Below are 115,343 nucleotides of genomic sequence, written 5' to 3' on the forward strand. Positions count from 1 at the left end.
TTCAGGACAAAAATAAAAGGCTGGCAGATGCCAGCCTTACTATTGTTATATTTGAATTATAGTTTTACAACGTTTGCAGCTTGAGGTCCACGGTTTCCTTCAACGATTTCAAAAGAAACTTCCTGGCCTTCTTCTAAAGATTTGAAACCATCACCTTGGATAGCTGTGAAGTGTACGAATACATCGTCTCCGCCTTCAACTTCGATGAAACCGAAACCTTTTTCATTGTTGAACCATTTTACTTTACCGTTTTGCATGTTTACTTTTCCTCCTAAGCCTTTCAAGACACATCATGTGCCTTAGATGAATATTACCACCTAACAAAACATAAAGCAGATATTTTTATCTAATAACGGAAATATATTCTGTTAAATGATGATTATAATATACACGAATGGGCACTTTCCGTCAAGGAATTGAATACCTTTTTTACAAAAAACATTAAAATATTTTAAATATTTTTACTTTTTATGTGCTGGGGAGAAAAATACAAAGTTTATGCTGTGATCTGATAACATAAATTATCGTTTTTCTCATATGAATTATTAATTATCTTGTTGGTAAAGGGTGAGGAAAATGTACCGGTTTTCGATTGAAGATCAGGATTGGATCTTGAGGTTTTCACCCAACATCCAAATTGAAGCGGAAGTGAAGCAGGCCGTCATCAGTTCCATCCTTCAGCTTGGTAAAGATCTCCCGCAATTCTCGCATGGAGAATCTTTTATCATTATGAATGACCGATTAGGCATTATTGTTTTTAATGTCGAGAAAATACCATCTATGATATTGACCGTTTCAAATATTGTTACAGAAGATAAATGGTACATCCAAAAAAACCTTACAATAAAGCGCTATTTTAAAGAATGATCGGCAAAAGCCGATTTTTTGTATACAGGTTTGTAGGTTTAAGGACGAGAAGAATCCTAATGGGGGTTCTTCTTTTAATTTATTTAGCGGAACCCGATTGTTTTAAAAATTTCATAACTATAAAGGTATTTTAACTCCCTTTGCTAAATTTTTAGGTTAATATTAAAATAGATGTCTATATTTTGTTCTACAACATAAAGGGAGCTAAAGTATGAAACTGATAATCGCGGAAAAGCCCGATCAGGGTATGACGCTGGCTTCTATTTTTAAAATGAAAAAACACCAGGGATATATTGAGATTTTTCCAAATGATATATTCCCCCAGGGGGCTCATGTTACCTGGGCTATAGGCCACCTATGCCAGCTGTCTGCCCCTGAAAAATATAAAAAGGACTGGAAAAAATGGTCATTGGACACATTGCCGATCATTCCGGAGCAATTTCAATATGAAGTGACAAAGGAAAAAGCAAAGCAATTTAATATAATCAAACAGCTTGCTTCTAATCCTGATTTAACAGAAATTATCCATGCTGGCGATGCAGGGAGAGAAGGAGAGCTTATCATCCGGAACATTCTTAGGCTTACCGGATCAAGAGTGCCTATGAAAAGGCTCTGGATCTCTTCTTTGACTCCTAAAGCCATAAAGGAAGGCTTCCTTGCCCTTCTGGATGAAAGTGACACAAGGAACTTATATTATGAAGCCTATACGAGAGCATGTGCCGACTGGGTCGTTGGGATGAATGCTTCGCGTTTATACAGTCTTCTCCTGCAGCAGAAAGGTTTCTCCGATGTTTTTTCTGTAGGAAGGGTTCAGACCCCAACTCTTGCATTAATCGTGAAAAGAGAGCAGGAAATTCAGAATTTTGTTTCCGAACCTTTCTGGGAGGTAAATGCACAGTTTAAAGTGAACGGGAAAAAATATACCGGCAAGTGGGAAAAAGATGGTGAGACCAGAATTAAAACCAAAGAGCTTGCCGAAAAGATTGCGGCATTTTGCAGAGATAAAGAGGCACGGGTAGAAGATGTGCAGGCTGAAAAAAAAGAATTCCTGCCGCCGATGCTTTATAATCTTTCGGCATTACAGGCTGAAGCCAACCGCAGGTTCAAGTTTCCGCCTAAAAAAACACTGGATGTACTGCAGAAGCTTTATCAAAAAGGAATCGTATCATATCCCCGCTCAGACTCCAGGCATGTAACAGAAGGAGAAGCGGAAATGTTTCCGGAAATCCTCAGAAAAATGGAATCAAAAGAAGAGTATAAGGAATTCTTCCCTCTGCCTATAAGCTCCATATTGCAGAATAAACGGTATGTGAATGACAAAAAGGTAACGGATCACTATGCCATCATTCCGACGGAACAAGTCCCGGATCTGGGAAGATTATCACAGGATGAAAAAATTCTCTATGATCTGATTGTGAGGAGCTTAATAGCTGCACATTATGGAAAAGCTGTATCAGAATATACAACTATAAAAACCCTTGTTGATGGAAGAGCTTTGTTCCTATCAAAGGGAAAAGTACAGCTTGAAGAGGGCTGGAGAAAAGTGATTCCCCAGCAGGAGAAGGAAAAGGAACCGATTCTGCCTTTATTGCAGGCAGGCGACCAGGGAACAGTGTTAAAGGCAGATGTAAAAGAAAGCAAAACCCAGCCGCCCAAAAGGTATACCGAAGGCCAACTAATTACACTCATGAAATCGGCCGGGAAGCAGATCGAGGATAAGGAACTCGAGAAGGTTCTGATGAAAACAGAAGGCCTTGGAACGGAAGCCACAAGAGCTGGAATCATTACCATGCTGAAGGAGCGCAAATACATTGATATAAAGAAGAATCTTGTATATGCAAACTCAAAAGCAAAAATCCTTATAGAAGCGATAGGAACAGAAATACTTGCTTCCCCTGAAATGACTGCCAAATGGGAACAGCGGCTGAAGAACATTTCAGATGGGCAGGCATCCCCAAAACAATTCATGGAGCAGACCAACAAAATGGTTAGCCATTTGATCTCTGCTTCCATTGAACATGCAGGAAAGTGGACATTTTCTGAAGAAGATAAAGAGGGATTCGCTCCTGGGAAATTCAAGCAAAAAAGGGCAGCCAATCTGGGCAAATGCATGCTGTGTGATGGAAAAGTTGTGGATAAAGGAAGCTTTTATGGCTGCTCCAATTATAATAAAACCAAATGCACTTTCACTATTTCCAAAAGTATTATGGGCAAGACAATAACTCAAAAACTCCTCAAACAGCTTTTAAAGGATGGGGAAACAGAATTAGTCGAAGGATTTACAAGCAAAGGAAAAGATAAAACATTTTCTGCTAAATTATCGTGGGACCAGCAGGAGAACAGAGTTAAATTTCTCTTCCCGCAAAAGGCCTGAATATGCCTGATGCAGTATATTTCCTTGTCTCCATTTTCCAACTGTAGTAAAATCGTTAAAGTCTAATATTTATTTAAGAAAGATATAAAGCGCTCTGCGCTTGTGCTTTTCTAATTGGCAGGAGGTTGCGTAATGCCAACACCAAGTATGGAAGATTACATTGAACAAATATATATCTTAATTGAAGATAAAGGATATGCGAGGGTGTCTGATATTGCCGAGGCTCTTTCTGTGCATCCATCTTCTGTGACAAAAATGGTTCAGAAGTTAGATAAAGATGAGTATCTTGTTTATGAAAAATACCGCGGGCTTATATTAACGCCAAAAGGGAAAAAAATAGGCAAGAGGCTTGTGTATCGGCATGAACTTTTAGAACAGCTCCTGCGTATCATTGGAGTCAAAGAAGAAAATATTTATGAAGATGTTGAAGGCATCGAACATCACCTGAGCTGGGATGCCATCGACCGGGTTGGCGACCTGGTTCAATTTTTTGAAGAGGATAACAGCCGCATCGGAGTGCTGAGGGAAATTCAGCGTAAAAATGAAGAAGCACAGTAAAAACCTGACTGCTATAAGTCAGGTTTTTTCATGTTTCGCAATATTAATAGAGGCTTGGAAAATCATCAAAAGATGACGCATCGGAAGGATTCAGTTCCATAGAACCTTCTTCGTTTTCATAAATTTGGATACCCTCGATTACACCGTTCTCTGCCTCCATTAGTGCTTTGCGATAAGAAATAATTCGTCCTCCGGAAGTCTGGAAGGAAATTATTCCACCATTATTGTTGCGGTAGACTGCTGTCAGCTGCTCGCCGTTCATATAAAACTCTCCTTATTTTTTTTCTATCAATATTGTTGACGTTTTTAACATTTTATAATCAGAGGTATTTTTGAGAATCTTAGCGAATTTAAAATATTGGGAACTTTTTTATTGAAGAATCGTATTCATAAACGGAGGGATAAAATGAGCACTTTTAATTGGTCTGCAGAAGCAGAGAAGCTTTGGGATAATAACTCTGAATCATGGAATGCAAAGAGCGGGGCAATGTGGGAGGAAGGAAGCCGAAAGGATATCATCTCCTTCTTCGAAAAGCATGTCAAAAAAGGATCTGCTGTTTGTGATCTCGGGTGCGGGGATGGTTACGGTTCCTACAAGCTTGCTTTGGCCAGCTATAGAGTTACTGGGATTGATGTCTCAGAAGAGATGATACATAAAGCTGAAAAATTAAACGCTGAAACTGATGCGGTTTTTAAGAAAGAAGACATTTCAAACCTTTCCCTTAAGGATAATGCGTTTGACGCGATTCTTGCCATTAATTCATTGGAATGGACTGAAAGCCCGCTGGATGTTTTACAGGAAATTCGGCGAATTGTTAAGCCGGGAGGAAGAGCATGTATAGGGATTCTTGGCCCCACTGCAGCACCGCGGGCCAACAGCTACCGCAGGCTTTATAAGGAAAAAGTTATCTGCAATACCATGATGCCATGGGAATTTGAACAGCTTGTAAATGAAAATGGATGGTTGAAGATTGATGAATTGGGTGTTTACAAAAAAGCATCAGAGCAGCTTTCAAAAGGCTCGCTGACTGATGAGCTAAAGCAATCATTATCTTTTATGTGGGTCTTTATGCTTGAAAACAGAGAAATGAAAGGATGAAAAGAGAATGAGCAGATATTCAATTGAAGAGTTTGTAAACCAGACAAAACAGCAGGATAAAGGTGAAGGGCTGTTTGAATTGGAAACACCAAGGATGCTCGAAATTAATTTAACCAGCCAGGTTTGGGCTAAAGCAGGCGGGATGGTTTCCTACCGCGGCCAGATAAAGTTTGAGCGCGAAGGCATTCTCGAGCACGGATTAGGAAAGATGTTCAAAAAGGCACTTACTGGAGAAGGCACAGCCTTAATGAAAGCAACAGGCAATGGAAAGCTGTACCTTGCAGATCAGGGGAAAAAGATTTCAATCCTGAATCTTGATGGGGATTCCATCTTTGTAAATGGGAATGATCTCCTTGCATTCGAGCCTTCCATCAGATGGGATATTAAATTAATGAAAAGGATGGCAGGCATGCTTGCAGGAGGCTTGTTCAATGTCCGATTGGAAGGGACTGGAATGGTAGCTATTACTTCTCACTATGAGCCGCTGACACTTTTGGTTACTCCTGATAATCCCGTATATACCGACCCAAATGCGACAGTTGCATGGTCAGGGTCACTGCAGCCGGAATTCGTCACAGATATCTCTTTTAAAACGTTTCTTGGAAGAGGGAGCGGAGAGTCGATCCAAATGAAGTTCTCAGGCAGCGGCTTTGTAGTGGTTCAGCCATTTGAAGAAGTGTATTATGCTCAGCAATCATAAGGAATAGCGGAAGCGCTTCGCTTTAACTGGCTCTTGAAAATATTAAAATTTTATAAAATGAAAAAGCCGGTTTTGAAAGAGGGAAAACCGGCTTTTCATGTTTTTGGCTGCATATTAAGTTATTCGCTCACTGCATTATCAATCCCAATCGTAAGGAGTCTCCTGGTATACATAGTAGTTCAGCCAGTTGGAAAACATCAAATGGGCATGTGACCGCCATATATTATGAGGTCTCCTGCCGGGATCATCATTCGGAAAATAGTGTTTTGGCACGGGAACCTGAAGACCTCTGCTTTTGTCTCTTGTGTATTCTTCTGCAAGTGTGCCTGCTTCATATTCCAGATGGCCAGTTACCATGATTTGTCTGCCGCCGTTCGCGCTCATGATGAAAGGACCCGCCTCCTCAGAAGAGGACAGAAGCTTCACTTCCGGGTGTTTCAGCAGGTGCTCTTTATAAACATCGGTATTTCTTGAATGCGGTGCATAATAGATATCGTCAAAGCCCCTCAGCAATTTTTCGGTTCTGTCATGAACTTCATGAAGATAAACACCGGAGCATTTCTCAGGCAGCTCATATTTTCCGATTCCAAAGTGATAGAATAACGCTGCCTGTGCTCCCCAGCATATATGCAGGGTGGAGGTAACATTTGTTTTTGTCCACTCCATGATTACGGTTAGCTCCTCCCAATAGTCAACCTCTTTAAAATCCAGAAGCTCTACAGGAGCGCCAGTTATAATCATCCCGTCAAATTTTCTTTTTTGAATCTGCTCAAACGTAGTATAGAATTGTTCGAGATGCAGGGGACTGGTATTTTTTGATTGATGAGTGGCAGTTTTTAAAAATGAAATGTTTACCTGTAAGGGTGTATTTCCAAGAAGTCTTAAAAGATGGGCTTCCGTTTTTTCTTTCTCGGGCATCAAATTCAGGATGAGGATATTTAAAGGGCGAATATCCTGCTGTTTGGCACGGTCCTCATCCATGATAAATATATTTTCTTCCTCTAAGATCTCCCTGGCAGGAAGCAACTTAGGAATTTTTATCGGCAAGTGATCATCTCCCTGTACAAAAATTCAATTAAACTTATTATAAAGACGATTCAAAATTGTATCAATGCTTTACTGTGTGAAAATGCGAAAATATCAAAAGTAATTGGCAATATTTCTTTTCAGTGATGGTACAATATAGCTGTAAGGAACCTATACATATTGGATTCTGGGGGGATAAAAATGAATGTGAAACCGATCGTGAAATCAGACATTGAAATTGCTCAGGCATCAGAAATGAAACCCATAATGAAAATAGCTGAAAAACTAGGGCTCATTGAGGATGATCTGGAGCTCTTCGGCAAGTATAAAGCGAAAATATCCGCAGCAGCCTTAAAGAAATTAAGCACGAATGACAGCGGTAAAATAATTCTTGTCACATCCATTAATCCAACACCTGCAGGAGAAGGGAAATCCACAGTAACAGTCGGACTTGCCGATGCTTTTAACAGACTGGGCAAAAAGGCTATGGTCGCTATGCGGGAACCTTCCCTGGGGCCGACAATGGGAATTAAAGGCGGTGCAACAGGCGGGGGATATTCACAGGTCCTGCCTATGGAAGATATCAATCTGCATTTTACCGGCGATCTTCACGCAATTACAACAGCCAATAATGCCTTGGCTGCACTGATTGATAATCACCTCCAGCAGGGAAATCTGCTAAATATCGACCAGAGAAGAATTGTCTGGAAGCGTGCCCTCGATTTGAACGACCGTGCATTAAGAAAAATCGTAATCGGTCTGGGAGGACCTTTACAAGGTGTTCCAAGGGAGGATGGATTTGATATTACTGTGGCTTCAGAAATTATGGCCGTTTTATGCCTTTCATCCGACCTTCAGAACCTGAAGGAAAGACTGGGGAAAATGGTTATAGCCTACAATTATGATAAACAGCCTGTAACAGTTGCGGATCTTAGAGTGGAAGGCGCTCTTACCCTGCTTCTTAAAGAAGCAGTCAAACCTAATCTGGTCCAGACTATAGAACATACACCGGCATTGGTACATGGCGGCCCGTTTGCCAATATTGCTCATGGCTGCAACAGTGTGATTGCCACTTCTGCAGCATCCAAGCTCGCTGATTATGTTGTGACAGAAGCAGGTTTTGGTGCAGATCTTGGTGCTGAAAAGTTTCTGAATATTAAAGCCAGACACGAAGGCATTGACCCTGAAGCAGTGGTTATTGTAGCTACAATCCGTGCTTTAAAAATGCATGGAGGCTTGTCAAGGGCTGAATTGGGCACGGAAGATACTGAAGCACTCACTAGAGGCTTTGCCAATTTAAAAAAGCATGTTGAAACAGTTGAAAGCTTCGGGCTTCCGTATGTAGTGGCCATTAACCGGTTTATTTCCGATAGCGAGAATGAAATTGCGGCCCTTACAGATCTATGCAGTGAGGCAGGCATGCCAGTAGCCCTGACAGAGGTTTGGGAAAAAGGCGGGCAGGGTGGAATTGAGCTGGCAGAGAAACTGCTGAACATCTTGGATCAAAACGCAGCGAAGTTCAATCATCTGTATGATTTATCGCTGCCTCTTGAAGAAAAAATTCTAACAGTGGCACAGAAGGTTTATGGCGCAGATAATGTTGAATACTCAACCAAAGCCAAAAAGCAGATTAAAGACTTTGAAAGCTTTGGCTGGGGGGTCCTGCCGGTTTGTATGGCTAAAACACAATATTCTTTATCTGATGATCCTTCAAAACTGGGAAGGCCATCAGATTTTACCATTACAATCCGTGAGCTGAAGCCATCCATTGGTGCAGGATTCATTGTAGCACTCACAGGTGATGTGATGACTATGCCGGGCTTGCCTAAAGCCCCTTCAGCCATGAACATGGATGTAGATGAAGAAGGAAATGCAGTCGGCCTATTTTAAGGAGGATAACCATGTTTGATCCAACTGCCTTTGAAAATATGAAGGTTGTAATGGAGGGCGGATTCTATGACAGGGATCTGAGCGGAGAAATAAGAATAGTTGACCGGAATGATATGATAAACTCAGCGAAAATGTGCCGCAAATATGATATAACTTTCGCAGATCATGCTGAAGGCATGCCGGAGATTCTCTGTACCTTTATAATGGAAGCGGGACTTGATAATCTTGCAGCTGAGCTATTGCCTCAAGGGAAATCTAAAATGCTGGCCGGATGCCGGATTTCCGTGAATTTTACAATTAAACATCAGCATGATCACAAAAAAATTCAAGAAATCCGGGAAGTCCTGGAGCAAATATGGGGAATCGGACGGAAAATCGAACAGACTGTGAAATACAGCCCTGAAAATAGGCAGAGTCTGGCTGAAACCGAAACCATCATTTCCTTTAACCGCCTTGTCCAGGAAGAGCAGATAGATGACCTGCATGAAATGATCACTTATATGACTGCTTCTATGGATGCTTTGAGAAATATTCAATTTTGACACAAAAACGCCTTGCCAGTAAAAGCAAGGCGTTTTTTATATAGAATTTTTACGGAAAATTCAAAATTATATTTACAATCCAATGCTCTGATAATACGATTAAAAAGGAATGGAAAAACATTCCGAATACACTCAAAAGGGGGAGAGGCAAATGATTAAGGTAATCATTGCGCAAAAAGAATTGGAGAAGGGTAGACAAGACGTAACCTAGTCAGGAGGACAAAGGAATGATACAAGGTACAGACAAATTAATCATTGCAGAGTATCATGAGGGCTTTGCTGCAGGAATCGCAAAAATGTGGAACTTGAGCAGGGACAGCTGGGGCGGAGATACCAGTGTAATGACTGAAGAGCAAGTGAAAACGAAGGAAGAGAATAACGGCAATATTACTTTATACTTAGCCCTTGATGGTGAAGAGGTTGTAGGCTATTGCGGGCTATCGGAATATAAAGAGGATACGGGATCACTGTATATCCCTCTATTAAATGTAAGGCCGGATTACCATGGGCAAAAAATCGGAAAGATGCTGGTGCTTAAAGCGCTGCAAAAGACTATAGAAATGGGCTGGCCGCGCCTTGATTTATATACATGGCCAGGAAACGTGAAAGCTGTCCCGCTATACAAAAAATGCGGTTTCTTCTGGGAAGACAGAGATGATACAACCCATTTGATGAATTTCATTCCCGCTGTGCACCAGACACAGCTTTTAAAGCCTGTCCTGGAGAATCTTGATTGGTATGGCAGCAGCCTTAGAGATATCGATGTGAAGCCGGATGGAATCAAAGAAAATGGATTTACATTTTACGAGTATAAATGGCAAAGCGGAGAAGTGTCTGCTAGAGTCAGATTTGAAAGAACCGGCAGAGGAATAAGTTTAATAGAAACAAATGATTATCTTATAGAACTTTGCATGGGACATCATGAAGTAATTGAGAATGAAGTTCAAAACTTTCAGCTCAAACTTGTAAATAAAACCGGAAATCCCGTTTCATTTAAGGCTGAAGGGAATAATCAGGGAAGAGTCAAATCAATGTTCGAGCACGATTTGACTTCTGAGAGTGACTCTGTAATTACCGGACAATTCATTGTGCATGAAGGGGAAGAGCCCAGTGTCTGGAAAACTCATCCTACACTGAATGTAAAGGTTTGGGTAAATGGTGAGGAATGTGAACTGCGCCTTGGACTTCTTCCAAAGCAGCCAGCCAAAATAACAGGCGCTTCCAAAGGAAATCTCAGGCTTTTGAATCAGGAAGCAGAATTGGAAATGGAAGTAGAAAACAACCTGGAAGAAGACACAGTATTTCACCTTTCTTTTCCTGAAAGTGATCTGGTTGAATTAGAAAAGCGGGAGTATCAAATACAGCTCCACAAAAAAGAACGTAAGCTGATGAAAATGCCTTTTATCGTGAAAAAACATGGCTTTTATCAGCCCGAAATATCGATAACGGCATTAAAGAAGATCGGGGAAGAACTCTCTTTTACGTGCAGATCGGTGGGCATGCCCCTTAAAAGCTTCGGTCAGAAATTCGGAGGAGAGTCCAAGGATTACTGGCATATATGCAATGGGATCTCCCAGGTTAATATCCGGAAAATGGATTTTAAAATAACAGCAGGCAGGAATGAAAGTGTTAACCAGCCTTTTGCGTTTTTTGTTCCTAAGCTTGGCAAGCCTTATTCTACTGAATTTTCAAAGGCAAAGCCTTTGGCAGCAGAATGGTTCACAGATGATACGGCCATCACCTTCAAGCTGGTTTTCAGGTCTGAAGCTTTTCCGGGAATTCTTGTAACCCTGTATACCTCCCTTTATGGTGAAGGCCTTGTGAAAATTTGGTCTGAACTGAAAAATGAAGGGAATAAAAAATATGAAAACCTGTTTTTAAGCCAGCCGTTATATCATGAAATGCAGCATCCATATTTTCCGCTGGAGAATGAAGTGATAGAGTTTTCTGATGTAAGAGAATTAGGGTTCATGGAAATACCAGGTGAGAGCATAACTGAAAATTGGTTTTTCGCCAATCATAACGGAGAGCCGATTGGATTCTGCTGGCCTAAAAGTGCTAAATCCAATCCGGATGGGTGGCAATTTTTTTATCAGCAGGAGACTGGCTTTCTTGCACCCGGAGATCAGAAGGTACTGGCCCCTGGCTATTTATCCATTGGAGCTTTCAGGACATGGGAAGAAATGCAGCGATTTGCAGGCGTGACGGCTGAAGCTGGAAAAATAGTGAAAAATGAAAAAGCGCTAGTAATAAATATCGGAAATCCAGTTGCAAAGGAGCAGGGAACAGCGGAGTTTACTCTTAAAACCTATCGTTCGAGTTATCTTAACGGCACTATAGATATTTTTTTAAATGAAGATAAAAAACTATCCGCAAATTTCAGCCAGGAACAGGAACTTAAGGAATTTAAATCGAATTTCCCTATTGAAGGAATGAAACCCATTTCTCTTGTAAAAGCCGAGATTACACTTGACAGTGGTAAGACAAATGTAAAAGATCTTCTGCTGATGCCCCGTGGGAAAATTCGTATAATAACTGAAGAGCAGAACGGCAAGACTGTATATACAATGGATAACGGCATTATTAGCTTCAAAGCCGCACCGGATTTTTATCCAGGATTATTCTCTTTATCATATAAAGATAGGGAATGGCTGGATTCTTCTTTTCCTGAACCGGTTGCCAGGGGATGGTGGAATCCATGGGCTGGCGGGATGAAAACTGTTCCATCACAAATGAGTGTGTTTTCGCTATTGAAGGAGAAATCTACTGCTGAATTTCTCAATGTTAAAGATTCGTATGAAAACGAATGGTCTGCATTGGCCATTCATACGAAAGCAGTCCAACACTCCACCTGGAAAGGTCTTGAATATACACAGTATTTCGCGTTATTGCCGGGAGTGCCAATCCTTGCCCATTGGGTAAAAGTGATCAATGCAGGCGGGAAATATCTGTTAAACGAAAAATGGATTACAGATATATTTTTATCAGGAGGCTCATTAAAGGATCTTAAGCTTACACTTAGTGACAAAGGTGCTGAATCAGCCTATCAGGCTGGAGTTGAGGAGCAATCCTTTGTTAATATTAATGGATCCCGTATCAGCAGCTCACGCTCTTCTGAAAAAATGTATGTAATGAAAAGTAAAGATACTGAATTCCTGGGAGCATATATGAGTAAAGAAGCCTTCGAAGTTATTTCCGAAAGGAAGGCGGGCCCATTGGCCAAACCGGGCTTTATCGTATTTGATGAAAGAAGTTTCGAGGGCAAAATGCTTAATAAACTGCATTATTTGGAATTCCGCTAAAGGAGAGAGTATGAAAGTCATAGATGCACATATTCATTTTTCTGATATTAAATCATTTCATCATACAGCCGATGAACTATCATTTGTAGATTATTCATATAATGGGCACCAGAAAGAGTTTCAAAATGCCAATGTAGTTCTGAGCATCGCAATGGGACTTACAGAAACAGATAATATGGGCTTTCCTGATTATGAAGCAAGAACACCGATGGGGATTGACCTGGAAGACAAGGTCCCGGCTAATATTGTTTACTGTGCCGGCATCAATCCATATGATCTCAATGAAGAGGCTTTAGAAAGGCTCGAAGAAGATCTGCAAAAGCCTGCTGTTGTGGGCATTAAGATTTACCTGGGGTATTATCCTTTCTATGCCTATGATGAAGTATATGTTCCTGTGTATGCACTCGCTGAAAAATATGGAGTTCCGGTTGTATTTCATACAGGGGATACATATTCCGAAAGGGGATTGCTAAAGTATTCTCATCCTCTGGCCATTGACGAGGTTGCTGTAAAACACCGGAATATCAATTTCATGATGGCTCATTTTGGAGATCCGTGGACACTGACCGGAGCTGAAATCATATATAAAAATCCGAATGTCTATGCCGACCTTTCAGGCCTTATTGTTGGAACAGAAGAAGAATTGAAGAAACACAGTAAAGGAAGATTTTTGGATCATCTGAGGCATGCTTTAGTGTTTGCAGATTCTTACGATAAATTGCTTTTTGGAACCGATTGGCCACTTGCGCCTGTAGGTCCCTATATTGAATTTATAAAAGAGCTCATACCTGAAGAGTATCATAAGGATGTTTTTTACAATACCGCTATAAAGGTATTTCCTAAAATCAAGCCTTTTCTGCCATAGAAACTGCGGCTGGGAGAGAAATCTTTCACTTCCAGCCCTTTAAATAGTCTTATTTACATACATACACGTATAAATATTTTAAAAGGGGGCGTCTTTAGTGGTTAAAATTGCATGGGTAACAGACAGCACGGCTTTTTTAAATAATGAGTTAAGAAACCACCCTGACCTGTACCAGATTCCGATGACAATCATTATGGATGGCAGAGAGTATACGGATGGTGTTGATTTATCACCTGAAGAACTTTATGCGAGATTAAAAACACTGGATACCCCGGCTAAAACTTCCCAGCCATCCATCGGCGCTTTCAGAGATTTATACGAAAATCTGCAGAAGGATTATGACTGTATCATCGCTGTGCTTGTATCAGCAAAGCTCAGTGGGACTGTTTCTTCAAGTGAACAGGCCGCCCAGCTGGTTGATATACCTGTATACAGCCTGGACTCCAAGATATTATCATATCCTTTAACAAGATTAATCCTTAAAGGGATGGAATTGGCAGAGGCCGGATTGGATAGTAAAGATATTATCAGCGAACTTAAGACGCTTCGCGATACGGGTGAAACATATGTCCTCATCGGCAGTCTTGAACAGCTTCATCGAAGCGGCAGGATGTCCGGAGTTCAATTTTTCCTGGGAAGCATGCTTAATGTAAAGCCGATTATATCAGTACATGATGGAGAATTAAGTGTCAGGGAGAAGGCCAGGAGCGAGAGAAAGGCAAAAGATAAAATAGTGAAGCTGCTGAGGAGCGCTCATGAGAGAAAACCGCTGAAGGAAGTATTCATCCTATACGGCTTGCATCCGGAAGAAGCCGAGCTATGGAAGAAGGAACTTCTTGCAGAATTTACTGGCATTGAATTTGGATGCTACTCCTTAGGTGCCACCATAGGCGTCCACGCAGGAGAGCATACACTCGGCATCAGCTGGCTGAATGGCCTGGAATAAATTAATATAAGCTCAAGTGCAGGAAATCAATTACTGGTTTTTTGCACTTTTTTTGTCTTCAAATATCAATATAGCTTGACCTTGCCATCGTTTCTTTTTAGGACTAATGTTAAAATGGACAGTGGAGTTTGAAAGCGGGTGAAATAATGAAAGAAAATATAATACATATAACAGAAAAATTTGTCCGGGATACACTCGGGGATGATTCAACCGGGCATGACTGGTATCATATTGAGCGGGTGCGAAAAAATGCCCTTTACATAGCGGAAAGGGAACAAAAAGGAGATCCTTTTTTCATTGAAATGGCAGCCTTGCTTCATGATATACCTGATGCGAAGCTGAACACTTCCAGAGAAGCAGGGGACAGGAAACTGTCGGACTTTCTGCAGGAACTTGAAATCACAGAGGAAGCATTCAGCTCCATTAAGGAAATCATTGATTCAGTTTCCTTTAATGGCGGCCATAACACCAGGGTCTTAAGTGAAGAAGCCAAAATAGTCCAGGATGCCGACAGATTGGATGCGATCGGCGCCGTGGGAATTGCGAGAGCATTTGCATACGGAGGCAAAAAAGGACAGCTGATTTATGATCCAGCCCTTAATATCAGAAGAGAAATGACTGAAGATGAATACCGGAATGGCAGGTCGTCATCCATCAATCATTTTTACGAAAAACTTTTGAAGCTGAAAGATCTGCTGAATACTGACACTGCTATGAAAATGGCAGAAGAGCGGCATGAGCTTATGGAACAGTTTCTGCATCAATTTTTTAAAGAATGGAATGGTCAAGCATGAAGATGATTTCTGTGGAAAATGTGACAAAAACCTATGGTGAGAAAGAACTTTTTAACAATATATCATTTACAATAGCCGAAAAAGAAAGGGCAGGACTGATCGGTGTAAACGGTACAGGAAAATCCTCCCTGCTGAAGGTGATCGCGGGGGTTGACCTGCCGGACTCCGGCGAAATAGTCAAACCGAGAGACTACAACATTTCATATTCAGCACAGCAGCCTGACCTGTATTATGATTTAACCGTTCTCGAGCAGGTATTTGCAGGAGATGCGCCAATACTTGTCCTGCAGAGAGAATATGAACAAGCGCTGCTGGAGCTTAGCCGGAACCCTGAAGATCCAGCTATCCAGGATAGCCTTTTCGAACTTCAAAAAAGAATGGATACACTTAATGCCTGGGAAGTAAATACCGATGCCAAAACGATACTCACTAAACTGGGCATTGAGGATTTCAGCAGAAAAATTGGCGAGCTTTCAGGCGGACAGAAAAAGCGGGTTGCGCTTGCACAAGCTTTGATCCAGTCACCAGACTTGCTGATTCTTGACGAGCCTACAAATCATCTTGATTTTGAATCGGTTAAATGGCTGGAAGAATATCTGGGCAGATATAGTGGCGCACTGCTTCTTGTGACACATGACCGTTATTTCCTTGACCGGGTTACAAACAAGATGTTTGAGCTTGAGAGCGGAAATCTTTACAGCTATAAAGGGAATTATGCTGCATTCCTTGAAGCCAAAGCAATAAGAGAGGAAAATGAAGCAGCCACTATAGAAAAGCAGAAAAATCTGTTCAGAAGAGAACTCGAATGGATCAGAAGAGGTGCAAAAGCCCGTACCACCAAGCAAAAAGCCAGGATCCAGCGATTCGAAACTCTTGACAGCCAGCTTGCTTCAGTAAAATCCTCCGAAAAATTGGACATGTCCCTAAGCGGCAGCCGCCTCGGAAAACAGGTATTTGAACTTGAAGCTGCATCAAAAAAATATGGCTCCCAGACAATTCTTGATCATTTTGATCTTCTCGTAAAACCAGGGGACAGAATAGGGATTATTGGAAGAAATGGGACAGGGAAATCAACTCTCCTTAACATACTGGCAGGCAGGATTCCGCTTGACTCAGGTGAGCGCATTATTGGGCAGACAGTAAAAATTGCTTACTATACTCAGGAAAGCGAAGATATGGATGAGAGTAAACGCATGATAGAATATCTCAAAGAAACAGCTGAAGTAGTTGAAACCTCAGATGGAAAAACCATTTCTGCGGCTCAAATGCTGGAGCGTTTCCTTTTTCCGCCATATACTAATGGCACTCCAATACGCAAGCTTTCCGGCGGGGAAAAACGGAGGCTTTATTTACTGAAAATCTTAATGTCAGAGCCTAATGTTCTTCTTCTGGACGAGCCGACAAATAACCTTGATACCCAAACCCTGACGGTTCTCGAGGATTACCTTGATGAATTTCCCGGCGTAGTCATTACTGTTTCACATGACCGCTACTTCCTGGATAAAGTGGCTGAGCAGCTGCTTGTTTTAAAAGGCGCGGGCGAGATCGAATCCTACTACGGAAATTACAGTGAATTTCTTGAAAGCGATAATGCCAAACCGGTTCAGGAAATTGACCATGCTCCTAAAAAAACGAGGGAAATGAAACCGAAGAAAAAGAGAATGAGCTATAAAGAGAAAAAGGAATGGGAAGAAATAGAGGGAAAGATTGAGGCTGCTGAAACCCGTCTCGAAGCGATTGCCTCAGAGATGGCAAGTATTGGCAGTGACTTTGAAAAGGGCCAGGCATTAGTAGAAGAAGAATCGAAACTGAATGAAGAGCTGGAATATCTGATAGAGAGATGGAGCTATCTTTCAGAAGCAGCAGAAAATGAATAATGACATGCCCGGGGGAATCTCCGGGTTATTTTTATATTTGGCTGTTTTCGCAAGGTTTTTTTGCTTTTTGTAAATTATTTACAGAGTTGATTGCAGCGGAAGGTGCGAGACTCCTGCGGGAGTAGCGGGACAGGTGAGACCCCACAGACGCAGAGCATCGAGGAGGCTCACCGCCCGCCCCGCGGAAAGCGGGCATCCTGGAGCGGAAATCAACGGACAACATTGGTATGCGAAGAACAACAAACTATACGAAAAAAGCCTAATAGTTAAAACAGCTAAAATGCCTCGAAATTCTCCTTATGTTAAAATAAAACCAGTTACCAGCGTGAATATATTAAAAAGGGTGATACTTTTGAAAATAAAAGCAATCGAACCAACACCAAGTCCGAATACAATGAAGGTTATTCTCGATGAAGAGCTTCCAATGGGGAAAGCCAATAATTATAAAAAAGATAAAAAAGAAGGAGCTCCCAGGATCATTCTTGATATTCTGGAGATAGCAGGCATAAAAGGAGTTTACCATGTTGCTGATTTCCTGGCAGTTGAAAGAAATGCAAAATATGACTGGAAAGAGCTGCTTCCTCAAGTTCGATCTGCCTTTGGTGAGGAAGTGGAAAATGAGGGTCCCGAAGAAAACGGCATAGATGAACATTTTGGTGAAGTACAGGTTTTAGTTCAAATGTATAAAGGAATTCCGATGCAGGTGAAGCTGACTGACGGCACGGAAGAAAAGCGCTTCGGACTTCCTGAAAATTTTATAAATGCTGTTACAAAAGCGCAGGATCCTGCTGATAATGTTGTCATGGTCCGCAAGTGGAAGGAATTCGGGGTCCGCTACGGAGACTTTGACCAAGTTGGCCATGACATTGTTGAGGAACTAATGGCTGCCTATCCGGAGGGACGGCTCCAGACCCTAGTGAAAACAGCTAAAAGCCCGGATAACACAGAGGATAAGCATGTGCGATCTCTCCTTAAACTTTCAGTCGAAGATTTGGATTCTCCCGATTGGCGGGAGCGCTATCAAAAACTCGAACAGATGGATAATCCAGAACTGGGGGATCTGCCTGTTCTTGAAAAAGCACTCAATGATGAGAAGGCTGCAATTAGGAGACTTGCGACAGTTTATCTTGGAATGATTGAAGATAAAAGCGTCCTGCCGCTTCTGTATAGAGCATTGAAGGATAAAACGGTCACTGTAAGGCGCACAGCCGGAGACTGTTTATCAGACTTAGGGTTTGCAGAAGCAATGGATGCGATGAAGGAAGCTCTGCAGGATGACAGTAAGCTTGTACGCTGGCGTGCGGCCATGTATCTTTACGAAGTGGGTGATGAAAGTGCGCTGCCTGCTCTAAAGGCTGCGGAAGACGATCCGGAATTCGAAGTCAGCCTGCAGATCAAACTGGCTATTGAGAGAATTGAGCAGGGAGAAGAAGCAAAGGGTTCAGTTTGGAAACAAATGACTGAATCCCGGAATAAAGGTGAGAAATAATTTCAAGAAAGCCGCTCAGATTTTAGGATCTGCAGCGGTTTTTTTATTGGAATTGATTAATTTTAAAACTTACACGCATTACAGTTTCATTCATTTAAAGCGAAAAAAAAATTAAATTTGTAATAATTATTGAAATTATCCGAAAAAGGGTCTATATTGGAAAGAAAATATTTGGGGGGCAGGAGGTTAGTTAATCTTTTCCATAGAATAAGAGATTATGAATCTAGGGTAAAACGGGAGGTACATACTATGACAGGCTCACAGATGAGAAGTGATATGATCAAAAAAGGCACAGACCGGGCTCCGCACCGCAGCCTGCTGCGCGCAGCAGGAGTAAAGGAAGAAGATTTCGGAAAACCATTTATTGCTGTGTGCAATTCCTATATTGATATCGTTCCTGGCCATGTGCATTTGCAGGAATTTGGTAAAATTGTTAAAGAAGCAATCCGTGAAGCAGGCGGCGTTCCATTTGAATTTAATACCATTGGTGTGGATGATGGAATTGCAATGGGCCATATCGGCATGCGCTATTCTCTGCCAAGCCGTGAGATCATTGCAGACTCACTTGAAACAGTTGTTTCTGCCCACTGGTTTGATGGAATGGTCTGTATCCCGAACTGCGATAAAATCACACCAGGAATGATGATGGGGGCATTAAGGGTTAATATTCCAACCCTTTTTGTCAGCGGCGGCCCGATGAAAGCCGGCGTAGATTCAAGCGGAAAGCCATTATCCTTAAGCTCGGTCTTTGAGGGTGTAGGTGCCTTCGAATCCGGCCAAATAGACGAACAAAAGCTCCTGGAAATCGAGCAGGTAGCATGTCCGACATGCGGTTCCTGTTCAGGGATGTTCACTGCGAATTCCATGAACTGCCTTGCAGAAGGACTGGGACTTGCACTTCCTGGCAATGGCACGATTTTGGCTGTATCTGAAGAAAGAAAAGAATTTGTTAAACGTTCAGCCAAGCAGCTGATGGAATTAATCAAGCAAGACATCAAACCGCGCGATATTGTTACAATTGATGCGATTGACAATGCATTTGCCCTGGATATGGCAATGGGCGGGTCAACTAATACAGTTCTTCACACATTGGCGCTTGCTCACGAAGCTGAAATTGAATATCCGATTGAACGAATCAATGAGATCGCCAATCGGGTTCCGCACTTAGCCAAGATCGCTCCTGCATCAGATTATCATATTGAAGATGTTCATAATGCGGGTGGGGTGAGTGCAATTATCAATGAATTGCTTAAAAAGCCGGACGCCCTAAATGGAGACTGTCTGACAGTTACCGGAAAGCCGCTAAGGGAGAATGTAGCAGGCAGTGAGATTTTGGATAAAAATGTAATCCGGACTCTGGAAAATCCGCACTCTGAACGCGGAGGGCTGGCAGTTTTATTTGGGAATCTAGCTCCTGAGGGATCAATTATAAAAGTGGGTGCAGTAGATGAGTCAGTAGGCGGATACCATAGAGGACCGGCCATCTGTTTTGATTCGCAGGAAGATGCACTATCCGGAATCATTACTGGCAAGGTGCAGGAAGGCCATGTTGTTGTTATTCGTTATGAGGGCCCTAAAGGGGGGCCTGGAATGCCTGAGATGCTTGCACCGACTTCACAGATTGTCGGGCGTGGTTTAGGTGCAAAAGTCGGCCTGATTACAGATGGCCGTTTCTCGGGTGCTTCCCGCGGCATCAGCATTGGGCACATCTCACCGGAAGCTGCTGAAGGCGGACCTATTGCATTTGTGGAAAATGGAGACATCATTGAATTGGATTTGAATAATCGTACAATTAATCTGGAAATCTCAGATGAAGAATTTGAAAAACGAAAAGCCAATTGGAAAGGCTTCGAGCCAAAGGTCAAGAAAGGATATCTTGCCCGTTATTCGAAGCTTGTGACCAATGCCAGCACAGGCGGCGTTATGAAAATTTAAATATATTAAGGATGCCGGTCTTTTAGGACCGGCTTTCTTTGAATTTAGCTGTGTTATGACGAGAACCGGAATAGAAAAATTGCATTAAGATCATACGATATAGTATGCTTACTTTACAAACTGCACGTTAAGGAGGATGCAAATCTTATGTCAATGGCATATGAAGAATATATGAAACAAATGGTGAAGCCGATGCGTGAGGAGCTTGTACAGGCAGGCTTTAAAGAGCTGACGGCTTCAGAAGATGTAGAGCATTTCATGGAAGGGCTTGAAGGAACAGCTCTTGTTGTCGTGAATTCAGTTTGCGGCTGTGCGGCTGGTCTTGCCCGCCCTGCAGCAACACAGGCTGTTCTGAGAAGTGAAAAGAAACCTGATCACCTGGTGACGGTTTTTGCCGGACAGGACAAAGAAGCAACAGCCAAAATGCGCGAGTACTTTGACGGATATGAGCCTTCATCACCTTCTATGGCTCTTTTAAGAGGAAAGGAAGTTGTGCACTTCATTCATCGCCATGATATCGAAGATCATTCCATGGAAGCAATTATGGAGAATCTGGTTGCAGCGTTTGAGGCGAACTGCTGATAATATTAGATTAAACCAAAAGGGGTGTCTGCAGACACCCTTTTTTAATAGCAATTTTAGGAATCAGGTGAAAATATATGCTAATTACAACATCCGGACGCACCAATGAAGCAATGAAAGAGAAAGCAAAAAACATTGCAGAACAATTGGGAGCAGAGTACATCGACAGGAATAAAAGGTCTGTTAAAGCGATTCAACAACAAGTTCCTGAAGACTGCATAGTAGTCGGAAAAGAACGGCTGGAACTTTATCAGACTGGCGAAAACCAGCCGTTCTTCTTTCATCCGAGTTCAGCCATGTTCAGAGTGAAGCGCCTCTTAAAAGGTGAGAGTGATCCTTTTCTTGAGGCTGCCGGTCTTAAAGAAGGCAGCAGTATTCTCGATTGTACTCTTGGTCTGGCATCTGACAGCATAACAGCCAGTTTTGCTGCGGGCAATAAAGGTAAAGTTACAGGGCTTGAAGGAAATAAATACCTTTCCTTTCTCATTGCGAACGGGCTAAGGCAGTGGGACTCCGGGCTTGAGAGTATGAATCAGGCCATGGGAAGAATAAATGTTGAAGCAACAATGGCCCTTCCATATTTAAAAAAGCTGCCTTCGGACAGTTACGATATTGTCTATTTTGATCCAATGTTTGAAGAAGAAATCTTTGAGTCAGAAGGGATTAAAGCTTTAAGGAACTTTGCTGTTTATGAGGATCTGTCAGAGGAAGTTTTATTTCATGCAAAAAGAGCTGCGAGGAAAAGGGTGGTCCTGAAAGATCACTTTAGAAGTTCCAGGTTTGCTCAATATGGTTTCAAAGTAATTGAAAGAAAGTCCTCTAAATTTCATTTTGGCATAATTGAAAAATAAGAAAAGGTGCCAGTTAACAGGCACCTGCTTATTTAATCTGCAATAGCCAGATAAACAAAGTAAGCCATAAGTAAAAGGCTTGCAATGACAAAAAATACAGACCAATCCATGATCATTTCCCCCTTATTCATTCTTCTGGACATGAAGAACATGATTTGTTTTATTATTCCCCGCTTTGCTGCTTATTAATCCGCCAAATAAGTTATTACTATATTTCTATTGTTCTTTTAGCAGATACATGAAATCAATTTTAATTTGGTTCGAAAAGAAGTATAATAGAAAAATAGAAACGAGATACAAGCGAGGAAGGATACGATGGAATTTCCTATTTCAAATAGAATGGCTTCTTTTACAGAGAGCGTTTTTAAGGAATTGGCCCAAATTAAGAATTCGAAACTTTCAGACGGACTTTCGGTGATTGATTTAAGCATTGGCAGTCCTGATTTGCCCCCTCCCGCTTTTGTTATGGAGGAATTGGCAAGAGGAGCCCGTGATCCAGAACTATACGGGTACTCGTTAACAGGTACAAATGAATTTCATACTGCGGTCAGCGGCTATTATAAACGAAATTTTGAAGTGAATCTCGATCCTGCTTCAGAGGTGCTGCTTTTAATGGGATCCCAGGATGGGCTGGTACATTTGCCGATGGTTCTATGTGATCCGGGAGATTATATCCTTGTTCCTGACCCTGGATATACTGCATATGTCGCAGGTGCAGCAATGGCTGGTGCACAAATGCACGGAATGCCTTTAAAAAAGGAGAACAGCTTCCTTCCTGATTTTAATGAGATTCCTGAAGAAATCCTTGCAAACACGAAATTAATGATATTGAACTTCCCTGGCAATCCCGTTCCGGCGATGGCAACAGAGGAGTTTTTTCATCAAGCGATCCGGCTTGCAAAGAAATACGGTTTTGCTGTATTGCATGATTTTGCTTATTCGGAACTTTATTATGAAAATAAGCCTTTAAGTTTTTTGTCTGTTGAAGGGGCCGCAGATGTGGGGATTGAAATGAATTCACTATCAAAAAGCTTTAATATGGCTGGCTGCAGGGTGGCATATGCCGCAGGTAATCAGCAGCTTATTGCGCAGCTGGCCAACTTCAAATCCAATTTGGATTATGGGGTATTTCTGCCGGTACAGGCAGCTGCGGTGAAAGCATTGAATGATCATTCCGGTTTTTTGCAGGACTTGAGAGAGACATATAGAAAAAGAAGAGATGTATTAATAAAAGATCTTGAAACTATCGGCTGGGAAATCAGCAGGCCTGAGGGGTCAATGTTCTTGTGGGCCGAGGTCCCATCCGGGTACAGCTGCTCCAAGGATTTTGCGATTGACTTAATTAACCGGGCCGGTGTAGTCGTAACTCCTGGAAGTGCATTTGGCAGGTGGGGTGAGGGATACGTTCGGATTGCTCTTGTTCAGCACGAAGATGTTTTAAGGCAAGCTGCCCTAAATATTGAAGGCAGCGGTATATTTAAAAAAACCCTTGCTTAGGGGGAAAGGAAGGGCGAATAACATGCCGAATTGGCTGAGGAAATCCTTTGTAGTACTTGTTACCATTTTAACATTTGGCCTCGTCACACCTTCTCAGGCATTTCTTTATGAAAATACGAACCAGCTAAAAGCCTCCAGAGCTTCAGATATTGAAAACTCAGAGAAGGGCGCAGAACTTGCTGAAGAGGATAAGAGTAATTTCGATAAAGAGAACTTTATCAGGCAAATGCTTGTAGAGGCTGAGACACAATCATATGAGAAATTTGGTGCAAAGATAGGCCCAGTTATTGAAGATGAGTTTAACGAGGTCATCCTTCCGAAAATTGAGAAAGCCATCCAGGAGGTGGCAGTGCAATTTCCCGAGGAAAGCCTTGCACAGTTAAAAGTTACAGAAACTCCGGGGGGCGGATTATCGGAAAAAATTTTCCATATCACCAATAGCATGACTGATGAGGATGTGATTCGGTTCCATGTGCGAAGAGACCACCCTCCTCAACAGGGGTACTGGTTTAATTTTCATTATCACACATACCATGATCACTTTCAGGCTCACCATGAACTCGGTTCAATCTATTGGAATAAAAACACTCCGCCGAAATGGATGAGTTAGGGGTTTAAGATTGAAATAAATTTTGGAATATGAAAAAATATTTATACGGATTATGAAACTTTTCATGATTTATACCGTAAATACATTTATTCTACATAATGGAGGTTTGAGTCGAAATGGCAGTAAGTTTATCAAAAGGACAAAAAGTGGACTTAACAAAAACAAACCCAGGAATGAGTAAGGTAGTAGTAGGACTTGGATGGGACACGAACAAATATGATGGCGGAAATGACTTTGATTTGGATTCTTCCGTATTTCTGCTTGGAGATACTGGAAAAGTAACTTCTGAAAGCGACTTTGTTTTCTACAACAATACATCAGGCGCTAATGGTTCAGTTGTACATACTGGAGATAACCGTACAGGTGAAGGGGATGGCGATGATGAGCAGGTGAAAATTGACCTGGCTAATGTGCCGGCAAACGTTCAGCGCATTACATTCACAATCACCATCCATGACGGGGAAGCCCGCAATCAGAACTTTGGCCAGGTATCAAATGCCTATGCAAGAATTCTGAATGAAGATACAGGCGAAGAATTGATCCGCTATGACCTGGGTGAAGACTTCTCAATTGAAACTGCACTTGTAGTTGGAGAATTGTACAGACATAACGGAGAATGGAAATTCAGTGCAATCGGAAGCGGATATCAGGGCGGACTGGCAGCACTGGCAAAAGATTTTGGTTTACAGGTTGGATAAATAAGAGGTATATTTGCTTAATAAGGCTCGGCAATGCCGGGTCTTTTATATGAAAAAGCAGTCATCACCGGGAGGAATAATTTAGAATGGAAATATTAGAATCTATTATGCATACATATTCTCAGTTCTTTAACTGGGAAATGTGGGTTGAAGCTTTATCAAAGCCGGAAAGCTGGGCACTGATAGGTACACTTGTAATTCTGGAAGGCCTATTATCTGCTGATAATGCGCTTGTTCTTGCTGTAATGGTAAAACATCTGCCGGAAAAACAGCGGAAGAAAGCTCTTTTTTACGGTCTTCTAGGTGCTTACTTCTTCAGATTTATTGCAATCGGAATCGGTGTATTTTTAATTGAATTCTGGTATATCAAGGTCTTAGGTGCTGCCTACTTGGCTTGGCTTGCCATTAAGTACTTTATTGATAAGCGGCAAGCAGAAGAGGAAGGTGATGAACACGCAATAGAAGGTATCAATCAAAGAGGATTATTAATCCGCCTTTTCGGTACTTTCTGGGGAACTGTCATTGCAGTTGAATTGATGGATATTGCGTTTTCAATCGATAGTATATTGGCTGCGCTTGGAGTCAGCCAGGAAATCTGGGTGCTGTTAATAGGCGGTATGCTTGGTATTATCATGATGCGTGGCGTAGCTGGCGTATTTTTGAAGCTAATTGACAGGGTGCCGGAGCTGGAAACCAGCTCATATATCCTGATCCTTCTTATTGCTGCTAAAATGCTTGCGAGTGCTGCTGGTATTCACATTGACCATATTTACTTCTTTATCGTATTGGTTATCGTGTTTGCTATTACTTTTATTGTACATGCAAGGAATGCAAAAAAAGAAGCTGCAGATCAGGGATCGAACTAAATATGTAATTTCATAGATTTATAAAGGGAACAGACACTTGTCCGCTCCCTTTTATTTTTATTTTTTTTGGATGAAAAAGGAAGAAAGTAGTATTTTAGTGAAGGAATGGAGCTGCGAAAATGAGACTATTTTCCGATCTTCCGGGTGAAAAAATAAATAAAATGTTTTATAAAAAGCCTGGCTTTTTTAACAAGAGATCCGATAGGGAGCTATTATCATATGCTCTTGGGGCAACTTTATATATGCCGGCGACAAGACCTAATATTCACCAGGATCTGCTGTCAAAAAAGCATGCTGGCCTTTCATCCATGGTCATATGCCTTGAAGATGCAATTGGTGATGATGAAGTGGAAATGGCAGAGAATCTGCTTTGTTCGGAATTGGAAAATTTGAGCTCTGACCTTGTGAAGGGTCTTTGTGAAGAAGAAGATCTCCCTTTGATCTTCGTGCGAATCAGGAGCTATGACCAGCTTATGAGACTCAAGAGCAGAATTCCGAATGGCATGCATCTTCTGACCGGCTTTGTCCTGCCTAAGTTTTCACCTGTTGAAGGATGCAAAATTTTAACAGAAATTAAAGAGCTTAATTCTCATGGTTATTGTTTATATGCCATGCCAATTCTGGAGACGAAAGAAATTATTCAAAAAGAAACAAGGCTTGAAGAGTTAATCGGCATTAAGAAAGTGCTGGACCAATATTTTGAGCTGATTTTAAATGTGAGAATTGGGGCTACGGATTTTAGCGGACTCTACGGAATACGAAGAAATTCTGATACGACAGTTTACGATATTGCTGTAATTAGAGATTGCATTTCAGATATTATTAATATTTTTCTGCGTGCGGACAAGCCGTATGTCATTTCAGGTCCGGTCTGGGAATATTTTTCCTCAAAAGAGCGTCTTCTAAAACCACAAATCAGGCAAACGCCATTCATGGAGCGTCTTGGACAGGATGGACTGAAAATGAGGACCGACTTAATTGATCGGCATATGGATGGTTTAATAAGAGAAATCGCAATGGATATTTCAAATGGCTTAACTGGGAAAACCATTATTCATCCAACCCATATAAGGCCGGTACAGGCATTGAATACTGTAACACTTGAAGAGTACCTGGATGCACAGAGCATCGCCGGTCAGGCCGGGGGGAAAATAGGGGTTATGAAAAGCGATTACCAGAACAAAATGAATGAAATTAAACCTCATTTATATTGGGCTAAAAAAATATTATTAAAATCAGAAGTATACGGGGTGCTGCAGGATGAGATCACATACATTGACCTACTCAAAAACGAAACATTCAATCCAGATACTCGACTCATTAACCGTTGATATTCATATAACCGAGAACCCATATAAGCTGCTCCCTGAAGATTTATTTGTCATGGCCGCAAGAATAAATAAAAAAAGATCTTTCTTATTTGTCAGCAAAGTACTCGGTAAACATATACCGATAGACCCGCAAATTGGACTTCTGACAGGAGAATTGCTCGCAAGCCGTTATATGGAAAAGGTGAAGAAGGTGGATACCGGAATGGCCGCAGAGCATTTATCCGCTTTTAAAAACGGTCCAGATTTCATGAACAGCAGTCCTTTTATTGATAAAGACCATAACCCGGTCATTATTGGATTTGCCGAAACAGCAACGGCACTTGGACATGCTTTCTTTCAATCATTTAAACGTGCCGATTACTTTCATACAACAAGGGAGCTGCTGGCAAATCAGAATTCAGTCATAACATTTGAAGAAGAACATTCTCATGCTACTTCACACAGATGCTATGCAGATGCAGATCTTTTGGATAATAAGAGAGAGATCATTCTTGTTGATGATGAAATGACTACAGGAAAAACAGCCATTAATATCATCCGCTCCATTCATGAACGCTTTCCCAGAAAGATGTATACAGTCGTCTCCATCCTGGATTGGCGTTCTCCAAAAGATCAGATGCTGTTTAATGATTTGGAAAAAGAGCTGGGCATTATTATTAACAATGTGTCTCTTCTAAAAGGGGAGATCGATGTTAAAGGGACTCCAGAAGTGCATAAAGGTCAGTCAGCGGAGGAACCGTTAGGACATGCCGTGCAGCTATCCTGCATTCATTTAAATAAAGAATTCCCTGAACTATTAAGCCGGACCAATGAACCGTCGGTTACTCTAAGCGGTGAAATCAGAAATATTCCTTATTTAAAAGATTCGGGCCGTTTCGGGCTGGATGCAAAACGCCAGGCTGAATTAAGTGTGTCATTAGCTGAGATCGGCCAATCTTTATCCAGAAAACGGGATGGAAGAAATACGTTATGTCTTGGCACCGGGGAGTTTATGTATATCCCCATGAAGCTTGCCTCCTTTATGGGGGAAGGCGTAAAGTTCCATTCAACAACACGCAGTCCCATTTTTGTAAGAAATGAAAAAGACTATGGAGCAAAATACGGCATTTCCTTTCAAAATCCCGAAGACCCTGGAATGGCACAATTTATTTATAACATTCCAGAGGGTTATTATGAAGAAGCATTCCTATTTTTTGAAAGAGAACCGGAAAAAGATTTCCTAATGCCTTTTATCAATCAATTAAAGAAATATATTAAAAATATAAAAATAGTCTACTTTAACGGGGGTGAAAAAAATGAATAAAACAGCAGATAAATTTGGGTCATATAGTAAAGATGATGTTGTTTTTTTACTGAAGGATTTAAGCGGATATTCACTTGAAGGATCCATTGAGCAAAGAGAAAAAAACATTCAGTCCGGTCAGCATTACAGTGAAACGCTCCCTATTGAATATCACCCGCCTGAAAAATACCTTTCCCTGTTTTGGGAAACACTTGATGTTTATAAACGGAAAACAGCACTGTCTACAGGTGCGGTTTCTGAGCAAATTTGGAAGCAAAAAGGCAAAGATACTGTGCTGGTTTCCCTCGCGAGGGCCGGAACACCTGTTGGGATACTGATAAAGAGGTATCTTTTTGAAGTATATGGTGTGAGTTTGCCGCATTACAGCATTTCTATTATCAGGGACCGGGGGATTGACGAAAATGCAATAAAGCATATTTTAATGTCACATCCCGGCTGCGAAATTCAATTTGTGGATGGATGGACAGGAAAAGGGGCTATTTCCATTGAGTTAACAAAGGCGTGCAGACAATTCCATGAAGCTTATGGTGTTCTTCTCGATGATACCTTGGCCGTTCTTGCTGATCCTGGTTATTGCACAAATTTATATGGAACGAGGGAAGATTTTCTGATTCCAAGTGCCTGTCTCAATTCAACTGTTTCAGGATTGGTCAGCAGAACAGTATTAAATAAATCCCTAATTGGGCCGGAAGATTTCCATGGCGCCAAATATTATAGTGAACTTGAAGAAGCAGATGTTTCAAACCAATATCTCTCAGCTGTTGCAGAGGAGTTCCCGGCTATTAAGCAGGAAGCTGCTGAGCTTGCGAAACGAATTATGGAAAACCCGGGGGAAGCAAGTTTTAAGGGCATGGAAGAGATCCAAAGAATACAAGAGGAATTTAATGTTGAATCTATTAACTTTGTAAAGCCGGGAGTCGGTGAAACAACCAGAGTTCTTCTGAGACGGCTTCCATGGAAAATCCTGATGAAAGATCCGGAAAGTCCATATGTTGGCCATATTGTCATGCTGGCACGGGAGCGGAATGTTGAGATTATTCATTATCCCGATATGAGTTATACCTGCTGCGGATTAATTAAAAAGACGGGAGAAAAATCATGAGGATGTTTGCGTCAGATTTGGACAGGACACTGATCTACTCAAGTAAAGCACTTGCTGATTTTGGGCAGTCAGGAGAAGGATTAATAGGTGTTGAACGTAAAGATGGCAGGGAAATTGCCTTTATGACAAACGAAGCTGAAAGATTCCTGAAAGAGATATCTGCTCAAATGCTCTTTGTGCCTGTCACAACGAGAACTTATGAACAATATAAGCGTATTTTCATTTTTCAGGATGTCCTTAACATTCCATATACTGTCACATCAAATGGTGCAAATATTCATTATCACGGAAAACCTCTTGAGGAGTGGTCCGGCATAGTCCGAAAGCGGCTGAAGGCAGAGTGTGCTTTGCTTGAGGAAATGATGGACAGATCACAAAGCCTGGAACTGAATGGAAAGATAAAAATAGCTGAAAATCTTTTCTTTTATTATATTCTTGAAGAAAAATTAACCGCTGAAGCCAAAAAAGCAATTGCTGACCTGGCAGAATCTCTTGGGTGGAGAATATCCCATCAGGGTAGAAAACTGTACTTTATGCCAAATCCCATCTGTAAGGGCGAGGCAGTGAAATTCATTCAGAAACGTGAAGATATAAATATGGTCTTGGGGGCAGGAGATTCCATGCTGGATCATGACTTTTTAAAGTATTGCGACTATGCATACGTCCCCAGACACGGAGAATTGGCAGCTGAAAAGTCCATCTCATCTCCTTACTCTATTTCTGCTAATATAGGGACAGCGGCAGGGCAAGAAATCTTAAAAAATATATTAAACAGTATTAGAGAAAGAGTTTAATCCGGCTGGTCCCTCAGCCATTTTTTTAGAACGATAAATAAGCAGATGCAAAAAGTATAGCTTCCTGTAAAGATTAAGCTGCTGATGGGAATAGACTGGTAATTGGCAAAAGAGAAGATGGCAAGGATCATTGACAAGAAAAAGACGTCTATAAAAACAAAGGAACTTGAACACAAAGTATTCCTGATTATATCCAGATCATGATCAATCCCCCGATATCTCACTCTACGAAAAAGCAGCCTCATACTGACTCACCTTCCTCTTACAAAGTACTCCACTTTATGCGGGGACAGGGATAAAGGTGAAAAAGTCCATTTGAGGTCAATCAGCAAAGAAAAATAATGCTGAGATGAAACTTTCTTACTGTTAATTCGTAAAGAAAGTAAACCATTTTAGAAAAAGGCTGTATTCCTATGATATGATGGTAATAAGTTTACATATTTTTTGTCCCGTGCCATTATCCGGGAACTGAAACGCAATTTTTGAATGAAATGATAAGAATGCATCTTTCGCTCATAGAGGGAAGGGATAACAATTGAACTTGTCGTACAGTCAAATTAAAACTCACATCTTAAAGGTTACATATGAGAACTGGAGTGCTCAGCTAACAAAGCCCAATCATGAACGTGAAGGTTACAGAGAGGAACAGCAAACGCTGCATGTTGGCCAAATTGTTGCCAGATTTCTTGGAGTTCCCCTCGATGATGATGAATATTATAATCGTCTTTTTGATCTTGTTCACACAAAGAACGCAGGGCTTCTCCTCCTCAGTGAAGAACATCTGGATAAAACCATTGATAACCAGCAGTTTCAGGCGATACAAAAAGTCCTGAATATTAACCGGGAACAGAATTTATCAATAAACCGATTTGCTGCTTTTCTTGATGGCGAACAGCTGCTGCTCAAATCTTCCTCACCTTCTCTGCACAGGAAAATAAGAGAAGCGATGATCAGTATGCTGAACCTTTTTTCTGAAAAGGAACCAGACGGTTTAAAAAACCAGGATATAAGAAGGGTGCTTGTAGATGTGATTAAGTGGTCCGCTAATCATTTAGGCACAGACCTTAAAGATATTGACCCGAAATTGGCTATGCCAAAAGTCCTTTGGTACGGGAATGGGAAAAAGAGTCATTATTACTTTTTAAACTACTTAATGCAAATCGGGTGCGATATTCTTTATTTTTCTCCTTCAGGAGAAGACCTTTTTGCAGAGATGGGTCAGGCAGTCCAGGATTCTTTTGTACATCATTATCCTGAGAAGAAAAAGCCTGAACCTTTCCCGCAGGAAAAGAGAAGAAGGAGTGCTACAGTCGCCTATAGGGCATCCAGGGAAATAGAAACCATACTTAACCATGAAGGTTCAGGCCTTTATAAACCCTGGCAGCTTAGGGAGTATACTCCTTCTTCTGTGACCTTGAAAACCACTTATGATGAACTTTTTATTTTAATTAAAGAGAAAGCTATGATCCGCCCAAACTTTGAGGTGAAAGATGGAAGGGTCATGATACCGTCCATTTTTTCAAAGATCCAGGGAGTCAGCAGAAATCGCAAGGAATACTGGGATCGAATTCAAACGATCAGCCAATATGACGAAAGTCTGCTGATAAGGAGATTTCCTTTTACAAACAGCGTCAACAATGATTTTCGGTTCCATTATCGCAATGCATTGGACAGGGAATTGAAGCTTGACCCTGAAAAAATCATTTCAGGACACTATTGGAGGTATCAGCAGCTTCCTGGCGGACTTCAAAATGGGATTGCAAAGGCCATTAGAAACATGTGTGAACGTCCGCGATTAAAGCCGCTTCAGGGTGAATCGGAAGAAGAATTGAAGGTTTATCTGTTTAGCCAAAGCCTGCAAGTTCCGCCGAGCATTCTAAAATTAATGCAGCAATTTGATTACTCGCAGGAAGTTCCTAAAATTATCCTCTATAACAACGAGCTGAACGGGACGATGGTAAGATCAGATGCCGCACTCCTTTTGCTGCTTAATCAGTTTGGGATAGATATTGTACTGTATAATCCGCCTGGCCATAACGACATTGAAAACTTCATTGAGGAAGATTTATATGATGTTCATTGGCTTGAGGATGTTGTTTTTGAACAGGAATTTAAGGAGCCATCCTTTCTAAAAAAGGTTCTCTTTCAAGGATTATTAAAAAATTTAAAGGGTGATTGAAAATGAATCCGACCAAATCAACAGAATTAAATTTAACAACCCAGCTGCAGGATGATAAATTAACCGAAAATAACGTTTCAGAAATTAAGCTTGCTTTAAGGCAGGAGCCTGAGGTGCAAAATCTGGCCAGGTCCATTGATGAGAAGGACCAAATTCAAATACTTGAATTTGGCAAAGAGCCTGCTGTCCAAATTTCCCGTTTCTCTGACCAGATATTGAGCAACATGAGAACAACGAAGGTTGAAGATTCAGGTGAACTTCTAAAGCAGCTCGGCAGAATTATGGACAAATTTGATAAGAAGGATTTCGAGCAGGGACCAAAAGGCATCTTTGGCAAGCTTTTCAAGCGCGGAGAAAAAATGATTGAAAAGCTTTTCGGAAAATACCAGACAATGGGTGCGGAAATTGATAAAGTGTATGTTGAAATTTCCAAATACCAAAGTGAAATGGTCGATTCCACAACCATGCTTGAACAAATGTATGAGCAAAATTATCAGTACTATCTGACGCTCGAAAAATATGCTGTTGCAGGACAAATGAAAGCAGATGATTTAAAAGCCAATCAGCTTCCACAGCTGGAAGCGCGGGCGGCTCAGGGGGATCAGATGGCTTCCATGCAGCTTGATACGTTAAGAAATGCCGTCGATTTACTCGAGCAAAGAGTTTATGATCTTGAAATGGCTAAAATGGTGGCCCTTCAGACAGCACCGCAAATCCGGCTGCTTCAGAGAGGCAATACCAAGCTTATCGGCAAGATTAATTCTGCATTTGTAACCACTATTCCAATCTTTAAAAACGGTCTGATTCAGGCAGTTGCAGCCAAAAGACAAAAGCTTGTTGCCGATTCTATGAGCGAGCTGGACAGACGGACAAATGAAATGCTGGTGCGCAATGCCCAGAATATTTCAAACCAAAGTGCTGATATTGCAAGATTGGCAGGCGGTCCAAGTATTAAGATTGAAACGATTGAGGAATCCTGGAATATCATCATGAAAGGTATGCAGGAGACAAAATCAATAGAAGAAGAAAACAAGCGTCTGCGTGAAGAAGGAACCAGGAGACTGGAACAGCTGCAGGACAATTTTAAAAAAATGAAGCAGCAGGGTTAGTCAGCTGCACATTTTTAAATAAAATATAAATTATTGACGAGGTGGAATTGATATGGCAATAAATCTTCAAAAAGGCCAGCGTGTGGACTTAACTAAAGGAAATCCGGGATTATCTAAAATTATGGTAGGATTAGGCTGGGATCCAGTGCAAAAAAGCGGAGGCGGCGGTCTCCTTGGATCTTTATTCGGAGGCGGCGGCGGAGCAAATATCGACTGTGACGCTTCTGTAATCATGCTTGGTGAAAATGGAAAGCTTAAAAGCAATAAAGATGTCATTTACTTCGGCAATTTAAAAAGCAGCGACGGAAGTGTCCAGCATACGGGGGACAATCTGACAGGAGCAGGAGATGGAGACGACGAGCAGGTGCTGATTGATTTAAGCAGAGTGCCTGCACACATTCACAAAATGGTGTTCGTTGTAAACATTTATGACAGTGTAAAGAGAAAGCAGCATTTCGGCATGATCCAAAATGCATTCATCAGAGTAGTAAACTCCGGCAACAATCAGGAACTGATTCATTACAACCTGACTGACAACTACAGCGGTAGTACCAGCTTAATAGTTGGAGAGATTTATCGCCATGGAAGCGATTGGAAGTTCGCAGCAGTAGGTACAGGAACGGCTTCTCCCGGTCTTTCAGATGTAGTGCGTTCTTATTCTTAATAAAAATAAGCTTGGCAGGGACCCGAAATTACCCGGGTCCTTTTTGAATTTTCATAAAAGTTTACCATCATTTGTTTCCTTCTAATCCTCCTTTCATATGTTATAATTTTAATAGATTATCAGAACGGTTTAAGATTTTTTCTCCATTTCAGGCAGTTCCGCAGCTTATACACTTCAAAGAGCTCTGTTGCCCGCAAATTATACATCTTAGAATAGCAGAAGGGGCTTTTAACATGCGCAAAATGGTACTTACATTTACAATTATGATTGTTTCCCTTGCGCTGCTTGGGAATTCTCAGGCTGCCATGGGCGGCATAAAACTGAAGGATTACCCGCACTCCTCCCAGCTTAAAGAGTTTCTCAGTCTGAAATCTCCACGCCAGCTTGGTGAGATTTTTATTGTGCCTCTCGAACCTTTTGATGAGAGAGAGGCTGCAGAAATGATTTCCCGGGTGGATCGTCTGCCAGCCTCCCTGCTCTCCAAAATAGAGGATGAAGATATCAGGGTGAAATTATTCGTGGGAAAACTTACTGATAATCCTACAGCCCAGCATCTCGCAGGTGTAATTCCCCGGGGCTATACAGGAGATACCACTTGGGATGACGTTCCCGGGATTGGCGGAGCAAAAACAGTCCTTGTGAAAATAGGCTTCAGTGAGAGGGGGAAAGGTCATGGATCCGTTAATCTGGAACTTCATGAACTTGCCCATTCTGTTGATCGCCATGTTTACAATGGCATTCGATTTAATCAGAAGTTTCTTTCTGTGTGGAAAGCTGAAAAAGCTAAATTGTTCCCGGGTCAAAATTATTTTCTTTCCTTCCCTGAAGAATATTTCGCTGAGGCTTTTGCTATGTATTTTTCAGGAGGAAAATCCAGGAGATTATTAAGTGAGAATGCTCCGAAAACCTATGATTTTATAAAAGAATTAAACTGATTTACCTGTTTCTTTATCGTTTTTAGCTGATGTGACGAATGGAAATTGTGTACAATAGCAATGAGTATTTTAAAAAGGTTGGGTTGAAATGAAACAATATTTGGATCTTTGCAGGCATGTTCTGGAAAATGGCACAAAAAAAGAAGACCGGACAGGTACGGGTACAATAAGTACGTTTGGATATCAGATGCGCTTTAATCTGCAGGAGGGCTTCCCGCTTGTCACTACAAAGAAATTACACCTGAAATCCATTATCCATGAGCTATTATGGTTCTTAAATGGAGATACGAATGTGAAATACCTTCAGGAAAATGGTGTGCGGATATGGAATGAGTGGGCAGACGAGGAGGGGAATCTCGGTCCCGTTTATGGACATCAGTGGAGATCCTGGACAGCTGCTGATGGAAATACAGTTGATCAGATCACCAGCCTGATTGAGCAAATCAAAACAAATCCTGATTCCCGCCGCCTGATTGTAAATGCATGGAATGTTGGAGAAATTGAAAAGATGGCTTTGCCGCCTTGCCACTGCATGTTCCAGTTTTACGCTGCAGATGGAAAGCTATCCTGCCAGCTTTATCAGAGATCGGCAGATGTCTTTCTCGGCGTGCCGTTTAATATTGCTTCCTATGCTTTACTGACTATGATGGTTGCACAGGTTTGCGATCTGGAGCCTGGTGAATTTGTTCATACTTTCGGTGATGTACATATATACCAGAATCATCTTGAACAGGTAAGCCTCCAGTTGGGCCGTGATCCCAGAAAGCTTCCAAAAATGAAGATTAATCCTGATGTGAAAGATATTTTCAGCTTTAAGTTTGAAGATTTCCAGCTTGAAGACTATGATCCGCACCCTCATATTAAAGGAGTTGTTAGTGTATGATTTCATTAATGTGGGCAATGGATGAGAATCGTGTGATCGGCAGGGATAATAAACTTCCCTGGCATTTGCCTGAGGATTTAAAGTTTTTTAAAAGAACCACAATGGGGTATCCGATTGCCATGGGACGCAAAACCTGGGATTCAATCGGGAGACCTTTGCCGGGGAGAGAAAATATTGTAATAACCCGGAATAAATCCTTCTCCTGTGATGGATGCACAGTAGTACATACAGTTGAAGAGCTGCTGAAGTACAGCGGCGATAGGGAAGATGAAATTTTTGTCATTGGCGGTGCCGAGATTTTCAAAGCCGTTCTTCCTTCAGCTGATCGTCTATATCTGACTATGATTTATGACCAATTTGAAGGGGACACATACTTTCCGGAATTGGACATGTCAGAATGGGACCTCCTTTCAAGGGAGAAGGGCACAAGGGATGAGAGAAATCCATATGACTTTGAATTCCTTATTTATAAGAGAAAGCAATTTTCGTAAGGTTGTTGCTTATTCATAACTTAGTTTAATTTGCTGAGTTGATCTTCGCTGTGGGCACTTGATCCTAGAAAATGCTGACGCATCTTCTTCGTGCGGTGTTCATTCGAGGATGCTTATTCAATGTCCTGCGGGACGAGAGGGAAGTGTGAGACCCCGCAGGCGAAGCCAAGGAGGCTCACGTTCCTCCCCGCGGGTTCGCTGCGTGCCTGCAGCGTAAATCAACGGGCTGAATTCAAAAGACTTTCTTTCTGTAAGATTCACCGAAAATAACCCTAACAGCAGCTCGCGCCGGCGGGCTGCTGTTTTAATAATTAAACTGTAAACATATAGTGAGAAAGGATCCTGTTTAATATATAATGTAAAATATCCCAATCCTTGGAGGTATGTATGCTTCGATTAATAATCTTTTTTCTTTATATGGGCGGATATTTAGTGTATAGCCTTCCTGCTCTATCCCGGATGAGAAACCTGAATTCAGCACTCCCAGTTGAGGAACGCGACCGCATCATCCATAATGTTCCCCAAAAGTGGTCCAGGACAATAATGAAAATATCAGGCTCTCAAGTGAAAATTATGGGTCAGGAATTAATTCCAGAAGGGCCTGTCGTCATTGTCTGCAACCATGAAGGGGATTTTGATATTCCAGTCCTTCTTGCATCTATTAATAAACCGTTTGGTTTTATATCGAAAGTTGAAGTGAGGAAAGCACCCATCATCTCATCATGGATGGAAGTCATGAACTGTGTCTTTATTGACCGCAGCAATCGCAGGAGTGCTATCAATTCTTTAAAGAATGCTGCTATGCTTTTAAAACAGGGACACTCTCTCCTGATTTTCCCGGAAGGAACGAGAAGCAGGGGAGGGCAGGTAGGGCCTTTTAAAGTAGGCGGATTCAGGCTTGCACAGGATGCAGGGGTTCCGATTGTGCCAATATCCATTAAAGGGACAGCAAATGTCTTTGAAAAGAATGGGAGACTCATAAAGCCGGCAAAAATAGAAATCAGGGTGTGCAAGCCTGTGAATGCCAAGCTTGTTAAAGATATGGATGCAAAATTTCTTGCACAGGAAGTAAGAGCCATAATCTGCAGCAGTCTTTCGGACAGAAAAATCGCTTCATAAGAAGAAGGCCCCTTTCTCAGGGGCCTTTTTAGTCGATACATTAAAAATTCGGATTCACTAAATAATCTGTGAGCTTCTGAATCATTCCGTGGTATTCCCTGGGATCGCAAAACTCTTCTGCGGTAAAGTTAGCTTTAACCCACTCTATTAATTCATCAGCACTGTTGAAGTACTCTCCACTCGTGTCGCTTTTCCGAATCATATACCTGCCGTTATCTTCATCCACTGTTACCTCCACAGGCAAAGCACTATCCAGACTGCATAAAGAAAACTCCATTCCTGCACCCCTTTGAGATATAAATTAACTTTTGCTTATTATATGTCAGTTTTATCAGTTTCTATCCATAAAATAATTCGAAAAATGTAAATTTTAAAAAAACCGGATTGAAATCATGATTTGTCATGGTATAATGTACAAATTAATAACTTGTAAAGAAGAGGGTGGCAAAATGGAACAGAAAGTAATGACAAAAAAATGGGTGCAGTTGGAAGATATTTTAATTGCATACCAGCAGCTAAAGGATATTGTTGCCCATACACCTTTACAGAAAAATGAACGCCTATCAGAAAAGTATGAGTGCAATGTCTATTTGAAAAGAGAGGATCTTCAGCATGTCCGCTCATTTAAATTAAGAGGCGCCTACTATAAAGTGAAATCTTTGACTGCAGAGGAGCTTGAAAATGGTGTAGTCTGTGCAAGTGCAGGGAATCATGCACAGGGAGTTGCCTATGCATGCAGACACCTCGGAGTTCAGGGGAAGATTTTCATGCCGGCGACCACGCCGAGGCAGAAGGTGAGCCAGGTAGAGCTGTTTGGGAGAGATTCAGTGGAGATCATACTAGTTGGAGACACTTTTGATGATTCCTATCACGAAGCTCTTAAATGTGCCACGGAGGAGGACAGGGCATTTATTCATCCGTTTGATGATGAAATGGTGATAGCAGGACAGGGAACAGTAGCGGTTGAGATGCTTAACGATTGTGAAGAGCAAGTCGATTTTGTTATTGCAAGTATTGGCGGAGGCGGATTAATGGCCGGACTCAGCACTTACATAAAAAGCATCTCGCCGGAAACGCAGATGATTGGAGTTGAACCTGAAGGAGCACCCTCTATGAGCGAAGCAATCAGGGTTCAAACAGTAGCACCCCTCGGGGAGATTGATAAGTTTGTAGATGGTGCGGCGGTAAAATGTGTTGGTGAAAAAACCTATGACATCTGCAATGAACTTGTTGATGATATTTTCATGGTTCCTGAAGGGAAAGTGTGTACGACAATCCTTGAATTATATAATGAGCATGCAATTGTGGCAGAGCCTGCAGGTGCATTGCCGATTGCTGCATTGGATATGTGCAGGGATCAAATTAAAGGAAAGAATGTTGTTTGTGTGATCAGCGGAGGCAATAATGATATTGGCCGCATGCAGGAAATTAAAGAGCGCTCCCTGCTTTATGAAGGCCTGCTTTACCATTTCATAGTGAATTTCCCCCAAAGGGCAGGGGCATTAAGAGAGTTCCTTGACGAAGTGCTTGGCCCAACGGACGATATTACACGTTTTGAATATACGAAAAAAAATAATAAAGAAAATGGTCCGGCCCTTGTAGGAATTGAGCTGAAGCATAGGGAGGACTATAGCGACCTAATTGTGAGAATGAATAAAAAGGGATTCTCTTACAAGGAGATAAACAAAGACAGCAACCTTTTTCATCTGCTTGTATAAGTACCCGGACGACTGGCAGGTCCATATAATTTAATAAGATATGTGACTGAAATATGAATTTTTTTGATATCTGTGACATTTCCTTTGAAAAGTACTATAATCGTATTAGATTCAAAAGGGAAGTACTTTAAAGGAGATGTGAAAATGCTTTCAAATATCGGTGTACCAGGATTAATTTTAATCCTTGTTTTGGCGTTAATCATATTCGGACCAAAGAAGCTGCCGGAAATTGGCCGTGCTTTTGGTGAAACACTAAGAGAATTTAAAAAATCTACCCGGGACCTGACAAGTGACGTCATGGATGAGCTTGAACAGGACACTAAGAAAAAAACGGTTAAATAAGGTGTAAGGATATACTTCTTGCACCTTTTTGTTTTGGTTTAAAAAATCTGGCTGGCCAAGCCCGGCTTTTTATCGCAGTCTAACGGGCAGTAAGACCCCCACTCCAAGACTCAGAGAAATCAAAGGAGGATAAGTGGGGGTCAAACTGCCCGTAAAGGCCCGAAATAAGGACAAAGACTAAGAACGCCACGTCCTCCCAAAAGCTTCCGCTTTCGGTCGTGCAATGTATCGCTGCCGTAGCTTTCCTTGTCCTGTGGCCACGTCTTTGTGACCCACTTCCTGTGGGCCTCAACTAACAATCAGTGGGGGATAAGGAAAACCCCCGCTGATTGAAGTTTCACTTTATAAAATTAGCAGGAGATTTGTATGGAAGAAAAAGAATTAAATTTAGTCGAACATCTGGATGAATTAAGAAAAAGACTCATCATAACAGCATCAGCATTTATCCTGTTTTTTATTGCAGGTTTTGTGTTTGTGGAGGATATTTATAAATGGCTGGTAAGAGACCTGGACGTTAAATTGATCGTTCTGGGCCCAAGTGATATTATCTGGGTTTACTTTATGCTTGCTACAGTTATTGCCGTTGCAGCGACAATACCTGTTCTGGCTTTGCAGATTTGGCTGTTTGTCAAACCTGCCCTGACAGAGCATGAGCGGAAGATTTCTCTTTCTTATGTGCCGGCATTGTTTATTCTGTTTATTACTGGCCTTTGCTTTGGGTATTTTGTCATTTTCCCAGCCGTATTAAGCTTTCTTGTAGAGCTGGGGGGAGAAATGTTTGAGGCCAATTTTACTGCGGATAAATATTTCCGTTTTGTCCTTAATATGACTTTGCCTTTTGGAGTTTTATTTGAACTCCCTGTCGTCATCATGTTCATGACTTCGCTTGGGATCCTTAATCCGTATGTGCTTACAAAAATCAGGAAATATGCTTATTTTGTGCTTATCGTAATTTCGGTTATTATATCACCTCCAGACTTCATGTCTGATATTCTTGTAACCATTCCCTTGCTCCTGCTTTATGAAATAAGCATCAACTTATCAAAGATTGTCTATAAAAGAAAGCTGAAAAAGCAAGAGAATTCAGGAGAGGCATCTTCATAAAAAAATTAATGGGATAGCACAATCAGACACATTTCGAGCCGTATTTGGGGTATAATATAAACAAACGGGTGAAAAAGAGGATTGATATTTTGCTATTTAAAAGCCTAGAGTTCAAAAATGCTGTTGGACAGAAGGTAAAAATTATTGAAATTCCTGTGTTGGCAAAAGATAGCCCTTATTATTTTATGATCCAAGTCCGTTTGAAAACATTCATTGCGGCCACTAACGCCAATGAAAAGACATGTAAGAACCATTCCTTTAGGGAGTATCTAAAACGAGTTCTAAAATGGCCGGTCTATGAAGAGATTTTTAAGGCTCCAGAATTGAAAAATAACGCTTAACAACTTTGATGCCGGCAGCCAGCCGGTATTTTTTTGGCCGCTTGAGGCGAAGTAAGAAAAGCTTGGTATTTATTGCTTTATTTGTATTTTGCTTAAATGTATAATATGAACTAATTGTAAATGCAGGGAAGTGAAGGAATAATGGCTAAGATTAAAATTGTTACTGATTCTACAGTGGATCTATCAAGAGAATTGATTGAAGAATTCGATATTGAAGTCGTTCCTCTATCTATTCACATTGAAGGAAATACATATTTGGATCGGGTAAATATTACTCCAGCTGAATTCATGAAAAAGATGAAAGAATCTGACGAACTGCCAAAAAGCTCACAGCCTCCAGCGGGAGTCTTCGCAGAGGTGTATGACAGGTTTGGTGACCAGGGCTATGAAATTCTTTCCATCCATATGACTGGCGGAATGAGCGGAACTGTTCAATCAGCTGAAAGTGCGGCAGCTATGTCACGTGCAAATGTTACAGTAGTAGATTCCAGGTATATCTCCAAAGCACTGGCTTTTCAGGTAATAGAGGCTGCAAAAATGGCCAGGGAAGGAAAAGCTATTCAGGAAATTGTGAGCCGACTGGAAACTGTTCGCGCTAACACTAAATTGTTTGTAGTAGTGGATACCTTGGAAAACCTCGTTAAAGGCGGAAGAATCGGCAAAGGCAAAGCCATGATTGGATCCTTGCTGAATATAAAACCAATTGCATCGCTTGAAGGCGGGGTATATACACCTGTCGCTAAAGTAAGAAGCCATACCCAGGTTGCCAAATATTTGGCCAAGCAATTCGCCGGGGATATTAAAGGTAAAACAATAAAAGGTGCAGGCCTTGTACATGCAGAAGGCATTGAGTTAGCTTCTAAACTGAAGAAAATGATTGAAGAGCTTGATGCTGATGCCAAGGTTGAAATCGAAGAAACAACCCCCATTATCAGTACACATACTGGGCCGGGTGCGATTGGATTTATGTATTATCTGGAAGATTAATAAAACGGACGCATAGCTCATCAGGCTATGCGTTTTTTTTGCGCAGTCAATCATAATAAATACTTTTTTCCTAATTGAAAATATTTGCCATTCTTAAACATCCCCGGAATAAAATGAATTATGGGGGGTGTAGGGTTGATGAGGAAAAATGTCTTATTATTTAGTGACTTTGGAATTGACGATTTTGTTGCGGTTATATTTGCTTATTTCTCAGAGGAAATCAATATCGTTGGAATTGTTGCTGATTACGGAAATGTTTCCAGGGAGGATGCCGTCCGAAACGCTGCTTACCTTCGTGAATTAACCGGACAAAATACTCCTGTAGTCAGCGGAGCCGTATTGCCTTTAACCGGGGAAGTTCCGGTGTTTTACCCGGATGTTCATGGCATAGAAGGGCTGGGTCCAATTATTCCAAACCTGGAGAATTCCAATAATTTGTTTGAAAACTTCGATGATTTTAAGGGATTGATCGAGAAGTATGAAAATGATATAACAATCGTTAATGTAGGCAGACTTTCTTCATTGGCAACGGCCTTTATCCTTTATCCGGCACTAATGAGTAAAGTCAGTGACTTTTATATTATGGGCGGTGCATTCAATGTTCCAGGCAATGTGACTCCAGTGGCTGAAGCAAATTTTTATGGGGACCCGTATGCGGCTAATGTTGTATTTGCCAATGCACCAAAGAAAATTCATGTCTTTCCTCTGGATGTAACGATGTCTGCAATCATTACTCCTGCACTTATCGACTCTCTTGATGCCTACTATCAGAAAGTGCAAAATAAAGTCGGCTTAATTCTTAAGCCTATGGTTGATTATTATTTCAATTTTTATAAGGAAACCTATCCAGGCATAAGCGGAAGTCCCATGCACGATTTATTTACATTGTGGGCAATGCTTGACAGGGCTGACATTCAATATCTGGATGTACCGGTAAAGATAATAACTGACAAAGGGGATGCGTTTGGCCAGAGCATTGGAGACTTTAGAAATGTCCCTTCTGAAGACAAGATGAAATACCGGATACATCGGATTGCTGTGCAATTTAATTATTCAAATTTTATCAGAACATTTTATGAGATTATGACGAACCATAAAACGAAACTAACTTAAAAGTTTTTACCCTCCATTAATTCGCGATAATAGAAAGAAAGGTTCGTATTCACAAGTTTGTCATAAGTACTTCTTTCTTCTTTCATGAATATTTGCTAAAATTAGCAACGTAACTAATTAAAGCAGGTGAATGTATGAGAAAAAGAGTATTTGCAATAATGTTTTCTGCTTTTATGCTTGCAGTCCTTTCAGCATGCGGACAGAGCGGCATAAAGGACGCGTTAAATTGGGAACTGGCTGATTTTACATATAAAAATCAGGATAATAAAGAATTTGGTTTAAAGGATCTTAAAGGAAAGGTTTGGGTAGCCGACTTTATTTTTACCAATTGCGAAGATGTATGTATGCCCATGACAGCTAATATGAAGAAGCTTCAGGATTTGGCTGAGAAGGAAGGCATAAAAAATATTGAATTTGTTTCATTCAGTGTAGACCCAAAAGTGGATACACCTGAAGTTTTAAAGGAATTTGCATCTACATACAATGCAGATTTCAGCAATTGGCATTTTCTGACCGGGTATGAACAGGAAGAAATTGAGAAATATGCTATGGAATACTTCAAAACCATTGTAAAAAAGCCGCAAACAGGTGATCAGGTAATCCATGGAACAGATTTTTATCTTGTTGACCAGAATGGAAAAGTAATGAAATATTATACTGGTCTAAATGAAATTCCGTTAGATGAAATTATGAATGATATTAAAGCATTGCAATAGACCTTGGACGAGGTCTTTTTTCTTTTCTGTTTAGTACATACTGCAGCAGGAACAATGCTAATTATTTTTAAATTTTAGTTGCATGTTATAATATAAATGAGAAAAATGGGCAGGTGATAATATGTTAAAAAAATTCACCCTCATCTTTTGGATCATGCTGCTGCTCGCTTCCTGCAGTTCAGTTAACCACAGCGATATAATTCATTCTGAAAAAGAATCCCGCCTGACAGTTAAAGAAGAAATTCCTTTGGATTTTTTCCCTCGAAACCTTACTGTTGCTGCAGTAGGGGACTCTTTAACCCAGGGGGTTGGAGACAGTACTGAACGTGGAGGCTACGTGCCATATCTTGAAATGTCACTGGAAAAAGACAAAAGTGTTCAAGACGCTATTTTTTATAATTTCGGTGTTAGAGGCAATCGTTCCGATCAATTATTGAAAAAGCTGGGGACAGATGAGGTAAGAGATGTTGTGAAGAATGCAGACGCGGTGATCATAACCATTGGCGGCAATGACGTTATGAAAGTAGTCCGTGAGAATTTTTCGAACCTGAAGCTGAGGGCCTTTGCCAAGGAAAAGGAAATCTATGAACAAAATCTGACCGAGGTTTTAGATTCAATTAAAGAGGTAAACCCAAATAGTAAAATTGTTTTAATAGGCTTATATAATCCCTTTTTAAAATGGTTTTCAGAAATAACGGAAATTAATGCTATTCTTGGAGATTGGAATGGCACAAGTCAGGATATTTTGAAAAATTATCCGGGGACTTATTTTGTTGAAATAGATGATATATTTGAAAATACCGATGAAAACCTTTTATATACAGACTATTTTCATCCAAATGATAAAGGATATGAATTAATAGCTGGACGGGTCCATCAAATCCTCACAGAGGAAGTGCTGAAAGATATTCCGTATAAGAGGAGAGCCGTAGGAAATGGAGAGAAGCTGATTGAAAGATAGAAAATGGAAAAAGCTGTTTTTTACACTGCTGGCTATTAATGCACTCGTTTTAGCTGTGCTGTTTATTTATATCAGTATGCCGGCAGATGACGAAGACTACACAGCTGTCACCGAGAATAGTGATAATTATGTTCCTTTTAACATAAAAGCAAATAAAGAAGATTTAAATAGAGTCATTAACCACTATCTTGAAAAAGAAGGTCTGACAGGAGCAATAGATTACAAAGTCCTTCTAAATGATGAAGTTGATTTATATGGCACAATCCCTTTCTTCAGCCAGGATCTGCAGATGAAACTGTCATTTGAACCAGAAGCCTTGCAGAATGGAGATGTTGTCCTTCAGCAAAGATCTATATCTGTTGGGCAGCTGAATCTTCCTGTTTCACATGTTCTGAAGCTGGTAAAAGACCGCTACAAGCTTCCGGAAGGTGTTACCATTCAGCCGCAGAAAGAAAGAATCTATGTATCACTGCAGGAAATGAAGCTGAAAAGTGATGTGAAAGTAAAAGTAGATGAATTTAATTTAAAGCAGGATGATATTCGTTTTACCCTTCTTGTCCCGGTTAAATGAGAAAAGGGAACCCTTCCGCAGCTTTGGAGGGTTCCCTTTTTTTATCTTTTAATTGGCGTGAAAGCATTAATCTGCAATTATAATTGTTTCAAGCTCAGGCTCTTTGGCAACGGAACCTACAGCCAGTATGGTGTAGGCCTGGTCTGCTTTAAATTGCATTCGAGGGATTGACAGCACAGCATTAAGGGTTCCTGTTACCCTGGCTTCCAGGTCGACGGTTATTGGAGTTAATGCCATGTACTTGCTTGCCTGCCTGAAAGCGATATTGTGGAAAACAACATCCCTGTTTTTTACGGCAATATCAACTGCAGGAGCATCGTGTGACAGGTGGACAAATCTGACTTTTGTCTCCCCGGCAGGCACTTCAGGCTGATCTTCTAATAGGACAAGCTTTAAGTTTGCTGAATTCCCTGCAGCCGCAATTGTATATACTTTATCTGCAGCAGCATTGATTTTTCTGCTCAAAAGTGTGGAAACCATGCTGCCAGCCGGATATATGTCTATCTGATGCGAGCCTGCAGGCAGTGCAGCATAACCGCTTTCTTCTTTATATAAGAAGTCCTTTAATATTCGCTTGCCGTTTATATATATATCAATCGGACCGGCATCAGGGGAACCATGGAAAATCCGTACTCCTGTCTGCTCACCCTGATGACCTTCTGCAGAAGGCACCGGGTTATTTGTACGCATCATTCGAAAAGCCTGATTGAGGCAATGTAAATGTTTATGGTAATAAGCAATATGCTGTGCTGCATCAATGTATTTAAAATACTGTGCCAAAAGATCATACTTTGCCGCTTTTTGCAGGTACCATTGCTGATTTCTCTCAGTAGGCATAATTCCCCCTCCTAAATCTGCTTAAATAACATATGCTTCTCCCCGGATGAATGCCACATTGGGAGAATGAAGGAATAAAAGGGCTTTACTTCTGGAGCAATATTCCATATAATATAAACAAATAAACGAAAGCGGGTGATGTGCTATGACAAGAGAATTTTATGCAAATACGTTAATTGTAAATACATCAGGCACAGCCCAAGTGGAAATCGTTTAATTGAGCGGACCAGATTGTTCTTTCCCAGCTTATTGAACTCTGCATGATCAAACCATGGGCTGATTGCCTATGGTTTTTTGTGTGTAAAAAAATATTCGATAAGCATGGAGGAACAAACATTGACAATTAATAAACTTGGATTCAATCCCTTTTTTAAAGAGGCTTTTTCAGTGTATGAAGAAAAAGAATATCAAATGGGCCGGGTGGCTTTAGAGCATAAAAGAATGTATCGTGTATGGACAGATAAGGGTGAAATGCTCTGTGAAGTATCAGGGAAGTTTTCTTTCGACGCATCATCAAGGGAGGATTATCCTGCTGTAGGTGACTGGGTTGTTATCAAAGAAAGAGCGGATGAACAGCGTGGTATCATTCATGCTGTCCTCCCAAGGAAAAGCAAATTTTCAAGGAAGGCAGCAGGGGTGAATACGGAAGAACAAATTGTAGCTGCTAATGTAGACACTATTTTCCTGGTTAATTCGCTTAATGAGGATCTAAACTTAAGAAGATTGGAACGTTATTTGCTTTTAACATGGGAAAGCGGGGCAGCTCCTGTGATTGTTCTTACCAAGGCTGACCTTTGTGAGAATCTGGAGGAAAAGCTTGCTGAGGTGGACACCGTTGCCATGGGTGTTCCTGTTATCTCAATCAGCGTGATGGAAGAGAAGGGAATAGACCTGCTTAAGCCGTTTTTGGAGCCTGGAAAAACAATCGCACTGCTCGGCTCTTCAGGTGTTGGAAAGTCCACGCTTACCAATTACCTTCTTGGCGCGGAAAAGCAAAAGGTCCAGGATATTCGATTAAGTGATGACAAAGGAAAGCATACAACTACTCACAGGGAGCTCATACTTCTTCCTGATAGAGCCATACTGATTGATACCCCAGGAATGAGAGAGCTTCAGCTGTGGGAAAGTGAAAGCGGTCTTTCAGAAAGCTTCACAGATATTGAGAAAGCCGCTGAAAGTTGCAGATTCAGGGACTGTACACATGAAAATGAGCCGGGATGCGCTGTTCATATGCTAATAGAAGAAGGAAGCATATCAGGAGCACGTCTTAACAGCTATAAAAAGCTTCTCAAGGAACTCGCATATCTGGATAGAAAGCAGGATAAACGAGCCCAATCTGAAGAACGCAAACGCTGGAAAAAAATAAGTGCTGGAGCAAAGAATAAAAGAATGTAAAGATTCAGAAACCTCTTCTGTAAAGAGGTTTCTTTTGCATATAATGAATCTTTTCATTAATCTTATGTATATAGCTTTAAATCATCTTTTTAAGGGAAAAAGTAAAAGATAGAAAAGTGCCGGAAAGAGGTGGAGCAGAATGACAGAGAAACAATACGAAAAGGCAACCTTCGCAGGAGGCTGCTTCTGGTGCATGGTAAAGCCTTTTGATGAACAGCCTGGAATAAAAGAAGTTCTATCCGGATATACCGGAGGGAATTTAAAAAACCCGACTTACCAGCAGGTCTGTTCGGAAACGACTGGCCATTATGAAGCGGTTCAGATCACGTTTGATCCTGAGGTCTACCCATATGAAAAGCTGCTTGAATTATATTGGCAGCAGATTGACCCTACAGATGCAGGCGGGCAGTTCTATGATCGAGGCCAATCCTATCAGACAGCGATTTTTTATCACAATGTAAAACAAAAGCAGTCAGCAGAAGAATCCAAACAAAAGCTTGAAGAAACTGGTCCATTTACAAAACCGATTGTCACCAGGATTCTGCCTGCTTCAGACTTTTATCCTGCAGAAGAATATCATCAGCACTATTACAAAAAAAATCCGGATAGATACAATGCGTATCAAACCGGCTCTGGAAGAAAAGCATTTATTAATAAACATTGGGGTGAAGAATAATGGCAAAAAATAGTGAAGATTTAAAGCAGAAACTTGATCCCATGCAATATGAAGTAACTCAGAATAATGGCACAGAGCCGCCGTTCCGCAATGAGTATTGGAATGAATTTAAAGATGGAATTTATGTTGATGTCGTTTCCGGCAAGCCTCTCTTCAGCTCAAAAGACAAGTATGATGCAGGATGCGGCTGGCCCAGCTTTACAAAACCCATTCAGGATGAAGAAGTTGTTGAAAAAGAAGACCGCAGTCACTTTATGGTTAGAACGGAAGTGAGAAGTAGATCAGCCGATTCCCATCTAGGTCATGTTTTTGATGATGGGCCGGGACCTGCAGGCCTCCGTTATTGTATTAATTCTGCTGCACTCAGGTTTATTCCCAAGGAAAAACTCGAGGAAGAGGGCTATAAAGAATATCTGCAGCTATTTAATAATGAAAAATAAGAAATGGACGGTGTTCCTATGTTTAAGAAATTATTTGGCAAAAAGGAAACAGTAAAATCAATTGAGGTTAAGGCTGCTTTGACGGGTACAGCAGTTAATCTGGAAGAGGTGCCTGATCCTGTGTTTGCAGAAAGAATGATGGGGGACGGTATTGCAATTGAACCTTCAGAAGGGGTAGTTGTTTCCCCGGTTAATGGAGAAGTAGTTCAAGTGTTCCCTACCAGGCATGCTATCGGCATTCGCGCTGAGAATGGTGCCGAGATTTTAATCCATATTGGCCTTGAAACGGTCTCCATGAAAGGGGAAGGATTCGAGACCCATATTTCCGAGGGTTCAAAGGTGAGTGAAGGTGATAAACTTGTCACGTTTGATTTAGAGCTGGTTAAAGAAAAGGCAAAGAGCACAATAACACCAATGATAATCACTAATGGTGACCAGGTCGCTTCTCTTGAGAAAAATGCAGCAGGAGCCGTAACGAGAGGAACATCTGCAGTAATGACAGTTACTGCAAAATAATGAGAAAAAGCCGCTGTTAATTAAGCGGCTTTTTTCGAGTCATTTTTTACAATCTTTGTTTGCAGACCAGCTTCTCTACTTCATTGTTCTGCTTTGGTGAGGATGGAGGAAATTTGAATAATTGCATCGTCAGAACTGTTATTCATTGATTTTTCATTGCTCACAATAAATTTCACTAAATGCTGTCCCTCTTCGAGACCGCTGACAATATATTGATATCTTTCTTTAGTCAGCGGCCACCAGGCGGATAAGGATGTAATATACACATCATCTATGAAAACATCCACCTTCCCGCCTTTTTCGCTTCGAATCATATCGACCCCAAGGAAAGGGCCGCTAAATTGATATTCTAGACTGTCACCCGCCTTGCGGCTCACCCAAATGCCGTCTTTGTGAATAAATGATCCGGATATATCTCTAACATGAGGGATGGATGCTATTTCGATGTCTGCATTTTCATGAATGGGGGCAGAAAGCTCTGCAATTTCTGCGTGACTTCCTGCTAATTCTCTTATTTTCTTTATTAGAGTATCTGCATATATTTTATAGCCGTCATCATTTGGATGGACCAAATCCTTTGTCAGTTCCTCTGCAGGTAATCCTGATAGTTCAAAAGGTTTTCTCATATCCACATTTTTTGCACCATAGTGTTTAGAAATAAAAGAAATCTCCTGAACAAACGCTTCATCATCCAGGGGGTTTTCTGTAATGGTTATGATCTCGGTATCAGGGTAAAGCTGTTTTGTTTTCCGTATAAGCCCTTCGTAAAAAAATGAAAATTGCTTTTCATCCATATATTTTCGGTCATTCTCCCCAAATACAATAAAAGCTAGATCAATTTCCCCTAAATGTTCGGATTGCTGAAGTTTATATAAACCCTCAAAGGCAGTGGCACCACTTTGGACGATGGAATGCCTTTTGGCCTTAATCCCAAATTCACTTTGCAGATACTTCTCAAGCTTTGTAAACCATGCCGATGATTTGGAGGTCGCACCTGACCCCCTGCCGATGCTATCCCCGATAATCAGGTAATTAATATTCTCTTTTGCTGATAGCTTTTGATACACGTTAGTTGGATTTGCCCCTTCAACTTTAGATAGGCTATCAAACAAATGATACAAACCATATATAAAAGTGATGATAAAAAAATATATGCCAATCTTCCTTCTCTTCATTGGTTTGAATCCCCCGCTTCTTATCTGAATCTCTTACTTTTATCGTACCCTAATAATGGCTAAGGGGGAAGGTTTTGAAATGGAGTTAGAGCGTTTTTTTATAAAAATGGGCATATGCACATGCGGGTCAAGTTCACTGTACATACATTAATATTGAAAATGCCCAAGAAATCTTGTTGAGGAGTGATTATTTATGTATAAAGGTGCAGTTGCTGGTGCAGGCTACGACCAATGTTATCCAGGATATGGCTATCCTGTTGCTGGTGCTCATTGTGGAGGAGGATATGGCGGTTTTGCATTGATCGTCGTATTGTTCATTCTATTGATTATTATCGGAGCATGCTGCTGCGGAAATTGGTAATATAAATGGATCTTGGGAAGGCTGCTCGTAATGAGCAGCCTTCTGTTTTTTGGTATGACATAATTCACGGAATTTTACATAAATTTTCTTAAAGGCGAACATTATATTTTTTTTTAAATTAATAGTTCGTAAAACATATTGACCTTCTCTTCTGCATTTGATATAGTTACCTTTGGTTGATGAAATTAACGAATAATGCGTCTGGGGGAATAGGACGATGAATGCGAATTATGATGTTGTTGTTGTCGGTGCTGGACCGGCTGGAATATTTACTTGTTATGAATTAACATTGAAAATGCCTGAAGCAAAAATTTTATTAATAGATAAAGGCCATGATATTTATAAAAGAAATTGTCCGATTTTACAGAAAAAGATTGCTAAATGCCCGCCGGCAGCAGGAAGAAAAGAATTTGCAGGCTGTCTGCCTGCTTGCTCTATCACGAATGGATTTGGCGGAGCAGGGGCTTATTCAGATGGGAAATTCAATATTACGAGTGAGTTTGGCGGCTGGATGACCGATTATCTCCCCGACTCCCAGGTTGTTGATTTGATAAAATATGTAGACGAAATCAATTTGAAGCATGGTGCGACTGAAAGCATTACAGATCCAATGACTGATGAAGTGAGGGATATTGAGCGACGCGGATATGCTGCAGGACTTAAACTGCTTCGTGCGCAGGTCAGACATTTGGGTACCGAGCAGAATCTTGAAATCCTAAAGAGTATTTATGAATATTTGCGTGAAAAAATTGATATGTCCTATAAGACAGAGGTTGAAGATCTCATAACAGAAAAAACCCCTGATGGTCATCGCATTATGGGAGTTAAGCTTAAGTCCGGAAATGAAGTGAAGGCTGATAAGGTGGTTGTAGCACCGGGGAGAGATGGATCAGTTTGGCTGGCAAACCTCCTGAAGTCACGCCGCTTGAAGATGATCAATAATCAGGTCGATATTGGCGTGCGGGTTGAAACTTCAGATATTGTCATGGAAGAGATCAATAAACATCTTTACGAAGGAAAGTTCACATTTAATACATCTGTCGGCACAAGAGTGCGTACATTCTGCAGCAATCCTTCCGGCCATGTTGTAGTGGAAAACCACTCAGGTATCATGCTTGCGAATGGCCATGCCTATAAAGACCCTAAGCTGGGAAGTACTAATACAAACTTTGCTTTGCTTGTATCCCATACATTCTCTGAACCGTTTGATAAGCCAAATGAATATGCGCATGAAATTTCCAGGCTAGCCAATAGCCTTTCTAACGGCGGAATCATTGTTCAAAAGTATGGAGATATATTAAAAGGAAGAAGATCTACCGAGAAGAGAATTAAAGAAGGCTTCCTTGAACCAACCTTAAAGGAAGCGGTGCCTGGCGACTTAGGCCTTGTGCTTCCATATAATACAATGAAAAGCCTGATTGAAATGACGGAGGCTTTAAACCATGTATCTCCCGGACTTGCATCAGAACATACCCTATTCTATGGTGTGGAGGCAAAATTCTACTCTGCACGTCCAAGATTGAATGACCGTTTCGAAACGGAAATCAGCGGACTTTATGTCGGCGGGGATGGTGCAGGCATCACCCGAGGACTTGCACAGGCGGGTGCCTGCGGTGTCTGGATTGCAAGGGATATTATCGAAAAGACAAGTAATGCACCAAGAAGAGAACCTGCATTAGTATAAGAACAGAAGGCCGGGCTGAAAAGCTGGCCTTTTTTTATATAAAAAACAGTTATTTCCTAACGACCCCGTATTTGATAAAATGTAAAACAATCTAAGTCTGAAAGTGGTAAAGGAGAGGACACAATGCTTGCTGAGAGATTAAAGCCCGGTGATGAGATCCGGGTCATTGCACCATCCAGAAGTATGGCCATCATAAAAGGCGAACAATTGCGAATTGCCCAGGAGCGGCTGAATCAGCTGGGATTCACAGTGACTTACGGCAAAAATGCAGAAGAACATGATGAGTTTTTCAGTACTTCTATTGAAGAAAGAATTGAAGATTTGCATGATGCTTTCACTGATCCTAATGTAAAGGGAATCCTGACAGTGATCGGTGGCTATAACGCCAACCAGCTTTTAAATTACATAGACTACGAGATAATAAAAAACAATTCAAAAATATTTTGCGGATTCAGTGATATCACAGCACTGCAGGGGGCCATTTATAAAAAAACGGGTTTGGTCACCTATTCAGGCCCGCATTTTTCAAGCTTCGGTGTGAAGCATGGGTTTGAGTACACTTTGGAATCTTTTATTAATGCAGTGACAAATGATGCCCCATATGAAATTGCAGCATCATCACATTGGAGTGATGATCCATGGTATATCGACCAGGAAGACAGGCATTTCATCGAACATAAAGGGTATATGGTCATACAGGAAGGTAAGGCAGAAGGCAGATTGATTGGCGGAAATTTATGCACACTTAATTTGCTGCAGGGTACAGATTTTATGCCATCATTAAAAGATGCGATCTTATTTATTGAAGACGATGAGGAATCACATGCTCTTTCCTTTGATCGTGATCTTCAATCACTGCTGCATCTGCCTGATGCCCATGATATCAAAGGAATCCTCATTGGAAGGTTTCAGAAAAATTCTCATGTGACGGAAGAAGCACTGAAGAAGATTATTGTATCCAAAAAAGAGCTTCGAGGCATCCCTGTAATCGCAAATGTGAACTTCGGCCATGTACACCCCTATGCCACTATCCCAATTGGAGGCAAAGCAGTTATAAAAGCACAAGGTTCTGAGAGTGAAATTTGGATTGAACAGAATTAGCAAAATAAATTTTGAGCAGCCGCTATCCAGCGGCTGTTTTTTTGCAGCGAAAAATAGATCTGCAAAATTCTTTTATGAAAGATTTCTTAAGTGACTTCATACAATTTACTATATTGCCAAAAGGTAGAGAATAGTTGGCTTGTAGAATTAAAGATTTGCTGTGAAAAGTCATGAAGCCATCGGCGGATATTGATTAGCCGCAGGCAAATTTCGCAATTCTAGATGGAGGGAGTAAGCTGATGAACCAGTCGAACTTAATTAAGCCGATGCTTGATGCACAGTACCCGATCATTGATTATGGCAGGGGAGTTTATTTATATGATATGGACGGCAAGGAATACCTGGATGCATCATCTGGAGCGATAACAGCCAATATTGGCCATGGTGTGGAGGAAATCATTGAGGCAATGCATGAACAGGCAAAAAAAGTTTCTTTTGTATATCGATCGCAATTTACGAGCGGGGCAGCTGAAAAGCTTGCCCATAAGATTGCGGAGGCTGCGATTGGCGACTTGAATTGGAGCTTTTTTGTGAACAGCGGGTCTGAGGCCACAGAAACAGCTATGAAAATAGCGATTCAGTACTGGCAGGAAAAAGGCATTGTGACAAAAACAAAGGTGCTCTCAAGGTGGATGAGCTATCATGGCATAACACTGGGAGCTTTATCAATGTCAGGACATACGGGCAGAAGGGCTCGCTTCATACCGCTGCTGGAGGATTTCCCTGTCATTCATCCTCCATATTGCTACAGGTGCCCATACAATCTGGAAGCCCCTGAATGCGGTTATTTGTGTGCACATGAACTTGAAACAGTCATTAAACGGATAGGGCCAGAGAATATTGCTGCGTTTATCGCAGAGCCAGTCATTGGGGCTGCAGGGGGGGCTATTACACCTCCAAAGGATTACTACCGGATAATCAAAGAAATTTGTGAGCGGAATGACATATTATTTATTGCTGATGAGGTGATGACTGGTTTTGGCAGAACAGGCACCATGCTTGCCTGTGAGCATTGGAATATAAAGCCTGATATTGTCGCACTGGGAAAAGGAATGGGAGCCGGATATGCCCCGATTGCGGCTGCACTTGTAAGCGATGAAGTAATGGAGCCCATACTGGCAGGTTCAAAAAGCATTATGAGCGGTCATACGTTAAGTGCTAATCCGCAGTCATGTGCAGTTTCCCTCGCAGTGCTTGAATATATTGAGAAAAACAATATTATCCCGGAAGCAGAAAGCAAGGGAGTGTATTTAAGAAATAAATTGACTAAGCTGCAATCCAAATTTTCCTTTATTGGTGATGTAAGGGGAAAAGGGCTAATGGTCGGACTTGAATTTGTAAAGAATCCTCTGACAAAAGAGCCGTTTACAAAAAGCTTCGGTCTGACTCAGAGGTTAATACAGGAAGCACAGGAACAGGGTCTGCTTATATACCCTGCAGGCGCGGGCACAAATGGCACAGACGGAGATGCCGTATTGATCGCACCGCCGCTGACTATTACCAAAAGGGAAATCGATGATCTGGTAAAGCGGTTTGAAAAGACTTTGCAGATTTTCTCAGAGAATCATTTGATCTCTGGTGGAGAAGAGGCTGAATAACAATGGAGAACACCTTTAATAAAATCATTGAACTTGATGACGCAATGAAGCATTTTCGGGACGGCATGATCATTATGTTTGGCGGCTTCGGCGGTATTGGCACTCCTCCATCCCTTATCGACGGAATTCTGGATAATGGGTTCAAAGATTTAACGCTCATTGGAAATGATTCAGGCTTTCCCCATATTGGGATCGGTAAGGTGGTAAGCCAGGGAAGGGCAAGAAAAATGATTGCTTCTCATATTGGCTCAAATCCCGTTGCCGGCCAACTAATGACAGATGGAAAGATGGAAGTGGAATTTTCACCCCAAGGGATATTGGCAGAAAGAATACGTGCAGGCGGAGTCGGCATACCTGCCATCCTTTCCGACATTGGCCTTGATAACGACATTGTGACCGGCAATAAGCAAACTTGCAGCGTGGGCGGAAAAAAGTATCTTGTCGAGACGGCACTGACTGCAGATATATCGATTGTATTTGCTAAGAAAGCTGATCCTTACGGGAACTTAATTTTTGACAAAAGTGCCAGAAACACAAACCCGCTTGTCGCCATGGCTGGTGATATGACCATTGCGGAAGTGGAGGAAATTGTCCCGCTTGGCAGCCTGGATCCTGATGAAATTATAACACCTGGCGTTTTCGTTAATTATATCGTTCCTTCGAAAGGAGTGAATTGGAAATGGGCATGGGAGTAGAAATTAGAAATCGTATTGCCAAACGTGCTGCGGAGGAAATAAAGAATGGAATGATTGTAAATCTCGGAATTGGAATCCCATCGTTTGTGCCCAATCATTTGCCTGCCGGGACAAACGTAATGTTTCATGCGGAAAATGGCATTACAGGTATGGGGCCAAGTCCGGAGAAAGGGAAGGAAGATGAGAATCTCTGTAATGCAGGAGGCTTTCCGGTTTCCATTGTAAAAGGTGCTTCATATTGCGACAGCACCATTGCATTCGGGATGATACGCAGAGGAAGAGTTGATATGACGATTCTTGGCTCCCTGGAGGTAAGCGGAAAAGGGGATCTGGCCAATTGGATTGTACCGGGAAAGAAAGTTCCTGGCATGGGCGGTGCAATGGAGCTTGCCCAAAAAGCAAAAAAAGTCATTGTCCTTATGAACCAGACTGACAAATACGGCAACCCAAAAATTGTGGACGAGTGCACCCTGCCTCTTACATCAGCACGCTGTGTAGACATGATTATTACAGATATGGCTGTCTTTCAAATATCAGCTCACGGAATCACACTGACTGACTTGTTTGTGCCGCACTCTATTAATGAAGTAAGGGCAAAGACCGGCTGTAGTTTTACAATTGCTGAAAATGTGAGAGTGATTAATTGATAGATTTATTTGCTTTGGTCTCAAAAAAGGAGTGAGAATATGAATGCTCATGCAAAAATTAAACAATGGCTGGAAGAAAATAAGCAAAGAGGAACAAGACTTCTTCAGCAGCTTGTCCAGGAAGGGAGCATCCGCGGAAATGAAAGCAGTGCACAGGCTGTCATCATTGAAAAATGCCGCAAACTTGGACTAACCCTTGATATTTGGGAAATCGGCAAGGAACAATTGATTAAGCATCCTGCATTTTGTTCGGATAGAAAGGATTTTTCCGGAAATCCCAATGTGGTGGCTGTTTTGAAAGGAACAGGCGGAGGAAGGTCGATCATCCTCAATGGCCATATTGATGTCGTTCCGGAGGGAGACCGAAATGATTGGGAACATGATCCATTTAGCGGCAGAATTGAAGATGGAAAGTTATTTGGCCGTGGTTCGACCGATATGAAAGGCGGTACCGTTTCGCTCCTGCTTGCCATGGAAGCCATTATTGCGATTGGAATCAAGCTTAAAGGCGATGTGATTTTTCAAAGTGTCATAGAAGAAGAAAGCGGCGGGGCGGGTACATTGGCAGCAGTCCTCAGGGGATATTCAGCGGATGGGGCAATCATTCCCGAACCGACAAATATGAAACTATTTCCAAAACAGCAGGGCTCGATGTGGTTTCGGATATCAGTAAAAGGGCGTTCAGCTCATGGCGGAACCCGCTATGAGGGCGTCAATGCCATCGAAAAAGCAATGTATGTGATGACAAAGCTTCAGGAGCTTGAGAAGTTAAGGAACCTTAACATTGAAGACCCTCTCTATTCAAAAATCCCTATTCCGATTCCTATTAATATCGGAAAAATATACAGCGGAGAGTGGCCATCTTCCGTACCGGATATTGCTGTTATAGAGGGAAGGATGGGGGTAGCGCCGGATGAAGAGATGAAATCGGCCGAAAAAGAGCTGGAAGATTGCCTGAAGGAAGCAGCACAAAATGATCCGTGGCTTAAAAAGAATCCTCCTCAAGTTGAATGGTTTGGAGGACGCTGGCTGCCTGGAGATCTGGAGCAGGATCATCCTTTAATGGCTGTATTATCGGAATCCTTTGAAACTGTAAAGGGAAAACAGCCGGCAGTTGAGGCATCACCATGGGGCACGGATGGAGGCATATTATCCAAAGTAGGAAATACGCCTGTTGTTGTATTCGGCCCAGGTGTAACGGAAGCCGCACATGATGTTAACGAATTTATTTCCTTAGAGGAAGTTTTTGATGCGGCTGAAATTATTGCTCTGGCCATATTGGAATGGTGCAGCACTAATCAGGGAGAGGGGAAATAAGGATGGGATCAATTAATATAAGAACAGAGCTGCCGGGACCAAAAGCGAAGGAGTTATTGGCTAAAAAAGAGCAGAATGTCCCAAAGGGGCCCTTTAACACGATGCAGACATTTGCGGCTAAAGGGGATGGAGCACTTCTGACAGATATAGATGGGAATACTTTTCTTGATTTTGCGGGGGCAATTGGGACACTGAATGTTGGACACTGTCCGCCAAGGGTTGTTGAAGCGCTCCATGCCCAAATTGACCAATATCTTCACCCATGCTTCCATGTCATGATGTATGAGCCTTATATCAAGCTGGCAGAGAAACTCAACAGCATTACACCCGGCAATCACAGCAAAAAAACCTTCTTTTTAAGCACCGGAGCAGAGGCAGTGGAAAATGCGGTTAAAATAGCAAGGAAATATACAGGCAGAAAAGGAATTATATCATTTGAAAGGGGATTCCATGGCCGGACCTATATGTCCATGAGCTTAACGAGCAAGGTAAAACCATATAAATATGAATTCGGGCCATTTGCGCCGGAAACGTATAAATGGCCTTATCCTTATTATTACCGCAGCGAAGGCCTAAAGGATAAAGACCATGATAATGCCCTGCTTAAAAGATTTGAAACGTTTTTTCTGAGCGAGGTGCCGCCTGAAGAAGTCGCTGCTGTCATTATGGAGCCTGTTCAGGGTGAAGGCGGTTTTGTTATGCCGTCTTCCCATTTTATAAAAGGTGTTAAAGCGCTTTGTGAAAAACATGGAATCCTGTTTATTGCTGATGAGGTACAGACAGGATTTGGCAGGACAGGCAAAATGTTTGCCATGGAGCATTATGATATTGTGCCGGATCTTATGACCATGTCTAAATCGATCGGTGCCGGATTGCCGGTCAGTGCTGTAACTGGAAGAGCAGACATAATGGATTCACCAAATATTGGTGAAATCGGCGGAACTTATGGAGGCAGTCCGCTAGGCTGTGCAGCTGCATTAGAAGTGATTCGGATGATTGAGGAAGAAGGATTATTAGAAAAAGCAAATGAAATCGGAAGTCTTTTCACTGAAAAGTTTTCTGATTTTCCTTTAAAATATAAGCAAGTGGGTGAAGTACGTTCTTTAGGAGCAATGTGTGCCATTGAATTTGTTAAAGATCAGGAATCAAAGGAACCAAATAAAGAAATCGTTCAAGAAATCTTGTCGAAGGTACACAAGCGCGGCCTCATCATAATGAGTGCCGGCTTATATGGCAATATTATTCGTTTGCTCAGCCCGCTTGTGACAACCAATGAACAGCTTGATGAAGGATTTTCCATACTGGAAGAAGTAATAGGTGAATGCTGCACATAAGGAGGAATTCCATTGAAACAACATTTATGGATTAGCGGTAAGTTCAAGGAAACAGAGAATTACAAAGCATTAAAGAGCCCTTATAGCGGGGAGGTTATTGCAGAAGTTGCCATGGCAGCTCCTTCCGATGTGAAGTCAGCAATTGATGCGGCAGAACAAACCAGAAAAGTAATAGCTGATATGCCTGCCCATAAACGGGCGGAAATACTGGAAAATGTGGTCGCCATCATGAAGGAGGAAAAAGAGGAGTGCGCAAAAATTATTGCGCTAGAAGCTTCAAAGCCGATAAAGGCTGCCAGAGGAGAAGTTGACCGCACCATCATGACATATACCTTCGCTGCCCAGGAAGCGCGCAGACTTTATGGAGAAACAATCCCAATGGATGCGGCTCCGGGAGGCGAAGGCAGAGTCTCCTATACAGTACGGGAGCCTCTCGGGATTATCGGAGCCATCACGCCATTCAATTTTCCTATGAACCTGGTTGCGCATAAAGTGGGACCGGCTATTGCGGCCGGCAACACGGTTGTTTTAAAGCCTGCATCTCAAACGCCAATGTCGGCCTACAAAATTGCTGATATTTTCCACAGAGCAGGACTTCCTGCCGGAGTGCTGAATGTGGTAACCGGAAGCGGCGGAACGGTTGGGGATGTACTTGTTGCCGACGGACGCATATCAATGATTACTTTTACAGGCAGCCCGGAAGTAGGCAGGCAGATCCGCGAACATGCAGGCTTGAAGAGAGTAACACTTGAATTAGGTTCGAATTCAGCAGTTGTTGTGGATGAGAATGCAGACGTGGAGAAAATTGTCCCGCGTATCGCAGCCGGGGCTTTTGCCTTCCAGGGGCAGGTATGTATTTCCGTGCAGCGCATCTATGTGCATGAATCTCTGTACCAGACATTTGCCGAGCGTTTAGTAGAGGAAGCCAAAAAGCTGAAAATCGGCGATCCGCTTAATGAGGATACGGATATTTCAGCGATGATCTCCCGGAGTGACACTGAACGCGCAGAGACCTGGATCAAGAGTGCCGTAGAAAGCGGAGCGGAGCTTGCTCTTGGCGGGAATGCGACAGAGAATACATTGTATCCGACCGTGCTGCTGAATGTTGACAAATCTGAAAAAATTTCTTGTGAGGAAGCATTTGCACCAGTTGTTCATATTAATTCATTCAGCAGCTTTGAAGAGGCGCTGGCACTTGTGAATGATTCAGATTTTGGCCTTCAGGCAGGTGTTTTCACCAATGATGTGAACAAAGCCTTCAAAGCAGCAAAAGAGCTTCATGTCGGCGGGGTAATGGTGAACGATTTCCCGACCTTCCGTGTAGACCACATGCCATATGGCGGAGTAAAAATGAGCGGAATGGGACGTGAAGGAATCAAATATGCTGTTGAAGAAATGACAGAGATGAAGCTGATCAGCTTTAAAATTGACTAAGATGAAGGCAAGGAATTTGAATTGCTGTTCTTGGCCGGTATTTTAATTAAATTGGCCGGTAAAACTGCTGATTCGGCCGGAAAAATGGCTGAATTGGCCCGTATTCCTTCATACATCTATAATGCCTGGCCGTTTGGCCGGGCAGTTTTATTAATAGAAGGGGGTCTTAGCAATGAATATTACTGCTTCAGTAAAAAAAATAAAAAAAGATAACTTTGTAGCCGAATTATACCTTGATCCTTTCAATAAACGTTTAAGGGTAGACGATTATGCGGGGGAATTGGCACATGCCGTTAATGAAGCAGAGAAAACGGCAAAAGAACACCAGTATGAGAAAGTAATTTTCAGGGGAAGAGTTGAGAATTATATAGATCTGCTGGCGATGGGATTTCAGTGCGAGGCAGTTATTGACGGGTATTTCCGCGGTTCTGATCAATACTTTTTCTGCAAGTATTTTTCTGACGAAAGAAGAACTAATGGACACTGGATCTCTGAAGACAGTATCGTTAAAAATGTAGCCTCACTTGAAAGAAACCCAGATGTCATTATGCCTTCTTCTGAATATCAGCTAATAAAAATAACGGAGGAGGATGCTGTAAAACTGGCCGAACTATACCGTGAAGTATTTAAGATCTATCCTACACCTCTCCATGATCCCTCATATATTAAAAAGACAATCCGGGAGGGCACCATTTATTACGCATTTCAGTATAAAGATGACCTTGTCAGTGCTGCTTCAGCAGAGGTCAATCTTTTTTATAAAAACGCAGAATTGACAGATTGTGCGACACTCCCAACCCACCGTAAACATGGCTTAATGAAAATACTCCTCGAAAAATTGGAAAAAGATTTAAAATCGCAGAGTGTATTTTGTGCCTACTCCATTGCCAGGGCACTGTCATTCGGTATGAATGCGGTTTTGCATCAGCTGGGCTATTCCTATCGGGGCCGTCTTCTTAACAACTGCTATATTTTCGATAAACTTGAAAATATGAATGTCTGGGTAAAGAATTTGGCCAATTCCGATTGACGGATCCTCAAAAAGAAGTGCCGGATTTTAGGCACCATTCTGACAAGATTTCGGCACTCTGCCATAAACATTAATAGGGGGGATTTAATGATTGAAACTCAAAGCATTTCAAAAGAAGTACTGGCCGCCATATTAAAAGGCATTGATGAAGGAATACATGTAGTGGATTTGAATGGAATTACCATTTTTTATAATGAAATTGCTGCAAGACACGATGGTCTGGAGGTTTCCGAGGTTATCGGAAAACCTGTTTTGAAAGTCTTTCCCTCATTGGATGAAGAGACAAGCACTTTATTAAAAGTTATGAAAACAAAAACACCGATTTATAATCAGACTCAGTCCTATGTAAACCTCCATGGTGCACAAATAGAAACCATCAATACCACTCTCCCTATAACTGTTAATGGGAAGGTAGCGGGAGCTGTCGAGATTGCCAAGGACTATTCCAGATTGAAACTTCTTTCTGAAAGCCTTCTTGATTTGCGCAAAAAAATAAAACAGCCTGTCAAAAAAACAGCTGCTGTCAAAAATGTACAGTATACACTCGATAGCCTTCTCACAATAAATAAGGAAATGAAAAATATTAAAAAGGAAGCAGCCAAACTGGCAAAATCCGATTCTTCCATTCTTGTGTTTGGGGAAAGCGGGTGCGGAAAGGAGCTCTTTGTCCAGGGGCTTCATCATGCTTCCTCAAGAACTGAAGGCCCATTTATTGCCCAGAACTGTGCGGCTATACCGGAGTCCTTGCTTGAAAGCATCCTTTTTGGGACTGCGAAAGGAAGCTATACAGGAGCGGTAGACCGGCCGGGGCTTTTTGAATTAGCCGATGGCGGGACACTCTTTCTCGATGAAATACATGCCATGCCGATTGAGCTGCAGGCTAAACTGCTGAGGGTGCTAGAAGATGGCATTGTCCGAAGAGTAGGAAGTCCGAAGAGCTCCCGGGTCAATGTACGGGTGATTGCAGCCATGAATATTCATCCAGTGGAAGCACTTGAGAAGAACCAAATGAGAAAAGATCTTTTTTACCGCTTAAATGTTCTCACTTTCGGGCTCCTGCCACTTAAGGAGAGAAAGGAAGATATTGAGTTTCTTGCACATCATTTTATAAATCTATTTAATCAGGTATTACACAAAAGCCTAGCTGGAATCGGGGATGAGGTGCTGGCTTTTTTCAGACAATATCATTGGCCGGGAAATGTCAGGGAATTAAAGCATACAATCGAATACATGATGAATGTCTGTGAAGAGGACTTTCTTAAAGCTGAGGATTTGCCAGTTATAATGAAACAGCAGCTTCTAAAGAATAAACAGGAGTCTTCACTAAAAGTTCAGCCATTAAAGGCGAGTATGGAAAAGCAGGAAAAAGCTTTAATTGAAAAAGCTCTTCAAGAGACAAACGGAAATATCAAAAAAGCCGCAAAGCTATTGGAAGTTCCACGTCAGACGCTGCAATATAAACTGACAAAGTATCATATTGAAATCAATAACAGAGTCCTAGTCTGTAACACTCATGAAAGTGCCGAGTAATCGGCATTTTTTTTCATTTAAAAGAAATGAAAATGCCTCATCAGATGCTAACAATCGCCAATCCAGAAGGCATTACATATTATAGTAAAAAAATTCAGAATTGGCACGAAACTTGCAATATGTGTTTTATAGAAATTCATATAGGGGGAATCGAGATGAAGAACTTTTTATACAAGCCGGATCGGGATTGGAAAGATATTGAACTATGGAAGGATGTCACAGAAGAACAATGGAATGACTGGCTCTGGCAGCTGACGAACACCATTCGGACAGTTGATGATTTGAAAAAGGTGATTAATCTTACACCTGAAGAGGAGGAAGGAGTCAGAATTTCCGCAAAAACCATCCCTTTAAATATTACACCTTATTATGCTTCACTTATGAATCCGGATGACCCGCGGTGTCCGGTGAGGATGCAATCCGTCCCTATTTCAAATGAAATCTATAAAACTAAATATGACCTTGAAGATCCGCTGCACGAGGATGAAGACGCCCCAGTTCCGGGATTAACGCACCGCTACCCTGATCGGGTCTTATTTTTGGTAACAAATCAATGTTCCATGTATTGCCGGTATTGTACAAGAAGAAGATTTTCCGGACAAATTGGCATGGGTGTACCGAAAAAACAGCTGGATGCGGCAATCAGCTATATAAGGAGTGCTCCTCAGGTTAGAGATGTTCTCATTTCTGGCGGAGATGGACTTTTGATCAATGACAACATTCTTGAATACATCCTGAAAAATTTGCGTGAAATCGATCATGTTGAAATCATCAGGATTGGCACGAGGGCTCCTGTTGTATTTCCCCAGCGGATCACCGAGAATTTATGCAATATCCTGAAAAAGTATCATCCAGTGTGGCTGAATACACATTTTAACACTTCCATTGAAATTACCGAAGATTCCAAGAGAGCATGTGAGATGCTGGCAAATGCCGGTGTGCCCGTGGGTAATCAATCAGTTATTTTGGCAGGCATAAACGACAGCGTTCCAATTATGAAAAGACTGATGCATGACCTTGTTAAAATCCGGGTCCGTCCTTATTATATTTACCAATGTGATCTTTCTGAAGGCATTGGCCATTTCCGGGCTCCGGTTTCGAAAGGGCTTGAAATTATTGAAGGGCTAAGGGGACATACATCCGGTTATGCTGTCCCGACCTTTGTGGTCGATGCGCCTGGCGGAGGCGGAAAGATTTCACTGCAGCCGAATTATTTAATCTCGCAAAGTGCTGACAAAGTGGTCCTCCGCAATTTCGAAGGTGTAATCACCACTTATCCTGAGCCTGAAAACTATGTTCCAGGCCGAGCAGAAGGCTACTTTAAAGAAATTTATCCTGATATGGAAGAGAAAAAATCAAATGTGGGCATTGCCGCGCTGATGAATGACCAGCAGTTCAACCTGGTGCCTGAAGGTCTGGCAAGACTGAATCGCCGCGTAAAATATGACAGCGACCCAGAGCACAGTTCTTTGAAAGATAAGCGGGGGAAACGGGATGAATTAAAGGAAAAGAAATACAATGCCCAGCAGACAAAGCAGAGTCCTGCAGCAGAAGCGGGTTCAGAAGCTGCGGCTTCCAAGGAATAGGAGGACAGGAATGGGAAATAAATGTGCCTGGTGTGAAAGCCAAAATATAAATGAAAGCAGCGAAACGGTTTATTGGGAGCTTCCTGATGGAACAAGGGCCATCCAAATAAATGATACACCTTCCATTTCCTGCAGGGATTGTGATATGGTTTACCAGACAGAAGAACTTGTTAAGTCGATTGAGGACCAGCTATTTTTGATTGATGTGAAAAAGATCGGAAAAGAAATAAATTATGAAAAATTGATGGAGCAGCCAAGGCTGCTGAAGCGAAATTATTTTGATTTCTCTTCCTATGATAAGTGAGGAAAAGGGCAGCCCGCAGAGATATGCGGGCTGTTTTTAATATGTATTAGTAGACGGGCTTAGCACAATTCGATTATAGTATAAAATAAATTAATGAACGACAGAATGAAAGGGAAGGCGTTAGTATGTCAAAAACTTTCTATCACTTTTTAATGAAATACAGGCATCCTTCACCAAAGGATAACATCAGCCGTTTTGCCAATGACGCATATCAGGATCACAGCTTTCCGAAAACAGCTTATGATTATGATGAGGTAAGCTCTTACCTTGAACTGAACGGAAGCTATCTGGAGACCATGTCTATTTTCGATGAAGCCTGGCAATTGTATATACTCTCAGAAAGCTGAATGAACACTTTGAAACACTCCGCCATAGGAGTGTTTTTTATTTTGAGATGGCTGTTTGTGATGAACGTACGGACGATTTTCATAAAAAGTGCATATACTATTGTATTCACTACTCACGACTCAGTCATTGAGAGGATGGAGGAAATGAGCAAAAAGAAAAAACCAAAGTACAAAATCGGTGATACAGTCGTGATCACTATTTATGGTACAGTCGGAAAAGTAACAGATGTAAAGTGGCTAGATGATATGTACGTCTATGAAGTCAATAAAAGTGAAGGTCTATATATGGAATCCAGCCTTCAAATGCTGTCTGAGTATGAAGGTGAGATTATGGAAAAGGAGCATATTGACATCGAATATAAATACTTTTTTGGCGACCTGGTCCAAGTCAAGGGGTATGGTTCGGATCTTTTCAAAATCGTAGGCTTCAGGACGGAAATTTGGAGATACAAAGAAGATGCATGGGAAGATGTTATTTATGAGCTTTCAAGAATTAATGACGGGGAATGGCTGGAAGCAGGGGAAGAAGAGCTGACACTCGTTGCGGATGCTGAAAGTGCTGATGCATTTATTCAAAAGCTGGGGCTCCTCTATATGATTAATAAAAAAGAAAAGCTTCCTGAATTAAGGGAAACGGCACATTCTTTCCGCAGGGCAGAAAAGGAATTGCTTGAAGGGATAAAAGAAAGAAAAGTGCTTATTGATGGTTTGCTTGATATATACAATGATTATCGTATTCTTTATGAAATGTTTCAGGATGATGAGTATAAGCATATCATGCGGGTTATACTCAGAAAGCTGAAGCATATTGCCAACAATGATGATAAGAGCACTGTGTAAAAAGCAGGCACAAAACTCTTAGCACTTTTTAGAGCCAGGTGACCAGGAGATACAGTAAGAATGGAATGCCAAACCATATGACGAGCTTAAACCAGGCATCTAATAGATTGCTATAAAGATTTAAAATAGAGCTTTCTTCACGATTGACATCATCTTTAATTAGCAGGGCTAGTCTGGATATACTTGACATGTCGCTGCCTCCTCTATTTGTATAAAATGGATTCCTGCTGGCTGTTTATCCTATATGTATGTCCTAACCGAAGAAAAATGCATCTAAAATAAAATAAAGAATATGGCTTTTCTGAAAGTTGTTCTGCATGAATCCAGGCAGTGCTTCATACATTTTGTACAAAGGGGGCGTTGCTGTGAAGGAAATAGAAGTCGTAATAGATACAGAAGAAATTGCTGAGTTTTTCTTTCATGAGCTGGCAAAAAGGGGATATGTGCCTACTGAAGGAGAATTGGATGAACTTGCAGATATCACGTTTGAATACCTGCTTCAAAAGTGCATCATTGATGAAGAAATTGAAGATGACTGATATAGAAAAATGACGAGGAAAGGTGCTCGTCATTTTTTTGCGGAGCGGCTGGAACATTTATACATATTTTGAAACACTGTATTACAAACCGTGCAGCATTTTAGTGTGTACACAGCGAATGCAGCAATTTCAAAAAAAATATTTGCTGCCTCCTCTTAAAATGAAACCTTCTTGTTAATAAGTACGTATATCTAAGTGAAATAAGTGCTTTGCTTATTATACAACCGATTGAGTAAAAAAATCGGCATGCAGGAAGGTAAATCTTCCATTAGTAAAGAACTAAAAATATAAAAAGAAACAGGGAGAGAAGCATATGTCATTTTTTAATAAGGTCCTGGCAAGTGTGGGAATTGGATCAGCAAAAGTGGATACGAAACTTGAGAAGGATTCAGCAGTACCTGGCGAAGCCATCAGAGGCGTGGTTGAGATTACAGGGGGCAGCACCGAACAGAAAATTGATGATATTTACCTTTCATTGAATACGACTTACATTAAAGAATCAGATGATAAAAAATATACTGTCTCCGGTCTGATTGACCGTTTCAGACTCGCTCAATCCTTTACCCTGGCTGCGAATGAACGAAAGGAAATTCCTTTTACCTTTAACCTTCCGGCTGACACACCTTTGTCTTTTGGCAAAACGAAAATATGGGTGGCGACAGGACTGGATATTAAAAACGCGGTGGATCCTGCTGATAAGGATTATATTCGTATAATTGCAACCCCGCTTATGGACTCTGTATTGAACGCTGTTTCAAGTATGGGATTCCGTTTGCGGGAAGCAGAATGTGAACAGGCTCCGCACCGCCTTCGCAGTAGGCTGCCGTTTATCCAGGAGTTTGAATTTGTTCCAGTCTCCGGTCCTTTCAGAGGAAAGCTTGATGAACTGGAAATTGTATTTTATCCACAGTCAAACGGTGCGACTGAGGTTATGATGCAAGTAGACCGTAAAGCGAGAGGATTAGGCGGATTCCTGGCAGAAGCACTTGAAATGGATGAAACATTTGTCCGTTTCACTGTTACAAATGCAGATATTCCTTATATGCAGCAAAAGCTTCAGTCGGTCATTGCAAAATATGCTTAGTTTATGCGAAAACGATGGGTGATGTCCATCGTTTTTTCTTTGGCTGTTGCAGTGAAACGTTATAGCTGTTATGCCAGAAGTGTTTTAATTAAATCCTGTCCTTTTAAAAAGGGGGTAATGAAAGCGTACATGATTGAATCGGGGATTCGCTTCTCGTCATCGGAAATAATGCCGTGAACACCAAGCCTCTGCATGTCTGCAAATTGGTATTGTTTGCTGATGGTCCACGAGTAGATTTCATAACCGAATAATTCAGCTTGATTAATGAAGGACTTGGAAAGCAGAAGATGGTGAACAGATAGAAAAGAGGCAAAATCGCGGTAGGATGCCAAATGAAACAAATCCAGGTGTTTGCTCAGCAGCAGGCCTGCAGGAATCTTGGGAGCCAGCTCGTGAAATTTTTTCATTTCATTAATATGAAAAGATTGGACTTTTATCTCACTGTCGGGTTTGTAAGAGTTTAGGGTGTCTGCGAGAATTTCTGTCATGCCAGGCTGATTTTCAGGTGATTTCATTTCAATTATAATTCCTATTTTTCCACTGACTTGTTGTAATACTTCAGTCAATAAAGGAATTTTTTCACCGGCATACGCAGGGGAAAACCAGGAGCCTGCATCCAGTTTTTTTATGTCTTTAACCGTCAAATCCTCAATTAGCCCCTCACCGTCGGTAGTGCGCAAAACATTAGCGTCATGAATAACAACCAGCTGTTTATCCTTGCTCAGCCTTACATCTAACTCGATAAAGTCAAAACCCATTTCAATAGCTTTTTCAAACGATGCAAGCGTGTTTTCCGGTGCAAGTGCCGATGCGCCTCTATGTGCGATAGACTTAAATGGCATGAGAGGCTGAAAAAAATAAGAAATAGTCATTAATAACATTCCGATTAGGATTGAAAGCAAAACAGGCTTTTTAGATACCAGCAAATTCATCACCTCCAGGTAAAAGTTTTATACATAATATGCAGAATAAACAATTTTGAAAGCGTTTTCCTAGCAAAAAAAACCGTTAATCGACAAAAATAGTACTTTTTTGATGGAGGAAACGACAAGAAAAAAAGCTAATTAAACAGTAATAAAAAGTGGTTCACGGAGTTTTAGGCAACTGTCAGAACAAACGTCATAAGGATGTTTGGTGTATTAGAGTCAGCCAAAAATAGCGGATGCTGGGAATAAGAGGGGGATGCCATATGCTGAAGGAATTAACAAGAATCAAAAGAAGAGAGTATGATGTTACGATCTTTCAAACACCTGAATTCAGGGGCAAAAAAGGCTTTCAGCAAGTATATCGCCTAAATGTCGAAGCTTTAACTCATGAGGAATGTCTTGAATCAGTTTTTAGAAAGTTTAATGTGCATGACCGGATCCCCGGAGATTTTGATGGCCGATTTATTTCCACAGGAGATATACTCTATATTGATGAAGGAAGAAGAGGGCAATTTTATTATCAGCTAAAGCCGGGCGGCTGGGAAGAAGTTAATAGGATACATATTAGATAATTGAGAAAACAGGAGGGCATAACAGCTCTCCTGTTTATTTTTATTAATCGGTTATGTGTGATCCCGGACTGTTTTTGCGTTTGTTGGCTGTGAATTCCTTGCCATGAGCTTCCTGCTCTGCAACAATGGCTTCAGCAGGAATATGATTATTCTTCTTGGGTGAATTTATACGGTTGCGGTGCTTTTTGCCCATATTAAGTCCCTCCGCTTATCGATTACTTTTTGTTTTGACTGTTTTGGATGTATTAGGCTCGGTATTAGCTCTGGAAGACGGATTTGTCTCATTGGCATGCTGGACTGCCTGCCTGAGTTTTTTGCTCATTCCTTTTTGCGGCATGATTACAACCTCCTTTGGAAAAGCTAAAATTAGCTTTCCCCCATAGAGAAAAAACATGCCCTGTCTTATTTGTTTCTAACTGATGGCACATATGGTATAGTGTGACTTGGAAGCATTTACAGCGGCTTCAGAACTAATTTGGAGGTTAATTTATGAGCGTACATATTGGTGCTAAAGAAAATGAAATTGCGGAAACGGTCCTGCTTCCTGGAGACCCTCTTCGTGCAAAATATATTGCAGAAACATTTTTAGAAAATGCGGAGTGCTACAATGAAGTCCGCAACATGTTTGGCTATACTGGGACGTATAAAGGGAAGCGCATATCAGTTCAGGGCACAGGCATGGGGGTTCCATCCATTTCCATCTATATCAATGAACTGATGCAAAGCTATAATGTCCAAAACCTGATTAGAGTAGGAACGTGCGGTGCGATTCAAAAAGATGTAAAGGTTCGCGATGTAATCCTGGCGATGAGCTCTTCTACGGATTCCCAAATGAACAGGCTCACTTTCGGAGGGGTTGACTTTGCACCTACAGCCAACTTTGATCTATTGAAAAAAGCTTATGATGCAGGTATTGAAAAAGGATTAAACCTTAAAGTCGGAAATGTCTTCACAGCTGACATGTTCTATAATGACAATTCAGAACTTGAAAAATGGGCAAAGTATCAGATCCTGGCAATTGAGATGGAAACAGCAGCTCTATATACACTTGCAGCGAAGTTTGACCGCAAAGCACTATCTGTCCTAACAGTCAGTGATCACATCCTGACAGGTGAGGAAACGACTGCTGAAGAAAGACAAACCACCTTCAATGAAATGATCGAAGTGGCACTTGAAGCTGCTATTAAGGAATAATATAGAATGAAACTGGTTCACCTGAGCCAGTTTTATTTTTTTGGCTGTTTTCGCAAGGTTTGTTGCTTTTTTTATATTATATACAGAGTTGATTGGAGCGGAAGGTGCGAGATCCTCGAAAATGCTATGCATTTTCTTCGTGCGGTGTTTACTAAAGGAAGCTTATTCAAAGTCCTGCCCCGCTGTTCGCTGAGCATCCTGGAGCGGAAATCAACGGACAACATTGATAGGCGAAAAACAACAATTTATACGAAGAGTTTTTTTATGAGTGTGTTTTCTGTAAAAAGAATATTTTGTGCCGATTGTCCTGTTTTTAACACAATTATGGACTAGTTGACGTGTAGTGTTAAAATAGTAATGTTGCAAAGAAATAAAAAGACAGGTGAATTTGAATGAAGAAGATCATAATTATGGCAGGGTCCCTCAGCCTCCTGCTTTCCGGCTGCAGCCAGCTTGATCCGTATTTGGATAAAGCAAAGCCGCTTATTGAAAAAATTCCGTTCCTTGGGGAAGATAAAAGCCTTGATGAACCTTCTCAAGAAAATGAATCACAAAATAGAGAAGAAAACAGTTCCGGGAAAGCAGACAATGAAGTAAAAGAAGATATTCAAAAGGATCCTCTTTCATTGGAAGCTTCATATTTTAATGATATAAAAGCTGTGGATGGCAGAAATATAATCCAGAACCCTGATAATGTGATGGTTCTGGTGAATAAACAATTCAGCCTTCCGGATGGCTATGAACCATCCAAGCTAATGATCCCGGATGTCGCATTTTCTTACGGGAAGTTAGATTTGGAAAAGAGCTATATGCGCCAGGACGCAGCTGAGGAGCTGGAGAAGCTGTTTGCCGGAGCATTGAATGAAGGTGTGGAATTATTTGCTGTTTCCGGCTATCGCTCATTTACACGGCAATCGGAAGTTTTCGAGGCCGAAGTAAATAGAGTTGGTAAAGAAAAAGCGGTTCAGGCTGTGGCGATTCCCGGAAGCAGTGAACATCAGACAGGACTTACAATGGATATCTCAAGCAGAAGTGCAAACCTTGAACTTTCAGAAGAATTCGGGGAAACAAAGGAAGGAAAGTGGCTTGCTGAAAATGCACATCGCTACGGTTTTATTCTCCGCTATCCTAAAGGAAAAGAAGCCATAACAGGTTATAAATATGAGCCTTGGCATTTCCGTTATGTGGGCCATGAAGCTGCAAAAGTCATTTATGAAAAGAAATGGACTTTGGAGGAGTACTTCAATATTGTTAAAAAAATTTAAGAGGCCAAATTGGCCTCTTTTATTTGCCTTTCTCCTTTAGACTGCTTTTTCCTGATTGAAAATAGAATATACCCGCTAAAATGAAGGGTACAGCGGGAAGGGCTGATAGAAAGCGAAGCACATTTTCTGCCCCTGTTAAAGAATATCCCAATGGCAGCAGCAGAAAAAAACTTAATAGAGCAAGTTTCCATGACTGATTCATAATCCCGGCAATTAGGCTGATTAGGGAAAATGCGAAGCTTATCCATAATATTGCGGTTAACATCATAAATTCACCCCTTAAGAAAGTGATGGGAGAAGAGGGCTGGCCGGTGAAAAGGATTGGGAGAGGGTTATTAAAATGACTATATAATAAAATATGTTTATACCGGCAAAACATTAATCTTTTATTTTCCTGATGCAGAATGCCGGTTAAATTTAGGGTGATTTTTGCCGGCTGTTTGTTTAGCTGATGTTTATAAACATTCTTAAATGAGGTATTAATAAACTAAGTTTACTTGTAAGAAGGAGGCACATGCTTTGGAAAAAGTTTCTCTTAAAGTTGCAGGCATGACCTGCAGCCATTGTGAAGAGGCAATCAAAAATGCCCTTCTCTCCATCGATGGTGTGGCAAGCGTCTCGATTGCCTTTCATGATGAACATGCAGAAATCGAATATGACCCTGAAAAATCTGATAAGGAAAATTTGATAAAAGCGATAAAAGACCAGGGCTATGGGGTAGCCTGACATAAGAAAGAGCGCCACGCATATTTTGCTGGCGCTCTTTCAATCGCTGCACACATTTTTCTTTGTTATTTATTCGATAAATGTTATTCTAATCATTAAGGATTGTACATAGTTATTTTACGGTGACGAAAGTGGTGAAAAGTTTGCAAAATGAAGATTTAAACAAGGAAACTTCTGAAACACCAGATAATAACCATTCAGGTTTTATCCGCATGAAAAAGTTTCATTTTGTAATGCTGCTGTTTTTTATAGTGTTCCTTTCAGCTGGAATTACTACCTTTGCACTGGCCTTTGGTGATGAAAAGGCAGTAGATGTGGGAACAAGTGAAAGAAGGGAATTTGATAAGCTGTATACAGCTTATGATACCCTGAAAGCAAATTATTTCCAGGAAGTGGATCAGAATAACCTTATAAATGGTGCTATTAACGGTATGCTTGAAGCGCTGGATGATCCTTACTCGGACTATATGAATGAAGAAGAGGCCGAAAGCTTTCATCAGAGTATTTCATCTTCATTTGAAGGAATCGGAGCTGAAATCCAGGAACAGGAAGGCTACATAGTCATTGTATCCCCATTGAAAGGTTCACCTGCTGAAAAAGCCGGGCTTAGGCCAAATGACAAGGTTCTATCAGTTGATGGAAAAAGCCTTCAGGGGATGAGCTCTACAGAGGCCGTTATGCTGATCAGAGGCGAAAAAGGAACTAAGGTAGAACTTGCAGTTCAGCGTCCCGGCACAGATGAGCCTATGAATATTTCCATTACACGCGATACCATTCCGCTTGAAACCGTCTATGGGGAAATGCTTGAAGATGGTATTGCAAAAGTACAGATTACTACATTCTCGGAAAATACTTCTAAAGAACTGGTGGAAACTCTGAATGAGCTGCAAAAGCAGGGCATGAAAGGATTAATCCTTGATCTTCGCCAGAATCCAGGCGGCCTGCTGGATCAGGCAGTGGAAATCTCCAGCCTGTTTGTCCCGGATGGCGAGATATTATTCCAAATTGAAGACCGCAATGGAAACAGAGAAGAAGTAAAATCAAAGAGTGAAGAAAATCCGAATATACCTTTAGTCGTTGTGATTGATAAAGGAAGTGCCAGTGCATCAGAAATTCTGGCTGCGGCAGTACACGAATCTGCAGATGTGCCGCTTGTCGGTGAAAAATCGTTTGGAAAAGGCACTGTCCAGCGTGCACAGGACTTCTCCGACGGATCAAACATGAAATTCACTACTGAAAAATGGCTGACACCGGATGGAAATTGGATTCATAAAAAGGGAATTACACCTGACCATAAAGTGGCCTTGCCGGAATACGCTGCACTGCCATTTATTAATCCAGACACTGAATTGAAGCTTTCTGCTTCTTCAGCCCAGGTTAAAGCAGCTCAAGCTATGCTGAAAGCTCTGGGATATAATCCTGGAAGAGAAGACGGTTTCTTTGATGAAAAAACGGAAGCAGCTGTAAAGGAATTCCAGGCTGCTGAAAAGCTTGATCAAAATGGTGTATTATCAGGGCAGTCTACTCTTAGGCTGATGGAAAAACTCCGTGAAAAAATCGACCAAAACGATACGCAAATTCAAAAAGCAGCTGAAGTGCTGAAAAAGCAAATAGGGTCATAATTTTAAGCTCTCCGATTCGGAGAGCTTTTTTCATCATTTTTCAAGCGAGACGATTCCTTCCTCAAGCAAGTAGCGGCAGGTGGGGGCAGTTCAAGTATTGCTTTCCAGAAAGTGGGTATATAAAGCGCTACTCTTTCCAACAATGGTAGTAAACTTTACTATAAAGCAGCGCAGGGGTGATTTGCTTGAAAAATATAATGATTCTATTTTTACTGGCTGCAGCTATACTATCCGGCTGCACGTCCTTTCAGCAAAAAGATAATAATAATGCAAGGCAGGGGATGGAGATCGGCGAGTCCGAACAGGAAAATAAAAAGCCTTCAGCTAGTGAAAATGAAACGAAAAACTTTCTGCTGATTGGTGTCGACAGCAGAGGAGAAGAGGATTCACGTTCGGATGCCATTGTGCTGGCCAGCTATGAACCTTCCGGAGAATCCATTAAATTGGTCTCTCTAATGAGGGACAGCTATGTAAAAATCCCGGATTATAAATATATGTACAGCAAATTGAATCATGCTTATTATATAGGCGGGAAGGATTTATTAAAGGATACAATAGAACAAAACTTCGGAGTCCAAATCGATCATACAGCAATTATTGATTTTAAGGGGTTTACAGCTATGCTTGATGCCATTGCCCCGGACGGAATTGAAGCGGAAGTCAGTTCTGCCATGATTGATGATATGGGACTGGATCTGGAGCCCGGGAAACAAAAGCTTAAGGGAAGTGACATCTTATCATATGTGAGATTTCGCCATGACGGACAAAGTGATTTCGGGAGAGTGGACAGGCAGCAGGAAATTTTGATTGGGCTTAAAGATGAAGTGATGAACCAATTTTCATCACCTGCCGGTTTAGCAAGGTTTCCGGAGGTAATCAGCCAGGCAATGAAATATGTTGAAACAGACTTAAAGGTTGAAGAAGCATTATCACTCGGTGTGAAGTTTTTAATGAATCCTGTCACTGACATTGAAACACTTAGGGTACCTGTTGAAGATAGTTATGAGAATAAGACATATGAACATGCCGGTTCGGTTCTCCAGCTTGATTTTGAAGAAAATTCAGAAGTGCTTAAGCAGTTTTTGGATGCTGAAAAGAAATAGCGGAAATAAGCATAAAAAGTTAATGAGGAGCCCACGGGCTCCTCATTAACTTTTTATGCAGACTGCAATCCCAAAAGGGTAGTGTTTGCCTTCTCTTTTAGGTTCAATTAGAACACTTCTCTGATAATAAAATTCCGTCTCTCCATAAGACTTGAACAGTTCAATAAATTCATCTTCAGTCAGCTGGTGGAAATGGAAGGGCTCATTTGTTGGCTTTCCCCTCCCGGCACCGAAGGGCGTGGATAAAATGAGAGTCCCGCCTGGCTTTAGCATCTTAAAAAGACTGTTAAGAAATATTTCTTCTGATGCCAGGTGTTCAAGCGTTTCAAAGCTCGTAATCACATCAAAGAGTCCTAATTGGTCAGGGAGAGAATCATCTTCCGCGTTGGCTTTTATATATTGCACGAGAGGATGATAATGATGCTGTCTGGCATATTTCAGTGTATCCTCATCAATGTCTACTGCCACAATTTCATTTATTTCTTTTTTCTTGGCTTTTGCCATTATTTTTGAACCGTACCCCGTCCCGCAGGCAATATCAAGCACTCTCCCTTTAGCGTAATAAAGGGCGAAATAGTAACGTGCCAAATGTTCCAGAAGCATTCCGTTAGTAACCGGCATTTCCTCCAGTATGATTCTTTCTCCGGTATTTTCCAGCATGTAAACTCCACCATCCTTAATAGAAATTATAGCAAATATGTCTTATGGTTTGTATGGACTGGTAAAATCATATACAATGGGTCATTAGACAGGATAGCTATAAAGAGGTGATCCTTTGAAGCAGATAGTGATGCTTAATGAAGAGACCCGCAGGCAAATATCAGATATTGAACAAAAATGTGAAAAGCTTGCAGAAAAACTTCTTAATAAGTACAAAACAGACTTTCAAACAGAAGAGGAAAATCTGGCAGTGGACCTGATCAGAACGATAAAAGGCAGGCATGCATCAGATAACGATGTGTTTGAAAATGATTATGAGTCCATTCTGGAACTGGGAATTGAGACGGAGGATGAATTTTTTCCAAATGCTTATATTCCCATCTGGAAATGCAAACAGGAAATGTTTCATTCCGTTGGTTATTTAACCAGCCTGGATATTGATTCAATAGAGAAGAAAATGTTGATTATGATTCAAGAAATGCTGGCAGATCGTGAAGAAGGGGAAAAGTATGAATAAAACAGAAATATTTATATTATCAGGATTTCTTGGGAGCGGGAAAACAACGCTTCTAAAGCAGCTGCTTCAGGATGAAAAGAAGCAAGGAAGAAAAGTGGCAGTCATGATGAACGAGCTCGGCAAAGTTTCAATTGACTCGGACGCAGTCGATGAGGATGTGCCATTAAAAGAGCTGCTTGATGGCTGCATATGCTGTACCATCTCAGATAAGCTGGAAGCGCAGCTTCAGGAATTATTGATGGTTGAGAAGCCGGAAGCGATCTATATTGAAACTACAGGTGCTGCTCATCCAATTGAAGTTCTGGATAGTATCCTTTCCCCCCTCTTTGCAGACAGGATGCAGGTAAAAGGCATTATTTCTGTTGTTGACGGTCCAAGATGGCTTAATCGAAATGTGTTAAGCCCTCAGGTGCAGCAGCTTTTAATTGAGCAGGTACGGCATGCTGATTTAATTATTTTAAATAAAGCAGATGAACTTTCCGAGGCGGAACAGGCGCGGCTTACCATGGAGATTCAGGGTCTGAACAGCCAGGCCTTCACCATCTTAACCTCATACTCAAAGATCGCTGTGAAGCAGGTAAGAGGTATGTCACCCGGGAAAAAGAGCAAGGCATCCAGGTCACATGTTTTTTCTGATCTAAAGCTTAGCACGTTCGTTTATCAGTTTCAAAAGCCTGTCAATCAGACTGAATTTGAGGATTTTCTAAGAGGACTTCCAGACACTGTGTACAGAATAAAAGGGTATATGAAGCTGAATTCATCTCAGTACCCGTTTCTTTTTCAGTTTTCTTATGGAATGCCGCTCTATATACAGGAAAACATAAATATGCCCCTGAATATGGTGTTTATTGGAGAGAAACTTGATTGGGCAGAAATCGAACAAAGGTTAAAAATTCTCGAAAGTATTAATTAATCAGGGTATTTAAAGGAAATCGCATTCAAATGGTGCGATTTTTTTATTACTTAATGAATGAAGAAAACCTTTTTTTGAGAAACTCATTATATAATGCCTAACCGAAATAACCTATAAATGAGTGGAATTTATGAAAACTATAAACATAGTCATTGTATTCATCTTTCTTCTTTTTGCAGGAGGCACACACACATCTGCAAGTAAGGAGGGAATTGGCTGGCGGATTGAGATGCTGCCATGGGAGAAAGTGAATGGGATATTGCCCAAATACAGTGAATTTACTGTTCTGGATGTTGAAACAGGCAAGAAGTTTAAGGTCCAGCGGCGTGCCGGAAGCCATCATGCAGATGTTCAGCCATTAAATACTGAAGAAACAAAAATAATGAAAAGCATTTATGGGGGAAAATGGAGCTGGAAGCGGCGAGCCATCATAGTTATTAATGGAAATCAGTGGATAGCGGCTTCCATGCATGGGATGCCCCATGGAGGAGGTGCACTGAAAAATAATTTTCCAGGGCACTTTTGCATTCATTTTTACGGCAGTACCACACATCGAACAAACTTTATGGATTTATCACACAAGCTCATGATTTTGAAAGCTGCAGGAAAGCTTGATGGATATCTCAATAATGCCAATCCATATGAAGTAATCAGTGCATTCATGGCCGGACTAAAACAGCAGGATTCCAAGATAGTCCAGTCGATTTCTCTCCAGCCCTTAGCCTGGAATAAACTCCTGCCCGGGATAGAAAATGTAAGGCTAAGTGCGATGCCCGTCCTCCCTGCTGAGGATTTGGCTGATGAGCTGAGCATGGAGGTGCCCGTGGAAGCTGATTGGTTTATTAAAAACCGCGGCAGACAGCATTTTCGTGGCAGCATCTATCTTGTGCGCTTTTCACAGGCAGACCCATGGAAAGTGGATAATAAAAGATTCTTAAAGGAAAATAAGTTAGTGAACGAATAAAAGCCTGAGAATAAAATCTCAGGCCTTTATTTATTTTACTGTTTTTCTCCAAATTTGATGAATGTCCGCTCGTCTTCCACAAGTCCGCAAGCCGCACATTGCACCCTTTTATCAGGGCCTTTATAAGGCATATGGAAGGGGGACAGCTGTTCACTGCTGTACTCTTCCAAAACATTCCCTGTCTGAGGATCCATTTTGATGGATTGAGGCACCTGCTGAATAATATTGAATCGGCTTCTGTTGGTTTTACAGTTTGGGCACCGATAAGGTGAATTCATAACTCATTCTCCTTTCTCGCATATTAGCTGTATTTTTTGCATTTATAAATTTATTTATGTAAAAATACAGCTAAGGAAATATAATTGTTTCCTGTTTTGGAAGGGATGTGGCAAGTTATGAGTCCAGACTATGAAAAGCTTCTAAATGAATACCGGAAGCTATGGAATAACCGGAAACTCGAAGAGGATACTAATGCAGAAAACATTTTGAAGGAAGCAATCTCCAGGGAACTAAGGGATGAAAATTCCCATCCAAGAGTCCGTAAGACTATCTATGAAAAATTTTACCTTGCGGTTAAGAGAATTGCACATTCAGACTTGGATGACACATCCAAAGCAGCACTTATCCATATGCATATCCATGAAGCGGAAGGTTTGAAATAGGGGGGGAAGCCTCCTTTTTTAATGGCTTTTTTCTCAAGGTTTGTCGCAACTTTTTATTTATTTGCTGAGTTGATTGGAGCGGAAGGTGCGAGACTCCTGCGGGAGTAGCGGGACAGGTGAGACCCCGCATATGCGCAGCATCGAGGAGGCTCACCGCCTGCCCCGCGGAAAGCGAGCATCCTGGAGTGGAAATCAACGGACAACATTGTTAGCGAAAACAACATTTTATACGAAAAGAGCCTATTTATTATTAGGTTTACTGCAGATTTCAAGATCCTTTCACATTTATCTCACAATATTAATGTAAGATAAAGATAAGATAGTCATGAGGAGAAATTGTATGTCAAAAAAAATGTATTGGCTTTTCTTTTTATGGATCATAACAGCCTTCCTTACTTCCTGCTCTGAAAAGAGACAGCCTGCAATACCCGAGGATATAAGCTTTGCTGCCACAGTGAATATCAAGGATATGACCATATCTTTTGTGGACCTGGAAAAAAAGGAGCTGGCGGCAGATTGGGCTATGGAGAAACCTTATACAGGCGCTTTAATTCTCCCGGACAATGATTCCATCCTTCTTTATGGAAAACAGCTTGAAACGGCTGATCTTTATTCCTTAAAGGAAGGCAAACTGATTGATAGCTGGGAAACAGGAGAAGGAATCGTAAATGGAATCCTGCTTGAAACGAATGAAATCGCTTTTGCAGATCAGCATTTAAACAAAATTAGGTTCTTTCATTTAAATGGAGAAGAAGAAAAACAGGTTGAATCTGAGATAGATCCGCTTACCCTGCTGGAATCTGGTGAGGAGAATAAGTTATTTGTCTTAAGCTTCAATCATGAAAAACTGGGAATAATCGACCTTGCATCAAAAGAAAAAAGCGGGGAATTTACAATCCATCCTTCAGCAGCCGGTGCTTGGCTTAATAAGAGAAACGGTGAAATCTGGATTGGCGGACATGGAGAAGGTCTAGATATTGAACAAAATATCCATGTATATGATGAAGAAACAGGAAAGTTAAAAAAGAAAATTCCAGCCGCTTCGATGCCTATTAATTTTCTGGGACAAGGAAATCAAGTATATGTCCTAAGCCATGGATCAAATATGTTATATAAAATTAATGAATCAGGGGAAGTAGCAGCCTCTGTTTCGATTGCGGCAAATCCTTTTGAAATGGCTTTTGCAGCAGATAAACTATTAGTGGCCGGTTATGATAGCAATGATTTGCATGTACTGGAGCCGGAAAATTTAAAAACGCTTAAAAGTATCAAGGTTGGAGAGGGTCCTTTTAAAATAGTCATTAGAGAGAGTGTGAAATGATATGCTGAATATCCTGATTATAGACGATGAAGCAGACATGAGGCATTTAATTGAAATGTACCTCGGGAATTCAGGATTTGCATGCTTTTCAGCAGAAAGCGGCTTTGAAGCATATGGCATACTTGAAAATAATGTGATGGACTTAGTTATTATGGATATAATGATGCCTGGGGAGGATGGATTTGAAGTATGCTCTCAAATCAGGAAAAAATCAAATGTGCCAATTATATTTCTATCTGCTAAGGGAGAGGAATGGGATAAAGTGAAAGCTCTGCAGATAGGAGGGGATGACTATATTGTCAAACCTTTCAGTCCTGGAGAGCTTGTCGCCAGAATCAATGCTGTCCTTCGAAGAACGGGCGGATTAAAAAGTGACATGGATTCTATTCGAATTGGAAAGGTCGCAATTGACATGAAAGCAAGAAAAGTCTCAGTTGCTGGAAAGCATGTCACGCTTACTCTTAAAGAATATGAATTGCTTCTTTTTTTTATCGAACATAAAAACCAGGCATTAAGCAGGGAACAGCTGCTTGAATATATATGGGGCATTGATTATACAGGGAGCTTAAGAACAGTGGATACTCATATAAAAACGCTTAGAATGAAGCTTGGTGTTGGTGACTATATTCAAACAGTCTGGGGAGTTGGCTATAAATTCGAGGTGCCGGATGAATGAAATTCCTGACCAATAGCCTGGCTAAAAAAATGTGGCTGACCGTAACAGCAGCGATTATTATAACGATCTTATATTCCTATTTTTTATCTTACTTATTTTATGAAAAAATTTATGTGGAAAATGTCAGAGACTCCCTGCTGACTGAAGGGAGAAGCCTGGCGTCAGAGTACCAGGGAGGTGCTTTGACAGAGGATCTCAGGGGAAAAATCGAATGGTATAATTCAAAATCAGAAACAGAGATTTTTATAGTCAGTAATCCCAGAGAGCTTAGTGCCTGTCTGCCTTTTGAAATTGACTATCAGACACTAATTGGCAAAGCAGAGCGTGAAGAGCTTCTTAAAGGCAATCCAGTTGAAAAACTCGGCTATGAAAAAAGGTTTGACCGGAAAATTATGGGTGTCATTATGCCGCTTCTTGATGATAATCGGCTTCAAGGCATTATTTATTTATATGTTCCCCTCGCGAAGATTTCAGAGATTACCCGGGATTTTGCATATCTATGGCTCGCAGCTGCGGCAGTTTTTACAGTTATCAGCATCATTTTAGGTACGATGCTCGTTAAAAAACTGACAAAGCCCTTACTGGATATGAAGGATGCAGCTGAACATGTTTCAAAGGGATATTATGATATTCATTTAAACATTGATTCAAAGGACGAAATTGGCCAGCTGGCCAATGCCTTCAATTATATGTCCTCATCTATACGAAAAGAAGACGAAAAGAAAAGGGATTTCCTGGCAAATGTATCACATGAGCTAAGAACCCCTATCAGCTATGTAAAAGGCTACAGTGAGGCTCTAATTTCCGGAATGGAAAAATCCGAAGAGGAAAGGCAAAAATACTTGCAGCTGATACTTAGAGAATCACGAAGGATGGAACGTCTTGTGGGAGACTTACTTGATTTATCTAAGCTTGAATCTGATGAATACAAACTCGAAAAAATGCCACTTCCATTGGCACAGCTTATAGAGGACGCTATTGAAAAATACAAGCCGATCCTACGTGAAAAAAATGTGGATTTGCAATATCGCCTGGATCCTGAAGTAATCATAAACGGAGATGAAGGCAGGATTGAGCAGGTTATCCAAAATATTATGGACAATTCCATCAGGTATACAGCAGAAGGCAGAATAAGCATCCGTTTATCTCAAGAGAGAGATCAATGCCTGATTGAAATAGAAGATACAGGAATAGGGATTTCAGAAGAACATTTAAGCAAAATTAAACAAAGGTTTTATAGAGTGAATAAAGGCAGAACAAGATCAGATGGAGGCACAGGGCTTGGTCTCGCAATTGCAGAAAAGCTGGTTAAGCTTCATCAAGGTGAGCTGACTGTGTTCAGTGAATTAAATAAGGGGACGAAAGTTAGAATTATGCTGCCGCTGCTCGAAATAAAGTAAATAAAGAGGAGATTTAATGATGAAAAAACTAGTGTATATTTGGCTCCCGGTAATGATCATTATTAGCCTGGCTGCCTGCAGCAATAATAATAAAGCTGAAGAAGAACCGCAATTCCTGGATGTCGAGTTATCGATAAACCCTGAAAAAGCAAAAGCGAATGAACCGGTTGTTTTTGAAGCAAAGGTTACTTATGGGGAGGAAGAGGTTACAGATGCAGAGGAAGTGAAGTTTGAGATCTGGAGAGCAAATGCTGACGAACATGAAAAAGTACTTGTTGAACATGCTGAAAACGGGATCTATCGCTTGGAGAAAAGCTTTAAAGAAGAAGGTACCTATTATATTTATTCACACGTTACCGCGCGCAGGATGCATAATATGCCTAAAAAGGAATTTGTTATCGGCAAGCCCAGTCCACCTGAAAAAAACTCAGGCAGCCAGGAAGAAAATATGGATGACAATGATCATGGCAGCCATTAAAAAGCAGCATTGGCTGCTTTTTGTTTTGAAATTGAGTAATCTTGCAGGGATTTTTCCATTAGGGGCATATATACCCGTTTACGGGTACATATACCTATCACATTTGTTACATTGGTGTAATAAAAGTAAAAAATACGATCGGCCTAAATACCTGTCAATAGCGATGTTTTAGTATATAAATGGTATTTGTTCAGAGCGGCTTCCACTACAGAGAAAAAAAACCAGAAAATCGCTTACCCATTTTGGAGTGATCATAAGCCTATTGAAATAAGGATTTATGAAAAGTTATAGGTCTATTTTTACTAGTTTAAAAGTCTCTTAGGTGTGCTGTAATCATGTATATGTAAAATCTGTCCAGAAATATTACGAAAAACCCTGTGTTATGATGATTGTGCAAGTCACACAGCACCACACAACAAAGAAAACAAACACAGGGAGGATTTATATACATGAATAAAAAAGTTATTTACTCAGTAGCAGCGGCAGCAGCATTATTAGTATCAGCACCGGGAGCTAACCAAGCGGACGCAGCTTCAAATTGTCCTACTCCTGAACAAGCTAAAAAAATCGCAATCTCTCAATCTGGTAACCTAAGTCAGGATCAAATTAATAACATTCTTCAAAAATACCTTAAAGACTACAATATAAATTGGGGAAATGCTCAAGTAAATAAACAGGAAGCTCAGAAGCCTGCAGCTCCAGCTCCAGCAGAGCAGCCTGCAAAAACCCCTGCCAAAACACAAGAAACAGCAAAAGCTCCAGCGCAGCAGCCTGCACAGCAGCAAGCACCTGCTGAACAGACAAAAGAAGCAGCACCTGCTTCTTCTGAAGTAAGTGCTTACGAGAAAAAAGTACTTGAATTAACGAACCAGGAACGTGCTAAAGCAGGAGTGCCTGCACTTAAATTGGATGCAGAACTAAGCAAAGTGGCTCGTGAAAAATCACGTGATATGCAGTCTAAAGGATATTTTGACCATAACAGCCCAACTTACGGTTCACCATTCGATATGATGAAGCAATTCGGCATCTCATACACTACAGCGGGCGAAAACATTGCTATGGGCCAGCAGTCTCCTGAAGAAGTTGTACAAGCCTGGATGAATAGTGAAGGCCACCGTAAAAACATCATGAATGCCAACTTTACACACCTTGGTGTTGGCCATGTTGCTGACGGAAACTACTGGACACAAATGTTCATTGGGAAATAATGTTTAAATAGTTAAAAGGCAGCCTCTTCTGGCTGTCTTTTTTTTATGAGTTTTTGCCTTGTCACCTGAATTAATTCAGTATAGTATTTCCTTCAGCACCATGTATGTATTCAATCATTCATTGGAACATTAGTAACAGCTGCTAAAAATGAAAAACAACAGGTGATATAAATGGAAATTAGAAAAGGGAAAAAAGATGATTTGAAGGAAATAATGGAGATTGTCCAGAAGACTGTCAGCATTATGGAATCTGAGGAGAATGATCAATGGAACCGGACTTATCCTCAGGAACCGGATTTTTTAGCTGATGTGGAAGCAGGCAGTTTGTATACAGCCATCTATGAAGGAAATGTCGCAGGTTCCATTACTGTCGATCAAAACCAGGCGGAGGAATATAAAAATGCCTCATGGAGAAAAGATGAGCCATGCTTTGTATTTCACCGTCTGGCCGTAGATCCTGAGATTAGAGGCGAGGGGATTGCAAGCAGATTAATTGCATTTGCTGAAGATCACGCAATGAAGAACGGGATACCGTATATGAGAACAGATACATACTCATTGAATAAAAAGGCTCAAGGTTTATTTGAGAAAAATGGATATGTTAAAGCAGGTACCATCTTCATGGACCGGGAAAACCCTTTTTATTGCTATGATAAGCTGCTTGATTAAAGCTGCTCTTCATTCTTTACAAAAATGGGTATTTTTTCTTCCTCTTCGAATAAGATGGGAAGAGAAATGGAAAGTATCCCATTTTCAAATGATGATTTTATCGAATTTTTATCAACAGGTATAGGGAGGGTCAGAACTTTTTCAAAAGCTCTGCTATGTCTTTCTTTCAGAAAATAGCGCAAGTCCTGCTGAAATGCTGAACATTTTCCTTTAATAATTAGTTCATTTTGTACAAGAGATACTTTAATATCCTTTTTGCTTATACCGGGGAGCTCTGCTTCAATTTTAATATTGCCATTGTTCTCATACATGTCACAGCGCGGAAAAATTTCCTGATTTGACAAAAAACGATTGATTTTTTCCTGCTCCAGGCCTGAAAAAGAAAGTTTCTTATTATGATTGGAATCCCCAGTTGAAATAAGTGTTGCCCAGAAATCCTGATCCTGATATTGTGCAGTCATTTTGATTAAATCTTTCCATTTTTCCAATTCCATAAGGAGACCCCCTTTATAATATTTCCGTTACATCTATTTCTGAATATTGCATATCGATATTTTTAGGTATTTTTATCTCCATATAGCCCTCTTTGCAGCTGGCGGAGGATCCTTTTTTTCTGACAATAGCAGGGAGGGTTATGATATGTTTATCGTCTTTATCGGGAATATGTTCGATAATCATTTGGTTGGAGGTGTGATAAAGCTTCATTTCTTTTAACCAGTCCTCGTTTTTTATTGGAAATCTCACAAAAACATAATCATGGGTTTCGAAGACAGATGAATTAAGTGGTGCAGAATTTGACTGTTGATTAGTTCCGGGGGCTGCAGGATTAAAGCCTCTCATAAATTCCGGTGCTCCAGTCATTCCCTGCATATTCTGAGGAAACATTTGCCCCATGATATTTTTAATATATTTATCAATTTCCTCCGGTTTCATTTGGCTGGGGGGATTCTTCATATCTTTATTAAACGGAAAAAGATTCCAGGGGAACATCCTTCTCATCCTTTCCTTGCTAAACTGCCGCAGCGGCTGATGATTCAATACTAATCCATATATTCTATGCAGGTATGCGCCTATCTGTTAATAATGGATTCTTTTGCTGGTCCAGAACTGCTGCATCTTGGAAGAAAGCTTCTTATTATTTGCATTAATACACTGTAATTACTACTATATTGGTATCGATGTATATAAAATAATTAAATACTGAGGGGTAATTTTGTGAGAAATAAAGCTGCTTTAATCACGGGAGGGGCAACAGGGATCGGGAAAAGAACGGCGAACATACTTGCCGCTAAAGGCATCGATCTGGTGATCAATTACCGTAGCAGTCAAGAGGAAGCTGTCTCATTGTGCAGGGAACTGACCGAAAAATTCGGCACTAAAAATATTGCATTGCAGGGAGATATTTCTTTACCGGGGGACTGTATAAAGATGTCCGAAAAAGCTCTTAATGATTTTCAAGTCATCGATATAGTCATTCATAATGCCGGTCCTTATGTGCACGAAAGAAAAGAGATGTTGGATTATTCTTTTGAACAATGGAATTACCTTATTAATGGCAACTTAAATGCGGTCTTTTATTTATCCAAGTTGTTTATCCCGAAAATGAGGGAAAATGGATGGGGAAGAATTATAACAATTGGCTTTGATCGTGTAGAATCAGCATCTGGCTGGATATACCGTTCTGCATTCGCGGCTGCAAAAACTGGCGCAGCATCTTTAACGAAATCCATTGCACTTGAAGAGGCCGGTAACGGAATTACCGCAAATATGGTTTGTCCGGGAGATATTATCGGTGAATGGAAGGAAAAAAATATCGAAGAAGCTGTGAAGGTTCAGGATCATGCATCACCAGTCGGAAGGCCGGGTACAGGTGAAGATATTGCCCGTGTAATCAGCTTTTTGACCGATGAAAGATCCGACTTTATTACTGGCAGCATAATCCCGGTTACAGGAGGAAAAGATGTCCTGGGGAAAATTTATCAGGAATGAAAGCGAAAGGCAGAAGAACCGGATTCTTCTGCCTTTTTAATATTTACTTCGAAGCCATATATGCCGGGTATTTTCTGTTTTGCAGATAAATCAGCCGGCTTGTTAAAGTAATGGCGCCGGCTGCAAGTCCTGTAATTAAGCCGATCCAATAGCCATATGCTCCCCAATCCGTATGATTGGCCAGGTAATAGCCAAACGGCAGCCCGATGATCCAATAAGAAATAAGGGACATAATGAAGGTGACATTCACGTCCTTATATCCGCGCAGCGCTCCCTGGACGGGTGCCTGAATGGCATCTGAAAGCTGAAAGAACATGGCATAAATTAAAAAAGCGGCTGTTAATTGTAATACATGGTCGTCTTTTGTATAAATTGATGCCACTTCTTTTGGGAAAGCCAAAAGAACGGCTGCACAAATTAATGCCATAAATACAGCAATACCGACACCAATCCAGCTGTACTCTTTAGCATCCCTGAATCTCTTAGCCCCCGCTTCAAAGCCCACAACGATTGTTAATGCCATTGAAATGCTTAGGGGGATCATATAAAGAAGTGATGCGAAATTGAGGGCAATCTGATGAGCTGCGATTACGGCTGTTTCAAATGTGCTCATTAATAAAGTAACTGCTGAAAAGATGCTGGTTTCGAAAAAAATCGATAAGCCGATTGGAATTCCGATAAGAAGGATTTCTTTCCATTTGCCGATAGAAACAGCATGCATTCTTCTGAAAATTCCATAGTTCGAGAACGGGGAATTTTTATGAATAATAATAATCGAAATAACCATGATCAGCCAGTAAGTAATAGATGAAGCATAGCCTGCACCTGCTCCGCCCAGTTCCGGAAAACCCAATTTGCCATATATAAGTATATAATTAAAAAAAGCATTGATTGGCAGTGTTAGAAGGGTGATGATCATACTGACTCTGGTCTTACCAAGAGCATCAATAAACGACCTTAATACATTGTAGACAAACAGGGGAATCAACCCTGTGCTTAAGGCTGCAAGGTAGTTGAAAGCTGTATCCTGGACCCTGTTTTCGAGATTCATTCCGCTTAAGATTGGATTTAAGGAGAGGGCTCCTCCAGCAAATACAACGATGGCCATAATAATGGACAGATAAACACCCTGAATGACAGAAAAAGCAACTTCCTCACTCTGTATCCCTGCTCCCACGAGGTGGGATACAATCGGGGTAACAGCAAGGAGTATTCCGCTGAGCCCGGTGAATACAGGAACCCAAAGAGAAGATCCAATCGCTACACCTGCCAGGTCCTGTGAATTATAGCGGCCGGTCATTAAAGTATCAATAAATGTCATGGAGTACATCGCCAGCTGGGTTATTAGGATTGGAACTAAAATTACCAGCAGCTGATGCAGTTTTTGTTTTTTGCTGTATGTCTGATTCATGAATTTTTCCTCTTTCTATAAAGTGACTAGAGAATTATATCATACTAAAGAGAAGCCGGCTCATAGCAGTTCTTTTATAATCAGTTATGGTAATCCGCTAAAATAAAATGTTTCAATTATGTGAACTTTTGCATAATGGGAATAAAAATCCTTCGATCGGCGAGTATAGATAGTAGAAATAGAAGCACCCATATCCAGGACTCGACTTGAAGGAGGCAGAAGGATGAGCTTCAATATAAATAGGATTAATCCAAATCAGACTCAAGTTTCATTTGTGGACGGGCGTTTTGAAACACTTACAAATGAAGAGCTGGAAGAATTGCTGTCCCAGTACGGGATACGAGAAAAAACAGATGAACCGGAATCCAATATTATCAATTGAAAGAATATAAAAAGCACTTGCCTCTATGCAAGTGCTTCAGACTGTCGACAAACTCGGTGAAAATCGTGCTTGTCTGCAGTCTTTTTTGTTTTAAAATAGAAGTAATACAATGCTTGAGGTGATTTTAATGCTTTCAAAACATAATCCAATTCAACGGGATCAAATTGAAATGGTTGCTTTAGACGAACTTGTACCAGCGGACCATTTGGTTCGCAAAATTGAGGCAGCGATTAATTTCTCATTCATCTATGACTTGGTAAAAGATAAGTATTCAGAAAAAGGGCGCCCAAGTATTGACCCTGTGATATTAATTAAACTCACATTTATTCAATATACCTTCGGTATTCGCTCCATGCGTCAAACAATTGAAGAATTGAAAACGAATATGGCTTATCGATGGTTTTTAGGATATGGCTTTCACGATAAAGTTCCTCACTTCTCAACTTTCGGTAAAAATTATGAGCGCCGATTTAAAGACACTGATCTCTTTGAACAAATATTTTACCGAATCTTAAAAACCGCAGCTGAAAAGAATTTAATTAGTGCTGAACACGTTTTTGTAGATTCTACGCATGTAAAAGCGAGTGCAAACAAACGCAAATTTGAAAAGAAAGTGGTTCGAAAAGAAACCCGTGCCTATCAAGAACGCCTTCAAGACGAGATTAACCAAGACCGTGAGGATCATGGAAAAAAGCCGTTTCCACCAGATAAGTTTGATAAGGAAGAATACAAAGAAATTAAGGAAAGTACAACAGATCCAGAGAGTGGCTACTATGTAAAAGATGAGCGTACAAAACAGTTCGCTTATTCTTTCCATGCGGCTGCAGACCGCAACGGCTTCGTGTTAGGTGCAATTGTAACCCCTGGTAACACGCATGATAGTCATATTTTAGAGCCATTGGTAGAACAAGTCATTGAGAAAGTTAGTAAACCAGTAGCTGTTGCGGCAGACGCTGCCTATAAAACACCTGCTATCACGAGCTACTTATTGAAAAACGACATCACACCTGCTTTACCTTACACGCGACCTCGCACAAAAGAGGGTTTCTTCAGAAAACATGAGTATGTTTATGATGAGCACTTTGACTGTTACATTTGCCCAACTGGTGAGATATTAAAATATACAACGACTACAAAGGAAGGGTATCGTCAATATAAATCAGATCCTCGAATTTGTGCTGAATGCTCTTTCTTGTCTCAATGCACACAGAGTCAAGCACATCAAAAACTGGTTCAACGCCATGTGTGGGAGGAACACGTGGAAGAAGCAGATCATCTTCGCCACCATCAAGACGTCAAACCGATCTATGAAAAACGCAAAGAAACAATTGAACGAGTATTCGCAGATGCAAAAGAAAAGCATGGCATGCGTTGGACAACCCTCAGGGGACTTAAAAAAATGTCGATGCAGGCGATGCTTACTTTCGCTGCCATGAATTTGAAGAAAATGGCCAACTGGACTTGGCAAGGTCCAGAAATGGCCTAAATGATAACCTCGGAGAGGTCTGCAATTCTCTGTTATTGCTTAAGGTCCCACAAAAAATCAAAAAAGGGTTCGGAATGAGACTATTCCGAACCCTTTTTGTCTACAAACTGAAGCACTTGCCTCTATGCAAGTGCTTTGCGTTTTTATTATTTATAGAGTATATTTCTTTGTACTTCAAGAGCTGTCTAGCGCAAGCAGCCTACCTCCTCGAGGTGCCGGGGCTTCCGCTTTTCTTTTAAGCCTCCAGTAATTGGGACGATTCTTGGACTGCTGCTCCATGACGCATTACATGAAGAGTATATAGATCTTTTGGGATCTCGTATAAATTGTAAATATCTCCATTAGCATTCAGTTGATCATATACAGACTTTCTCGTTTCATTTGCAAGAATGACATAAGGAAGCTTTTCTGCAGCTTTTTGCGAGCGGATATTTTCCTTGCGGATCCGCATAAAAATGGTTTCAATGCCTGTTTCAAAAAAGAGCTCCTCAAAGAAAGCATCTTTTGCTAATTTGTTATACCCCTTGCCATGATAGGGCTTGCCAAGCCATGTACCTAAGAAGCCGGCATTATCCTGGATGTCATACAAATTGATCGTCCCAATCGGAGCGCCCCATTCATCAAGAATTGTGCGTGAAATCAATTCACCGCGTTCTTCTGCTTCGATTGTCTGCTTTGTAATAAACATAAACTCATCATAACAATTGGCTTTTTGGCGAACAAAAGGGAAGACATCAGGGTGCGTCATTAAATCAAATAAAGCATGGCAGTCGTGAAGATCACGTTTCTTGAGCATAGGATATCCCTCCAATTGAGGGCAGTCCTACTCCATGCCAAATAGAGCCTTCGGTCCACCCTCGAAATTTTTTATTATGCTGCTAAAAAATTTCGGGGTGGGAATCGAACCCACTAGAACCAGATAACTGGTGGCGCACCATTTGCCTTCCCTATTACTATCGTTTCCGATATTTGATTGTCTGTCATGTAGGAAGCAAAATTACACTTCACTTTAGGTATAATACTAAAAAAATTTCAAAAAGGAAATAGGTTTTTTGATTATTTTTTTTGCGATTTTATGTCAAATATCACCAGCAATATTCGACGCCGTTCTAAGACTCCCTAAACACAAAATCTCCGCCTATCATTGTCCATTTTGGCTTGGAAAGAAAGTGAAATGGATGATGATTCCATAGAACTAAATCAGCATCCTTTCCTTCCTCGATGCTTCCAAGCTGATGATCGATTCTGAGGTTTCTTGCCGGTAAAATGGTAATTCCTTCTAAGGCTTTTTGCTCGGAAAGGCCTTCCCGGACTGCAATAGCTGCACACATATTCAAATATTGCACAGGTGTGTATGGATGATCTGTAGTGATGGAGACTTCCACTCCATGCTCTGTCAGCTGCTGATACGTTTTCCAGGTTTTATTTTTCAGTTCCACTTTCGATCTTCTTGTTAGAGTCGGCCCCACTGATACCTTTAAATTTAAGCCTTCCAATTCGTCTGCAATTAGATGGCCTTCTGTGCAATGTTCGATTCGAAGATCGAGATTGAATTCCTCTGCAAAGCGGATGGCCGAAATAATATCATCTGCCCTGTGTGCATGTATTCTGACGGGAATTTCTCTTTTGAGCGCTCTGACAAGCGGTGCAAATCTTAGAGAGTCGGGATTATCGCACTGTAAAGCCTCATAAAAAGCTTCCCTCAGCATTCCCATAATCCCCATTCTTGTAATGGAATCCTTGTTGCCATGACTATGAATCCGTTTTGGATTTTCACCAAGGGCAATTTTAAGGCCGGCTGTTTCCTGGATAATCATCTTGCTGATGTTTTTCCCAAATGTCTTGATAACAGAGGTTGTTCCTCCAATTACATTGGCGCTTCCCGGCATGATGTGGGCAGTTGTTATGCCATATTTCACTGCATCAGAAAAGGCGGGATCAAGAGGGTATACACCATCCATCGCTCTAATATGCGGGCTTAAGGGTTCAATTGTTTCGTTGGCATCATTGCCTGCCCATCCTGTGCCTTCATCATAAAGACCCAGATGAGTATGGACATCTATGAAGCCCGGAAGCAGGTGGTGGCTATGGCAGTCTATAATTTTTACATTTGAATCAGACCTTAAGTTCTTGCCTATCTTTAGTATTTTTCCGTTTTCTACTATAACATCCCCATGGAAGGTGGGAGAAGTGACAGGGTAAATGATTGCATTTTTTAATAAAATTTTCATCTGTATCGTCCTTTGATTCTAAGTATTTGCTTTATTTTACAAAAATGAAAAGAAAGTGTGAAGAGTTTTCTCAGCAACGATCTCTCAAATAAAAAAAAGTGTAAAATTGGAATTCTACACTTTTGGTAAATTTGCTATGTTAACTTTTCCTCTTCATATAAAACAAATAAATAGCGCCGGAGACCAAAGCAATAACTATGATCGGCAAGATAAATGGTTTTGCATATTCTTTGATGTCTCTCCAGTGATCACCAAGCTCCATCCCCAATAGAAGAAAGAGAACCGTCCAAGGCACCATAGCTGCCAGTGTGTAAACAGTAAAGACCGATAAAGGCATCCTGGCTATTCCGGCTGGTATTGAAATGGCATGCCGTATTACAGGTATAAATCTGGCCGTGAAAATTACTCCAGTCCCATACTTTTCGAACCATTGCTCTGATGCATCCAAATGCTTTTTTTGAATCAGAAGATATTTTCCATATTTGTCAAGAACAGGCCTTCCTCCATATGCGCCCAGCCAGTAAAGAAACAGCTGGGCAAGTGTTCCGCCTGCAATCCCTGCAAGGAGGGCTCCTATAAAATGGATTTTTCCGGTGCTGACTAAAAAGCCGCCATAGCTCAGGACAATTTCGCTTGGGATCACTTCAGCCATTAACCCAAGTGCAATGCCGACATAACCCAGCTGGGAGAGTAATTCAAAAATGCCGGCAATTATCTCTTCCATTCTGATACCTCCCCATCTGAAAATTAAAAAGTCCCGGTCATTTGAAGGAATATAATGATGAACCCTAATATCCAAACGTATACAGCAAATATCTTCAAGGATTTTCGTTTTAGAAAATTTATCATCCATACGACTGCTGCATAACCGAAAATCGCTGATGACAATGTTGCCATTAACATGCTGCCTAGGGTTATGGCTTCTGTGTGACCGGACATTAATTCGCCAAACTGCATGACAATGCCGCCAGCGATGGCAGGAATGGATAACAGAAATGAAAAATAGGCAGCTGTTTCCCTGTCAAGCTTCCTGAAGAGGCCTGCTGCAATGGTTAAGCCAGACCTTGAGACTGCCGGAAAAATGGCAGCAGCCTGAAAGGAGCCGATAAACAAGGCATCTCCGTACGTGATACTGTCCATTTTTTTTGCTCCTTTTTTAACACCATCAGCAATCCAGAGTATAAACCCTGTAAATAGAAATTCCCAGCCGATTGTAACACCGGATTTCGAAATTGAATCGAACATGTCACTCAGCAGGAGTCCCACGATTACGGCTGGAATCGTCCCGACTATCAGAAGCATCGATAACTTGCCGAAGGGCTTCTTAATAATTTGAAGCAATTCATTTTTGTATACGACCAGGACTGCCAGTAAAGTTCCTATGTGCAGCATTGTATCAAGGAAGAGGCCTGCTTCATCAAGGCCAAATAGATGTCTCCCCAAATATAAATGTCCAGTACTGGAAATAGGCAGGAACTCGGTAAGCCCCTGGATGATTCCCAGAATGAAAGCTTCCAGCTTTGACATCATCTGTTTATCACCTTCCTAGGCAGGTATAAGAATAGGCAAAGGTATATGCGCAATGCCTGTCTTTAACATGTGTATTCAAGTTGTCCCAATCGAGAACAGGAAATTAAGGCTGCAGGGGGGATATAAAAAAATATAAAAATACATGAAACCTTTTACAGTGAATATCGTAAATAATATAAAAGAAACATCATTTATATTTGAGGTTGACTTAGGAGGAAACAGGATGAATGATTATAAAATGCCTTCCAATGATGAAAGGCTTATAGCAGCAGCAATCTATGTTACCAGCTTTTTTACCGCTTTTGTCGGACCGCTGATCATTTGGCTATTGAAAAAGAATGACTCGGAGTTTGTAGATTACCATGGAAAGGAATATTTAAATTTTTTAATTTCCTATTCGATCTACAGCGCAATCAGCGTAGTGCTAATGATCATATTAATTGGGGTCCTTACGATTTGGATCGTGGGAATCCTTGCTTTTATCTTTACGATAGTAGCTGCAGTCAAAGCATATGAAGGCAAGGAATACCGAATACCTTTAGTTTTCAGGATTTTAAAGTGATGAACAGAGTCCAGGGCTAGTTGCCGCTGGGCTTTTTTTAATGGATAATTAACTCTGCGGAGCTTTAGGTTATAAAGTACACGGGGTGATGTAATGAATAGACTTGATAACAAACAAAGGATGCTCAAACTTATGGAAATTCTGAGAGAGCAGACCGATGAAGAAAATGAATATACACTGGACGATATAACTGAATGCTTTAAAAAGGAATATGGACCGGATGTGAAATTAAACAAAAATTCATTGAGAGACGATATTGAACATCTGATTGAAGCAAAATTTGATATTACCATTAACCAGGAAAAAGAGGGAATGCCAAAGTTCTACAGCCATCAATACCGTCTATTCGAGCTTTATGAATTGCGCATGCTGATTGATGCTGTTGCTTCTGCACGCTTCATCACCAAAGATGAGACTAAACAGCTGATACGGAAAATTAAAAAGCTGACAAGCATTCATCATGCCAAAAAGCTGCATAATGAAATTTTGATCGATTCCTCTGTGAAAAGTGAAAGTAAACTGGTTCGGCTGGCTATCAATGATTTGCATGAAGCCATCTCCGAGCGGAGAATCGTCACATTTCAATACGGAAGATATAATCTCAATAAGGAATTTATATTAAGCCATAATGGGGGGCAATACAGGGTCAAGCCGCTGGCGCTCACATGGGTAAATGACTTTTATTATTTAATAGCCTACTATTTTGCGAAAGAAGAAATCCGCCATTATCGGATTGACCGTCTCCGCAATGTTAACATAACGGAAGAACAATTCGCTTATGAACCCTTTGATGTATCCAAGTATGTGAGTTCAACCTTTCATATGTATGCCGGATCTGAAGAGTGGATAAAAATTCGATTTCACAACGATTTGATCAACGTGATAATTGATAAATTTGGACGGGATGCAGACATAAGAAAACTCGATGAGAACCATTTCGTTTTATCAGCAAAAGCTATTGTGAGTGATGGACTTGTCAAATGGCTCCTCAACTGGGGTAATCAGGCCAAAGTGCTTTCACCATCCTCACTCATTGATCAGGTAACAAACGAAATTAAAAATATGATGGCAGTGTATGAAAAAGAGATGGATTAACCTTAGCAATCAAACTATAGACACTCCAATATTGGGGTGTCTTTTCATTAGAAAAATAGTTGAAATCCCTTTGAACGATTTTTGTACTTAAACGTCATATGAATGACAGTACAATAAGGGAGGACATCGAAATGGAAATTTTAGAAAGCATTAACTGGGCGATTATTGCACCTATTGTCATCATTCAGCTAATATTAATGGCTGTAGCCATTATTGATCTCGTAAAAATAGAAAAAGCAAATGGTCCGAAATGGGTATGGGCTCTCGTCATATTATTTATTAATCTGCTAGGGCCAATCATTTACTTTATTTTCGGAAGGAGAAGCTGAATATGCCGGTTGTAAGCATAACAAATCTTAAAAAGCGGTTTAAGGATCAGGAGGTCATAAAAGGTCTGGATTTTCAATTATCTGAAGGAAAATGTATTGCTTTGCTGGGAGCAAATGGAGCAGGAAAAACAACTACACTTAAGATGCTTGCCGGCCTGGTGAAGCCAGATTCCGGCACAATCGTGTATGAAGGGGGAGAAAAAGCGGATTTCCGAAGATTAATAGGCTATCTTCCTCAATTCCCTGTTTTTTATGATTGGATGACAGGCAAAGAATTTCTTGAATACGCAGGACAGCTTGCAGGACTTCCCAAAGCAGAAGCAAAAGACAGGGCAGCGGAGCTTCTTGAGCTTACCGGTATATCCGAAGCTAAAAACCGCCGGATTGGAAAATTCTCAGGAGGTATGAAGCAGCGGCTTGGAATTGCTCAGGCAATCATTCACCGTCCCAAGCTTGTCATGCTCGATGAACCAGTTTCAGCCCTTGATCCATTTGGACGCAGAGAAGTGCTGGAGCTGTTAGGCAGGCTGAAAAAAGAAACTGCAATCCTTTTTTCCACCCATATTCTAAACGATGCAGAAGAAATATGTGATGAAATTTTATTCCTGCATGGCGGTGAATTGATTGAATCCGGAACATTGGCAGACCTGAGAACCAGGCATCAGCAGGCTAAGATTGACTTGGTTTTTAAAGTGAATACTGCGGAGTATGCTGAAGAGATATCTCTGCTTCCGCCTGTTTCTTCGATGGAATTGAAGGGAGATAGTGCAAGCTTTTTGGTGGAGGATATTGAGGATGCCAGGAATTTATTTCTAACTGAAATTGCGAAACGGAAATGGCCGCTGCTTAAGTTTGAAATCAGCAGAACCAGCCTTGAGGATGTTTTCATGAAGGTGGTGAAAAAATGAAGCAATGGGTAACTTTATTAAAAAAAGAAATGCTCGAGCTTGCCCGAAACTTCAAATGGATCTGGGTGCCACTAACTTTTATTTTGATAACTGTAAAAGAGCCACTGACCTTATATTATTTGCCTCAAATTATTGATTCACTTGGCGGATTGCCTGAAGGGGCAGTCATCGAGCTTCCTGTTCCTTCAGCAGGTGAAGCACTTGCTGCCAGTCTCAGTCAGTTGAATACGATCGGTGTGCTTATAATTGTTTTAATTGCAATGGGAAGCATTGCCGGTGAAAGAAAAAGCGGTGTTGCAGGACTAATCCTGGTAAAACCCGTATCGTACGCCGGGTTTGTAACAGCTAAGTGGACCAGTTTGATGATGCTCATATGGTTATCATATTTTCTGGGTTACTTCCTCTCCTGGTACTATGTGGGCATATTATTTGAATTTATTCCTTTCGTGGATTTTCTTCAATCCTTCTTTGTTTATGGTATTTGGCTTACCCTTATAATCACTATAGTCATCCTCTTCAATACTTTTATAAAATCGCCTGGAGCGGTTGGATTTTTCACTATTGGCATCATAGTCTTATTAACTCTTTTGAGCACTTCGCTTTCTCATCTGATGGAGTGGAGTCCGGCCCTTCTGTCTGCTTATACAAATACTTTTATCATAGGCGGTAATTTCCCTGATGAATTATTGCCGAGTATCATTGTTTCTGTGATTGCCATTACGATTTCCATGATTGCATCAATTGCAATTTTTAAACGAAGGGAACTTGCCTGATTTCATGCAAGTTCCTTCCTTTTGGGCATATTTGTATATCGGAGGGTGCTATTTTGGTAGTATAGCTTTAAAAGATAGAAAGGAAGATGAAAGGTGATCAGTGATACGGGTCTGGTGCTTGAAGGCGGAGGAATGCGTGGAGTGTATACAGCCGGTGTTCTAGAATATTTTCTTGAACAGGACCTCAGCTTTCCTTATGTTATCGGTGTTTCTGCAGGGGCATGCAATGCCGCTTCTTATTTGTCCAAACAAAAGGGCAGAAACAGAATTGTAAACGTGGATTATGTAACAGATCCGCGATATATCTCATGGCGCAATTTCTTTAAATCGCGTCAGTTTTTCGGAATGGATTTTATTTTTGATGAAATACCGAATAAGCTTGTCCCATATCACTACGAAGAGTTTTATAAAAACCAGTCTGAATTTGTAATTGGAACAACAGATTGCCATACAGGAAAGCCTGTTTATTTCAATAGAAAAGACTATGGGAAAGATATGCTGAAAGTTTTAAAAGCATCCAGTTCCCTGCCTTTTATTGCACCTGAGGTCGATTTTAATAAAAGGGTTCTCCTTGATGGAGGAATCAGCGATCCTATACCAATCAAAAAAGCACAGCAGGATGGATTCAAAAAAAATATAGTAATCCTGACAAGAAACCGGGGCTATTCCAAAAAGCCATCTAAATTTGCTTTTATGGTAAAAAGGAAATATCCGCATTATACCGGGCTGCAAAAAGCATTGGCAGAACGGTACCTGACCTATAACGAGACCCTTCGCTATGTAGAGCAGGAAGAAAAGAAGGGGACAGTTCTTGTTGTCCAGCCGCAGGAGCCATTAACAGTGGGACGGATGGAACGGAATCCTCAAAAATTGGATAAGTTATATCTCCAGGGATATAATGATGCCAGAAAATCATTTGAAAGAATTAATCAATTCTAAACCGTATCTATCAGGATGCGGTTTATTTTTATTAGGATAAAATTATTATCTGTTCGACATTAAGGATTGGAAAGAAAAAAAGATTTTGTTGAAAATAAGCTAATATACCTGTGGTTGTTTAAATCTATGGATTTTAATGTAAAAAATATGAGTTTTAAGTTGTGGATTTTGGTTTTGGGACAGAGGGGTATGTCGAATAAGAAAGATTGCCGGCGTCTTTATTTCGAATATAATGAAAATTAGAAAATATAAGGGGGTCAATATACAAAATGAATATGAAAAAGGGCATCGTAACGGGTGCATTAAGTTTGGCATTATGTGCCTCAGCTGTTTTTACGGGTTCTGCGGGCGTTGGACAAGCCGAAGCGTCTGAAAAAAACTATTTAGTCGTTTTTAAAGATGAGGCAAATCTGCCTGCAGGGTATGCAGATTTAGTGAAAAAGGCTGGAGGGCAAGTAGAGAATAAGCTTAACAAATAAGGAGCTGTTGAAGTTTCTTCAGCTAATCCTAACTTTCTTAATGAAATCAGAAAGTCTTCTCTTGTATCGGCAGCCGGCACTGAAAATCTCATTTATCCCGAAGCTCCTGCGGTGGAAGCAGATCTTCCATTAAATGGTGCGGATTTATATAACAGTCTGCAATGGGACATCAAACAAGTAACAAATGATGGGGCATCATGGAATCTGCCCGGAGGAACTGGAAAGGCCGCTGATGGCAAAGATATTGTTGTGGGGGTAATCGATACAGGTATTGACTATAATCACCCGGATCTAAAGGGAAATTACGCATATGGTAAATCATTTGTTCCCGGTTATCCAGATCCAATGGATGAAAACAGCCATGGAACACATGTTGCGGGATCCATTGCAGCAAAAGGAAGAACGATGGGGGTTGGACCAGACTTGAAGGTAGCGGCTTACCGTGTATTCGGTCCTGAAGGCGGAGCAGCTACTTCCCATATTGCCGAAGCTTTAATGACAGCTGCTGATGATAATGTTGATGTTGTTAATATGTCTCTTGGCGGATATGACTGGTTCCAGAATCCTGAGTATGCAACAAAGGATACTGTAGCAGACGTGCAAATGTTTAACAGAGCCATCAAATATGCAATTCAAAAAGGTGTTACTGTAGTTGGCTCAGCAGGCAATAATGCAGTTGATTTAAAAAGTCCGGGGCAGCTGTCAGGTTCAGATAATGGTGCCACACACAGAAGTCCAAGCAGTCAACTGATGATTAGGGTGTCTGCGGGAGGAGCTTTAAAGAATCTTGCTTTTTATTCCAATTATGGTGTCGGCAAAATTGATGTTATGGCTCCAGGTGGAGACTTGGGACCAAACTATGATCCAAATACTGGAACGGGCAGGGATAATACTTACTTGGCATTAGCAACAATCCCTGGCGGAGGCTATGGCTATAAGGGAGGAACTTCAATGGCTGCTCCGAAAGTAGCGGCACTTGCAGGAGTGATCATTGCAAAACATGGTAAAGACAACATCTCTCCCGCACAAGTTAAGCATATCATTCAAACTTCATCAGAAGATATCTTCAAACCTGGGTATGACGAGCAATCTGGCCACGGGCTGATAAATGCAGTTAATGCGCTAAAATAATTCTATTAATCAGGCTGGCGGAAACTTTCCGTCAGCTTATTTTTATAAGTGAATTTTGCAAAATAAAAAGAGCTCCTGCTAATAAAATACTCTTAGAATTCATTTTTATTGGACCTGATTAATAGAATATAGAGAGAATAAAAATAGCAGGGGAGACTTACTGATGAATATCCAGCACTATTACCTGAAAACAGCTGACATCTCTTTGAATGCAAGCCTAACTGCACTTATGCCGCCATTTTTCTTCCTATTGATATACTTTAACAAATTTCCAGGGAATTTCATTATTATCTTGTTCCCTTTTATTATTTATAGCTTTTTGTGTCATCAAATGTATCTTCTGAATAAACAAAGGGCAGCCGAGGCAGCGGCAAGTAACTTTTATTCTATTGGACAAGCCCCTCTGCCTTTTTTGCAGCAGTCAAGAGTGCTGATCGCTTTTCTGCCGGCCCCTTCTCTCAGAATGGTTATTTTTGATCCCGAAGGAAGGGTGATAGGTGAAATAAGAGATACGAAAATGCGGAAGCTTCGCTGGTTCCTGCCTTATTTTATCGACCGATTCTTTCCAAAAAGGCTGGGGATATATGACTATACTGATAATCTTGAGGCATCAATCATCATCCGTAGAAAGGGAATCGAAGTCTTGTCTTCAGATTTCCACTGCAGGGAAATAATCGAATTTAAAAAGGATGGAAGCACTCTGCTGTTTCAGAATGGAGATATGCAGTATGCCGTTCCTAAAACCTTTTTACACACAGATCTGCAGGTACTAGATGATCAATCTAATAGAATTGCCCGTTTTCGCAAAGGGTGGATGCCGTTTGAGTGTGGTAAGCGCTTTAAGGATCCAAACACACCTGTCCTTTCTTTTAATATTAGTCTGGATGCAAAAGAAAAGCGCAGAATTTATGCCATTTTTGCGGCTCTGTTTCTTTATCGCAATCATTAATACATGTGCACATTTATAGATTCTGGATTCCCCATATAGTATGATAAATTCAGTTTAAGTATAGGGAAATCAGTATAGAGGTGTTGGAATGAAAAAGTTTTTACTGGCAGCTGCAGTTATTGTCCTTTTGCTGTTCATTGTTGACAAGACCATTCTTAAGGAAAAGGGAGTAGTAGAGCAAGCTGGACAAATGCAAAAATACGACAAAATTGAAGACCCTGAGGATTTGCCTATTGGTTTGGAGAAAGGCAGCCTTGCTCCAGATTTTGAACTGACAGATATGGAAGGAAATCCGGTGAAACTCAGTGACTACAGGGGCAAAGCTGTGCTTCTGAATTTTTGGGCAAGCTGGTGTCCTCCATGCCGCGCGGAAATGCCGCATATGGAAAAGCTGTATAAAAAGTACAAAGATAAAAAATTCGATATTCTTGCCGTAAATCTCACAAACACTGAAAAGAATAAAGGAGATGCTGAGAAGTTCGTGAAAGAGCTGGGGCTGACTTTTACAATCCCTATGGACGTAAAAGGCACTGTTGGTGCGGATTATAATATTATGGCCTATCCTACAAGCTATTTTATTGACTCTGATGGAGTTATTAGAGAAAAAGTTTTGGGAGCCTTAAATGAAGAATATATGGAGAAGGAAATCAAAAAGCTTCCATAAACAAACCGGAGAGCCATATTAGCTCTCCGTTTTTATATCTGCAATCATTTCCTGGTGAAGACGATTAACGATTACCCTTTTCCTGTATAGCATTATGCCGGCTTCTGCAATATCATTAACGGCAGAGCGATTTATGAAGGCCCCAAAAAGCAATCCGGCAATAGGGATCATTTGGAATAGCTTTTTCCAGCCTATTTGGTCCCTGTACGAAAATACAACCTCTCTCCAGCCTTGCAGCTCAGAAACGACTTCCCTCTTCGGTCCTTCTTCTTTAGAACCAAACATGGTAAGCTGCTGCAGAATAGCTTTTTTTCCAACAATATCACTGGAAACAAATTGAAGGACTTTGACGATGAACATTCTTTCATTTTTATCTGCGGGATCGAAGCCATAGCAAATCGCAATATCCTGCAGTGTTTTTAACTGAATGCCGAGGAGAAGAGGGATATCAATGGTCAGGGTGAAAATCCCTCCGACTCCAGTTCCCGCACCCTGCAATGCAGCGGTTCTTTTTCGGTTTGAGGTAAGCTTTTCCGCGGCTTCATCCATCTTTACTATGGGCAGGGCTTCTACATCCTGCAAGGTATGGATATTCTGTCCAGGATAATAATTCTTTAACGCTGCTGCTGAACTTAAATATCTTCCTCCTGATTGAATATACGTGCCAAGTTCATCAAGAATCACTCCAACCTTTTTTTGTATGAACTCAGGTGTGAATCTATCAATAAGTTTGAAAGGAAGCCTCCCGAGCTTCTCCCAAAACCACAAATCACCTTGGTCTTTTTCCCATTCTTCGCATTTCTTTAATTCATTTATCAGCTGTTCTTTCGGTTCAATCATTAGTATCGCCCTTTCATTCCTTCTTCTATATTTTAACTATACGGCCGGTTAAAGCAAAAGTTTCAATTCTTTCACAACCAATTCTCTTTGTATATTCCGACTATTCATGGTAAGATTCTTATAATAGAATAGGATTTCCTTCGGGGCAGGGTGAAATTCCCAACCGGCGGTGATGAGGGTACGCCCTCTTAGTCCGTGACCCGGTTTTATTAGCAGAGATAGGTGCTTAATAATAACGGTGGATTTGGTGAAATTCCAAAGCCGACAGTGAAAGTCTGGATGGGAGAAGGAATGAGTATAGTAACGCGTTCAAAATTTCTTTTTTTAAACGCTTATTTCGTCATGTGTTTTTGCCCCGTTTCACCTAGCTGGTGTACGGGGTTTTGCCGTTTCATACTTAATTTGGAGAAATTATAATGAAAGGAGGATTCACATAATTTGAACCACCAGGAATATATGAAGTTAGCGATCAGTCTGGCAGCTGCAGCCAAAGGACAAACAAGTCCTAACCCGCAGGTGGGTGCGGTTGTTGTTAAAAATGGTGAAATTCTGGGGATGGGTGCTCATCTGAAGGCGGGAACTCCCCATGCAGAAGTCCATGCGATTGCTGCGGCTGGCGATGAGGTTAAAGGGGCTGATATTTATGTCACTCTTGAACCGTGCAGCCATTTTGGCAGGACTCCACCATGCGCAGACTTAATTATTAATTCAGGGATTAATAGGGTTTTTATTGCTTCTGCCGATCCAAATCCTCTGGTTTCAGGCAAAGGAATCGAAAGGATGCAGGATGCCGGTATTGACGTGGTGACCGGTCTGTTGAAAAAGGAAGCAGATGCCCTAAACGAACCATTTTTCCATTTTATAAAAACAAAGACACCATACGTAACCATAAAAGCAGCTTCATCGTTTGATGGGAAAACAGCTGCAAAAACCGGTGACAGCAAATGGATTACTTCTCCAGAATCCAGGCAGGATGTACACCGTCTACGGCATGAACATGACGCAATACTTACAGGTGTAAATACGATCATTCACGATAATCCCCTTTTAACCGCCAGGCTGCCCCAAGGCGGAAAAAATCCCATTCGAATTGTTTTAGATACAAATCTCAGAATTCCGGCTGACGCAAATGTCATCCGAGATCAGTCTGTTAAGACCATTATCTTTACCGGCTGCGAAATAGATTCGACAAAAGCAGAGGAAATAAGGAAGTATAATGCAGAAGTTTTTTCTTTTCCTGCTAATGAGGTGCCGATTAAAGAAGTACTAAAAAACTTAGGTGAAAGAAACATCATGACTTTATTTGTTGAAGGCGGATCAGAGGTTCATGCTTCATTAATAAAAAGCGGTTTCTTTCAGCAGATAATCCTTTATATGGCTCCTAAAATTATTGGAGGCAGTGAGGCGATTCCATTTATTGGCGGAGACGGTGCCGACTTTGTAAAAGATGCCCCTGTACTGGAATTCACAGAAATTGAAAGGATTGGCGGCGACCTTAGAATTACCGCAAAACCGCTGAGGGAGGCCAAGGAATAATGTTTACTGGGATTATTGAGGAATTGGGAACAGTAAAAAAAGTAGTTCAGCAAGGCAAGGCCATGAAACTGACGATTCAGGCATCCAAAGTTTTATCAGATGTTCAACTGGGAGACAGCATTTCTGTAAATGGTGTGTGCCTTACGGTTACAGAATATGCGAGAAATGAATTTTCAGCAGATGTCATGCCTGAAACATTTAAAAGCACTTCGCTTTCTGCCATTAAAGAGCGAACAAAAGTCAATCTGGAGAGGGCGATGTCGGCAAATGGCCGATTTGGCGGGCATTTTGTGACAGGGCATGTTGATGGAACAGGTCAAATCATAAAGAAAACAGCGAGTGAAAATGCCATTTATATACAGATATCTGTACCGAGTGCATTAAGCAATTTGCTTATCATGAAAGGATCAATCGCTGTAGATGGGATTTCCCTGACAGTTTTTGGCAATGGAGACAATACTGTTACTGTCTCGATCATTCCGCACACAGCAAGTGAAACGGTACTCGGCTTCAAATCAGTTGGAGATATTGTTAATCTCGAATTCGATATGCTTGCCAAGTATCTCTATTCCTTCATGAACAGGCAGAAGCAGGAGACCACACCGAATAAAGAAGGAATATCAGAAGGATTCCTTAAGGAGAACGGCTTCTTATAATTAGCAAAAGGAGGGGCAATAAACCATGTTCAGTGAAATAAATGAGGCATTGGAAGATTTAAAAGCAGGAAAAGTCATCATTGTCTGTGATGATGAAGACAGGGAAAATGAAGGGGATTTCCTGGCAATAGCGGAATATGCGAAACCGGACACGATCAACTTTATGGCTAAAGAAGGCAGAGGCCTGATTTGTACACCTATCACTGAGGAGCTGGCTGAAAAGCTGGAACTGAATCCAATGGCAGAAGTGAACACTGACAGTCATGGAACAGCTTTCACAATCAGTATTGACCATGTGAAAACCACTACAGGCATCAGCGCATTTGAGCGTGCATTCACGATAAAAGAAATGCTTGAAGAAGACGCTAAACCTGCAGACTTTTCCCGTCCGGGACATGTTTTTCCGCTAGTGGCCAAAAAAGGAGGAGTCCTAAGGCGTGCAGGCCATACAGAGGCTGCGGTCGATCTGGCACGTCTTGCAGGTGCTGAACCCGCCGGAATTATCTGTGAAATTATGAAAGACGATGGAACAATGGCTCGAGTGGATGACCTGGAAAAAGTGGCTGAAAAGTTTAACTTAAAAATGATTACTATTCAGCAATTGATAGAGTATCGCTTAAAACATGACTCCATTGTAAAAAGGGAAGTGGAGATACAGCTTCCAACAGAATTTGGAGATTTTAGAGCGGTAGGCTACACAAACACTGTCGATGGAAAAGACCATGTTGCTCTTGTAAAGGGAGAAATCGATGAAAACGAACCCGTATTGCTTCGTGTTCATTCGGAGTGTCTGACCGGGGATGTATTCGGGTCTAACCGCTGCGACTGCGGGCCGCAGCTTGAAGCAGCATTATCGCAGATTGAAGAGGAAGGCCGGGGAATTCTTTTATACATGAGACAGGAAGGGCGCGGCATCGGCCTGATCAATAAATTAAAAGCCTATAAGCTCCAGGAAGAGGGCTACGATACTGTTGAAGCAAATCATAAGCTCGGATTTAAGGACGATCTCCGCGACTATGGGGTAGGTGCACAAATCCTTAGGGATCTTGGGGTGAAGAAAATGCGCCTTCTAACCAATAATCCCCGCAAAATTGCTGGACTGGGCGGCTACGGGCTGGAGGTATCCGAACGGGTTCCTCTTCAACTGCCTGCCAAATCTGAAAATGAGAATTACTTAAAAACAAAGAAAACGAAACTTGGACACTTATTACAATTTTAAGGGAGCGATTTGAGATGAAAAAGGTAATCGAAGGACATTTAGTAGGAACAGGATTAAAAATGGCAATTGTCGTGTCGCGTTTTAATGAATTCATTACGGGCAAGCTTTTAAGCGGAGCGGAAGATGCACTTAAGCGCCATGGAGTGAGTGAAGAAGACGTGACAGTAGTTTGGGTTCCTGGAGCATTTGAAATCCCGCTTGCAGCTAAAAAGCTATCCCAATCCGGAAAATTTGATGCAGTTATTACACTTGGCACAGTAATCCGCGGAGCAACTCCGCATTTTGATTATGTCAGCGGCGAAGTGGCAAAAGGGGTCTCATCAACAGCATTGCAAAGCGGGGTCCCTGTTATCTTCGGTGTTCTTACAACTGACACGATTGAACAGGCAATTGAGCGTGCAGGCACCAAAGCCGGAAATAAAGGATGGGAAGCGGCTGTTGGAGCTATTGAAATGGGCAATCTGTATAGACAATTATCCGACGCTGAATAATGTCCCGGATTTTTTGCGGGAATGAAAAATAAGCGTATTCTTCCAGGTGCAGTTGTTTGGCCCTGTTGCTATATCTATCAAAAAACGGCGGAGAAATTTCCGCCGTTTTTTTTAGAAATATATGAGCAGACGTCTGACCTTTCTATTGGCAGAATGAATTTTTTTTGATAAACTATTGCTTGTGGCTCACCCGTGCTTTTTAACTTTTCCCTCTTAACTGAGGGTGAAATATGCGGGGAGAGCGGGTAGGGAGAGGGCTAATTGAATAGATAGGTAGTATATATGAATAAGTGGTTTAACCAGCTTTTTCAGCTTGATTCAAATGGAACAACTGTAAAAAGGGAGGTTATGGCTGGGGCAATCGGCTTTTTTACGATTGTTTATATTATCGCAGTTAACTCTCTAATTCTCTCAGAAGCAGGAATACCTTTGGAAGCAGCTATTTTTGCAACCATTATAACGTCTGTGGTTGGCTGTTTGATTATGGGGTTTTGGGCAAATGTACCCATCCTTCTTGTGCCTGGAATGGGAATTAATGCTTTATTCTCCTATACTATGGTCCAGTCCATGGGCTTATCCTGGCAGGAAGCATTGGCTGTTGTTTTTATATCTGGTCTGATCTTTGTATTCGTGGCTTTTTCGCGATTCGCAAAGACATTGAGCGAATCGATTCCTCATTCACTTAAAGAAGCAATAACAGTGGGGCTCGGACTTTTCTTGATGCTGATCGGACTTGAAAAAGGCGGAATCGTTGAAAAAGGGACAAACTCCATTATTGCTATGGGTGAACTTGGAGACCCGCAAGTGCTTGCGACCATCTTAACGTTCCTGCTTGCCATCATTTTATTTATGCGCAATGTGCCAGGCAATTTTTTAATTACTGTTGTGGCAGGAACACTGATTGCATGGGCTTTTGGGCTGATAGATATGCAGAAGACTGATGAAAAGCCGTTCGCACTCTCTGATTATATGGAAGTATTTGGAGCGATGTCATTTGATAACCTGATTTCCGTCACTTTTTGGATTGCCATTTTTTCATTAACAATGGTTCTGGTATTTGAAAATATCGGATTAGTTCACGGTCATGTTGGATTTATAAATAAGCCGGAACAGTTTAAGCGTGCTTTTCAGGCAACTTCAGTTTCTGCATTATTGTCAGGTATTTTTGGGACAAGCCCGACTGTAGCAACGGTTGAAAGTGCAGCGAGTATGGCTGCCGGCGGACGTACAGGATTGACAGCAGTTACAACTGGATTGCTGTTTATGCTATCAGCATTCTTTATTCCTGTTATAAAATTGATTCCCAACAGTGCAATTGCACCTATTCTTATCATTATTGGCGGACTGATGCTTCAAAACATCCGCAACCTTGACTTAAAGGATATGAGTGAAAGCTTTCCGGCTATCTTTATCATTGCTATGATCCCGTTCACGTATAGTATTGCGGACGGCATTGCCATTGGATTTATTCTTTATCCAATCTTAAAAATCTCGATTGGCAAAGCAAGGGAAGTTTCATTTGCTTTATATGTTATAGCTGCTTTGTTTTTATTCAACTTTGTCTTCCATGTGATTAGTTAATATAGTTAATGGGATGTCCTTATATTGGGGCATCCTTTTTCTATTTTTGGGAAATGCAGTTATTCGCAAGGTTTGTTGCTTTATATATATTTGCTGAGTTGATTGGAGCGGAAGGTGCGAGATCCTCGAAAATGCTATCGCATTTTCTTCGTGCGGTGTTTACTCAAGGAAGCATATTCGAAGTCCAGCGGGAGTAGCGGGACAGGTGAGACCCCGCAGACGCGGAGCGTCGAGGAGGCTCACCGCCCGCCCCGCGGAAAGTGAGCAGCCTGGAGCGGAAATCAACGGAAAACATTAATAGCTGAAAAAAATTAAAAAATGAGCCTGCAAAAGAAGGAAAATTTTAAATAAAAATATAAAAATTTCTATTTATTCAACAAGTTTCGACACGCGTAATATCTAATCTGGGTTAAAATAGGTCTATAGTAATAGGTGTTTTCGGAGGTAGGCAATGGAAGTGTTTGTAGCAAGACAGCCGATATTTAACTCAAAGGAAGAAGTGTTCGCTTATGAACTTCTGTATAGAAATAATCAGGTGAATGCCTTCCCCGATATAGATGAAGATCAGGCTACAGCTGAGGTTATCATTAATAGTTTTTTAAATATTGGAATCGATCAGCTATCTGAAGGGAAGCCATGTTTTATAAATTTTACGGAAAAATTGCTTAAGCTAAGGGTGCCTGCCTATTTTAGGCCAAGGGAAATTGTGGTCGAAATCCTTGAAACGGTAGAGCCGAGCGCGGAACTTGTCAGAATATGCAGGGATTTAAAGGGGCTTGGCTATCAGATTGCACTCGATGATTATGTATTCAATGAAACCAATCCCTTTGCAAGGCAATTGCTGAATTATGCAGACATCATTAAGGTGGATTTTCTTAACACCCCAAAAGAGATCCGGGAAAAAATAGAAATGCTTGTAAACCAGCTCAGAATAAAAACAGTTGCTGAAAAGGTTGAGACAAGAGAGGAATACGAGGAAGCGAAAAGGAAGGGATATGATTATTTCCAGGGTTATTTTTTTGCAAAGCCTGTTATTATGTCTACACATGATATACCGGCATATTTTCAATCTTATTATGAGATGATCCAAAACCTGTCAAAAGAGGAGCCCAGTCTTGACCGCATAACCGAATTAATAGAACGTGACATATCACTGTCTTATAAATTGCTTAAACTAATAAACTCACCGGCTTACCGTCCTAAGCAAAAGATAAATTCAATCCGGCAGGCAATAGTTCTGCTTGGACTGATAGAACTTGAAAAGTGGATATATGTATTGGCAGTAAGGCAAAATATCATGGAAAATTCCCAAATGGCTGAAGAGACCATCAGGTTATCTATGACTCGTGCAAAAATGTGTGAGGAAATTGGCAGACTCAGAACCGGAAAAAGTGTTTCATCAAGCTATTTTATGACAGGAATGTTTTCATTAATGGATTCATTGCTTAATATCCCGATGAACCAAATTCTTAATGAGCTTCCCCTGCAGGATAATATTTGTGAAGCCCTCCGCGGAGAAAATAATAATCTTAAAGAGATACTCGATCTTGCTGTTGCAGTAGAGAAAGCACAATGGAGCAGAATCAGTGAAATGTGCGAGACGCTGAAAGTTGATGAAAAAACCATTTTTAAGATCTATTCTGAAGCATTATACTGGTCCAGTCAGCTGTTGAACCCTGAAAAAATTACAAATTGAAGCCGCAAGGATTATAGAATTATATTCTTGGTCTATATAATATATAAAACATTATTGAATAATAGAAGCTTTTATGGCACTCTTATCTATAAGTTGAATTACTATTGGTCTGGAGGTATTACATTGAATATTGAACTATTGAAATGTCATGGATCAGGAAATGATTTCTTTATTATAGATGAGATTTCCAATACGTATCATTTTACAGAAGAGAATCGTGCGGAGCTTGCCAGAGCCATATGCGACCGCAGCACTGAACTGGGCTCAGATGGAATTCTTTTCGTATTAAAAAGCGATAAAGCAGATGCCAGAATGCGCGTTTTTAATCCGGATGGATCTGAAGCCTCAATGTGCGGAAATGGATTAAGATGCGTTGCCCGTTATGTTTGCGAACTACTTGGGCTGAAAGAAGCCATCATTGAAACCATGAAAGCGGATTTGCAGGTGAAAAAGCAAGAAGACATATTTGAGGACATTCCGACTTATCTTGTTGAAATCTCACCTGTTTCATTCGATTTGAAGGATCTTCCTTTAGTTCTCGATAAAGATACTGTTATTAATGAAAAAGTGAGCGGCATATCAGATGATTTAGCTTTTACAGCCTTAGCAGTCCCTAATCCCCATTTTGTCTCGATTGTGGAGAAAGAGCAAATAGCTTCAGACCTGCAAAAAAAGATCAGTGAATATCTGAACGGGCCGAATGAATTCTTTCCAGATGGAGTAAATGTCAGCTTTGTAAAGCCGCTAAAAAAAGGGCAGATTTATGTAAGAACATTTGAACGGGGAGTAGGATTTACCAATGCCTGCGGTACTGCCATGTCCGCTTCCACACTTGTCACTTGCATGAATGGGCTGAATAAAATCGAAGAGCCTGTTGAGGTATATAATAATGGCGGAAAGGTGAGCTGTGTAGTCCATGAAGAGGATGGCAGACAGTCCATTGACTTAATTGGAAATGCCAGCTATGTATACCGCTGTGAAGCAGAGATCAACATGGAGAACCCTGCAGAGTTTTCCCTTTCCCCAAAAGAGGAATATACTGGAGAAATTAAGCAGTATGCTAAACTTCAGGAATATGCTCAGGCAGTACTTAAAGAGTGGTTGTAGGATAAGGCACCGGAGCCTTATCCTTTTTTATTATGCTCCTTTAAAAACTCCAGAACAGGTGAAAACGGCTGAATTTCCTTTGTTTGAAAATAAGTGTTAAAAGGATCGCCATCGCTGTTTATTCTTTTTATCATATTGGTTATTTGAAACCTTTCCATAAACAGTTTTTCGTTAACTTCCTCCCAAAACAGCGGAGCCGCAACCGTCGCTGATTTATTTCCTCTGGGTGAATAGGGGGCTATAATCGTCTTGCCTTCTGCATGCTGGATATAATCTACATATAGCCGCCCGCCACGGTTTTTTTTTAATCTTTCAATTGTAAAAGAATCCGGGTCTTTGTTGAGGAGATACTGAGCAATGAACTCAGTGAACAGCCGTGTATCATCAAAGGTATAAGTATTTTCCGGCAAAGGAATATAAATTTGCAGTCCTTTATTTCCTGATGTTTTTACGAAGCTTATTAATTTCAGCTGATCAAGCACCTCTTTAATATAAACAGCAGCTTTAATGGCCAGAGCAAAAGCATCCCGGGAAGGCGGGTCCAAATCAAAAACGATTTCACTTGGTCCGGAGCTTGCAATCGTTTTGAACGGTATATGATATTCAAAAGCAAGCTGATTGCCTAGCCACAATAATGTCTTTAAATTATTGCAGACAATGTAATCAATACCATCCGACATCTCGGTTTCGATAAAATCCGGTGCGTATTCCGGGCAATTTTTCTGGTAGAAGGGCTCCGCAAATATCCCATGCGGGTAGCGGATAACTGTTAAAAGCCTGTTTTTTAAAAACGGCAGCATATAGGGTGAGATTTCTCTTAGAAAATGAATGTAATCAATCTTTTGGATAGCCGGTGTTTCCCATAATGGCTTTTCCGGATGGGTGATTACTATCTCGGGAGGCAGGTTTTTCTGCTGCTGTATAAATTGATCATATGTACAGTCATCAGGCTTTAAATCGAAACGAAACTGGTGAAAGTGCGGCTCCCGCATTTGCTCCTCATAGATCTCGAGGTATTTAACATCCACACAAATTGCCGGTTCTACATATATGAATTGGCTGTTTTCATCTGCTTTATTTTCTTTGATTATTTGAAATAAGGCTTGTTTTTCATCCGGCTTCAAGCCAAAAAGAAACTGTCCGATTGCTATGACAGCATCCCCCTGATATACACCGGCATAAAAGTATCCATTTGATTTTTCATAAGCAGTTATAAAGCAGGAAACATATTTCCAGTTCTTGAATTTCAGCCATAAAGAGGATCTCTTTCCTTCTTCCCATTTATTCTTCATCTGCTTTGCCACTATTCCTTCTCCGTCATGAAGAACGATTTTTTCCCAAAGTTCATTGAAGCTGCGGTATGGAGGGATTAATTGAACCAATCTCGGATCCTTCTCATCAGGTTTTAAGGGCATATTAAAGTCTTTAAACAATGCTTCCAGTTCTGTTTTTCTGCTAAGGTACTCTTTATCGGTCGTTTTCTTGCCTTTTACCATCAAAATATCAAAAATCAGAAGACGGCATGGCGCAGCTTTTGATTTCTCTTTAATTTTCTTTTCAGACCTCATCCTGCCCCTGACCTGGATGGACCCAAAATGGGCTTTATAAGGATTCTCCAGAAAGACTAATTCTCCATCCAGTGTAAGTGGAAGATATGGTGCGAATTTATTTTTGTTTTTTTCCAAAAAGTCCTTAACTTCAGGGAAAATATGTAATAATGGCTTATTATTCCTGCTGGTCAGTCTGGGTTCCCTGTCCCAATGCAGGATCGCTCTAAAACCATCATATTTTGCTTCAAATAGCCATTCCTTCTCTTTCGGGACATCGAAAGTTAAAGTAGGAAGCATAGGTCTCATTCAATTTGGCCTCCTTTACAATTCTCATTATAGTTTTGGCATTTGCCGCTAAAACTACTCAGTTTTTCCAATTCTTTTTGCGTATCTCCGATTTTATTAATACACAAATTATGATTACTACATCAAAATGAATGGGAGTCTGACTATGCATACAATGTGGAAAGGAAGCATCAGTTTTGGGCTGGTGAATATACCAATTAAGCTGCATTCGGCTACAGAAGATAAGGATATTAAGCTGAGAAATCTTCATAAGGAATGTCATTCGCCAATCAAGTATGAGAAAACCTGCCCTGTTTGTGAAGTGGAAATTAAGAACGAGGATATTGTAAAAGCTTATGAATACACAAAAGGAAAGTTTGTCGTTTTAGAGGCTGAGGATTTAGAAAAGCTTAAACAGGAAAATGAGGATAAAGCTGTCGAGATTGTGGACTTTGTAAAAATGCAGGAGATTGATCCGATTTATTATAATCGCACATATTATATGTCTCCAGGGGATGGAGGAGGGAAAGCGTATTCCCTTTTGAGAAAAGCGCTCGAGACGTCTGAAAAAGTAGGTCTGGCAAAAATTATTATCCGCTCTAAAGAACAGATGGCTGTTGTCCGTGTATATGAAAACACTCTTGTTATGGAGACGATTCATTACCCTGATGAAGTGAGAAAGGCTGCTGATGTGCCAAATGTGCCTGCAGAAGACAAAGTAACAGATAAGGAAATCGATACTGCCATCATGCTGATTGATCAATTAACCACTGAATTCAAGCCCGAGAAATATAATGATGACTACCGGACCGCCCTTTTGGAGCTTATCGAAGCAAAACGGACCGGCAAAGATATCGTCACTCCTGTTGAAAAAGAGCCTGCGGCAAATGTTACCGACCTTATGGCTGCCCTTCAGGCATCCATTGATAAAACTAAGCCTGCTGATGTGGAAACAAAGAAGAAACCTGCAGCTAAAAAGAAACGTTCCTCAACAAAAACAAAGGTTAAAAAGCAAGCTTGATGAACTGAAACCGAATTTGCAGATGCAGACTCGGTTTTTTACTGTGCGGATCCGTATTTTCGAGAATGCAGCCCACTTTGGAAACCGCAAAAAAATGTTCCGTTTATCAGATTTTGTGGTAATTCTATAACTAAAAAGGATATGAGTAAATGAACCGGAAAAATGTAACAAGTAAAAAAATATTTTTCTTAGCTCTGGCGGCCTCTATCATAGGCGGGTTTTTGCTGTTATTTATCGAAATAGTGGATGAACTGAAGGAAGAGGAGCTAATTCATTTCGATGAGTCTTTGATCCAGTATGTACAGGCATTTATTTCTCCCCGGCTCACAGAGTTTATGAGTGTAGTTACTTTTTTAGGGTCGGTAAAGTGGCTGGCTTTTTCGGTACTTGCAGCAGCTGTTCTTTTGTTCCTGTTTAAAAAGAGATCACTTTTATGGTTCATGGTTCTTTCATCGGGCCTTGGAGCACTTTTTAACCTGCTGCTGAAATGGATTTTTAAAAGAGAACGTCCGGATATCAGACCTCTGATTGAAGAGCAGGGATTCAGTTTTCCGAGTGGACATTCAATGGGATCTTTTATTTTTTATGGCTCCCTTGCCTATATGATCATCCATCTGGCAAAAAGAAAGCGCTGGAAGGCTGCGTGGACAGTGCTGCTGGGCTGTTTTATTATCATGATCGGGCTAAGCCGCATCTATTTAGGTGTTCACTTTCCCAGTGATGTAATAGCCGGTTTTGCTGCCGGTGGTGCATGGCTGACGATTATGATAATTGGATTCCGTTATTATGAGTACCGAAAAAATGTGTAATGGGGTTGAGAAATACGCGGTTTATTTATAACATAGGGAAATAACAGAAACAGGAGTGGAAAGAATGAATCAAAGGATTTTGCCTGCATCTTCGAACATGAAAGAATTTGAAAAGTTCCTGGAAAGCCCCTATGAAATTGGTGTATTTCTCGATATGCATATTTCACAGCTGAAAAATGTTTCGCAGATGGCAAAAGTGCATAACAAAAAAATGATTTATCATGTTGATCTGATTCATGGCTTGAAGAATGATGACTACGCAACAGAATATATTTGCCAGGAATTTAAGCCCTACGGATTAATTTCTACGAAGTCCAGTGTGATCATGAAGGCGAAGCAAAAAGGAGTAATTGCTGTTCAGAGAATTTTCCTGATCGATTCACACGCACTCGAAAAGAGCTATAAATTAATCGAGAAGACTAAGCCGGACTTTATAGAGGTTTTGCCGGGAGCCATGCCATGGATGATTAAAGAAGTGAATGATCGCTTAAATACCCCCATATTTGCGGGAGGGCTTATCCGCTCAGAAGAAGAAGTGAAGAATGCACTTGATGCAGGAGCAGCTGCCATTACAACATCAAAAATGGAATTATGGGAAAGGTTTTCATAAAAATGTTCAAGAAACGTTTGACAACGTTTTCATAGACTTGTATACTCGGTTTAACAAGTTAATTTATGTGTCGGAGATTAGGAGATTCACACAGTGTAGCCTTTTTAGGCTTAATCTGTCGTGAATCTCCTTTTTTGTTTCCGATCAGCCAAAATGGAAAGGGGATTTTCAGATGTCTGCATTTATGGGAGAAATGATTGGAACGATGATCTTGATTGTTTTTGGAGGAGGCGTTGTTGCCGGGGCGAATTTAAAAAAGACTTTCTCTTTTAATGGGGGATGGATTGTTGTTACGATTGCCTGGGGGCTTGCTGTAACGATGGGGGTTTTTGCTGTAGGTTCGATCAGCGGTGCACACTTGAACCCTGCTGTAACCATTGGATTTGCGCTTAGCGGTGATTTCCCGTGGCAAGACGTGCCCGGGTATATTCTGGCTCAGGTCCTGGGTGGGTTCTTGGGAGGGGTGATTGTATTCCTTCACTATCTGCCGCATTGGAAAGAAACAGAAGATCAGGGGGCAAAGCTTGCTGTTTTCTCAACAAGTCCCGCCATTCCCCATACATTTTCAAATTTATTGAGTGAAATAATTGGGACGTTCATTCTTGTA

124 protein-coding genes and 1 riboswitch (1 of these 125 running past the window's edge) are annotated in these 115,343 nt (G+C 41.0%); of the genes, 101 read left to right on the forward strand and 23 right to left on the reverse strand.

Features of this window, described 5'->3' with window-relative positions:
* Positions 1–56: 56 nt before the first annotated feature.
* Positions 57–257 (reverse strand): cold-shock protein CspD, encoded by a 201-nt coding sequence (gene cspD, locus PBF_RS17205; protein ID WP_009791749.1) that lies wholly within the window; start codon positions 255–257, stop codon positions 57–59.
* 319 nt (positions 258–576) lie between these two features.
* Here cspD and PBF_RS17210 point away from each other — a divergent pair, with 319 nt between their 5' ends.
* The 3 genes from PBF_RS17210 (at position 577) to mntR (ending at position 3,799) form a co-directional block, all read left to right on the forward strand.
* On the forward strand, positions 577–867 hold the full coding sequence (locus PBF_RS17210; RefSeq protein WP_035331341.1) for a hypothetical protein: 291 nt from the start codon (positions 577–579) through the stop codon (positions 865–867).
* A gap of 211 nt (positions 868–1,078) precedes the next feature.
* The gene (locus tag PBF_RS17215) at positions 1,079–3,241 is read left to right on the forward strand and encodes a DNA topoisomerase III (protein WP_035331343.1); all 2,163 of its coding nucleotides are present in this window, start codon (positions 1,079–1,081) and stop codon (positions 3,239–3,241) included.
* A 132-nt stretch (positions 3,242–3,373) separates the two neighbouring features.
* Positions 3,374–3,799 carry a transcriptional regulator MntR gene (mntR, locus tag PBF_RS17220; RefSeq protein WP_035331345.1) on the forward strand — a complete coding sequence of 142 codons (426 nt, stop codon included), beginning with the start codon at positions 3,374–3,376 and terminating at the stop codon, positions 3,797–3,799.
* 43 nt (positions 3,800–3,842) lie between these two features.
* On the opposite strand, the gene PBF_RS17225 is transcribed toward mntR, so the two are convergent.
* Positions 3,843–4,061, reverse strand: coding sequence for a DUF3892 domain-containing protein (locus PBF_RS17225; RefSeq protein WP_035331347.1), 219 nt, complete (start codon positions 4,059–4,061; stop codon positions 3,843–3,845).
* A gap of 144 nt (positions 4,062–4,205) precedes the next feature.
* Between PBF_RS17225 and PBF_RS17230 the strand changes: the two genes are divergently transcribed.
* Both PBF_RS17230 and PBF_RS17235 read left to right on the forward strand, forming a co-directional pair.
* Positions 4,206–4,898: a class I SAM-dependent methyltransferase gene (locus tag PBF_RS17230; protein ID WP_035331348.1), complete on the forward strand. Its 693-nt coding sequence runs from the start codon at positions 4,206–4,208 to the stop codon at positions 4,896–4,898.
* A 7-nt stretch (positions 4,899–4,905) separates the two neighbouring features.
* Positions 4,906–5,598 carry an AIM24 family protein gene (locus PBF_RS17235; RefSeq protein ID WP_035331350.1) on the forward strand — a complete coding sequence of 231 codons (693 nt, stop codon included), beginning with the start codon at positions 4,906–4,908 and terminating at the stop codon, positions 5,596–5,598.
* 138 nt (positions 5,599–5,736) lie between these two features.
* Here the strand turns inward: PBF_RS17235 and metA are convergent, their stop codons facing one another.
* Positions 5,737–6,645 (reverse strand): homoserine O-acetyltransferase MetA, encoded by a 909-nt coding sequence (gene metA, locus PBF_RS17240; RefSeq protein ID WP_035331352.1) that lies wholly within the window; start codon positions 6,643–6,645, stop codon positions 5,737–5,739.
* Positions 6,646–6,825: 180 nt separating this feature from the next.
* On the opposite strand from metA, the gene PBF_RS17245 reads away from it, so the two are divergent.
* The 19 genes from PBF_RS17245 (at position 6,826) to PBF_RS17335 (ending at position 29,898) form a co-directional block, all read left to right on the forward strand.
* On the forward strand, positions 6,826–8,514 hold the full coding sequence (locus PBF_RS17245) for a formate--tetrahydrofolate ligase (protein ID WP_035331354.1): 1,689 nt from the start codon (positions 6,826–6,828) through the stop codon (positions 8,512–8,514).
* 11 nt (positions 8,515–8,525) lie between these two features.
* Positions 8,526–9,056 carry a hypothetical protein gene (locus PBF_RS17250; protein ID WP_035331356.1) on the forward strand — a complete coding sequence of 177 codons (531 nt, stop codon included), beginning with the start codon at positions 8,526–8,528 and terminating at the stop codon, positions 9,054–9,056.
* 227 nt (positions 9,057–9,283) lie between these two features.
* Positions 9,284–12,358 carry a GNAT family N-acetyltransferase gene (locus PBF_RS17255; RefSeq protein ID WP_035331358.1) on the forward strand — a complete coding sequence of 1,025 codons (3,075 nt, stop codon included), beginning with the start codon at positions 9,284–9,286 and terminating at the stop codon, positions 12,356–12,358.
* A 10-nt stretch (positions 12,359–12,368) separates the two neighbouring features.
* Positions 12,369–13,223, forward strand: a complete 855-nt coding sequence (locus PBF_RS17260; protein ID WP_035331360.1) for an amidohydrolase family protein — start codon at positions 12,369–12,371, stop codon at positions 13,221–13,223.
* 97 nt (positions 13,224–13,320) lie between these two features.
* Complete coding sequence (locus PBF_RS17265) at positions 13,321–14,169, forward strand: DegV family protein (protein ID WP_035331362.1); 849 nt, start codon at positions 13,321–13,323, stop codon at positions 14,167–14,169.
* A gap of 143 nt (positions 14,170–14,312) precedes the next feature.
* The gene (locus PBF_RS17270; protein ID WP_035331577.1) at positions 14,313–14,963 is read left to right on the forward strand and encodes an HD domain-containing protein; all 651 of its coding nucleotides are present in this window, start codon (positions 14,313–14,315) and stop codon (positions 14,961–14,963) included.
* Complete coding sequence (locus PBF_RS17275; RefSeq protein WP_035331364.1) at positions 14,960–16,840, forward strand: ABC-F family ATP-binding cassette domain-containing protein; 1,881 nt, start codon at positions 14,960–14,962, stop codon at positions 16,838–16,840. The genes PBF_RS17270 and PBF_RS17275 overlap by 4 nt, the downstream gene beginning before the upstream one ends.
* 352 nt (positions 16,841–17,192) lie before the next feature.
* On the forward strand, positions 17,193–18,329 hold the full coding sequence (locus tag PBF_RS17280; RefSeq protein ID WP_035331365.1) for a conserved virulence factor C family protein: 1,137 nt from the start codon (positions 17,193–17,195) through the stop codon (positions 18,327–18,329).
* Between the two features lie 264 nt (positions 18,330–18,593).
* The gene (gene ilvD, locus PBF_RS17285; RefSeq protein WP_035331579.1) at positions 18,594–20,264 is read left to right on the forward strand and encodes a dihydroxy-acid dehydratase; all 1,671 of its coding nucleotides are present in this window, start codon (positions 18,594–18,596) and stop codon (positions 20,262–20,264) included.
* 147 nt (positions 20,265–20,411) lie between these two features.
* Positions 20,412–20,846: a BrxA/BrxB family bacilliredoxin gene (locus tag PBF_RS17290; protein ID WP_035331367.1), complete on the forward strand. Its 435-nt coding sequence runs from the start codon at positions 20,412–20,414 to the stop codon at positions 20,844–20,846.
* A gap of 77 nt (positions 20,847–20,923) precedes the next feature.
* Positions 20,924–21,697, forward strand: a complete 774-nt coding sequence (locus PBF_RS17295; protein ID WP_035331369.1) for a class I SAM-dependent methyltransferase — start codon at positions 20,924–20,926, stop codon at positions 21,695–21,697.
* 315 nt (positions 21,698–22,012) lie between these two features.
* Positions 22,013–23,194, forward strand: coding sequence for an LL-diaminopimelate aminotransferase (locus PBF_RS17300; protein WP_035331371.1), 1,182 nt, complete (start codon positions 22,013–22,015; stop codon positions 23,192–23,194).
* A gap of 22 nt (positions 23,195–23,216) precedes the next feature.
* Positions 23,217–23,804 carry a YpjP family protein gene (locus PBF_RS17305; RefSeq protein ID WP_035331373.1) on the forward strand — a complete coding sequence of 196 codons (588 nt, stop codon included), beginning with the start codon at positions 23,217–23,219 and terminating at the stop codon, positions 23,802–23,804.
* Positions 23,805–23,920: 116 nt separating this feature from the next.
* Positions 23,921–24,502 (forward strand): TerD family protein, encoded by a 582-nt coding sequence (locus PBF_RS17310; RefSeq protein ID WP_035331375.1) that lies wholly within the window; start codon positions 23,921–23,923, stop codon positions 24,500–24,502.
* Positions 24,503–24,588: 86 nt separating this feature from the next.
* Positions 24,589–25,368, forward strand: a complete 780-nt coding sequence (locus PBF_RS17315) for a TerC family protein (RefSeq protein ID WP_035331377.1) — start codon at positions 24,589–24,591, stop codon at positions 25,366–25,368.
* 119 nt (positions 25,369–25,487) lie between these two features.
* Entirely contained in the window at positions 25,488–26,699 is a 1,212-nt protein-coding gene (locus tag PBF_RS17320; RefSeq protein ID WP_035331379.1) for an HpcH/HpaI aldolase/citrate lyase family protein, read from the forward strand.
* Positions 26,629–28,002 carry a phosphoribosyltransferase family protein gene (locus PBF_RS17325; RefSeq protein ID WP_235192284.1) on the forward strand — a complete coding sequence of 458 codons (1,374 nt, stop codon included), beginning with the start codon at positions 26,629–26,631 and terminating at the stop codon, positions 28,000–28,002. Before PBF_RS17320 ends, PBF_RS17325 begins: the two co-directional genes overlap by 71 nt.
* A complete protein-coding gene (locus tag PBF_RS17330) occupies positions 27,995–29,104 on the forward strand; it encodes a cysteine protease StiP family protein (protein WP_035331383.1) in 1,110 nt (369 codons plus the stop codon). The genes PBF_RS17325 and PBF_RS17330 overlap by 8 nt, the downstream gene beginning before the upstream one ends.
* Positions 29,101–29,898: an HAD family hydrolase gene (locus PBF_RS17335; RefSeq protein WP_035331385.1), complete on the forward strand. Its 798-nt coding sequence runs from the start codon at positions 29,101–29,103 to the stop codon at positions 29,896–29,898. Before PBF_RS17330 ends, PBF_RS17335 begins: the two co-directional genes overlap by 4 nt.
* Here the strand turns inward: PBF_RS17335 and PBF_RS17340 are convergent.
* Positions 29,895–30,143: a hypothetical protein gene (locus PBF_RS17340; protein WP_035331387.1), complete on the reverse strand. Its 249-nt coding sequence runs from the start codon at positions 30,141–30,143 to the stop codon at positions 29,895–29,897. The genes PBF_RS17335 and PBF_RS17340 overlap by 4 nt on opposite strands.
* Positions 30,144–30,433: 290 nt before the next feature.
* On the opposite strand from PBF_RS17340, the gene PBF_RS17345 reads away from it, so the two are divergent.
* The 7 genes from PBF_RS17345 to PBF_RS17375 all read left to right on the forward strand — a co-directional run bounded on the left by PBF_RS17345 (position 30,434) and on the right by PBF_RS17375 (position 37,278).
* Entirely contained in the window at positions 30,434–32,077 is a 1,644-nt protein-coding gene (locus PBF_RS17345; RefSeq protein WP_051488941.1) for a YceG family protein, read from the forward strand.
* 2 nt (positions 32,078–32,079) lie between these two features.
* A complete protein-coding gene (locus PBF_RS17350) occupies positions 32,080–33,186 on the forward strand; it encodes a toxic anion resistance protein (RefSeq protein ID WP_035331390.1) in 1,107 nt (368 codons plus the stop codon).
* 52 nt (positions 33,187–33,238) lie between these two features.
* Positions 33,239–33,850 carry a TerD family protein gene (locus PBF_RS17355; protein WP_035331391.1) on the forward strand — a complete coding sequence of 204 codons (612 nt, stop codon included), beginning with the start codon at positions 33,239–33,241 and terminating at the stop codon, positions 33,848–33,850.
* A 233-nt stretch (positions 33,851–34,083) separates the two neighbouring features.
* On the forward strand, positions 34,084–34,785 hold the full coding sequence (locus tag PBF_RS17360; RefSeq protein ID WP_035331392.1) for an anthrax toxin lethal factor-related metalloendopeptidase: 702 nt from the start codon (positions 34,084–34,086) through the stop codon (positions 34,783–34,785).
* A gap of 88 nt (positions 34,786–34,873) precedes the next feature.
* Entirely contained in the window at positions 34,874–35,668 is a 795-nt protein-coding gene (locus tag PBF_RS17365) for a thymidylate synthase (RefSeq protein WP_035331393.1), read from the forward strand.
* Entirely contained in the window at positions 35,665–36,159 is a 495-nt protein-coding gene (locus tag PBF_RS17370; RefSeq protein WP_035331394.1) for a dihydrofolate reductase, read from the forward strand. The genes PBF_RS17365 and PBF_RS17370 overlap by 4 nt, the downstream gene beginning before the upstream one ends.
* A gap of 387 nt (positions 36,160–36,546) precedes the next feature.
* Positions 36,547–37,278, forward strand: a complete 732-nt coding sequence (locus tag PBF_RS17375; protein ID WP_035331395.1) for a lysophospholipid acyltransferase family protein — start codon at positions 36,547–36,549, stop codon at positions 37,276–37,278.
* Between the two features lie 40 nt (positions 37,279–37,318).
* On the opposite strand, the gene PBF_RS17380 is transcribed toward PBF_RS17375, so the two are convergent.
* Complete coding sequence (locus PBF_RS17380) at positions 37,319–37,555, reverse strand: hypothetical protein (RefSeq protein WP_035331396.1); 237 nt, start codon at positions 37,553–37,555, stop codon at positions 37,319–37,321.
* A 172-nt stretch (positions 37,556–37,727) separates the two neighbouring features.
* Here PBF_RS17380 and ilvA point away from each other — a divergent pair, with 172 nt between their 5' ends.
* The 9 genes from ilvA (at position 37,728) to PBF_RS17425 (ending at position 45,131) form a co-directional block, all read left to right on the forward strand.
* Positions 37,728–38,996, forward strand: coding sequence for a threonine ammonia-lyase IlvA (gene ilvA, locus PBF_RS17385; RefSeq protein ID WP_035331397.1), 1,269 nt, complete (start codon positions 37,728–37,730; stop codon positions 38,994–38,996).
* 144 nt (positions 38,997–39,140) lie between these two features.
* Positions 39,141–39,338: a twin-arginine translocase TatA/TatE family subunit gene (locus PBF_RS17390; protein WP_035331398.1), complete on the forward strand. Its 198-nt coding sequence runs from the start codon at positions 39,141–39,143 to the stop codon at positions 39,336–39,338.
* A 366-nt stretch (positions 39,339–39,704) separates the two neighbouring features.
* Positions 39,705–40,442 carry a twin-arginine translocase subunit TatC gene (gene tatC / locus PBF_RS17395; RefSeq protein WP_035331399.1) on the forward strand — a complete coding sequence of 246 codons (738 nt, stop codon included), beginning with the start codon at positions 39,705–39,707 and terminating at the stop codon, positions 40,440–40,442.
* 89 nt (positions 40,443–40,531) lie between these two features.
* Positions 40,532–40,783: a DUF2535 family protein gene (locus tag PBF_RS17400; protein WP_035331400.1), complete on the forward strand. Its 252-nt coding sequence runs from the start codon at positions 40,532–40,534 to the stop codon at positions 40,781–40,783.
* Positions 40,784–40,924: 141 nt separating this feature from the next.
* Positions 40,925–41,770 carry a DegV family protein gene (locus PBF_RS17405; RefSeq protein ID WP_035331401.1) on the forward strand — a complete coding sequence of 282 codons (846 nt, stop codon included), beginning with the start codon at positions 40,925–40,927 and terminating at the stop codon, positions 41,768–41,770.
* A 138-nt stretch (positions 41,771–41,908) separates the two neighbouring features.
* Positions 41,909–42,883 (forward strand): nucleoside hydrolase, encoded by a 975-nt coding sequence (locus PBF_RS17410; RefSeq protein WP_035331403.1) that lies wholly within the window; start codon positions 41,909–41,911, stop codon positions 42,881–42,883.
* Positions 42,884–43,017: 134 nt separating this feature from the next.
* Positions 43,018–43,599 carry an SCO family protein gene (locus PBF_RS17415; protein WP_035331404.1) on the forward strand — a complete coding sequence of 194 codons (582 nt, stop codon included), beginning with the start codon at positions 43,018–43,020 and terminating at the stop codon, positions 43,597–43,599.
* Between the two features lie 121 nt (positions 43,600–43,720).
* Positions 43,721–44,560, forward strand: a complete 840-nt coding sequence (locus PBF_RS17420) for an SGNH/GDSL hydrolase family protein (protein WP_035331406.1) — start codon at positions 43,721–43,723, stop codon at positions 44,558–44,560.
* On the forward strand, positions 44,550–45,131 hold the full coding sequence (locus PBF_RS17425; RefSeq protein WP_035331408.1) for a YpmS family protein: 582 nt from the start codon (positions 44,550–44,552) through the stop codon (positions 45,129–45,131). Before PBF_RS17420 ends, PBF_RS17425 begins: the two co-directional genes overlap by 11 nt.
* A 66-nt stretch (positions 45,132–45,197) precedes the next feature.
* Here PBF_RS17425 and PBF_RS17430 read toward each other — a convergent pair whose 3' ends face one another.
* Complete coding sequence (locus tag PBF_RS17430) at positions 45,198–45,968, reverse strand: DUF4397 domain-containing protein (RefSeq protein ID WP_035331410.1); 771 nt, start codon at positions 45,966–45,968, stop codon at positions 45,198–45,200.
* A 336-nt stretch (positions 45,969–46,304) separates the two neighbouring features.
* Here PBF_RS17430 and rsgA point away from each other — a divergent pair, with 336 nt between their 5' ends.
* From rsgA to PBF_RS17450, 4 genes are all read left to right on the forward strand, one after another.
* Positions 46,305–47,363: a ribosome small subunit-dependent GTPase A gene (rsgA, locus tag PBF_RS17435; protein WP_035331412.1), complete on the forward strand. Its 1,059-nt coding sequence runs from the start codon at positions 46,305–46,307 to the stop codon at positions 47,361–47,363.
* A gap of 139 nt (positions 47,364–47,502) precedes the next feature.
* Positions 47,503–48,039 carry a peptide-methionine (S)-S-oxide reductase MsrA gene (gene msrA / locus PBF_RS17440; RefSeq protein WP_035331418.1) on the forward strand — a complete coding sequence of 179 codons (537 nt, stop codon included), beginning with the start codon at positions 47,503–47,505 and terminating at the stop codon, positions 48,037–48,039.
* Entirely contained in the window at positions 48,039–48,479 is a 441-nt protein-coding gene (gene msrB, locus PBF_RS17445; protein WP_035331420.1) for a peptide-methionine (R)-S-oxide reductase MsrB, read from the forward strand. The genes msrA and msrB overlap by 1 nt, the downstream gene beginning before the upstream one ends.
* 18 nt (positions 48,480–48,497) lie before the next feature.
* Positions 48,498–48,995: a PTS sugar transporter subunit IIA gene (locus tag PBF_RS17450; protein WP_035331422.1), complete on the forward strand. Its 498-nt coding sequence runs from the start codon at positions 48,498–48,500 to the stop codon at positions 48,993–48,995.
* 80 nt (positions 48,996–49,075) lie between these two features.
* Here the strand turns inward: PBF_RS17450 and PBF_RS17455 are convergent, their stop codons facing one another.
* Positions 49,076–50,170, reverse strand: a complete 1,095-nt coding sequence (locus PBF_RS17455; RefSeq protein ID WP_035331423.1) for an SGNH/GDSL hydrolase family protein — start codon at positions 50,168–50,170, stop codon at positions 49,076–49,078.
* A gap of 193 nt (positions 50,171–50,363) precedes the next feature.
* Here PBF_RS17455 and PBF_RS17460 point away from each other — a divergent pair, with 193 nt between their 5' ends.
* From PBF_RS17460 to PBF_RS17535, 15 genes are all read left to right on the forward strand, one after another.
* Positions 50,364–50,531 (forward strand): YjcZ family sporulation protein, encoded by a 168-nt coding sequence (locus tag PBF_RS17460; RefSeq protein ID WP_035331424.1) that lies wholly within the window; start codon positions 50,364–50,366, stop codon positions 50,529–50,531.
* A 217-nt stretch (positions 50,532–50,748) separates the two neighbouring features.
* Positions 50,749–52,215, forward strand: a complete 1,467-nt coding sequence (locus tag PBF_RS17465) for an NAD(P)/FAD-dependent oxidoreductase (protein ID WP_035331425.1) — start codon at positions 50,749–50,751, stop codon at positions 52,213–52,215.
* Positions 52,216–52,338: 123 nt separating this feature from the next.
* Positions 52,339–53,316 carry a S66 family peptidase gene (locus tag PBF_RS17470; RefSeq protein ID WP_035331428.1) on the forward strand — a complete coding sequence of 326 codons (978 nt, stop codon included), beginning with the start codon at positions 52,339–52,341 and terminating at the stop codon, positions 53,314–53,316.
* Positions 53,317–53,555: 239 nt separating this feature from the next.
* Positions 53,556–54,914 (forward strand): aspartate aminotransferase family protein, encoded by a 1,359-nt coding sequence (locus PBF_RS17475; protein ID WP_035331430.1) that lies wholly within the window; start codon positions 53,556–53,558, stop codon positions 54,912–54,914.
* Positions 54,915–54,916: 2 nt separating this feature from the next.
* The gene (locus PBF_RS17480; protein ID WP_035331432.1) at positions 54,917–55,609 is read left to right on the forward strand and encodes a CoA transferase subunit A; all 693 of its coding nucleotides are present in this window, start codon (positions 54,917–54,919) and stop codon (positions 55,607–55,609) included.
* Entirely contained in the window at positions 55,594–56,256 is a 663-nt protein-coding gene (locus PBF_RS17485) for a 3-oxoacid CoA-transferase subunit B (protein ID WP_035331434.1), read from the forward strand. Before PBF_RS17480 ends, PBF_RS17485 begins: the two co-directional genes overlap by 16 nt.
* Before the next feature lie 39 nt (positions 56,257–56,295).
* Positions 56,296–57,573: a peptidase gene (locus PBF_RS17490; RefSeq protein ID WP_035331436.1), complete on the forward strand. Its 1,278-nt coding sequence runs from the start codon at positions 56,296–56,298 to the stop codon at positions 57,571–57,573.
* Between the two features lie 2 nt (positions 57,574–57,575).
* Positions 57,576–58,907, forward strand: a complete 1,332-nt coding sequence (gene gabT / locus PBF_RS17495; protein ID WP_035331442.1) for a 4-aminobutyrate--2-oxoglutarate transaminase — start codon at positions 57,576–57,578, stop codon at positions 58,905–58,907.
* Between the two features lie 12 nt (positions 58,908–58,919).
* The gene (locus PBF_RS17500; RefSeq protein WP_035331444.1) at positions 58,920–60,341 is read left to right on the forward strand and encodes an aldehyde dehydrogenase family protein; all 1,422 of its coding nucleotides are present in this window, start codon (positions 58,920–58,922) and stop codon (positions 60,339–60,341) included.
* A 172-nt stretch (positions 60,342–60,513) separates the two neighbouring features.
* Complete coding sequence (gene ablB / locus PBF_RS17510) at positions 60,514–61,371, forward strand: putative beta-lysine N-acetyltransferase (RefSeq protein WP_035331449.1); 858 nt, start codon at positions 60,514–60,516, stop codon at positions 61,369–61,371.
* A gap of 87 nt (positions 61,372–61,458) precedes the next feature.
* Entirely contained in the window at positions 61,459–62,901 is a 1,443-nt protein-coding gene (locus PBF_RS17515; protein WP_035331452.1) for a sigma-54 interaction domain-containing protein, read from the forward strand.
* 155 nt (positions 62,902–63,056) lie between these two features.
* Positions 63,057–64,487, forward strand: a complete 1,431-nt coding sequence (gene ablA / locus PBF_RS17520) for a lysine 2,3-aminomutase (RefSeq protein WP_035331454.1) — start codon at positions 63,057–63,059, stop codon at positions 64,485–64,487.
* A 10-nt stretch (positions 64,488–64,497) separates the two neighbouring features.
* Positions 64,498–64,791 (forward strand): YokU family protein, encoded by a 294-nt coding sequence (locus PBF_RS17525; protein WP_035331455.1) that lies wholly within the window; start codon positions 64,498–64,500, stop codon positions 64,789–64,791.
* A 125-nt stretch (positions 64,792–64,916) separates the two neighbouring features.
* Positions 64,917–65,138, forward strand: a complete 222-nt coding sequence (locus tag PBF_RS17530; protein ID WP_035331456.1) for a YozE family protein — start codon at positions 64,917–64,919, stop codon at positions 65,136–65,138.
* 144 nt (positions 65,139–65,282) lie between these two features.
* The gene (locus PBF_RS17535) at positions 65,283–65,978 is read left to right on the forward strand and encodes a hypothetical protein (protein ID WP_035331582.1); all 696 of its coding nucleotides are present in this window, start codon (positions 65,283–65,285) and stop codon (positions 65,976–65,978) included.
* Between the two features lie 28 nt (positions 65,979–66,006).
* Here the strand turns inward: PBF_RS17535 and PBF_RS26195 are convergent, their stop codons facing one another.
* The gene (locus tag PBF_RS26195) at positions 66,007–66,168 is read right to left on the reverse strand and encodes a hypothetical protein (protein ID WP_160169268.1); all 162 of its coding nucleotides are present in this window, start codon (positions 66,166–66,168) and stop codon (positions 66,007–66,009) included.
* Between the two features lie 175 nt (positions 66,169–66,343).
* Here PBF_RS26195 and PBF_RS25225 point away from each other — a divergent pair, with 175 nt between their 5' ends.
* Positions 66,344–66,517 carry a YozD family protein gene (locus PBF_RS25225; protein WP_009332582.1) on the forward strand — a complete coding sequence of 58 codons (174 nt, stop codon included), beginning with the start codon at positions 66,344–66,346 and terminating at the stop codon, positions 66,515–66,517.
* A gap of 313 nt (positions 66,518–66,830) precedes the next feature.
* Complete coding sequence (locus tag PBF_RS17540; RefSeq protein ID WP_035331458.1) at positions 66,831–67,601, forward strand: sporulation protein; 771 nt, start codon at positions 66,831–66,833, stop codon at positions 67,599–67,601.
* 68 nt (positions 67,602–67,669) lie between these two features.
* On the opposite strand, the gene PBF_RS17545 is transcribed toward PBF_RS17540, so the two are convergent.
* Positions 67,670–68,527, reverse strand: a complete 858-nt coding sequence (locus PBF_RS17545; RefSeq protein WP_235192285.1) for a glycerophosphodiester phosphodiesterase — start codon at positions 68,525–68,527, stop codon at positions 67,670–67,672.
* 263 nt (positions 68,528–68,790) lie between these two features.
* Here PBF_RS17545 and PBF_RS17550 point away from each other — a divergent pair, with 263 nt between their 5' ends.
* Positions 68,791–69,099 (forward strand): YodL domain-containing protein, encoded by a 309-nt coding sequence (locus PBF_RS17550; RefSeq protein WP_035331460.1) that lies wholly within the window; start codon positions 68,791–68,793, stop codon positions 69,097–69,099.
* A gap of 43 nt (positions 69,100–69,142) precedes the next feature.
* Here PBF_RS17550 and PBF_RS26570 read toward each other — a convergent pair whose 3' ends face one another.
* Positions 69,143–69,292, reverse strand: a complete 150-nt coding sequence (locus tag PBF_RS26570; protein ID WP_200870062.1) for a hypothetical protein — start codon at positions 69,290–69,292, stop codon at positions 69,143–69,145.
* Between the two features lie 15 nt (positions 69,293–69,307).
* Complete coding sequence (locus PBF_RS27060; RefSeq protein ID WP_268745125.1) at positions 69,308–69,436, reverse strand: hypothetical protein; 129 nt, start codon at positions 69,434–69,436, stop codon at positions 69,308–69,310.
* Positions 69,437–69,588: 152 nt separating this feature from the next.
* On the opposite strand from PBF_RS27060, the gene deoD reads away from it, so the two are divergent.
* Together deoD and PBF_RS17560 are read left to right on the forward strand one after the other, a co-directional pair.
* Entirely contained in the window at positions 69,589–70,293 is a 705-nt protein-coding gene (gene deoD, locus PBF_RS17555) for a purine-nucleoside phosphorylase (protein ID WP_035331461.1), read from the forward strand.
* Positions 70,294–70,685: 392 nt separating this feature from the next.
* On the forward strand, positions 70,686–71,558 hold the full coding sequence (locus tag PBF_RS17560) for a D-Ala-D-Ala carboxypeptidase VanY (protein WP_035331463.1): 873 nt from the start codon (positions 70,686–70,688) through the stop codon (positions 71,556–71,558).
* Positions 71,559–71,577: 19 nt separating this feature from the next.
* On the opposite strand, the gene PBF_RS17565 is transcribed toward PBF_RS17560, so the two are convergent.
* The gene (locus PBF_RS17565; RefSeq protein ID WP_235192286.1) at positions 71,578–71,826 is read right to left on the reverse strand and encodes a hypothetical protein; all 249 of its coding nucleotides are present in this window, start codon (positions 71,824–71,826) and stop codon (positions 71,578–71,580) included.
* 251 nt (positions 71,827–72,077) lie between these two features.
* Between PBF_RS17565 and PBF_RS17570 the strand changes: the two genes are divergently transcribed.
* The 3 genes from PBF_RS17570 to PBF_RS17580 all read left to right on the forward strand — a co-directional run bounded on the left by PBF_RS17570 (position 72,078) and on the right by PBF_RS17580 (position 75,009).
* Entirely contained in the window at positions 72,078–72,284 is a 207-nt protein-coding gene (locus PBF_RS17570) for a heavy-metal-associated domain-containing protein (protein WP_035331465.1), read from the forward strand.
* A 143-nt stretch (positions 72,285–72,427) separates the two neighbouring features.
* Positions 72,428–73,906, forward strand: a complete 1,479-nt coding sequence (locus tag PBF_RS17575; RefSeq protein WP_035331467.1) for a S41 family peptidase — start codon at positions 72,428–72,430, stop codon at positions 73,904–73,906.
* A 176-nt stretch (positions 73,907–74,082) separates the two neighbouring features.
* Positions 74,083–75,009, forward strand: a complete 927-nt coding sequence (locus PBF_RS17580) for an LCP family protein (protein WP_235192287.1) — start codon at positions 74,083–74,085, stop codon at positions 75,007–75,009.
* Positions 75,010–75,054: 45 nt separating this feature from the next.
* On the opposite strand, the gene PBF_RS17585 is transcribed toward PBF_RS17580, so the two are convergent.
* Complete coding sequence (locus PBF_RS17585; protein ID WP_035331471.1) at positions 75,055–75,669, reverse strand: class I SAM-dependent methyltransferase; 615 nt, start codon at positions 75,667–75,669, stop codon at positions 75,055–75,057.
* Between the two features lie 115 nt (positions 75,670–75,784).
* Here PBF_RS17585 and PBF_RS17590 point away from each other — a divergent pair, with 115 nt between their 5' ends.
* The 3 genes from PBF_RS17590 (at position 75,785) to PBF_RS17600 (ending at position 78,063) form a co-directional block, all read left to right on the forward strand.
* Positions 75,785–76,186 (forward strand): hypothetical protein, encoded by a 402-nt coding sequence (locus tag PBF_RS17590; RefSeq protein ID WP_035331472.1) that lies wholly within the window; start codon positions 75,785–75,787, stop codon positions 76,184–76,186.
* Entirely contained in the window at positions 76,179–77,099 is a 921-nt protein-coding gene (locus PBF_RS17595; protein WP_035331473.1) for a CobW family GTP-binding protein, read from the forward strand. The genes PBF_RS17590 and PBF_RS17595 overlap by 8 nt, the downstream gene beginning before the upstream one ends.
* Positions 77,100–77,229: 130 nt before the next feature.
* On the forward strand, positions 77,230–78,063 hold the full coding sequence (locus PBF_RS17600) for a hypothetical protein (RefSeq protein WP_035331475.1): 834 nt from the start codon (positions 77,230–77,232) through the stop codon (positions 78,061–78,063).
* 35 nt (positions 78,064–78,098) lie between these two features.
* On the opposite strand, the gene PBF_RS17605 is transcribed toward PBF_RS17600, so the two are convergent.
* A complete protein-coding gene (locus PBF_RS17605) occupies positions 78,099–78,341 on the reverse strand; it encodes a hypothetical protein (RefSeq protein ID WP_009332565.1) in 243 nt (80 codons plus the stop codon).
* Positions 78,342–78,458: 117 nt separating this feature from the next.
* On the opposite strand from PBF_RS17605, the gene PBF_RS17610 reads away from it, so the two are divergent.
* The 7 genes from PBF_RS17610 (at position 78,459) to PBF_RS17645 (ending at position 84,477) form a co-directional block, all read left to right on the forward strand.
* Entirely contained in the window at positions 78,459–78,725 is a 267-nt protein-coding gene (locus PBF_RS17610) for a hypothetical protein (protein WP_035331591.1), read from the forward strand.
* A 340-nt stretch (positions 78,726–79,065) separates the two neighbouring features.
* Positions 79,066–80,046 carry a hypothetical protein gene (locus PBF_RS17615; protein WP_035331477.1) on the forward strand — a complete coding sequence of 327 codons (981 nt, stop codon included), beginning with the start codon at positions 79,066–79,068 and terminating at the stop codon, positions 80,044–80,046.
* Position 80,047: 1 nt separating this feature from the next.
* A complete protein-coding gene (locus PBF_RS17620) occupies positions 80,048–80,722 on the forward strand; it encodes a response regulator transcription factor (RefSeq protein WP_035331479.1) in 675 nt (224 codons plus the stop codon).
* The gene (locus PBF_RS17625; RefSeq protein WP_035331482.1) at positions 80,719–82,122 is read left to right on the forward strand and encodes a sensor histidine kinase; all 1,404 of its coding nucleotides are present in this window, start codon (positions 80,719–80,721) and stop codon (positions 82,120–82,122) included. Before PBF_RS17620 ends, PBF_RS17625 begins: the two co-directional genes overlap by 4 nt.
* 19 nt (positions 82,123–82,141) lie before the next feature.
* Complete coding sequence (locus PBF_RS17630) at positions 82,142–82,600, forward strand: FixH family protein (protein ID WP_035331483.1); 459 nt, start codon at positions 82,142–82,144, stop codon at positions 82,598–82,600.
* A 449-nt stretch (positions 82,601–83,049) separates the two neighbouring features.
* Positions 83,050–83,808, forward strand: a complete 759-nt coding sequence (locus tag PBF_RS17640) for a CAP domain-containing protein (RefSeq protein ID WP_035331486.1) — start codon at positions 83,050–83,052, stop codon at positions 83,806–83,808.
* A gap of 171 nt (positions 83,809–83,979) precedes the next feature.
* A complete protein-coding gene (locus PBF_RS17645; protein WP_035331487.1) occupies positions 83,980–84,477 on the forward strand; it encodes a GNAT family N-acetyltransferase in 498 nt (165 codons plus the stop codon).
* Here PBF_RS17645 and PBF_RS17650 read toward each other — a convergent pair.
* Positions 84,474–84,971: an Hsp20/alpha crystallin family protein gene (locus PBF_RS17650; RefSeq protein ID WP_035331488.1), complete on the reverse strand. Its 498-nt coding sequence runs from the start codon at positions 84,969–84,971 to the stop codon at positions 84,474–84,476. The genes PBF_RS17645 and PBF_RS17650 overlap by 4 nt on opposite strands.
* Positions 84,972–84,984: 13 nt before the next feature.
* Positions 84,985–85,467, reverse strand: coding sequence for an Hsp20/alpha crystallin family protein (locus tag PBF_RS17655; RefSeq protein ID WP_035331489.1), 483 nt, complete (start codon positions 85,465–85,467; stop codon positions 84,985–84,987).
* A gap of 225 nt (positions 85,468–85,692) precedes the next feature.
* Here PBF_RS17655 and PBF_RS17660 point away from each other — a divergent pair, with 225 nt between their 5' ends.
* Entirely contained in the window at positions 85,693–86,466 is a 774-nt protein-coding gene (locus tag PBF_RS17660; protein WP_035331495.1) for an SDR family oxidoreductase, read from the forward strand.
* Positions 86,467–86,509: 43 nt separating this feature from the next.
* Here PBF_RS17660 and PBF_RS17665 read toward each other — a convergent pair whose 3' ends face one another.
* Positions 86,510–87,877, reverse strand: a complete 1,368-nt coding sequence (locus tag PBF_RS17665) for an MATE family efflux transporter (RefSeq protein WP_035331497.1) — start codon at positions 87,875–87,877, stop codon at positions 86,510–86,512.
* A gap of 223 nt (positions 87,878–88,100) precedes the next feature.
* On the opposite strand from PBF_RS17665, the gene PBF_RS26575 reads away from it, so the two are divergent.
* Together PBF_RS26575 and PBF_RS17670 are read left to right on the forward strand one after the other, a co-directional pair.
* Positions 88,101–88,259 (forward strand): hypothetical protein, encoded by a 159-nt coding sequence (locus PBF_RS26575; protein ID WP_200870063.1) that lies wholly within the window; start codon positions 88,101–88,103, stop codon positions 88,257–88,259.
* Positions 88,260–88,386: 127 nt separating this feature from the next.
* Positions 88,387–89,745 (forward strand): IS1182 family transposase, encoded by a 1,359-nt coding sequence (locus PBF_RS17670; RefSeq protein ID WP_035331499.1) that lies wholly within the window; start codon positions 88,387–88,389, stop codon positions 89,743–89,745.
* Between the two features lie 235 nt (positions 89,746–89,980).
* Here the strand turns inward: PBF_RS17670 and PBF_RS17675 are convergent, their stop codons facing one another.
* The 4 genes from PBF_RS17675 to PBF_RS17690 all read right to left on the reverse strand — a co-directional run bounded on the left by PBF_RS17675 (position 89,981) and on the right by PBF_RS17690 (position 93,503).
* A complete protein-coding gene (locus PBF_RS17675) occupies positions 89,981–90,541 on the reverse strand; it encodes a GNAT family N-acetyltransferase (RefSeq protein ID WP_035331501.1) in 561 nt (186 codons plus the stop codon).
* A gap of 313 nt (positions 90,542–90,854) precedes the next feature.
* Positions 90,855–91,976 (reverse strand): amidohydrolase, encoded by a 1,122-nt coding sequence (locus tag PBF_RS17680; RefSeq protein WP_035331503.1) that lies wholly within the window; start codon positions 91,974–91,976, stop codon positions 90,855–90,857.
* Between the two features lie 139 nt (positions 91,977–92,115).
* Positions 92,116–92,700: a DedA family protein gene (locus PBF_RS17685; protein ID WP_035331505.1), complete on the reverse strand. Its 585-nt coding sequence runs from the start codon at positions 92,698–92,700 to the stop codon at positions 92,116–92,118.
* A gap of 23 nt (positions 92,701–92,723) precedes the next feature.
* The gene (locus PBF_RS17690; protein ID WP_035331594.1) at positions 92,724–93,503 is read right to left on the reverse strand and encodes an undecaprenyl-diphosphate phosphatase; all 780 of its coding nucleotides are present in this window, start codon (positions 93,501–93,503) and stop codon (positions 92,724–92,726) included.
* Between the two features lie 226 nt (positions 93,504–93,729).
* On the opposite strand from PBF_RS17690, the gene PBF_RS17695 reads away from it, so the two are divergent.
* From PBF_RS17695 to PBF_RS17735, 10 genes are all read left to right on the forward strand, one after another.
* Positions 93,730–94,068: a DUF4870 domain-containing protein gene (locus tag PBF_RS17695; protein WP_035331596.1), complete on the forward strand. Its 339-nt coding sequence runs from the start codon at positions 93,730–93,732 to the stop codon at positions 94,066–94,068.
* A gap of 132 nt (positions 94,069–94,200) precedes the next feature.
* A complete protein-coding gene (locus PBF_RS17700; RefSeq protein ID WP_235192288.1) occupies positions 94,201–95,163 on the forward strand; it encodes a helix-turn-helix transcriptional regulator in 963 nt (320 codons plus the stop codon).
* Between the two features lie 131 nt (positions 95,164–95,294).
* Positions 95,295–95,492: a PLDc N-terminal domain-containing protein gene (locus PBF_RS17705; RefSeq protein ID WP_035331509.1), complete on the forward strand. Its 198-nt coding sequence runs from the start codon at positions 95,295–95,297 to the stop codon at positions 95,490–95,492.
* Positions 95,493–95,494: 2 nt separating this feature from the next.
* Positions 95,495–96,400, forward strand: a complete 906-nt coding sequence (locus tag PBF_RS17710) for an ABC transporter ATP-binding protein (protein WP_035331511.1) — start codon at positions 95,495–95,497, stop codon at positions 96,398–96,400.
* Complete coding sequence (locus PBF_RS17715; protein ID WP_035331514.1) at positions 96,397–97,173, forward strand: ABC transporter permease; 777 nt, start codon at positions 96,397–96,399, stop codon at positions 97,171–97,173. The genes PBF_RS17710 and PBF_RS17715 overlap by 4 nt, the downstream gene beginning before the upstream one ends.
* A 93-nt stretch (positions 97,174–97,266) precedes the next feature.
* Positions 97,267–98,112: a patatin-like phospholipase family protein gene (locus tag PBF_RS17720; protein WP_035331517.1), complete on the forward strand. Its 846-nt coding sequence runs from the start codon at positions 97,267–97,269 to the stop codon at positions 98,110–98,112.
* Between the two features lie 269 nt (positions 98,113–98,381).
* Complete coding sequence (locus PBF_RS26850; protein ID WP_235192289.1) at positions 98,382–98,591, forward strand: hypothetical protein; 210 nt, start codon at positions 98,382–98,384, stop codon at positions 98,589–98,591.
* A 111-nt stretch (positions 98,592–98,702) separates the two neighbouring features.
* Entirely contained in the window at positions 98,703–99,722 is a 1,020-nt protein-coding gene (locus PBF_RS17725) for a S8 family serine peptidase (protein ID WP_235192290.1), read from the forward strand.
* 163 nt (positions 99,723–99,885) lie between these two features.
* Positions 99,886–100,671: a hypothetical protein gene (locus PBF_RS17730; protein WP_035331520.1), complete on the forward strand. Its 786-nt coding sequence runs from the start codon at positions 99,886–99,888 to the stop codon at positions 100,669–100,671.
* Between the two features lie 88 nt (positions 100,672–100,759).
* On the forward strand, positions 100,760–101,335 hold the full coding sequence (locus tag PBF_RS17735) for a TlpA disulfide reductase family protein (protein WP_035331523.1): 576 nt from the start codon (positions 100,760–100,762) through the stop codon (positions 101,333–101,335).
* A gap of 18 nt (positions 101,336–101,353) precedes the next feature.
* Here PBF_RS17735 and PBF_RS17740 read toward each other — a convergent pair whose 3' ends face one another.
* Positions 101,354–102,175: an EcsC family protein gene (locus PBF_RS17740; protein ID WP_035331525.1), complete on the reverse strand. Its 822-nt coding sequence runs from the start codon at positions 102,173–102,175 to the stop codon at positions 101,354–101,356.
* Positions 102,176–102,307: 132 nt separating this feature from the next.
* Positions 102,308–102,470, forward strand: a riboswitch (FMN riboswitch).
* A 143-nt stretch (positions 102,471–102,613) separates the two neighbouring features.
* Between PBF_RS17740 and ribD the strand changes: the two genes are divergently transcribed.
* From ribD to dapF, 7 genes are all read left to right on the forward strand, one after another.
* Positions 102,614–103,711, forward strand: coding sequence for a bifunctional diaminohydroxyphosphoribosylaminopyrimidine deaminase/5-amino-6-(5-phosphoribosylamino)uracil reductase RibD (gene ribD, locus PBF_RS17745; RefSeq protein WP_035331528.1), 1,098 nt, complete (start codon positions 102,614–102,616; stop codon positions 103,709–103,711).
* Positions 103,711–104,367 (forward strand): riboflavin synthase, encoded by a 657-nt coding sequence (gene ribE, locus PBF_RS17750; protein ID WP_035331530.1) that lies wholly within the window; start codon positions 103,711–103,713, stop codon positions 104,365–104,367. Before ribD ends, ribE begins: the two co-directional genes overlap by 1 nt.
* Before the next feature lie 25 nt (positions 104,368–104,392).
* Complete coding sequence (locus PBF_RS17755; protein WP_035331534.1) at positions 104,393–105,586, forward strand: bifunctional 3,4-dihydroxy-2-butanone-4-phosphate synthase/GTP cyclohydrolase II; 1,194 nt, start codon at positions 104,393–104,395, stop codon at positions 105,584–105,586.
* 14 nt (positions 105,587–105,600) lie between these two features.
* Complete coding sequence (gene ribH, locus PBF_RS17760; protein ID WP_035331537.1) at positions 105,601–106,077, forward strand: 6,7-dimethyl-8-ribityllumazine synthase; 477 nt, start codon at positions 105,601–105,603, stop codon at positions 106,075–106,077.
* A gap of 282 nt (positions 106,078–106,359) precedes the next feature.
* Positions 106,360–107,658, forward strand: coding sequence for an NCS2 family permease (locus PBF_RS17765; protein ID WP_035331540.1), 1,299 nt, complete (start codon positions 106,360–106,362; stop codon positions 107,656–107,658).
* 451 nt (positions 107,659–108,109) lie between these two features.
* Positions 108,110–109,354 carry an EAL and HDOD domain-containing protein gene (locus tag PBF_RS17770; protein WP_035331543.1) on the forward strand — a complete coding sequence of 415 codons (1,245 nt, stop codon included), beginning with the start codon at positions 108,110–108,112 and terminating at the stop codon, positions 109,352–109,354.
* A 123-nt stretch (positions 109,355–109,477) separates the two neighbouring features.
* Positions 109,478–110,461, forward strand: coding sequence for a diaminopimelate epimerase (gene dapF, locus PBF_RS17775; RefSeq protein WP_035331546.1), 984 nt, complete (start codon positions 109,478–109,480; stop codon positions 110,459–110,461).
* A gap of 17 nt (positions 110,462–110,478) precedes the next feature.
* On the opposite strand, the gene PBF_RS17780 is transcribed toward dapF, so the two are convergent.
* Positions 110,479–112,317 (reverse strand): DNA ligase D, encoded by a 1,839-nt coding sequence (locus PBF_RS17780; protein ID WP_035331549.1) that lies wholly within the window; start codon positions 112,315–112,317, stop codon positions 110,479–110,481.
* A gap of 145 nt (positions 112,318–112,462) precedes the next feature.
* On the opposite strand from PBF_RS17780, the gene PBF_RS17785 reads away from it, so the two are divergent.
* The 4 genes from PBF_RS17785 to PBF_RS17800 form a co-directional block, all read left to right on the forward strand.
* The gene (locus PBF_RS17785; RefSeq protein ID WP_035331551.1) at positions 112,463–113,317 is read left to right on the forward strand and encodes a Ku protein; all 855 of its coding nucleotides are present in this window, start codon (positions 112,463–112,465) and stop codon (positions 113,315–113,317) included.
* Positions 113,318–113,466: 149 nt separating this feature from the next.
* A complete protein-coding gene (locus tag PBF_RS17790; protein ID WP_051488943.1) occupies positions 113,467–114,126 on the forward strand; it encodes a phosphatase PAP2 family protein in 660 nt (219 codons plus the stop codon).
* A gap of 64 nt (positions 114,127–114,190) precedes the next feature.
* Positions 114,191–114,736, forward strand: a complete 546-nt coding sequence (locus PBF_RS17795; protein WP_035331553.1) for a glycerol-3-phosphate responsive antiterminator — start codon at positions 114,191–114,193, stop codon at positions 114,734–114,736.
* 172 nt (positions 114,737–114,908) lie between these two features.
* Positions 114,909–115,343: the 5' portion of an MIP/aquaporin family protein gene (locus PBF_RS17800; protein ID WP_035331555.1), read on the forward strand. 390 nt of this gene lie beyond the right edge of the window; the window shows 435 of its 825 coding nt (coding positions 1–435); it begins with the start codon at positions 114,909–114,911; its stop codon lies off the right edge, out of view.

The organism is Cytobacillus firmus DS1, assembly GCF_000565285.1.
Classification (GTDB): domain Bacteria; phylum Bacillota; class Bacilli; order Bacillales; family Cytobacillaceae; genus Cytobacillus; species Cytobacillus firmus_A.

Bases quoted from the DNA above. Each gene is read 5' to 3' on its own strand.
- cspD (WP_009791749.1), bottom strand. From the start codon at position 257: ATGCAAAACGGTAAAGTAAAATGGTTCAACAATGAAAAAGGTTTCGGT.
- PBF_RS17210 (WP_035331341.1), top strand. From the start codon at position 577: ATGTACCGGTTTTCGATTGAAGATCAGGATTGGATCTTGAGGTTTTCA.
- PBF_RS17215 (WP_035331343.1), top strand. From the start codon at position 1,079: ATGAAACTGATAATCGCGGAAAAGCCCGATCAGGGTATGACGCTGGCT.
- mntR (WP_035331345.1), top strand. From the start codon at position 3,374: ATGCCAACACCAAGTATGGAAGATTACATTGAACAAATATATATCTTA.
- PBF_RS17225 (WP_035331347.1), bottom strand. From the start codon at position 4,061: ATGAACGGCGAGCAGCTGACAGCAGTCTACCGCAACAATAATGGTGGA.
- PBF_RS17230 (WP_035331348.1), top strand. From the start codon at position 4,206: ATGAGCACTTTTAATTGGTCTGCAGAAGCAGAGAAGCTTTGGGATAAT.
- PBF_RS17235 (WP_035331350.1), top strand. From the start codon at position 4,906: ATGAGCAGATATTCAATTGAAGAGTTTGTAAACCAGACAAAACAGCAG.
- PBF_RS17245 (WP_035331354.1), top strand. From the start codon at position 6,826: ATGAATGTGAAACCGATCGTGAAATCAGACATTGAAATTGCTCAGGCA.
- PBF_RS17250 (WP_035331356.1), top strand. From the start codon at position 8,526: ATGTTTGATCCAACTGCCTTTGAAAATATGAAGGTTGTAATGGAGGGC.
- PBF_RS17255 (WP_035331358.1), top strand. From the start codon at position 9,284: ATGATACAAGGTACAGACAAATTAATCATTGCAGAGTATCATGAGGGC.
- PBF_RS17260 (WP_035331360.1), top strand. From the start codon at position 12,369: ATGAAAGTCATAGATGCACATATTCATTTTTCTGATATTAAATCATTT.
- PBF_RS17275 (WP_035331364.1), top strand. From the start codon at position 14,960: ATGAAGATGATTTCTGTGGAAAATGTGACAAAAACCTATGGTGAGAAA.
- ilvD (WP_035331579.1), top strand. From the start codon at position 18,594: ATGAGAAGTGATATGATCAAAAAAGGCACAGACCGGGCTCCGCACCGC.
- PBF_RS17290 (WP_035331367.1), top strand. From the start codon at position 20,412: ATGTCAATGGCATATGAAGAATATATGAAACAAATGGTGAAGCCGATG.
- PBF_RS17295 (WP_035331369.1), top strand. From the start codon at position 20,924: ATGCTAATTACAACATCCGGACGCACCAATGAAGCAATGAAAGAGAAA.
- PBF_RS17300 (WP_035331371.1), top strand. From the start codon at position 22,013: ATGGAATTTCCTATTTCAAATAGAATGGCTTCTTTTACAGAGAGCGTT.
- PBF_RS17305 (WP_035331373.1), top strand. From the start codon at position 23,217: ATGCCGAATTGGCTGAGGAAATCCTTTGTAGTACTTGTTACCATTTTA.
- PBF_RS17310 (WP_035331375.1), top strand. From the start codon at position 23,921: ATGGCAGTAAGTTTATCAAAAGGACAAAAAGTGGACTTAACAAAAACA.
- PBF_RS17315 (WP_035331377.1), top strand. From the start codon at position 24,589: ATGGAAATATTAGAATCTATTATGCATACATATTCTCAGTTCTTTAAC.
- PBF_RS17320 (WP_035331379.1), top strand. From the start codon at position 25,488: ATGAGACTATTTTCCGATCTTCCGGGTGAAAAAATAAATAAAATGTTT.
- PBF_RS17325 (WP_235192284.1), top strand. From the start codon at position 26,629: ATGAGATCACATACATTGACCTACTCAAAAACGAAACATTCAATCCAG.
- PBF_RS17330 (WP_035331383.1), top strand. From the start codon at position 27,995: ATGAATAAAACAGCAGATAAATTTGGGTCATATAGTAAAGATGATGTT.
- PBF_RS17335 (WP_035331385.1), top strand. From the start codon at position 29,101: ATGAGGATGTTTGCGTCAGATTTGGACAGGACACTGATCTACTCAAGT.
- PBF_RS17340 (WP_035331387.1), bottom strand. From the start codon at position 30,143: ATGAGGCTGCTTTTTCGTAGAGTGAGATATCGGGGGATTGATCATGAT.
- PBF_RS17350 (WP_035331390.1), top strand. From the start codon at position 32,080: ATGAATCCGACCAAATCAACAGAATTAAATTTAACAACCCAGCTGCAG.
- PBF_RS17355 (WP_035331391.1), top strand. From the start codon at position 33,239: ATGGCAATAAATCTTCAAAAAGGCCAGCGTGTGGACTTAACTAAAGGA.
- PBF_RS17360 (WP_035331392.1), top strand. From the start codon at position 34,084: ATGCGCAAAATGGTACTTACATTTACAATTATGATTGTTTCCCTTGCG.
- PBF_RS17365 (WP_035331393.1), top strand. From the start codon at position 34,874: ATGAAACAATATTTGGATCTTTGCAGGCATGTTCTGGAAAATGGCACA.
- PBF_RS17370 (WP_035331394.1), top strand. From the start codon at position 35,665: ATGATTTCATTAATGTGGGCAATGGATGAGAATCGTGTGATCGGCAGG.
- PBF_RS17375 (WP_035331395.1), top strand. From the start codon at position 36,547: ATGCTTCGATTAATAATCTTTTTTCTTTATATGGGCGGATATTTAGTG.
- PBF_RS17380 (WP_035331396.1), bottom strand. From the start codon at position 37,555: ATGGAGTTTTCTTTATGCAGTCTGGATAGTGCTTTGCCTGTGGAGGTA.
- ilvA (WP_035331397.1), top strand. From the start codon at position 37,728: ATGGAACAGAAAGTAATGACAAAAAAATGGGTGCAGTTGGAAGATATT.
- PBF_RS17390 (WP_035331398.1), top strand. From the start codon at position 39,141: ATGCTTTCAAATATCGGTGTACCAGGATTAATTTTAATCCTTGTTTTG.
- tatC (WP_035331399.1), top strand. From the start codon at position 39,705: ATGGAAGAAAAAGAATTAAATTTAGTCGAACATCTGGATGAATTAAGA.
- PBF_RS17405 (WP_035331401.1), top strand. From the start codon at position 40,925: ATGGCTAAGATTAAAATTGTTACTGATTCTACAGTGGATCTATCAAGA.
- PBF_RS17410 (WP_035331403.1), top strand. From the start codon at position 41,909: ATGAGGAAAAATGTCTTATTATTTAGTGACTTTGGAATTGACGATTTT.
- PBF_RS17415 (WP_035331404.1), top strand. From the start codon at position 43,018: ATGAGAAAAAGAGTATTTGCAATAATGTTTTCTGCTTTTATGCTTGCA.
- PBF_RS17420 (WP_035331406.1), top strand. From the start codon at position 43,721: ATGTTAAAAAAATTCACCCTCATCTTTTGGATCATGCTGCTGCTCGCT.
- PBF_RS17430 (WP_035331410.1), bottom strand. From the start codon at position 45,968: ATGCCTACTGAGAGAAATCAGCAATGGTACCTGCAAAAAGCGGCAAAG.
- msrA (WP_035331418.1), top strand. From the start codon at position 47,503: ATGACAGAGAAACAATACGAAAAGGCAACCTTCGCAGGAGGCTGCTTC.
- msrB (WP_035331420.1), top strand. From the start codon at position 48,039: ATGGCAAAAAATAGTGAAGATTTAAAGCAGAAACTTGATCCCATGCAA.
- PBF_RS17450 (WP_035331422.1), top strand. From the start codon at position 48,498: ATGTTTAAGAAATTATTTGGCAAAAAGGAAACAGTAAAATCAATTGAG.
- PBF_RS17455 (WP_035331423.1), bottom strand. From the start codon at position 50,170: ATGAAGAGAAGGAAGATTGGCATATATTTTTTTATCATCACTTTTATA.
- PBF_RS17460 (WP_035331424.1), top strand. From the start codon at position 50,364: ATGTATAAAGGTGCAGTTGCTGGTGCAGGCTACGACCAATGTTATCCA.
- PBF_RS17465 (WP_035331425.1), top strand. From the start codon at position 50,749: ATGAATGCGAATTATGATGTTGTTGTTGTCGGTGCTGGACCGGCTGGA.
- PBF_RS17470 (WP_035331428.1), top strand. From the start codon at position 52,339: ATGCTTGCTGAGAGATTAAAGCCCGGTGATGAGATCCGGGTCATTGCA.
- PBF_RS17475 (WP_035331430.1), top strand. From the start codon at position 53,556: ATGAACCAGTCGAACTTAATTAAGCCGATGCTTGATGCACAGTACCCG.
- PBF_RS17480 (WP_035331432.1), top strand. From the start codon at position 54,917: ATGGAGAACACCTTTAATAAAATCATTGAACTTGATGACGCAATGAAG.
- PBF_RS17485 (WP_035331434.1), top strand. From the start codon at position 55,594: ATGGGCATGGGAGTAGAAATTAGAAATCGTATTGCCAAACGTGCTGCG.
- PBF_RS17490 (WP_035331436.1), top strand. From the start codon at position 56,296: ATGAATGCTCATGCAAAAATTAAACAATGGCTGGAAGAAAATAAGCAA.
- gabT (WP_035331442.1), top strand. From the start codon at position 57,576: ATGGGATCAATTAATATAAGAACAGAGCTGCCGGGACCAAAAGCGAAG.
- ablB (WP_035331449.1), top strand. From the start codon at position 60,514: ATGAATATTACTGCTTCAGTAAAAAAAATAAAAAAAGATAACTTTGTA.
- PBF_RS17515 (WP_035331452.1), top strand. From the start codon at position 61,459: ATGATTGAAACTCAAAGCATTTCAAAAGAAGTACTGGCCGCCATATTA.
- ablA (WP_035331454.1), top strand. From the start codon at position 63,057: ATGAAGAACTTTTTATACAAGCCGGATCGGGATTGGAAAGATATTGAA.
- PBF_RS17525 (WP_035331455.1), top strand. From the start codon at position 64,498: ATGGGAAATAAATGTGCCTGGTGTGAAAGCCAAAATATAAATGAAAGC.
- PBF_RS17530 (WP_035331456.1), top strand. From the start codon at position 64,917: ATGTCAAAAACTTTCTATCACTTTTTAATGAAATACAGGCATCCTTCA.
- PBF_RS17535 (WP_035331582.1), top strand. From the start codon at position 65,283: ATGAGCAAAAAGAAAAAACCAAAGTACAAAATCGGTGATACAGTCGTG.
- PBF_RS26195 (WP_160169268.1), bottom strand. From the start codon at position 66,168: ATGTCAAGTATATCCAGACTAGCCCTGCTAATTAAAGATGATGTCAAT.
- PBF_RS17540 (WP_035331458.1), top strand. From the start codon at position 66,831: ATGTCATTTTTTAATAAGGTCCTGGCAAGTGTGGGAATTGGATCAGCA.
- PBF_RS17550 (WP_035331460.1), top strand. From the start codon at position 68,791: ATGCTGAAGGAATTAACAAGAATCAAAAGAAGAGAGTATGATGTTACG.
- PBF_RS26570 (WP_200870062.1), bottom strand. From the start codon at position 69,292: ATGGGCAAAAAGCACCGCAACCGTATAAATTCACCCAAGAAGAATAAT.
- PBF_RS27060 (WP_268745125.1), bottom strand. From the start codon at position 69,436: ATGCCGCAAAAAGGAATGAGCAAAAAACTCAGGCAGGCAGTCCAGCAT.
- deoD (WP_035331461.1), top strand. From the start codon at position 69,589: ATGAGCGTACATATTGGTGCTAAAGAAAATGAAATTGCGGAAACGGTC.
- PBF_RS17560 (WP_035331463.1), top strand. From the start codon at position 70,686: ATGAAGAAGATCATAATTATGGCAGGGTCCCTCAGCCTCCTGCTTTCC.
- PBF_RS17565 (WP_235192286.1), bottom strand. From the start codon at position 71,826: ATGATGTTAACCGCAATATTATGGATAAGCTTCGCATTTTCCCTAATC.
- PBF_RS17585 (WP_035331471.1), bottom strand. From the start codon at position 75,669: ATGCTGGAAAATACCGGAGAAAGAATCATACTGGAGGAAATGCCGGTT.
- PBF_RS17595 (WP_035331473.1), top strand. From the start codon at position 76,179: ATGAATAAAACAGAAATATTTATATTATCAGGATTTCTTGGGAGCGGG.
- PBF_RS17600 (WP_035331475.1), top strand. From the start codon at position 77,230: ATGAAAACTATAAACATAGTCATTGTATTCATCTTTCTTCTTTTTGCA.
- PBF_RS17605 (WP_009332565.1), bottom strand. From the start codon at position 78,341: ATGAATTCACCTTATCGGTGCCCAAACTGTAAAACCAACAGAAGCCGA.
- PBF_RS17610 (WP_035331591.1), top strand. From the start codon at position 78,459: ATGAGTCCAGACTATGAAAAGCTTCTAAATGAATACCGGAAGCTATGG.
- PBF_RS17615 (WP_035331477.1), top strand. From the start codon at position 79,066: ATGTCAAAAAAAATGTATTGGCTTTTCTTTTTATGGATCATAACAGCC.
- PBF_RS17620 (WP_035331479.1), top strand. From the start codon at position 80,048: ATGCTGAATATCCTGATTATAGACGATGAAGCAGACATGAGGCATTTA.
- PBF_RS17625 (WP_035331482.1), top strand. From the start codon at position 80,719: ATGAAATTCCTGACCAATAGCCTGGCTAAAAAAATGTGGCTGACCGTA.
- PBF_RS17630 (WP_035331483.1), top strand. From the start codon at position 82,142: ATGAAAAAACTAGTGTATATTTGGCTCCCGGTAATGATCATTATTAGC.
- PBF_RS17640 (WP_035331486.1), top strand. From the start codon at position 83,050: ATGAATAAAAAAGTTATTTACTCAGTAGCAGCGGCAGCAGCATTATTA.
- PBF_RS17645 (WP_035331487.1), top strand. From the start codon at position 83,980: ATGGAAATTAGAAAAGGGAAAAAAGATGATTTGAAGGAAATAATGGAG.
- PBF_RS17650 (WP_035331488.1), bottom strand. From the start codon at position 84,971: ATGGAATTGGAAAAATGGAAAGATTTAATCAAAATGACTGCACAATAT.
- PBF_RS17655 (WP_035331489.1), bottom strand. From the start codon at position 85,467: ATGTTCCCCTGGAATCTTTTTCCGTTTAATAAAGATATGAAGAATCCC.
- PBF_RS17665 (WP_035331497.1), bottom strand. From the start codon at position 87,877: ATGAATCAGACATACAGCAAAAAACAAAAACTGCATCAGCTGCTGGTA.
- PBF_RS26575 (WP_200870063.1), top strand. From the start codon at position 88,101: ATGAGCTTCAATATAAATAGGATTAATCCAAATCAGACTCAAGTTTCA.
- PBF_RS17670 (WP_035331499.1), top strand. From the start codon at position 88,387: ATGCTTTCAAAACATAATCCAATTCAACGGGATCAAATTGAAATGGTT.
- PBF_RS17675 (WP_035331501.1), bottom strand. From the start codon at position 90,541: ATGCTCAAGAAACGTGATCTTCACGACTGCCATGCTTTATTTGATTTA.
- PBF_RS17680 (WP_035331503.1), bottom strand. From the start codon at position 91,976: ATGAAAATTTTATTAAAAAATGCAATCATTTACCCTGTCACTTCTCCC.
- PBF_RS17685 (WP_035331505.1), bottom strand. From the start codon at position 92,700: ATGGAAGAGATAATTGCCGGCATTTTTGAATTACTCTCCCAGCTGGGT.
- PBF_RS17690 (WP_035331594.1), bottom strand. From the start codon at position 93,503: ATGTCAAAGCTGGAAGCTTTCATTCTGGGAATCATCCAGGGGCTTACC.
- PBF_RS17695 (WP_035331596.1), top strand. From the start codon at position 93,730: ATGAATGATTATAAAATGCCTTCCAATGATGAAAGGCTTATAGCAGCA.
- PBF_RS17700 (WP_235192288.1), top strand. From the start codon at position 94,201: ATGGAAATTCTGAGAGAGCAGACCGATGAAGAAAATGAATATACACTG.
- PBF_RS17705 (WP_035331509.1), top strand. From the start codon at position 95,295: ATGGAAATTTTAGAAAGCATTAACTGGGCGATTATTGCACCTATTGTC.
- PBF_RS17710 (WP_035331511.1), top strand. From the start codon at position 95,495: ATGCCGGTTGTAAGCATAACAAATCTTAAAAAGCGGTTTAAGGATCAG.
- PBF_RS17715 (WP_035331514.1), top strand. From the start codon at position 96,397: ATGAAGCAATGGGTAACTTTATTAAAAAAAGAAATGCTCGAGCTTGCC.
- PBF_RS26850 (WP_235192289.1), top strand. From the start codon at position 98,382: ATGAATATGAAAAAGGGCATCGTAACGGGTGCATTAAGTTTGGCATTA.
- PBF_RS17730 (WP_035331520.1), top strand. From the start codon at position 99,886: ATGAATATCCAGCACTATTACCTGAAAACAGCTGACATCTCTTTGAAT.
- PBF_RS17735 (WP_035331523.1), top strand. From the start codon at position 100,760: ATGAAAAAGTTTTTACTGGCAGCTGCAGTTATTGTCCTTTTGCTGTTC.
- PBF_RS17740 (WP_035331525.1), bottom strand. From the start codon at position 102,175: ATGATTGAACCGAAAGAACAGCTGATAAATGAATTAAAGAAATGCGAA.
- ribE (WP_035331530.1), top strand. From the start codon at position 103,711: ATGTTTACTGGGATTATTGAGGAATTGGGAACAGTAAAAAAAGTAGTT.
- PBF_RS17755 (WP_035331534.1), top strand. From the start codon at position 104,393: ATGTTCAGTGAAATAAATGAGGCATTGGAAGATTTAAAAGCAGGAAAA.
- ribH (WP_035331537.1), top strand. From the start codon at position 105,601: ATGAAAAAGGTAATCGAAGGACATTTAGTAGGAACAGGATTAAAAATG.
- PBF_RS17765 (WP_035331540.1), top strand. From the start codon at position 106,360: ATGAATAAGTGGTTTAACCAGCTTTTTCAGCTTGATTCAAATGGAACA.
- PBF_RS17770 (WP_035331543.1), top strand. From the start codon at position 108,110: ATGGAAGTGTTTGTAGCAAGACAGCCGATATTTAACTCAAAGGAAGAA.
- PBF_RS17780 (WP_035331549.1), bottom strand. From the start codon at position 112,317: ATGAGACCTATGCTTCCTACTTTAACTTTCGATGTCCCGAAAGAGAAG.
- PBF_RS17785 (WP_035331551.1), top strand. From the start codon at position 112,463: ATGCATACAATGTGGAAAGGAAGCATCAGTTTTGGGCTGGTGAATATA.
- PBF_RS17790 (WP_051488943.1), top strand. From the start codon at position 113,467: ATGAACCGGAAAAATGTAACAAGTAAAAAAATATTTTTCTTAGCTCTG.
- PBF_RS17795 (WP_035331553.1), top strand. From the start codon at position 114,191: ATGAATCAAAGGATTTTGCCTGCATCTTCGAACATGAAAGAATTTGAA.